A 115,343-nucleotide genomic window follows, 5' to 3' on the forward strand; every position below is an offset into this window, starting at 1 on the left:
ACTCCCCAATTTTGCTCTTGCATGTTTCTTCCTCCTTTTTCGTGTGTACTACACAAAAGGACAGGATAAGGATCAGCATAATAAAAGCCGGGCCCTATAAAGGGACCCGGCTCGTTATACATGAGAGATCTAGCAAGGCACAACACAAACGAATGCCTTGTAGCTACAGATAACTCATACGAACTACTTTCCTACGCTGGTATGATCCAGATCAGGTCCCGAGGGTTTAGAAACGTAGATGCGTTTCAATCTCAGCCCGAACTCTCGGACACCCCTAGTAGTAAACATGTTATGTTTTTATTGTATTCGTGATTACATAGAAACATTAACACTTTCTATTTTAAAAATCAATATGTCGGTATTGCTACTTTTTCGTAACCAATTCAAGCTTAACCGGGATACTCGCTGGAACTTTCTCCCCTTTTACTACTTTTTTCGCAGCTTCTACCGCTTGTTTTCCAATCAGCTCTGGTTTCTGAGCAATGGTAGCGCTCATCCGACCGTCTTGTACAGCTTTTACCGCATCAGCTGTAGCATCAAACCCGACAACGACCACATCTTTTAAGCCCGCTGCCTGAATCGCTTGAATAGCTCCGAGTGCCATTTCATCGTTATGGGCAAATACAGCTTTGACATCTTTATTAGCCTGAAGAATGTTCTCCATTACGCTCAATCCTTTGGCGCGGTCAAAATCAGCTGGCTGCTTCGCGACAACTTTTACGCCTGGTTCTTTATCGACGATTTCATGGAATCCTTGGCCACGCTCACGAGCTGCTGAAGAACCTGGAATGCCTTCAAGTTCAACGATATTACCCTTCTTGCCGATTTTATCGAGTAAATATTTAGCTGCCATACGGCCACCCTCTACGTTATCAGACGCTACATGAGAGACAACCTTGCCCCCTTCTGCACTACGGTCAACTGTAATAACCGGGATATTAGCATTATTAGCAGACTTAATCGCAGACGCAATCGCGGCAGAGTCTGTAGGATTTACCAGAATCACATCGACCTTACGCTGAATCAAATCCTCAATGCCGGAGATTTGCTTCGCCGGGTCATCCTGTGCATCTACTGTTACCAGTTTCATCCCGTTCGCGGTCGCTGCTTTCTCTGCCCCCTGTTTTAAGCTGACGAAAAATGGATTGTTTTGCGTAGAGACAGCTAGACCAACTGTTGCTTGTCCTGTCTTGCCACCTTGCGCACCCTTATTATCGCTTGTACCTGGTGCCTGTGTCGTACAGCCTGCTAACAAAGAGATGCCAAGCAAGCCGGCTACCATTCCTTTAATAAGTCGTTTCATGTGTGATGCCCCCTTAAGTAGATAAATAAACTATGCTGCTTTTTTGCGGTCAAGAAGCACCGCCAGCAAAATGACAGCCCCTTTGACTACCTGCTGGTAGAAAGAGGAGACTTCCAGTAAGTTCAGGCCGTTGTTCAGTACCCCGATAATCATGGCACCAATCAGCGTACCAAAAATCCAACCGCGTCCACCTGACAGGCTTGTCCCGCCAAGCACAACCGCGGCGATTGCATCCAGCTCATAGCCCGCTCCGGCATTCGGCTGTGCTGAGTTTAGGCGCGAAGTGAGAATAATCCCCGCGAAGGCTGACAGAAAACCTGTTAGCGCATAAATGTATAGTTTGACACGGCCTACCTTAATGCCAGATAGAATAGAGGCTTCCTCATTCCCCCCAATGGCATACACGCGGCGGCCAAATGCGGTTCTACGAAGAACGAAATACAGAATGATAAATAAGATCAACATCCAGATAACCGGAACAGGAATATACGAAAAATACCCTGCACCTAGCATCGTAAACAGGTCGCTATTAAATCCAGTAATTGGACTCCCGTCCGTATAGACGAGTGCCAGTCCACGGAAAATCGTCATCGTAGCCAGCGTAGCAATGAATGGTGCTACTTTTCCTTTTGTAATCAACAAACCGTTGATTGCTCCCATTACCGTACCTGCCGCAAGACCACACAAGATTGCAAGCACAGCGCTCATACCATTCGTCATCATACTAGCCGTAACGGCACCGGAAAGTGCGAGAACCGCACCGACAGATAGGTCAATGCCACCTGTCAGAATGACGAACGTCATCCCGAATGCAATCAGTGCGTTAACAGACACCTGGCGCATGACATTTAGAATATTATTTTCAGTCAAAAAATCCGGGCTCATAATCGACAAAATCACAATAATGACAAGAAGCCCGATCAGCGAACCAAGTCGCTGTATACTCGTAGAAAATTTTTTAGTCGTTCCCATTGTTACTTCCCTCCGGTCGCTGCGTGCATAATCGCTTCCTGTGTCGCATCGCAGGCATCCATCACAGCAGTCAGCTTTCCTTCATGCATAACCAAAATTCGATCACTCATCCCGAGAATCTCCGGTAGCTCGGATGAAATCATGATGATGGTGACACCTTCTGCTGTCAGTTCGTTCATAATGTGATAAATTTCTTTCTTAGCACCAATATCAACACCACGTGTCGGCTCGTCTAAAATGAGAACTTTCGGCTGGATACCGAGCCATTTGCCAATGACGACTTTTTGCTGATTGCCGCCTGACAGTGATTTGACGTGCTGTTCAGCATCTCTTGTTTTAATGTTTAGACGCGTAATCATATCGCGTACGAGATGCTTTTCTTTCCCGACCGCCATCAAGCCGTTGCGAGATAAAACGGACAGGTTCGGCAAGGCAATGTTCTCACGTACCGATAGTTCAAGCACGAGCCCCTCAGCTTTGCGATCTTCCGTAACGAACGCAATCCCTTGGCGAATTGCATCTTCCGGTTTGCGAATGGTAACTTCTTGTCCGTCAAGTACAACCCGACCGCTTTTCTTTGGAACCACACCGAATAAGGTGCGCATAATTTCTGTCCGACCTGCTCCCATAAGCCCTGCGACACCTAGAATTTCGCCCTGGCGTGCGGTAAAGCTAATATCCTGCAAGATACCACCGTCACTTAAATTCTCAACACGAAGCCGTTCTTCTCCCGGCTTGGCGGATCGTTCCGGGAAGCGTTCTCCCAGCTCACGACCAACCATCATCTGTACGATGCGGTCAAGCGTTGTCTCTTTAATGATCTCCGTTCCGACAAACGTACCGTCACGCAACACTGAGATGCGATCGCAAAGCGCAAAAATTTCTTCCATTCGGTGCGAGATGTATACGATCCCGACACCTTGCTTGCGCAGGTCACGAATCACGCTGAACAGTGCCTCAATTTCCCGCTCTGTCAAAGCAGCGGTCGGTTCATCCATAATTAATACTTCTGCATTCAACGATAACGCACGTGCAATCTCGATCATCTGCTGCTGCCCAATCGAAAGCGTTCCCGCCTCTGTATCTGGATCAATCTGAACCCCGAGCCGACCTAAATACTCTTTTGTTCTGGCCTTCATTTCTTTTGTGCGCAGAACGCCAAAAGCCCCGGTCAAATCCCGCCCGAGAAACATATTCTCCATTACGGTCAGCTGCGGAATAATGTTGAGTTCCTGGTGAATGACCGCGATTCCCTTTTCCTCCGCGTCCTTCGGTCCACTGAACTCTACTTCCTCTCCGCGCACCCGGATTACTCCTGTGTCTTTTGGATAAATGCCGGTTAAAATTTTCATTAACGTTGATTTTCCGGCCCCATTCTCACCCATTAACGCATGAATTTCACCTTTGTCGAGCGAGAAGGAAACATTTTTGAGTACATGCACCGCACCGAACGACTTGCTGATGTCCGTCATTTCAATTACTTGATTCATGCCTATCCTTCCCTCGCTTTAAAAAATAACGCCCGCCTGCAAAATAATATTCGCATACGGTGTCGCCTCTCCCGTACGAATGATAGCCTTTGCCTGTTGGGTAAGCGCCTTGAACTGCTCATGCGCAACATACGTAACTGTTGTTTCATTCAGAAGCGAAAGTGTTTGTTCTTTTACTACAGGATTGTGTACGGTAATCTCAGAAGCAAGCACCGCGCTTTCGACTTGCATATCTGCAAGTACAACTTCGAGCGTCTCCAGAAATGACGGCATCCCCTGTTTCAATGCGAGATCAATCCGTTTCACACCATCCGGGATCGGCAATCCGCAATCTGCAATGACAATCGTGTCTGTATGACCAAGACGGGCGAGCACAGCGGTAATCTCGCTGTTTAGTGTGCCATGTTTTTTCATGCTGCTACTCCTTTATCTGCCCTAAAAATTGCTCCACTTCCTGCTCTGTTGGCATGCCTCCCTGCGCACCAAACTTGGTAACGGACAGGGCACTCGCTGCAACCGCATATCGGACCGCTGCAGCCATGTCAGCCCCACGACCAATCATGACAGCAAGCGCTGCGTTGCATGTATCTCCGGCACCTGTTGTATCGACCACATTCACCTGAAAACCTGGTTGGTGGACGACGCTACCATCTTGTTGCTTGTAGTATGCACCATCTCCGCCTTTTGTCATCATGATAACGCCTGAATACATCTGCAACAGCTCATGGAAATCTTCTGTTTGCTCCGGGTTACGATTGAGCATAATCGCTAGTTCATATTCATTAGGGGTTACCACCGCTACCCCGGCTAATAGTTCAGCGGGAAGCGCGATCGCTGGAGCCGGATTCAACACAACAGGCACACCATATTTGCCGGCAATCCGAACGGCTTCCGCTACCGCAGGCAGCGGAATTTCAAGCTGAAGCAGCACGACATCTGCCTGCTTAATCGCCTCTTCTGCCTGCTGGACTTTTTCAGGTGTCACGGCGTGGTTCGCTCCCGGCACGACAATAATCGAGTTGTCCCCGTTCTCTACCACGATGGATGCGATTCCTGTTGATGCATGTGTAATCGGTTCCACATAGTCGACATTTACGTTTTCTTCTTGCAAACGTTGAACAAGTTCCGCCCCGAATCCATCATCTCCCACACAGCCAACCATCGTAACCTGCGCACCAAGCCTAGCACATGCTACCGCCTGATTGGCTCCCTTGCCGCCAGGAAGTGTGGAGAAGCCTGTGCCAAGCACGGTTTCTCCAATCGTCGGAACACGCGGCGTTTCCGTCACCAGATCCATGTTGATGCTTCCAATGACTGTAATACGTGGTTGTTTCACAAAACTACCCCTTCCCTGTTGTGCCTCGTTCCACCATCTGAACATCGAGGCAGTAATGAAGTGAATCAAGCGGCTGTTTTTCAATCTGCTTAATCAGCATACGCGCCGCCAATGCCCCCATATCATAGATCGGCTGGGCAATTGTTGTTAGTTCCGGGAACACAATCTCACCAAGCGCAATTCCGTCATATCCGACAATCTCGATCTCATACGGAATCGTCCGTCCCAGTACCTGCACGGCTCGCATCGCACCAATCGCCATCATGTCATTACCAGCAAATATTCCATCCACATCTGGATGTGCTCGAAGCAGTTCAAGTGTCGCTTCCATCGCCTGCTTCATTTCATACTTACCTGAAACAATCAGACTTCTGTCAAACCAGTCTATATCCTGTACAACATCAAGATATCCCTGACAGCGTTCTTCTGCGTTCAGGAGATGCTCCGGTCCCCGGATATGAGCAATTTTTCGACAGCCTTGGCCGAGTAAAAACTCGGTCGCCATCTGCGCTCCTTTTCGATTATCTGACATGACAGTCGGGATCGTATCCCCCTCAATCAATCGGTCTACCACGACAACCGGCATGTCAAATTCCCGAACGTCTTCTACAGACAAGGCATTCGAAGCTACAATCATTCCATCGATATATTTTTGCTTTAAAACTTCAATATAGTGTTTCTCTTTCGCAGCACTTTCATCCGAATTACACAAAATGACAGTATAGCCATACAATTGCATGACATCTTCCACCGCCCGTGCAAGTTCAGGAAAGAATGGGTTCGTAATATCAGGCACCAGCAGGCCGATCGTGCTCGTCTTTTTGTTGGACAGACTGCGCGCTACGAAATTCGGTGTATAATTCAGCGCCTTGATTGCGTGCAGCACCTTTTGTTCCGTATCTGTATGTACATATCCACTTCGGTTTAATACACGAGAGACTGTCGCTACCGATACACCTGCGAGCTTCGATACGTCCTTAATCGTCGCCATTATTTCTCCCTCCTCATGAGAAATCGGTTACACATGACATACATAAAACCTTATACAATAAGGTTTCTCTCATGCGTAACCGATTACACATAATATAAAACGAAAGCAGACAATCTGTCAATCTCCAAAGTCGTTCTTTCGTTCGATATGAGGTTCTCCATACCAGGCTTGAACAAACCCAGCTTCGGATGTAAATGCATCCGCCTCATACTGCTGGATGCTCTGAATAATACGGTGAGCTTCTCCCATCAATGTACGGATACCTCGTAACAGTGTTCGGCTTTGACGGCGCCGCACTTCGTCTGGAAGTGCTACATACGGTGCAAACAAGCGCGGGATGTCTTCTCCTACTATATGAATAATACGCGTACAAAGCGGCTGTGGTATAACGAGCACATACGGAACAAGCAGTTCAGCATACCACAACAAGTGTCGACATGCATCTGCCACATCATGATCGATTTCACTCCTGTCCCGCATCACACTAACTACCCGCTGCCATTTTTTTATGGTGCAAGACAGCTCATATGTGTGATCAGGTGCGTGAAACTCGGATGCATATGGTGCAATATTTGCACTATAATACCTGCGACGCTTCCAGAACTGCCACCACTTTTTCATCCATATCCTCCTTTTTTCGGCCTTTTTCTTCCTATTACAGTATTTCCTGTTTGTCCTATCATCTTACCTATTTGTAACAAATTGTCGAACGATTACACTTGTCAAATCCCATAAAATTACCAATAATAATGTAGTGTTTGTTAACCGTGAACAATGCAAAACCACGATAAAGGCGGTCTAAACAAAATGGAAACTGAACACAACCTGCCGGATAAAATCGACGAACTGAAACAAGTTCTTGTTTTAACAGCAACCCAATATAATTTTGATTTTCAAAATCCACGTGTACTCCATCTAAGTCAAAAACTTGATACACTTATCCTGAAGTCGATGAGAAAAACGTATTCGTCATAAGCAAATATCCGGCACATAACGAAAAAGAACCTCCATAATGGCAGGTTCTTTTTCGTTTCCATATTATGACTCACCATCACTAAGCTTCATATCGCCCATATTTTCCATTGTGGACGCATTCATCGCTTCACCACTCGGAGATGGCTTTGCTGGTTTGTCCGCATTGCCCAGATACGGTGTGTCCTCGACATGACGATGATACGACGGATTTTGATGAGGGTAATTGCGCACGGTTCGTTCTCCCATATGAATATCCTCCTCGTATAAGAATGAAGTAAGCGCTTCTAGTTTTCACCGCATCTTCCACTGTTATTCTTTGTATTATTTTACCTTATCAATTTCGTAGAAACTTTGTTACAAAAATAGAACCATTTCATTTTGCCCAGAAAAAAGAAGGTTTTTATGTTATAAAGAGAGAAATAGTCTATATTACATAAAACACAGGGGGATTATGTCATGAAACCACGAATCAACTCACTTCTTATCGCTGTTTGTCTCAGTTTCGGGTTCCAATCTATCCTGCATACCCCTGTAGAAGCTGCTAAAAGTACTAAGACATTAGTCCAAAAAAAAGCGGTGCCTACCGTTACCATTACTGGTGATAAGACATTTACAGCGCGTACTCAGGCTGCACTTGCCTTGTTAAAAGAAAAGTCACCGGATGACTACGCTTTAGTCGTTCAATATATCGGCCTGATTAAGCAGGATGCTTTCAGTGGCATGGCTGCCTACGAAAAAATTCCAACATATAAAGTCGGTGCTGCTACCTCTTCTTCGTCAACAACATGGTATGCTAGCACCATTGTGCATGATGCGTATCATTCCAAGCTGTACAATGACTATGCTCGAACAAAAAAAACAGCGGTACCCGATGACGTATGGACCGGCATGAAAGCGGAGATGCAATGCCTTGCACGCCAGACCAATACATTAAAAAAAATAAACGCCCCGTTATCCGAACAAAAATACGCTCAATCTTTGCAAAACCAAAACTGGTGGGATAACAATAAAGACGGTCTTTATACAGAAGAAGATGAACGTATGAGAAGCTGGTAATATGTGATAAAATAGAATAATATGCATTGATTCTGTACATATGAAAGGGTCGTATAAAAACGTGATAGATTCACTAGCTAAACATATTATGACTGCACTGCCGCAAAACGTCATCTCCCGTGCGGTTGGCAGCCTTGGGCGTTCATCACTCAGCCGACATATGATAAAGCCTTACATTTCTTTTTTTCATGTTAATGTTGACGAGGTTGAAAAACCATTATCTGATTATCCAAATCTGACTGCATTTTTCACCCGTCAACTGAAATCCGGAGCTCGTCCAGTCTGTCCGGATGTTAACACACTGGCCAGCCCGGTTGACGGTCGTGTTGCTCAATTCGGAACGATTACAGACGGTACGCTCATTCAGGCAAAGGGCATCAACTATACAGTCGAACAACTGCTCGGCTGTACGCCAGAGCAAGCTGAACGCTATGAAGGCGGGGTATTTCTTACGATTTATCTCAGCCCGCGTGATTATCACCGGATTCATATGCCACTTGCAGGCAAATTAACACGTGCCACATATTTGCCCGGTCGCCTGTTTCCTGTTAATCGGATCGGTGTCCATCATGTACCAGGTTTGTTCACGAAAAATGAGCGGCTTATTACGTATGCACATACACCAGCTGGTGAGATGGCACTCGTGAAAGTCGGAGCATTTATCGTAGGAAGTGTTCGAGTACCGTATGGCGAACATACAACGAATGTCCGAAACGGGCGTGCCTATTCGATGGATTTACCAGAACTCCCTTATGAAAAAGGACAGGAAGTCGGACTTTTTGAGTTCGGGTCCACCGTTGTCCTGCTTTTTGAAAAAGATCGGATCACATTTAGTGAACGCATTCAGCCTGACGCTTATTTGCAATATGGCGAATGCATCGGAACGTTCCGCTAATTTCTCTTATAAGCGAAAAAACCTGGACTTAGTCATCCAGGTTTTTTTTATTCGATATATGCCCGTGAAGATAGCGACCAAATCGATCCATTACCCACAAATGAATGCGTGCTTGTGTCAATCGATACAGTAGCCATGGGAGGCGGGGTACAAAATTATGAAGCGCAGTTATAACTTCTCCCCTCCCTGCTATCTCTCGAAATTCAAGTCGTCCCCTATGTGCATTTGTTTCCTTTTGATTTACTAGCAAACCGCCCGTAATGCGGTACACCTGACAGCCTGGCCTGCTTTCTTCTGCATCATGCTGCAAAATCAGCAGTGGAAGAGGAATTTTCATTGCCTTAAAATGAAAAACATCTGTTTCTTTTCGTTGTACCTGCACAAACGGAAATAACAGTTGCGGAAGCCATGCCAGATAAGTATCTCCTACCCATGCCGCATCCCACTCTGCTGGAAGACAAAAGCGCTGAACAGACGATACAGTATTGCCCCCTTGCCACTGGCTCACCGCAAGCGCTACCTCTCCCCCTTCTTCTCCTTCTCGTACCGAAACACCATATGCCCCCAGAATGTGCGAAAGTTCTGGATGGTCTGATGGATGCATAATACAGGATACCCCTGCAAGCGCCGCCGCCCGCCCGACTGTATCAGCATACAGAATAGCCAGATCTTCTTCGCTTCCTTGTACAAGCCGAGCAGAACGGGACAATGCATCTCCACTATAATAAATGAGTGATTTTCCTTGAATTTCTTCTTTTGTTTTTATAATGGAAAACAAATCAATATATCTTTGGCAATTCATGACCTTTTTCCTCAACAAACTTCTTAAAATTTGTCTAAAATGACCTTCAAAAAGGATAAACAATATGCGAATATTATATAAAGAAAACTGTTCGAATGAAAGGAATCTTACCATGAAAAAATGGATGCAATCTCCGATGCGTATTAAACGTATGTATTTGCTTATTGCAACAGGCATCGTTGTAATTCTGGTCGGCATTGCCGCCACCCTATTGTCTAAATCGAGCACCCCACCAGCATCTCCACAGGCTGCACAGCCGGCAGCTTCTGGTACCGCTCAACAACAGGTTGCTTCTTCTACTGACGTAACCGATTCAGCAGTAACACAGGTACCGCTTAATAAAACACGAGATGAAGCCGAAGCGGAAGGGTTGCTAGATGATCAAGGATCAGTTTCGAAACCTTCCAAACACAATCGAAATTCTACCGCTTCAGAGTCTGATAGCAAACAAACAGTCGATAAAACAAGTGATACCCAAAATGCTTCATCCATCACTCCCCCGGCAGCTACAGCTAGCAGCACTCCCCCTTCTGCACAGGCAGGAGCTGGACTCGATGCTGCTACTGTCAATCAGCTTCGCAGCTATGGCATTCGGGAAGGCGATTTATCTAAAATCAACAAAATGGTTGCCGATGGCTTCGATCCAAAAGAAATCGCACAATCACTGCGCAAGAACGGCAACCATAATCTTGCCTCTGTAATTGATCAGGTTCCACGGCGCCCGAAAGCAGAACCAGCACCGCAGGACAAGAAAAAAGATGAAAAAGTAGAAAAACAGCCAAAAAAAGACGAGCAAAAGCAAGATCAGCAAGACGACAAAAACAACTAAAAAGAAGCTATCCCCATAGCCATCAAGTTAAGGTTCAAAAGTTTTTAGCTTTTGAACCTTTTCTCCATTTTTATATCTGATCTTAGTGTATGTATTGTTTTGCCCCTACTAACGCAATAGGTAGTAGAATGGTTACGGTAGTCCCTTTGTTGAGCTCACTATGAATAGAAATACTTCCTTCGTGCCTTTCAATAATTTTATAGCTCACCGCAAGACCCAGCCCCGTTCCTTTTTCTTTTGTGCTATAGAAGGGTTCGCCCAGTCTCGGAATTCGTTCTTGAGGAATACCTCCCCCTTCATCTATGATGCGGATGGAAACCTGTTCATGATCATATTTGTCAACAGAAACAAAAATGTTTCCTCCATGAGGCATCGCTTCAATGGCATTTTGTAAAATATTAATAAAAACCTGTTTTAATTGATTTTCATCACATGTGATTTGGGGAAGCCCCGGATCAATCTTCAGTGTGATCTGAATACTGTTCAAGATTGCTTTCGTATTCATCAGATCAACAACTTGCTGCAAGAACGCTCCAAGATTCTTCTTTTGGATATTCATCACCTCAGGTTTGGCGAGCGTCAAAAATTCGCTGATAATCAATTCGATTCGCTCCACCTCAGATTCCATCAGTGTTAAATAATTTTCATGCTCGGTAAATCTATTTTTCAATAACTGGGTAAATCCTTTTAATACAGTCAACGGATTACGCACCTCATGCGCGACTCCGGCAGCCAATTGTCCTACAGCAGCAAGCCTATCTGATTTCCGCAGCAGTTCCTCAGTCCTTCGGCGGTCCGTACTATCAATTCCCGTCCCGATAACATACTTGATCTGCCCCTCGCTATCTAAGAGGATGGAGTTTGACCAACTGACCAGGCGCTGACTTCCATCTTTTGTTCTCCACATATTTTCTCTGTATAGTTCTACTTTCTCAATACTAAGATCTTGAAAAAGCTCCCACACTATCTGCGCATCTTCCGGGAGCATCAGCTGTTCCCACACAAAGTTCCCCTGCACCTCATGAAATGAATAACCCGACACTTTCTCGCAGGCACGGTTAAAGTGAACAATCCTTCCGTGGCGATCCATCACGAGTACCAGAGCATCAACCGTATCAAGAATCATATTAATAAAATTGCGCTCCTCTAACAATGCTTGTTCTGCTTGCTTGCGGTCCGTAATCGCACGGACGATCACCATGATCTTACTTTCGAGAAGCGGCAAAAACCTGGCTTCAAAGTACTGCATCTCCTTCTTTACAGACAGTGAATATTCAACATAAGCGAGTGAATTCGTCTTACTTGCATGATCAATTGCTTGTTTAAATTGGAAACTTATCTCGGACGGCAGTACATCTGGAAATTTCTTCCCTAGAAATTCTTCCGGAGCTATATAAAAGTCATTAGGGTCTCTAGCCTGCGAATTCATAATCGTTCCATCTTGATCAAGCCAGAAGTACAGGTCGGGCAGCGCGTGAAAAATAGCTTTCAAATCTTGTAGTACCACGCGCAGTCGCTCTTCACTTTCCCGCAACTTTTTTTCCGTCTGTTTCCGCTTCTGAATATCCTTTTGAAGTTCTTGGTTCGCTTCCGCCAGCTGCTTCGTTCGCTGCTTGACCAATGTGTCCAGATGCTGGTTCGTCTTTCGTAATGATTCTTCTGCTTGCCGCTGTTTCAAATGCGTAAGGCCCATGTCGGCAAACATCTCTGCCAACTGGACAAAATATTTCATACAAGCATCGACTTCTTCCGGCGAAATGATCGGAACTTTCGAAAGTGCCTTCAAATAGTTTTCTTCATTAAATCCGAATTCCCGCGCTTGTCTACGAAAATAATTAATATCCGGTTCTTCATAGAAAAACTGGCCGAGTATTAGCGTTGCCAGATGTTCCCCCTCAATTATGATCGGTACGAAAGATTCAATTAATCCGTTCTGGCATACATAAGAATCATATTCCTGACTTAGATGAAGACGGGTTTGGATCGATCGATCACTATCCTTACATCTCTGTCCAGCATGAGGATGAGCTCGGTGAAACTTGAAACAAATATCCTGCCATCCGATCGCAGACAAAATGTTTCCTTCCGGGTCAAGCAGACCATACGGAATATTAGTTAGATGATAAAAATGTTCCATAAGTTTTTGTAGCTTTGTAATATCGACAAGTTCTGAAAATCTGTATTTCACCTCTTCTCCCTCCTGCAACGTTAGTTTACGAATACATATCGTTCCTTCACGTAATACTCATCTATTATTTCCGCAGGCACGATGCTTCTTCCTGTAGCCTAGACAATTTTTTGCAAGAAACTGCGCACATGCATAACAAAAAAGCCACCCTTCTAAAAAAGGTGGCTTTTTTGTTAGTGTGTTATTTACGGCGTACAAGCAAAGCATGATCAACTTTAATACATTGATCCATAATAATCATAATGCCAGCTTCCTGCGCTTTATGAGCTGCTTCTTCATTGTAGATCCCCTGCTGCAGCCAGATAGCCTTTGGCTTCAATTGGATTGCCTCTTCCACAACAGGACCTACTTCTTCACTGCGACGGAATACATTTACGATATCTACTGGCTCAGTAATTTCAGTAAGTGATGCAGCTGCCTTCTCGCCAAGTGCTTCTTCAATCGTTGGATTCACCGGAGTAATTTTATACCCATTGCTCTGCATAGCAGCCGAAACCATATAACTTGTCCGATCTGGTTTATTAGATAGTCCCACTACAGCGATCGTCTTCGCATTCTCAAGCAGTTCCCGGCGTTCATCCGCGGATGGATTTGTAAATGTCATAACAATCTCCTCCTTCTTGTATGTACCTCTTTATTTTCTTCGCGATGAAAGTAAATAATCCCTTTTTCTTTATTACTTTTTGACATATCGATGTATTTGGTGTATCTTTCGCTTATTGCTATAGATAAAAAGCATTTACAAAAGGAGAAAACCATGGAGAAATTACTTTTCCTGTACAAGTTTTTGCGTTCACCCAAAAGCATAGGAAGCATCACCCCAAGTTCTCGTTTTCTCACCCGCGCTATGATGCAAACGATTGATTGGTCCCATGTTCACACAATTGCGGAACTCGGCCCTGGAACAGGAGTATTTACCCAGTATATCGCTGATCATAAGCAACCTGACTGTCAGGTATATGTATTTGAAAAAGACGATAGCATGCGTAAGCGGCTTGAACATCTCTATCCATCGTTCAACTTCTATGAAAGCGCGTCGAACATCAATGAAATTCAGGATATTAAGAATCGAGGAGGTCTTGACTGTATTATCTCAGGCCTGCCATTTATGAATTTCCCGCAAGATTTGCGTGATCATATTATGCAGGGGGTAGAAGAAGTTCTTGCACCGGGGGGGCTTTTTATCGCCTTTCAATATTCCACCCAGATGCGCCGCCAGCTCGATGAGCGGCTAGAAAGAAGATCGATCCGTTTTGTACCATTGAACCTTCCACCTGCTTTCGTATACTGCTACCGCAAACCACTCTCCTCTTCGCAGCATCAGATACAGCAGAAGCTGTCAGGTTTATAAAAACCCTATAGATAAAAAGATGTTAAATTATTTTACTATGAAAAAACGGCTGACATGTTGATGTCAGCCGTTTTTTATCGGAAAGCGTGAAATTACGCGTTCAGTTTTTCTTTTGCAGTAGTAGCAAGTGCTGCGAAAGCTGCTTTATCGTTTACAGCCATGTCAGCAAGCATTTTGCGGTTTACTTCAATACCAGCTTCTTTCAGACCGAACATGAAACGGCTGTAAGAAAGGCCATTGATACGAGCTGCTGCGTTAATACGAGTGATCCACAGTTTGCGGAAATCACGTTTTACCTGACGACGGTCACGGTATGCGTACAGCAGGGATTTCATAACTTGTGCGTTAGCAGATTTAAACAGACGGTGTTTAGAACCGAAATAACCTTTAGCAAGCTTTAATACTTTTTTGCGACGATTACGCGCAACATTTCCACCTTTAACTCTTGGCATTGATGTTCTCCTCCTAAATCAATTCGATCAACTTATCCGAAAAAATTATTACAAATACGTCAGCATAGATGCAATGCGTTTTTGGTCGCCGCTAGAAACAACTGCGCCTTTACGCAGGTTACGTTTGCGCTTCGGAGATTTTTTCTCCAAGATATGGCTTGTGTAAGCATGGGAGCGCTTCAGTTTGCCGCTTCCAGTTTTTTTGAAACGCTTTGCAGCGCCACGGTGAGTTTTCATTTTAGGCATCGTACAAATCCTCCAATCAGAAATTACTTGTCTGTTTTCGGGGCGAGAATCATAATCATGCTACGCCCTTCAATTTTCGGCTTACGTTCGACCGTACACAGATGCTCCACTTCTTTAGCGAGCTTCTCCATTACCTGCTGACCAATCTCAGCGTGTGTAATAGCACGTCCACGGAAACGAATCGTCAGCTTCACTTTATTTCCATTTTCAAGAAACTTCACAGCATTGCGCAGCTTCGTTTGGAAATCATGTTCTTCAATGGTTGGAGAAAGACGTACTTCTTTAATCTCCACCACTTTCTGGTTTTTACGAGCTTCTTTTTCCTTCTTCTGCTGTTCATACCGGAACTTACCGTAATCCATGATCCGGCATACTGGCGGCTTTGCGGTAGGCGCTATGTTCACCAGATCGAGTTCTTTTTCTTGCGCCAAGCGAAGCGCTTCACGTAACGGTACAATCCCTGCCTGCTGGCCTTCCGAATCAATCAAACGAACCTCACGAGCACGGATTTCCTCGTTGACTAAATGCTCCTTGCTAATAACCTGCCACCTCCAAAGGAATTTGGACCAAAGCAAAAAATGCGGACGCACTGCGCCCGCATGTATCAGTTATCCCATAATTATCAAACGATTATGGAAGTATCAGATACCTGCTGACAGCTCATCATGCGTCACGCAGGTGAGAAGCGGGTGCTCCTGCTTTGGATTCCGTTATTCATTACACTTTTCACAGTATAGCGTATGAAATATGCTACGTCAAGATTTGCCTCAAAAATATTTTAGTGTGGTATAGACTGTGTCAACTCACAGTCTTCCACAAAAGAAGTCCCTGGAATTTGTTTGGCTGCTTTTTTAACTTTGGCGGCCATCTCCGCCACTTGATTCGGCGTACAATACGCTCCTGGCTCACAGCGAACAGCCGCAAGTGAGATCGATAGCGCGGGCTTCTCTCCCTCCCCACGCTGTTCAAACTCTACAAAATATGAATCGAAGTACTCTAAAACATATGCGACGATTCCTTCTATCTCAGAACACGGACCTACTAGAATGAAATCATCCCCGCCAATATGACCGAGAAAGCTTCCCTTGCTCCCCGTCACCCGGATCGCAGTCGCCATCATTTGTGCAGTGCGACGAATAATCTCATCCCCTGTCTCAAAACCGTACTGGTCATTAAACCACTTGAATTTATCCAGGTCACAGTACAGCACCATAAATGGCTGCTCCTGGCTAAGTCGGGATGATATTTCTCTTTCAATCCGAAGATTACCAGGAAGACCCGTTAGCGGATTGGACACCGCCGCAATCTCTAACCGAGCTTTAGCTAGTCTATCCAGCAGACTTTGGACCGATACGACTCCAATATAATTCTCCTTCTCGGTTACAATGATGACGTCATATAGGTGGAACGACTCCCGTTCCATCGACAGCTTGGCTACCTTCTCAATATTTTTCCGGCTATCTACGATCAGCGGGCTGTTGTTCATAATTTGCGCAACCGATTTCTCATAGTACAGTGACACAGCATATTGGCCCCCTAGAATTCTGTACAACTGAAAACGCATAATCAATCCTTTTGGCTTCTGACCATCTAACACGACAATGCTGTCGATCCTCGTATTCCGCTCTAAAATATGATGCACATCTCGCACGAGGGTCTCCTGGCTCACACAAATCGTATTCATCACAATATCCCCGACCCGATTCGTTGATTCCTCCAGTACAATCGGTTGACGCTCCTGTTCAAGCTCCCGAATCTTATTAATGGCTTCATCTGTAGTCGGAGCAAATTCTCGTCTCGGACGTCCCAGCCAGTATCCCTGTCCATAGTCAACACCGAGCGTAATAAGTGTCTCCAACTCTTTTTCCGTCTCGATTCCTTCGCCAATAATCCGGCATTTAACTTTATTAGCAAACTGGACAAACGTCTCAACAAGCGCCTGTTTAACCGGGTCACTGTCAATATTGCGAATAAGCGCCATATCAAGCTTAATATAATCCGGATAAATCTCCGCAATCGCTTCGAGACTCGAATACCCTGCCCCTGCATCATCTACCGCAATCAAGTACCCCTTCTTGCGGTATTCCTGAATTACTGTACGAAATGCTTCGAAATTCTTGATTGCATGCCGTTCCGTAATTTCAAATACGATATTATGTGGATTCATCTGATATTCTTCCATCAGCTTGAATACATGACCTCGTAGCAAAAATGGATCATCTATGCTTCTCGCATCAAGGTTAATAAACAACTTGGCAGATGGATGCATCTCCTGCAGCCGCTCAATCGCTTTGCGTCGACACATCGATTCCAATTGAAAACTGCGTCCTGTCTGTTCCGCAAACGAAAACAACGGCTCTGGTGAATAAAAAGGCGAGCCTTCTGGACCACGCACAAGTGATTCCCACCCAAGCGGCACCCCTGTTTTTAGTGACACAATCGGCTGTAGTACCGTATGAATGTCTTCCTTCTCCATGATTGTGCGAAACTGCTGCATATGTTTAAACTCATTAGACATCAATTCATACTTTGCCATCTGGCTAGCAAATTTGACAGAGGAATACATTTCCTTGGACAGTTCAGCTCCAGAGACATTTGCATATCCGATATGTACAGAAACTTCACTCATGTGTGAATAAGTAAGTTGACGATTCAGTTCGCTTTCTACTTCCTGCTTTAAATCTACACACAGACCGTGTAAAAATATATCACTCACTTCGTTTTTAGCGGAGATGTAAACAGCATAGTCGTCTCCCCATAGCTTTTGAACGGCAATCAGCCGCACAGGCGGTTCCATAACCTGGCGGCAAGCTTCGAGCAGCGCATGGTCCATCTGCTGTAGAACCCGACTCGTAACCAGCTGACCAAATTTGGCTTCAATCTCCGATAATTTAATGATATCGAGATACAAAAGCACAACATGGCGTGACTGTGCCAGTTCGGCTTCCAATAATTTTTTGACCTGCATCCGCTGGTCTGTATAAACAAATGGATTTGCTTTTTTACGCAATCGCTTTAAAAAAGACAACACCGCTCTCCCCCCTTTTCCCCTCCATTATGCCAACGAATTTTTAAGACCGTGTAAATCCTACGTAAATAATATGAAAATATACCTACTACATTTCGATTATTTTCCCTCTTAATCAAAGTCACCTCAACCAATGCAAAAAAGCATCCTTAATGCAATATTACATTTTATGTTGTAGTTCATTTTTTACTATCTTTATGTTGTTTTTTCCACATTAATACAATGCAAAACAGCATTATAAATCTCGAAATTCCTTCCTCTATCATTTGGCACACCATTTGCTTACAATAATAAACTTATATGCCTGAAAAGAAAGGAGTACATTATGAAAAAATGGCTGCAATTATCCGTAAAAAAGAGACTGAACATTTCGTTTTTACTCTTGCTTCTCATTCCCAGCCTGGCCATCGGCTTTCTTTCATATCAAACTGCCCGACAGAAGGTACAGGATCAAGTGCTCGATCAAGCAAAAGGAAATACCTATCTTTTAGACCAGCTCATCACACGACTAATTGAACCCGAGTTACAAAATGTCTCCCTGCTGGCCGAAAATGTAAACGCTACTATGTATGCAGGACGACAAAGTCCACAGGTTATGGAACGGATTCATCAATTCCAACGTCTCCATCCTGAAATTGCCTCGGCATATGTCGGCACAGAAGCAGGGTTTCTTATTATGGACGGTTCTGAAAAGCTGGAAGCGAATTATGATGTACGCACACGCCCCTGGTACCAGCAAGGGCGCCAGAGTGACACGAAACCAATCATTACCGATCCATATGTCGATAAAGTAACCGGCCAAACCGTTGTGAGCCTGCTTAAGAAAACGAAAGACGGTTCCGGTGTCGTAGGAATTGACTTTAACCTCTCCAAGCTTGCCGAAATGACGAGTTCCATTAAAATTGGCAAACAAGGGTACGTTTTTATCGTAGATCAACAGAAAAAAATTCTCGTTCACCCATCCATCAAGAACGGGGTGGATGCACCAAAAGAAATCGTAGCACAGCTGTTCAGTAAATCCTCTGGCAGTTATGAAACAAAAAACGACACCGAAACAACCCGAACATTTTTCGTTACAAATGAGTTAACTGGCTGGAAGTTGGGCGGCACAATTAATATGGCAGAAGTACAAGCAGAAGCGAATCCAATTTTTACAACGACTGTAGTGGTCATTACCGCAGCACTTCTACTCGGTGGATTGCTTGTATACGTCGTAATCTCTTCAATTACCCGTCCACTGCGTCTACTCGACCATGCTTCAGAGGCGATTAGCACTGGGGATTTAACAGAGCGAATTCCGATTACATCCAATGATGAACTGGGGCAGCTAGGCCGCCGCTTTAACCAGATGGGAGAATCATTGCAGCATGTGCTGCATGACGTAAGAGAAAAAGCCGAGCATCTTGCGGCAGCTTCTGAAGAGTTGATGCAAGGCGCAAAAGAAACAAGTCATGCGGTTGAGCATGTCTCGACTACAATTCAAGAAATTGCCGTCGGCTCCGAACAGCAGGTGCAAAGCGTAGAAGATACATCAAACACCATCATTCGTATGTCAGGATCGATGCAGCAAATCGCTGAACATGCACAGCAAACTTCTGCTTCTGTTGCCGAAACATCCGATGTTGCAGCAAATGGCACCGAAGCGATTCAACTAGCGATTCGACAGATGGACTTGATTCATACCAAAATAACACGTCTTTCTGATACAATTAGCAGCCTGGAAGAACGCTCGCAAGAGATTGAGAACTTCGTCGAGATCATTACCGGAATTGCAGCACAGACGAATCTTCTGTCTTTGAATGCTGCCATCGAAGCAGCACGTGCAGGTGAACAAGGACGCGGCTTCGCCGTTGTGGCTGATGAAGTCCGCCAGTTAGCTGAGCAATCTTCACAGTCAGCAAGCCGCATTACGTCGCTAATTCAGACGATTCAGAATGAGACAAAAGCGGCTGTTGATTTTATGGAAGATGGAGTTCAGGAAGTGAAGAAAGGAATTGATGCGGTGTATGTCGCCGGACAGTCATTCCAGTCCATCCGGGAATCGATTGAACATGCAGCTGAACAAGTGTATGAAGTTTCTTCTTCTGCTCAGGAGATGTCGGCTGGAGCCGAAACAGTAGCCCGATCGATTCAGGTTATCTCTGAAATTGCAGAGCGTTCGGCTTCAGGTATGGAGACGGCTTCTGCAAGCACAGAAGAACAGCTCGCTTCGATGGAGGAGATATCCGCTTCTGCTGATGCCCTTGCTCATATGGCAGAAGATCTGGAAGAAGTGATTCGCCGTTTTAAGGTGTAACCTCTTTATTTCTTGATGGAGGTTTTCTCCGAAGTGTGGTGGAGGAGCCGGGATCGGGCGGGGCCTCGTCACTTCGGTACGCTTACGAAGAAGTTAAGACTGTCCGCTTCAGGTGCCAGACGAACTCGCCCACAAAAGAGATCCACGATGGATTTGCGGCGAAGCATTGTGGGCAAAGGCACGTTCGCCTGGCCCCTTCCGCTGGGAGGTCGCGTACAGGCGTTCCGTTGCCCCGCCCGATCCCGCTCCTAGCACGCTTTGGATGAAAATCATCAAGCAATATCAAGAAGCTGAGTTTTTGCTATGCAGGTAAACAATAAGGAAGGTCTTACGAAAAGCCAGTAGCTACCCGAGCAAATCCATTCTGACGGCGAGAATTTTTTGTAAATCGAAACGTTGTCGATACTACAAAAAGCTATCCTTTCGCCATGTTCTGAAGTTTAAGGAAGCCTCTACCTTGTATCTAATCCCCTAACACGATCTTCTCTAGTTGTTCCCTGTTATAAATCATGATTTTCTTTTTTTCAATATGAATAAGCTTCCCGTTTTGCAGCTCCAGCAAAATTTTTGTAACCGTTTCTCGCACCGTTCCGGTCATATCAGCTATTTGCTGGTGCGTTAATTTGAGATTGATTAAAACCCCACCTTTGTGCTGAATGCCATGCTGATCGGCTAAGCGCAGGATCATTCTGATCACTCTTGTACGGGCATCAAGTATCGTTAAGCTTGTGATCAACTCATTCGCTTTACGCAATCGATCAAGCGTCGTTTTTAACATCTTCATGGAAATATTCGGATTTCGATTTAGCAGTGACATAAGGTCCTGTCGCTTAAGGGCGTACAAAATCGACTTCTCCATCGTTTTTGCACTGGCAGACCGAACTTGTTCGTTTTCTAATACCGCCATCTCCCCAAAAAAATCACCATCCCCAAAAATCGCCAGGATAATCTCTCTTGCTTCATCGATGCGATAAATGTTGATCACGCCTGATTTAATAATATAAAGCTCGTCGCCTCCTTCCCCTTCTAAAAATACATTTCTTCCTTTTTCATACGTGCGGGTTATAAACATGGAAGAAATCTCACGTAAGTCCGCTTCCTCTAAGTCCTCAAAAAAAGGAAAATGACGAAGAAAATTCCAATCTATCACAATGAACATCCCCCATTTGTTCATGCTTTTCCGTTAATAGAAAACACACAAGATCATAATAAAAAATACCCCTTACTACATACAGTGACTTACTCCAATTAAGGACCATTGTATGTGTTAAAGGGTATAAAAGCTAGCACTTACGTACAATATACTTGTTTTGTAGTACAAGTACGTATGTACACGATCACTTCTATCAGTTTTCTTTTTTACTCATATCAAGATTATATTTTTTTGCCATACCCTGCAGTTCAGAGTTAGCCTGTTTGTTTAATTCTTGTGCTTCTTTAAGTAAGTCATCCGCAGCAACTACTTTTGCCATGTCCTCTGCCTCTAAAGCAGTAATGATATCAGTAACACCTGCCACGTTCTTATCAGCCATCTTCATTCTTATTTCATGTACTGCGCTTAGTTCCTTGTCAGGTGTGATCGCTTTGAGCTTTTCTTGTAATTCTTTAGCTTTCGGTAAAAGTTCCGTCTTTATTTTTTCGGCCTTCTGTGCATCTGTTAGCTTCTCATATGCAGGGTCGTTAAGAGCGTGGATCTGTTTTATAAACTCCGCATTTGCTTCCTGAGCAGGCTGCATCGCTTCAAGATACTTAACTAACGCCTCTTTTCCTGCATCCTCTTTTGGTTGGGCTGCTTGTTGTTGCGTATTTGTTTGTGGTGCGGTTGCATTTGCTGGTGTTTCACTCTTGCTTCCGCATCCATATAAAGAAATCGACAACACTGCTAACCCTGCAAGCAATACTTCTTTCTTCATAATAAACTCCCCTTCTCTTTTTGGATATATGAAGTAAATTACTCCTATATCGTACTTGTTCAGCTTATGGATGAAATGGATAAGTCATGAACATCGTATATTTATGAGAAGATATAAGGACTTATGAATGTTTTTGTTCCTGCTGGTTACTAGTTACTAAATCAAGGTTGACCCACAACTTGTTCCAATTTCCCCTCATTCCGTTCGCCTTCTGCGTTTTGCTCAGGCACGATGAGAAATCGCTCTCCTTTTTCGTTCTCTTCTATTTTAAGGTTGAGACCTTGTGATAAGTTCAGCTCTGCCAACTCCTTAACGACTTCGTTCAAATTTGTCAGAGACAATGTTCGAAACTGTGTGATCGTTGGATTCATTCCGGATATTCCTCCCTTCACAGCCAGTATACATCGCTTCTGTTTGGAGGAATTGTGATTGAAATTACATTTCTGAACATTTCTCTTTTCTGTGAAGATCTAGATAAAAGCATTTAGAAAAGCAGCAATGAAATAGACATAAGAAAGATCAGTGAAAAAAGAAAAGGTGATTGTCCTTTCCCACCCCTCAATCATTTTTTCTTTGACTATATAAATTATTATATTCATTATAAAGAGAGAGGTTTTATGTTCTTTAAGTAACCTCAAGAGGATTTAAACTTGGACGCACATTTAGGGATTATAGGTAAGTAATCTTGTGCAATTTGAAATCCTTAGTTGAGACTAATCGGTTGTCGCCAGTAAAATGGAAACACAGGTGTGCGTAAATGCCTAAATGCAATTACACCAATAATAGGGAAATAATTAGAGATAAAAGAAAAACTATGCGGTTTCTCTTCATGATCAAATTCATGAAGAATCTGCACTTTGTACTCTTCAAAGCTTTTTGGAAGCTGAATCGATGTAAGCATTGAACCTGATACGTACAATGCATTTTTCAAATATAAATATTCCTCAGTTACATCGTCTGGGAACCATATCTGTAGGTCAACTTCGCCAAAAAACTCGAGAATTTCTTCTCTGGCCCACTCGTAAAGTCCCCGTGAATCAAGCACAACAGACCACTCTAATAACATAGGAAGTAACGTAGACGTCTCTAATTTAATCTCTTCATTCTTCAATTCCATATCAATAAGATCATCATAGGAATCACTTAAAAGCGGAAACCTATTTCGTAGTCGATATCCCCGAACAATGTAGAGAAGTAATTTATCTATCCATTTCAACATCACATTATGCTTTCTTGTTCTATAAAGTAATAATAATGCTATGGTGATATCATTAATATGCGAGTCAAATACAGGAACATTGCTTGATTTATTATTCGTAATGAGGCCTTCTAGAGCGTTAGCTGCAATACAGGCTTCTTTAATCAGATGAAGGTTTTCCTTTTCTAAATCTATACTGTCATTAGCAAATACATAATCCAAACCAATACTAGCAATGATACCTATTTGTTCAAATGTACGAAGCGGATACTCAATCTCTTCTGAAGCATACCCAGACAGTCCATCTCGAACCATACAATGCGACATAATTTTCTGTAGATACTTTTTATTTATTTTCATTCGGGTTGCGTTGATTTTGTAAAACTCAGTAAAGATATTTCCATCATCAAAATGCTCTTTCTGCTTTATCCAATCCCATAGTCGAAGAATTAACCTCTCACCAGCATGAAATGCATGTTTTAAGTTGTTACACTCATTTGTCCAATGAAAAATAAGATTTAAGCAAAGGTGCAGGCAACGAAGTGCTTTAATTTTCTTTTTTTCATTTTTTAAAGCGTCATCAAATAACACTTCATCAATAAGTTCGTAAAAATGTGACAAATCATACTCTACAAGGTCAAGAAAAGCAAGTGTCTTGCGCATATGCTTCTGAACTGAAGAAGGGAATAAGAACTCGTCTAGAAGATACTTTTGAACCAAAGAAGATAAATTATCCCCACCCCAAAAATCAAGCTCTATCTGACCAAGCACACTTTTTTCATTAATATAATTTGTCCAATTTACCAATACATCTTGCTTCATATCTCCGTTTGTACAAAGAATGATTTTTTTTGGTAAGGAACATTGAGTCTTATCTAACATAATACGTAGGTATACATCAAAGATTTCATTAAGTGTTTGACGAACAGACTGTGGACCAGAATCCCAAGAATTACGGTCAATGTCCTTCTGCTTGATTACAAAAAGGAACAACTTCTCTATACTGTCATCAGGATCTATTCCAATAGCGGCTAAATCAACACCATACTGACGAACTCCTCGTTGAGGCTTACTAGTTGGTTGAATATCCATGGATAGGAGGAGATCAGGTATTAAAGCATCTAGCTCCTCTGATTCCCTTAACATAGATAAATACTCACGAATAATCAACCGCATTTTATACATCCTCCCGTTTGTAAATACGCCATGCAAACCGATTCATGGCATGTCCTGTAGGATCTAAAAATTCGCCCCTTGGAAACTCCATACTAACTGAATGGGTCGCAAGAAGTGATTTGTCTGTATATTTGCCATCATATTTAGAAAATGAAGCTTTTCCGCCCTTAAGTACTACCCTACGGAAAAGCTGTGACAAAAGTGACTTCTGGCTAGCATTTTCATGAATTTGTCTTCCCATTTGTTTCATCTTCATTTTTTCAAACTTATCAGCACGCGTTTCTGGAGGCATAAATTCCTTGAGTTGCTGTAAGTTTGTAAGAGCTTTGTGATATGAATCTAAGTCCTTAAGTATTTCCATTGCCACCTTTTGCTCATTACTAGTTCCATTGCACATTTTTTCAGTTAGAAGTTTTCGTGAAGCCCCTGGATAGTTATATGCAATATATTCTGTAAATGCACTATGAACTAAGTTATTTACTTTTTCGTCCTCAGGAGTTCTTTGCAGAATCGAGAAAGTCATATGGCATAAATTCTGATTATCAAATACAAATCCAAGAATTTTCATTAATACATATTTTATATCTTTGATCGACAACTGATCGAGCACTCCTTTGTTTAGAGTGAATATAATTTGATGAACAGAAAATTTATTAACTAATTCCTGTATTTGAAAATGGAAATTAGGGGTGTTTGAGTTAAGCCAAGTGGTCAGATAAAACTCTAGCATTCCTTTCTGTCCATTCAGTATTTGATGGAACAAGGAATCAAAAATTTCTGCAACTGATTGTTTCTTTTTGGGTGGAAGATGTTGCTCAATCCATGCCTCTAAAAATTGAAATACCTTGTCTGGACTGGTTTTAACCAAATCACATAAAATAAAATCAAGAGAATCTATAATTGCTTTATATTCGTAATTAACAGAAGCTAGATCCATTAGTACATCAAAGTACCAATTGTCCCTTAACGAAGGATCATTATTAAATTGCAGGATGCGAGCGACCTCATATTGAATTTCGGGCACAAGTCGCTTCGATAGCTTAATAATAGTCTCTTTTACAGAGTGATGTTTTTCAAAAAGATTACCATATGCTCTAGTTAGAGTTGAGAGAATATCTATCCGCTCTTCCTTTTCTAAAAAATCCTTGTATTGTTCCAATACCTTTTCTAACAAATCATAAGTCTTATCGTCATAGTCTAAACGACTACAAGAAATTATACCCATATTTACCAATTGATAATGTTCCTTTTTCATTAGTTCATAGGCTTCCTCATAGATTTCTCGAATACCAGTTTTCTTTGCGATCCCACCTATCACAGGCTGTATAAAAAAAACTGCTTCAGAATCTGGGTTATCACTTAGCCTTTCAAACAATTGTTTACCAACAATTACTTGTTCATTAGAGAGTCTTTCGACTGCATTAAAAATAGTTCCTGCTGCCAAGTCTCCCTTAATATATTCTGAGGTTTTTTCCAAGAAAGGTATAAAAGTACTCATGCTAATATGAAAATAGGGCAACGCACCTTCAATAATATGAAGCGTTCCCCATAAGTTCTTCCCTGTCCCTAAATCTAGCAGCTTGCTAAATTGTTCACAAATACTTTTATTAAAATCATTATTTAATACTATTAATAACATAGAAGCTTGATATTTTAAGAAACTGAAGTGAATATATTCGCTATGTAACTCCTCAGCTTCTTCCCAAAACTGCTCCGCATCATCCCATAATGGTAGAAAGATTTTTTCTGCTAATGACCGAGTAAGAAAGTATAAAAATGAAACAAAATCAGTAAATGAAATTTCTTCAGAATATATAGTAAGGATTTTCATATCAACTAAGACGGTAAGGTCATCAAAGTTGGTCCCTTGGGGTAATGGAACCTTATCTGTCTTCCCCTCTCTCATAGCCTGTGCAATTGAATAAAGATGAGATACGCAGTCTGGATACTCCATAATGATACGTTTCCATAAAGATTGCTTCTCTTGATAATCAAATTCTAGCACTTTTTATTCTCCACTTCCTTCCTCCTACTTTTTATTCTGGAATAAACTGAATAAAGTTTCATTCAGTCAACTTTAATTGAACTTATACCCAGAATATTATTAATACGAAATTTGAAAGTCAAGTATTGTGAAAGCACCCAATCATATTCTGAAATATATCGAAGGAACCTTTTGTGGACAAGTTCACATGGCACCTAGAGCGGACAGATACACTTCTCTAAATAGCATAATCAAGTAACAAAGCGCCTCCTTCTCCGCTCCTCCACCTTAGTTTGAATGGCAGCATCCTACAAGCAAAGGAAAAGGCTGCTCCACTCGCCATAACATGACGTGTGGGACAGCCTCTCTTCATTATTATATTAGAATTTTTTTGTCGCAATCTCATCCAGAATAGCGTTAATTACATCATCCACTTTTTGCGAACCAAGATCCCCCTGGCCGTGGCGGCGGACAGCTAATTCGCCATTTTCCATTTCCTTGTCACCGATAACAAGCATGAATGGAATTTTGCGCAGCTGTGCTTCGCGGATCTTGTAGCCGATCTTCTCATTGCGCGTATCAAGCTCCACACGAATGCCCATTTTCGCCATTTTTTCTTTCACTTCTTCCGCATACTTCACATGCGGCTCAGCGATTGTCATGATGCGAGCTTGCACCGGAGCAATCCATGTTGGGAACGCCCCTGCGAAATGCTCAGTCAAAATGCCGATGAAGCGGTCAATCGAGCCATAGATGGCACGGTGGATAACAACCGGACGGTGCTTCTGATTGTCTTCGCCCACATACGTAAGGTCGAATTTCTCTGGCATCTGGAAATCAAGCTGGATCGTCGCGCACTGGTGGCTGCGCTTGATCGCATCTTTAATATGGAAGTCAATTTTTGGACCGTAGAAAGCGCCGTCGCCTTCATTGATAGTGTACGGCACGCCAAGTCCGTCTAGTACGTTCTGAAGGGAACGTTCCGCTGATTCCCACAGCTCGTCGCTTCCCATCGAATCTTCCGGACGAGTAGACAGCTCAATGCTGTATTGGAAGCCGAATACGCCATACATTTTGTCGATCAGCTCGATTACATTTTTGATCTCGGATTCAATCTGATCTGGGCGAACGAACAGGTGCGCATCATCCTGTGTAAACGTACGTACGCGGATCATGCCGTTCAATGCGCCAGAGAATTCGTGACGGTGTACTTGGCCGAATTCAGACATACGGATCGGCAGGTCACGATATGATTTGATCTGACCTTTGTAGATGAGCATATGGCCCGGGCAGTTCATCGGTTTCAAAGCGAACTTAGTGTTATCTACTTCTGTGAAGTACATATTCTCATGGTAGTGATCCCAGTGGCCGGATTGCTCCCACAGACGCTGATTCATCATGAGTGGTGTGCGAACTTCTTCGTAGTCACGCTCTTGATGCAAGCCGCGCTCATACGCTTCAAGCTCATTACGGATAACCATACCATTCGGCAGATAGAACGGCATACCTGGTGCTTCTTCGGAGAACATGAATAGGTCAAGCTCTTTACCAAGTTTGCGGTGATCGCGCTTGCGTGCTTCTTCCAGGAAGTGCAGGTACTCATCGAGGTCTGCTTTCTTCGCCCAGCAAGTACCATAAATACGCTGGAGCATCTGACGATCGGAATCTCCGCGCCAGTACGCACCTGCTACACTCATCAGCTTGAACGCTTTGATTTTTCCAGTAGATGGAACGTGCGGTCCACGACACAGGTCGAAAAAGTCGCCCTGATGATACATCGAAATCTCTTCGCCTTCTGGCAGTTCCGAGATAATTTCTGTTTTTAAATGGTCATTTAACTTTTCATAGATCGCAAGCGCTTCTTCGCGTGTGACAACCTTGCGCTCGATGGAGAGGTTTTCCTTCACGATCTTGTTCATTTCTTTTTCAATATCAGCAAGCATTTCCGGTGTGATCGTTACAGCTGTATCGATATCGTAGTAGAAACCATCTTGAATAACTGGACCAATCCCCAGACGAACATTCTCATCACCAATGATGCGCTTAATCGCCTGTGCCATTAAGTGCGCACAGCTATGGCGCAGTACTTCGAGTGCATCTTCGCTGTCTTCTGTGATGATTTCCACAGCTGCATCATGTGGAATCACTGCTTTTAAATCAACCGTCTTGCCATCTATTTTACCGGCAATTGATTTTTTGCGCAGGCTTGGGCTGATCGAAGCCGCGACATCTTCAATAGTTGCACCGGCTTCGTACTCGCGCTTCGAGCCATCCGGCAGTGTAATTGTTAGAACTGACATGTTGTTTTCCCTCCAAATCATTCCAATAAAATAAAAAAACGCGCATCATCCCAATAGGGACGAGCGCGTTGTTCTCGTGGTACCACCCTGGTTCAGCACAGTCTGTTCCGCTTATACAAGCAGGTTGCACAGGCTATGCCCTCCATGAACAATAACGGATGTCTTCCGGTCGTTCTTACTAGCGACAGCGTTCCGAACGACAGCTAAAGGGGGTAATGCAAGTCTCGTGCTGGAAAGCTTGCAGCCGATGGCCTTCCTCTCTGAGAACCGGTTGACTTGAATCATGTCCTTTTCATTGCTTTTGCATATGAAGCTATTTTGATTATAGTAGTGCGGCTCCGGTAAGTCAAGTGTCCTCTACCATCGAAACGAGTGGATATTCACCTGATACGATTATCCTGCCTGCAAATAAGCGAGTTAACATCATAATGATCGGTGCTCGTGGTTGTTCGGTGTACACGAACAATGTCCCCGGCGCAAAAGCAGCTAGCGTACGTACAATGTCCGCTTCTTCCGATACGTATGGCAATTCTGTTTCTGCCGGAAAAGCCAACTTCAACGAAGGATCAAGTCGTTCCCACTCTTCATTGTAATACCTAAACGATGTCCCCCCTTCATGCACAACGCGAAGTAGCTCCGTACGAACTGTCTGACTGGCTAGAAATGCCCGTAGTCGCCTGACAACCATTTCATATTCTTCTTCCGCAAAATATTCTTCAATATACATATCAACCATCAAGCGAAGTTGACACAACTTCGCTTTCATCCGAAAGCGAAAAAAACCATCCAGATGGAGGTCTTGTTCCTGTTGAAAATAATCAAATACCATGCGCTCTACATCGGATGTTAATTCACTTGCTCGAGACGCAATCTGTCCCACTTCTCTTCCTGCTAGATGATACAGCACATACCCAAGCAGCCCGCCTTTTTCCTGCACACGTTCATAAGCAGGATGGCTGCATACAAGCCGCCCGATATATCGTTCTTCTTTCCATGCCAGATACGCTCCTACCGCGCGAGCAATCGCACACGGTAATCCCTCATATACCTGGACTGTACACGCCTCCATCTTGCTCTCAATCATAAAGCAACAAGCATGCGATTGTTCTTGTTCATACAGCCGAATCTGAAGCAGGGGACGAATTCTATTTAGTTCATCACGTAATACTTCGCGAAATGAATCCAGCAAGTCCCGATCTCGAAGCGGTACATATAATTTCATCACACGCACGATTTCACCTTCCTCCGGCCTTTTCTTTCATGTATATGAAAAAAAGCGTAAAATCTGATAAAATATTTCGAAAATAACTATTGATAACGCTTTCATAATCCCTTATAATAACAGTAACCCCCTTAAAACGGGTTGACACCTCCTGGAATTGAATTAATCTCTCCACTCCTACCTTTGGCTCGCTGCGTTGCAGCGGGCTACTTTTTTGTCTTTTTTACATTCGTTCTCAAAAAAACAAGCCGTCCCGTTCGCCATGTTCTGGCTTCTAAGACAGCCTGTTCTCGGTTACTACCTATGCATATGCCGAAGTCGGTTGTGCTTCCGACTGTTCCTCACCAAATACTTTTGCCTTTTGCATATCGAGCCAGACAACTTTGCCCGGTACAAGCTCATGGGTTAGCCGCGAATCTGCGGCAATATGCACCTCAAGCGGGACTTCTTTTTTCGTAACGACTTCTATCGTAATGAATGGTCCTGTTGTTTGTACTTTTTGGATAACCGCTGCTTCAGAAGCTGTTCCAGACGGACGAAGCTGAACATCAACTTCATGCGGCCGAATAAATCTTATCTGTGCAGCATGCTCATGCAAGTCTAAGCGATTCGTTTTGCCAATAAACTCACATACAAATGGCGTGGCCGGTTCATGATAAACCTCTGTCGGACTTCCAATCTGCTCGATTTGTCCCTTGTTCATGACTACCACACGATCCGCGATTTCCAGCGCTTCTTCCTGATCATGCGTCACAAATACTGTGGTAATTTTCAGTTCGTCATGCACCCGACGCACCCAGCGGCGAAGCTCATGGCGCACTTTAGCATCGAGTGCACCAAATGGTTCATCAAGCAGCAACAGATTTGGCTCAATGGCGAGTGCCCGTGCCAGTGCGACCCGTTGACGCTGACCACCTGACAGTTGGGATGGATAACGATCCCCTAGTCCTTCTAGTTGGATAAAATGCAGCAAATTCGCCACCCGTTCTTTAATCTCAGCGCGAGAGGGACGCTTGCGGCGCGGTTGTACGCTCAATCCGAACGCAATATTATCTGCAACCGTCATATGACGAAATAATGCGTAATTCTGAAACACAAACCCGATACGAAGTGCTTCCTTCCGCTCATGCTCTGCTAGATCGGCCTGAATGTGCCCGACATCTGCTGCCTCCAATCCACCAAGAATCCGCAGCAGTGTTGTTTTACCTGATCCGGAAGGTCCGAGCAGAGCAAGCATCTCTCCACTTTTAATCTCCAGTGTCACATCGCGCAATGCGGCAAATTTTCCATACATTTTATGAACATGTTCGATTTGAATCGTCATTTAGCTGTCCTCCATTCCACCAGACTTTTGACTGCTAGCGTAATAAGTGCTAGAAGTGTGAGCAAAGATGCAGCGGCAAATGCCGCCTGAAACGCGTATTCGTTATACAAAATTTCAACATGGAGCGGCAGTGTATTTGTCATGCCCCGAATATGACCTGACACGACCGATACCGCTCCAAACTCCCCCATCGCACGTGCCGTACATAAAATAATCCCGTATACAAGCCCCCACTTACTATTCGGCAGCGTTACTCGCCAAAAGATTTTCCAGCCACTCGCTCCGAGAGAGGCCGCCGCTTCTTCTTCCTCTGTCCCCTGTGCCTGCAAAAGCGGAATCAACTCTCGTGCGACGAATGGAAATGTAACAAAAATAGTCGCCAGTACAATCCCCGGTGCCGCGAATACAATCTGGATATCATGCGCCGCGAAAAACGACCCCCATAATCCATCTGATCCAAATAGCAGAACAAACAGCAGACCCGAGATAACAGGCGAGACTGCAAACGGAATATCAATGAGCGTAATCAAAATGCTTTTGCCTGGAAACGTAAATTTCGCAATCGCCCAGGAAGCAATCAGCCCGAATATAACATTAAGCGGTACGGCAATCCCGGCTGTGATAAGCGTCAGCTTAATCGCGGCCAGCGCATCAGTCTCAGTTAATGCTGCTGCGTACAAAGCCCATCCTTCCGAAAGTGCTTCCGTAAATACAACGAGCAGCGGCAGAACAAGAAACAGCGCCACAAACAAAAGTGCGGCGGCAATAAGGCCCCACTGAATGAGCGTAGAAGTACTTCGCTTTTGTTCAGGCTCAATGCGTACCCAGGCAGAAGCTACCGCTGTATGATTCGATTCCATAATTCTCACCTCTACCGCGCCATCCGATATCGGGATAGGCGCCATTGAATGACATTAACGGCTAGCAGAATACAAAAGGACGCCACCAGAAGTACCGCCGCCAGTGCTGTTGCGCCTGCATAATCAAATTGTTCCAGTTTGCTCATAATGAGCAGCGGCGTAATCTCCGTCTTCATCGGCATATTGCCAGAGATGAACACGACTGAACCGTACTCCCCAAGTGCCCGGGCAAATGCAAGTGCAACCCCTGTCAAAAGCGCCGGTACAATCTGCGGTGCAATCACCCGATGAAAAATCTGCCAGCTGGTCGCACCAAGTGAAGCGGCGGCTTCTTCTACATGAATCTCCACCTCTTCTAAAACAGGCTGAACCGTCCGCACAACAAACGGCAGACCAATAAACGTAAGGGCTACAATAATACCAAGCGGTGTAAATGCAACTTTTATTCCGAGCTTCTCCAACCCGTGCCCAATCCAGCCGTTTCCTGCATACAGCGTCGTCAAAGCAATCCCGGCTACTGCGGTCGGCAATGCAAAAGGCAAATCAACAAGCGCATCAATCAGCTTGCGGCCGGGAAAACGGTAGCGCACTAGCACCCAGGCTAGCAGCAGACCAAACCCGGCGTTCAGACACGCCGCGATCAGCGACGTGCCAAAACTAACCCGATACGAAGCCAGTACACGCTCATCGGTTATGATCTTCCAGAAGTCAGACCATTTCAACGAAGCGGCTTTGTAAAACAACAGGGAAAGCGGCAAGACAACAATGAGACTTACATACAACAGCGTGCATCCAAGTGTCAGAGAGAAGCCGGGAATCACGCTATACTTTTTCATCCTTTCTCCTCCTGACTAGTGCGGTTTATAGATCTGATCAAATAAGGCTCCATCGCTAAAATGTTTCGCCTGTGCTTTCTTCCACCCACCAGCAATCTCATCAATCGTAAACATCTTAATAGCCGGGAACTGCTGACGATATTTCTCAGCTACTGTTTTATCCTGCGGACGGTAGTAGTTTCGTGCTTCGATTTCCTGACCTTTTGGTGAATACAAATATTCCAAATATGCTTTTGAAATTTCCTGTGTGCCATGCTTATCAGCTACTTTGTCTACAATCGCTACTGGTGGCTCTGCGAGAATACTAACGGACGGATATACAATCTCAAAGTTTCCTTTGCCGAGTTTGTTAACAGCAAGCAGAGCATCATTCTCCCATGTAAGCAGTACATCCCCGATTCCCCGCTCGACAAACGTTGTCGTCGCACCACGTGCACCGGAATCAAGCACCGGAACGTTCTTGAATAATTGCGCCAAAAATTCTTTCGCTTTTGCCTCATCGTTATTATTTTTCTTGAGCGCATAGCCCCAGGCCGCCAGGTAGTTCCAGCGTGCACCCCCTGATGTTTTTGGGTTTGGTGTAATAACGCTAATGCCCGGTTTCACCACATCGTTCCAGTCCTTAATCTGCTTCGGATTTCCTTTGCGGACGAGAAAGACGATCGTCGATGTACTTGGTGCACTGTTATGGGCGAATTCTTTCTGCCAGCCCGGCTTGATCAGTCCTTTTGCCTCCAGCGCATCAATATCATAGCCAAGCGCAAGTGTCACAACATCAGCTTCCAGCCCGTCTATTACGGAACGTGCCTGTTTACCTGAGCCACCGTGTGATTGTTTAATGGTCACATCCTGCCCCGTTTTCTGCTTCCAGTAAGCTGCAAATTCTTTGTTATAATCCTGATACAGCTCACGTGTCGGATCATATGAAACATTCAGCAACTGTACCGCCTTTGGCTGAACCGTCTTCGTTTGCGCCGTTTCTTTTGATTCACCGGCTGACGAGCATCCTGCCACGCCTAATGCGAGACTGCTCGCCAGTAGAACATGTACCCATTTGTGTGATTTTTTCATTGTGTTATCCCCCTTGTATTTTTCTAAAAAAAGAGGCCCCTAAAAAACCGACAGTTCATAACAAACTGCGGAATTTTAAGGGCCTCCGGTGATCCGGTCAGCACCTGACACGTTATCGAGCTTTCTTTTCTGTCGCAAATCTTTTTTTCTCTGTGCGGTCAATCTGTACAACCTGGCCATCGTGAACGATAATCTCCAGCGAACCGTATTCCAGATCTTTCAACGCATCCAGAATTTTTTCCACCTTGCAGGCAGGCTTCTGCCGCTCCTTCTCTCCCACTCTTCCTTCCCCCTTTTTTCGAATTTCCAAGTTATGAATGCTTCTGGTGTACACATCCGCCTGCTGCAAATACTTCATAAGCACACCCCCTGATAAGATAAAAAGCGACCCCTTATCGAAATAAGAGGTCGCCCGCAATAAACAAATATCGGTTCTCCCTCTTATCTATCGGATTGTGCATCCGCTGGAATTAGCACCTTTTGAATCATCAATGGTTGCCGAGGCTTCATCGGGCCAGTCCCTCCGCCTCTCTGGATAAGAGTCTTACTAGATATACAATTTTTTATTAGTCTTATCATAATACCTATTAATCAAAGTAGTCAACTGTGTTTTCTGAATTTTTTCTACATGGTCGATCGTTTACGGTTTTCTAGCTGTTTAGCAAAACAGAATCGCACAATTTTATCTCTATGTCCTTCAGCAATTTGTGTGAAGCGCAGCGGGACTTTCAGTAGACCGTTATCTTGCGGTATCGGTTGGCGTACAAGTTCGACTTTAGCTGCAATATCTTGATCCGGGAGATGAATAGTAACCGAAAATGCCTCTTCTGGAAATGTAATCTCAGGCTTGCATAACAGCAAAAGTCCACCTCCACTAATGTCAACCGACCTAGCAGAGTGCTTCGTATTTTCAATCATAAAATCTACGTTTAGCATGACAGGTACACGCAAATAGTTTCGACGTTGGATTTTACGAATATCTTTCAATTCAGGCTTTCGAAGCAATAGTAGTGGAATGTTATCTTTTGTACGGCGTACAACTTCAGACGAAAACTCATACTGATTCCCATCCTGATTCATGTAGCTTACGTACACAGCCTGCCTGTCTAACAGTATAGCCGTGCGTCCGGTCTGCTCATCAATCGGATACGTAATCATAATCATGTCATTCGACAAATCTGCTACCGTTGTTTTGTACTGTTTGGCTTCTTCCTTCTCCTCAAAAGAAGTCAGCCGTATGTGCTGGTTGACTGATGGAAACACGATTCTCGCCCCTCTTTCTACCCTATTTTCCCTTTATTACGTCTTAAAATAATATGTAAAGATAATGAAAAAGTAATACCATTACCCATTATAAACCAAATAGACTGTAGAAAAAATAATTATAAAATAAAAAATAGTTACTTTCACACTGTTTTTATATGAAATTTGAAATAGTAAATTTTAGAAAAAAGATAAAAAGACCTATAAATTACCTATAACACCATAAGCAAAAACGCCTATTTATAACATTCACATCCAAAGTGAAGTATAAATAAGCGCAGCATAACTACACGCAAAATACAGAGTGAATACATGATTTTGTGTAGTGTATATCTAATCCCCAATTAATTCTGCATCACAAAGTCAGCTTCCATGCTCTCGCCTTCTTTGAAGACACGCAACGTCTTATAATGCGTATTGCGCTGCGCTGGAATTTTACCTGCTTCACGGATCAGTTCGAGAATATGATTCGTGTTGACTTTATAAGTGCATGCCGCTGCCGATACAACGTTCTCCTCCATCATCGTCGAACCGAAGTCATTACAGCCGTATGACAGTGATTTCTTGCCGATTTCTGGTCCCATGGTTACCCAGGATGATTGGAAATTTGGGATATTATCGATCATTAGGCGAGAGATCGCCACATTCTTCAAGTACTGCTCCGGCGTCTGCTTCTCTGCCTTCATGTTCGTATTATCCGGCTGGAATGTCCAGGAGATAAACGCCAGGAAGCCAGGACCTACCTCTTTCATCTCATCCTGCGCTTCGCGAATGCGCATCAGATGCAGCACCCGCTCTTCCATCGATTCACCGAATCCAATCACCATTGTTGCAGTTGTAGACATCCCAACGCGGTTAGCGATCTTCATCGTATCAATCCACTGCTGCCACGGGCCTTTCAAGCGGCTGATTTTTTGGCGTGTACGGTCATCAAGAATTTCCGCACCGGCACCTGGCAAAGAGTCCAGTCCCGCCGCATGCAATTCACGCAGCACTTGCTCTACCGGAAGCTTGGACACTTCCGCAATTTTGAGCACTTCTGCTACTGACAGCGAATGCATATGAATCGTCGAAAATCGCTTCTTAATGCCGCGCAGTAGATCGGTATAATACTCAAGCGGCAGATCCGGATTTGTACCACCCTGCATCAAAATTTCTGTTCCCTGCACATCGAGTGTTTCCTGGATTTTCTGGAACACGTCCTCATCTGGTAACACATACGCCTCTTTTGAACCCGGTGCACGGTAAAAGGCACAGAATCGGCAGTACGTATCACAAACGTTTGTATAGTTAATATTCCGGCCAATCACAAATGTCGTAATCGGTTCCGGATGCCATTTCAGCATGATTTGGTTAGCATAATGCCCCATTTTTTCGATTTCATCGCTTTCATACAGACGAAGTCCGTCTTCTAAGCCAAGACGCTCACCTGCAAGCGCACGTTCTAGTATGCGGTCAATTGACACACTGCATCCCTCCAAGCACGGTGTAAACACTTCTTTCATGGTAACATAAAGCCCCCTGCTTGCCTATACATACACGCAGGGGGCCTTTGCTTATCTATTCAGCGAATCCAATTTCTTCATACACTTCCGGCTGCCAGTGAATGACACAGCGTTCTAACGGAAGATTGATTTCTCGCATCCCATTCGGACGTCCGTTAAAATAAATAATCTCGGATAGCACGACCCGGCTGTCCTTAATCTGTACTTCCCCTTTTAACTGTTGCATCTTGCCATCCATCCCGTAAAAATGAACTTCTCCCGTTCCCAGTGTCTTCATTCGTTCCTCCCCTGCCGTTTGTGCGGACTTATGAATCTAAGACTTATCAACCATACTATAATGACTATTATACCAGATAAAATGGGAGTTTTTTCAATACTATTTTTTATCAATTTTTCTTTTCGATTCTACTTAGGCGGCGATTTCGTCCATCCACCCGGTATGCATCTGTATAATATCGAATACGTTCCATGATTCGCATCGCTTTTAGCTGCTCGACCCCCGCTTTCTGGGAGTAGGCTAGATGTTCTTCCAGCTGATCGAGCGTATAGTTCGAGGTATACAACACCGGGAGATTCTCACTCACTCGATACTGGAGAATCGCACCAAGTATTTCATCACGTGCCCATGGCGAAAGCGTTTCGGCCCCGATGTCATCAAGAATGAGCACCGGTACCTCCTTAAGCACCTGGATTTTTTCTGCGACAGTATTATCCTGAAGAGCATCTTTGATCTCTCGGAAAAAATCTGGCGTATATACCATTAACGATGCCAGTCCGCGCTCCGCTAGCTTTCGAGCCGCTGCGGCCATCATGTAGCTTTTACCCACGCCGAATGGACCGTAAAAATAGAGTCCCTTCGTTCCTTCTTTACCCGGTTGCACGCTCATACAGAAGGAAACGATCGCTTCAATGGCATCAACCCGCTGTAAGTCCCCCTCCAAATCGGCAAAAGATGCACCAAGTATTTCCCGTGGAATATGATGGGTGCGGATTAGCCGGGACCTCTCCTGCTGTTCCTGCTCGACGGTATACAGTTTGCACGGTGTATGACGCACTTCAAGGGAACGACCTGTCCAGTCAAGCATCGCTTGGTGTCCACGCAGCAAATTTGGACAGGCTGCAAATCCCGGACAACGCTGGCAAGAAGCCGCTTCTTCCACTGCCTGGCGTACCCGACTTAGTGAGCGAACGATGTGAACCGTCTCGATTTCTGGATGTTGCTTACGAATCGCCTGCACTTCTTCCGTCTCCATCGCCTCCTGCACCATGTCGTCAAATGATTGTCCACCCGATGTAGGAAAAGCGGATAACAATTTGTGCAACTCCCGCATCTACTTCTCCTCCTTCCCTTGATCTTTTGCTTGTTCCATTGCCTTTAACATCTCTGCAATCCGCTGTTTTTTGCGCTCATACTCAACCGGGTCATCGGCTGTTTCACTCCCAACAGGCGTACTCACTTCCTGCTTCTGACGCTCCAACTGTTCGCGAATATGTTCTGGCACATTATCCTTACGCACTTGATTGCGTTTCGTTGCGGCTTTCTCTCCCGCTGATTTTCGCGTACTGCGCCCATTCGATGCTTGCTTGCGTTCAAGGTGCATCTGACGTGCCTGCTGCTGTGCTTCCTGCACAGTCGTAATGTTGCTTCGCTTCCAATGCCCCGCAATCTTGTAAATTAACTCTTTCGGCAACTGACCATTATGCGTGATCATCACATACTCCAGCAACACATTCACCACACCTGGCGGTAGCTGGTAATTTGCAAGTAGTTCTTCGACAATTTTCTGATCGGCTGGGGCAATTTTTCCACCCTTCTGATACTGCTCCATCAGTTGAAACGGCGAAAGCGAGGATAGCCTCAACGCATGGCTCTCCCGTTCGGAAAGCTCCACCTGTGCCGTTTCCTGTGCCACTTTCTCTGCCGGACGCAACGATTCTTCATCACGCGATAAAATCTGAGGCGCACGCCCTTGTTCGCGGCGATACCAGTCTTTTATAAGCCGACGCAGCGCATCAATATTAATCTCATCGTATTCAATGACCGCAGGCTCTAGCAAGAAGCGTCCCATGATTTCACTGTCTATGTTATAAAGAAACGCAAGACTCGCTAGCTCAGTTCGCACAGCCGAAGTAAATAAGTTTTCTTTCTTCACCATTTTCGGTAGGACCGCCGCCAGAAACTCATAATCAAGCTCTGTCTTCTGATATTTGCGACCAGCAGGCTCCTGTTCTACAAATGTATCAAGCGGACTCTCTTTCTCAGTCTGATGCAGGAACTCAGCTGTTTCTGTACCGACACCTACGATCAACTCACTCGGTGATACGTGTTGAAACACTTCATCGAATGCTTTCGTAACACGCAGACGAGCACGGTCGGCCGGAATACGATGTTCATCAGACGGTGAAAAGTGACGTCGTAGCTTACGGTAGTATTCCTTCCCGACACGGTTTAACAGCATAATGCCCAGCGTATCATCCTGAAAAAAAGCATGCGGTGCATACGGTGGCTGTAGTTCATATTCAAGCAAGCGCTCTTCCTCATTCGCAGACTTGTACACTTCCAGAAGCCCGATTGCTTCAAGCTGGTGCCGCGCCTTTATAATCGTAGGAAGCGGCATCCCCATCGTGACCATCAAACCGTAATGGCTGCTCTGTACCGACATAAAATTAGCCGGGGTGCTCTGATGATACAATGTCTGATACAGCGCAACCGGAAGCGCCCTGAGCAATGGCTGATACAAATGAACAATATACCCAATCTCAGCTGCACTAATCGGGCGCTTCACCCGTACAACATAGGGATCTGCCGGGACCGTTTCTTTCCACTTCACTGCGCATCCCTCCCTACAAACATTCTTTTATGACATAACCAGTTCAATAGTATCAAATCGCTCTGGAATCACGGTGTCAAGATCAAGTTCTTCCTGGATCGTCTGGGCAAATTTCTTACGCACATCTGGCTCCCCATGAACAACAATGACTTTTTTCGGTTTTTTTGTAAACCCGCTAAGCCAGCTAAGCAATCCATCCCGATCGGCGTGCGCAGAAAATCCTTCAATCATGTGAACATGCGCAGCCACCTTATAATCCCGACCAAAAATCCGCACATGCCGCGCCCCATCTACAATACGCCGTCCGAGTGTCCCTGGCGCTTGATAACCAACAAACACAACATGCGACTTCGGACGCCAAATATGGTGACGCAAATGGTGCTTAATGCGACCTGCTTCACACATGCCACTCGATGAGATAATCATCGCGCCGCTCGTTACCCGGTTTAGACGCTGCGACTCTTCTCTAGTCTCAACAAATACAAGCCCCGGAAGTGCAAGTGGGTCCATCCCCCGCCGAATGTATTCCTGACTTTCTTCATCAAATACATCCTCATGATGGCGGAATACACGCGTCGCTTCGATCGCAAGCGGACTGTCGATAAACACAGGCATTGGTTTAATTGTACCATGCTCCAATAACTCCGTAAGTTCGTAAATAATCTCCTGCGTCCGTCCTACAGAGAAGGAAGGAATAATGATGGTCCCCCCTTCCTCCTGAACACGCTGTACAATGCTGCCAAGCTTTTGTCTACGATCCGTAGTGTGATCATGCAAACGATCTCCATACGTAGATTCAATAAACACATAATCCGCTTCTGCAATCCACGCTGGATCTTTCACAATCGCCTGGCCTCGACTGCCGAGATCACCGGAAAACACAACCTTACACGTTTTCCCCTCTTCTATCTCAACCCACAGCTCAATGATAGCCGAACCAAGAACATGCCCGGCATCTTGCAGGCGCACCTGCACGCCTGGCACAACCTCATACATTTCATCATAACCAATCCCCAAAAAGCGCGACAGAGCGCGTCGTCCATCTTCTTCTGTATAAAGCGGCCCAATACGACGTGCAGTCTTTGCCCCTTTCTTCTTACGGTTACGTCGCTCTGCTTCCACCTCCTGAATGTGACCGCTATCAGGTAACAAAATGGAGCACAGCTCAGCCGTAGAGTGCGTACAAATTACCTGCCCGCGAAACCCATCCCGGCACAGCTTCGGAATTAACCCGCTATGGTCGATATGTGCATGCGTCAGCACGACAGCATCGATCTCATCTATGGCAAACGCAAATGGCTCTCGATTTCGTTCCTCAATCTCTCCACTTCCCTGAAACATCCCGCAGTCAATTAAGATACGAGATTCACCTGCTGTAAGCAAGTAACATGAACCGGTTACGGTACCGGCTCCCCCTAAACACTGTATGTTCATCCTCATCCCTGTCCTGTTCTAAAGAATGACCCTGCACGCGGCAGGGTCATTCTTTCTTTTTGTTATGTTTAAGCAAGTCTTCTAATTCCTTCACAAAAACATTAATATCTTTGAACTGCCGATATACAGATGCAAAGCGGACATATGCCACCTCATCGACTTCATACAGCGCACTCATGACCAGCTCGCCTACATCCTTACTGTGGACTTCCGCCTGGCCGCAGTTGCGCAATTCCCGCTCGATTCGATCGACAATTCCTTCAAGCGTCTCAAGCGGAACCGGGCGCTTCTCGCAAGCGCGAATCATCCCACGCAAAATTTTATCCCGGCTAAATTCTTCCCGCACCCCGTCCTTTTTGATGACAAGAAGCGGTGTTTCTTCAACGACTTCAAACGTCGTAAAACGGCGCTGACACTCTTCGCACTCCCGGCGCCTGCGAATCGATTTGTTATCATTTACAGGACGTGAGTCGAGTACCCGCGTTCCGTTATGCATACAGTACGGACATCGCATGTCATCAACCCCAATATCATGGTACTTTCCCATTAGTTTGTCCTAGAAATTTGCTTACGTCAAGTGTGTACCAAAAGAAAAGGGAGCCAGATTGGCTCCCTTTGTTACAACTATATGCTTACACAGTCACTTCTTCTTTTTTTTTCGCATTTGCAGCAGCTGATACGTGCTTAGCAAGGTCGAGAACACGGCAAGAATAGCCCCACTCGTTGTCATACCATGCCAGAACTTTTACCTGGCGAGTTCCCATTACCATCGTAGACAGACCATCTACAATCGAAGAGTTCTCATTTCCGTTGAAATCAGCCGATACGAGCGGCTCATCTGTGTAGCCAAGAATGCCTGTCATGCTGCCTTCGCTTGCTTCACGAAGCACACGATTTACCTCTTCTACCGTTACGTCTTTCTTCACGTTCACTACAAGATCGACAACGGATACGTTCGGCGTTGGCACGCGGAGCGAGAAGCCATTCAGCTTGCCTTGCAGTTGCGGAAGTACGAGACCAACCGCACGTGCTGCCCCTGTAGAAGTCGGGATGATTGCCTGTCCGCACGCACGAGCACGACGCAGGTCTTTATGTGGATTATCAAGGTTTTTCTGATCGTTTGTGTAAGAGTGAATCGTTGTCATCATACCAGATTCAATGCCAAACGCTTGATCAAGAACTTTAGCTACTGGAGCCAGGCAGTTCGTTGTGCACGATGCATTGGATACAATTGTGTGCTTCTCATAGTCATACACATCTTGGTTTACACCCATTACGATTGTCGCTTCGACTTCTTTACCTGGAGCTGTAATAACAACTTTTTTCGCACCAGCTTGAATATGTTTGCCTGCGCCTTCCATATCCTTGAACTTACCTGTCGCTTCGATTACGATTTCAACATCAAGCTCTTTCCAAGGAAGATTCGCTGGATCACGGTCTGATACAACCTTTGTTACTTTTCCGTTTACGATGATTGTGTCATCTTTTGTTTCAATTTTATCAGCAATGTTGCCGTGAATTGTGTCATACTTAATCAGGTGAGCAAGCGTTTCAACAGGATAGCTTGCATTGATCGCTACTACTTCAATCTCCGGATCCTGGATGGCTTTGCGAAATACCATCCGTCCAATACGTCCAAATCCATTAATGGCAATACGTGTCGTCATTAATTATGTTCCCCTTCCGGATATGTTCCACACTATTTACATGTCTTTATTATAATAAGTATGTCACTATTTGCAATACGTCCGCACAAATTCTTTAATTTAATAATTTTCTGAAAATAAAAGGGCCTTTCACATAGTAGTGAAAGGTTCAAAATTCTCCATCATAAATCTTAGCGTATCGCTGTTTGTAGTATATCGCACGCTGTACGTAATGTCTCGTCTCCCCGAACGGAATATTACTCACCGTTTCAAGGCGACCGTCCCATTTCCCTTGTTCTAGCCAGCGCTTTACATTCCCCGGCCCGGCGTTGTACGCTGCAAGCACTGCATATGGATTACGCTCAAACATCTCATACAAAAACGAAATATACCATGTCCCAAGCATGATATTTACTTCTGGCTCGTCCAAATACTCAGATGCCATAGGAGAAAGCTTAGCCTGCTTGATCGCCCAGTCTGCTGTAGATGGCATGACCTGCATAAGTCCGACTGCACCTTTTTTAGAAATGCGCTTTTTGTCAAACTTCGATTCAATCTGAATCACCGCCATAATCAAATAGGGATCCACATTATACTGGCTAGCTGACTTCCGAATTTCTTCTTTATAATACACCGGGTACATCAACTTCCATGTCCACGGCATATCAAGCAGAATAAAAATCACAAGTAACGTGGCAAATAACGCCCATTTTTTGCGTGTCATCCATTTCATCTGCGCTGCTCGTCCTCTATACGCAGCCGCTTCACCAGTTCATCCACTTGTCGCTCTGTCTCGATCAGCGTACCGCTGTTGTCAATCACATTATGTGCGCGTGCTACCTTTTCTGCTATTGGCATCTGCGAGGCAATTCGTCTGCATGCCTCTTCATCCGAAAACCCGTTACGTGCCATTAAGCGCGCAAGCTGCTGTTCTTCTGTACACGAGACAACAACAATCCGCTCGACCATATGCTCAAGCTTTGATTCATACAGCAGAGGAATATCAAGCACAATCAAGCGAATACCTTCCTGCTCCGCTTCATCGGCCAGCTCCCGCATCCGACTTCGTACAGCCGGATGGACAATTCCATTCAATACACGCCGCGCTTCTTCATCGGTAAAGACGATCTGTCCAAGCTTGGTACGATCAATCTGCCGATCCGACAGCAAAATATCTTGTCCAAAATAATCGACAATAAGAGACCAAGCAGCTTCGCCTGGTCGAACAACTTCGCGTGCAATTACGTCTGCATCAATAATACGAGCCCCGCGCTCTGCTAACATGCGAGACACCGTACTTTTGCCGCAGGCGATGCTCCCGGTCAATCCAATCCTCATCGTTCTCCTCTCTCTCTTACAACAATTTAAAAAGTCCGCACAGAATAAGCAGAATGCCAGGCATATACGTCATTCGCTTCATCCACCTGGCATTCGCATAAACAAATCCGAGTTTAAGACCCGATAAAATAAACACACAGCTCGCCACACCGATCAGTAACGCTGTCAGCCATGGTGTATACCCCATCAGTGCAGCTCCAATTCCGGCCCCAAATGCATCGAGTGACAACGCTAATCCAAGAAACATTGCTTCTACCCCAGAAATCGTCCCGGAGTGATCAAGGTCAGCTTTTGTAGGCCGTTTCAAAATTTGAATCACAAGCCCGAGGGATTTAATCTCGATCGCCAGTACAGACTGCGGATTCGCTCCATCTGCAACAGGGGTCGGCTCTTCCTCCGCTTCTGCACTGCTATTTTGCTGCCTGCGGATGTTATACATCGCCCACAGCCCAATTCCAATTAGAATCGTCCCTCCGATGTAATGCGTAACTGACGGTGCCAAAAAATACGCCAACCAGCCCCCAATATACATCGCAACTAAAATAACAAAAGCTGAGCATGCCGTAATAATCACAACGGAATGCACCGGAATTTTAATCCGCCGCATTCCATATGTGATACCAACACCGAATCCGTCAATGCTGACGGCGATCGCAAGCATCAGTAGCGAAAAAATGTGAAGCACCCGTTGTTCCCCCTTCCCCAAATCAGCCTGGTCATATATAGGCGCTTCCTACACTATATGAAAGGGGTATGCAGAGGTGCTTATGAGTTTCGTGACTGGCAATTCGGACAAGTGTGCGTCCCGCGTCCGCCGACTACTGATTTTTCAATCGGCGCACCACAAATGATGCACGGCTCACCGGTACGGCCATATGCTTTAAGTATATGCTGAAAATTCCCCGATTCCCCCTGTCCGTTCACATAGGACTTAATGGAAGAACCACCTAATTCAATCGACTGCTCAAGAATGATAATAATGTGCTGGTGCAGAAGCTTCCACTGCTCATCGGTCAACTCAGCTGGAAGTTTTTCTGGATGTACGCCTGCTGCGAATAACACCTCATCAACATATATATTCCCAAGCCCGACTACAATTTCCTGATTTAGCAGAAGGGGCTTAATTTTTGTCCGGCGGTGGGCCATGCGCTGCTTTAGTTCATCCGGTGTAAAAGCCGGATCAAACGGCTCAAGCCCAAGCTTATGAAGCGGCGGTCCCGCTTCCTCTAAGCCAAGTGGGAACAAATGCATCGTACCAAACGTGCGCACATCCCGATAACGCAATTCCGTCCCATCTGTAAAGTGAAAAATAACATGTGTATGTTTCTCTACTTCTTCGTCTGCCCGATACAGTCCATAGCGACCTTCCATACGCAAATGAGATACGAGCACGACATTATCCATATAAAACAACAGAAACTTTCCACGGCGGCCCATACGATGGATCCTCTGTCCTCTAAGTTCCTCTACAAACTGTCTCACATCATCCGGTGCTTTAATCATACGTGGAAGTCCGACTGTCACATCTGCAATCTGCTTACCCACCACAAGGCGGGCAAGCGTACGCCGAACCGTTTCTACTTCTGGTAATTCCGGCATGTGTATCCTTCTTTCCTGTTATTTCGCTTCATACCAGCTTGGTCCATCGTTTACATCGACTTTAAGTGGAACGTCAAGTTCAAGCGCACTCTCCATCACTTCAGGAACAAGGCGGCGCATCACGTCAAGTTCGTGTTCCGGCACTTCAAAAATGAGCTCATCGTGTACCTGAAGAAGCATCCGGCTTGCAAGCTTCGCTTCGTCCATTCGCTTCGCCATATTCACCATCGCTAATTTAATAATATCAGCCGCGGTTCCTTGAATCGGTGTATTCATTGCTGTTCGTTCAGCAAAGCTGCGCAAATTGAAGTTACGACTGTTAATATCAGGTAAATAACGACGACGTGAAAGTAGTGTCGTCACATAGCCCGCTTTTTTCGCATCCTGCACACTTGTTTCCATATATCGTTTTACACCCTGGAATACCGCAAAATAGCGTTCAATGAACTCAGCGGCCTGCTTACGGGTAATATTTAAATTCTGTGACAATCCATAGTCACTAATGCCGTAGACAATTCCGAAATTCACAGCCTTTGCCTGACGCCGCATCAACGATGTCACATCTTCTTGTGATACACCGAATACATCAGCCGCTGTTCGGGTATGAATGTCGGCTCCTTCCCGGAACGCCTCAATCAAATTCTCATCCTTGGCAATGTGGGCGAGAATACGCAGTTCAATCTGCGAATAATCGGCAGAAAGAATATACCAACCTGGCTCTGACGGCACGAATGCCTGCCGAATACGGCGACCTTCTTCGAGTCGAATTGGGATGTTTTGTAGGTTTGGCTCAGTACTACTCAGACGCCCCGTTGCCGTTACAGCTTGGTTAAATGACGTATGGATTTTGCCTGTATCTTCGCGGATTTCTTTTTTCAACCCTTCAATATACGTAGACTGCAATTTACCCAGCTGACGGAATTCAAGAATGAGCGGAATAATTTCATGTGTATGCTCCAGCTTTTCCAGTACGTCCGCACTTGTCGAGTAACCAGTCTTTGTTTTTTTATAGACGGGAAGTTGTAATTTATCAAATAAAATTTCGCCCAGCTGTTTTGGAGAATTAATATTAAACTCCACGCCTGCTAGCTCATAAATGCGGGCTGTTAGTGAAGACAGCTTCTCAAGAAGTGCCTCTCCCATCTCATCCAAACGTGCGCGATCTACCCGTACACCGCGCCGCTCCATATCACCCAGCACGGTCGCAAGCGGCAGTTCGAGATCATAGAACAGCTCACACACATTCTCTTCTTTCATCTCCTGCTCCATCCGATCATGCAAACGGTAGATCGCATCCGCTTTGCGCACGATATGCAAACCAAGTGTATCTTCTTCCGGAATCCGGCGTTTTGCTCCCTTGCCGTATACTGCCTCATCAGACGGAAGCCCCATCTGATAGCGAGCTGCGATATCGCTTAGTTGATGGTTCGTTTCAGACGGATTGCTCACATATGAAGCAAGCATCGCATCAAAACAAATTCCTTCCAGCTTGATGTTTTGCCATGCTAATGCTACCTGACTACGCTTGGCGTCATACACCCACTTCTTCTGAGTAGGATCTGCTAACCAGTCCATAAGCGCGGACCAGTTCATCTCTGCAAACGGTACATACAGACGAACATCTTCTCCAGCAATTCCGAGACCGAGCACAGGGGCACCATGATAATTGTCTCCATCCACTTCGACACTTACCACCATCGGAGAACTAAGCTTTGCTCCCCACTCATCCCGATTCGCTTCCGTAATCGTTACATATGTGATTTCCTCACCGTCTGCTGTCCCGCTCTCATTCGCTTCCATTTCATTCATGCCCAGCCGCTCAAGCAAGGATTTAAAAGCAAAGCGCTCGAATATAGGCGCAACCCGCTCCGCTTCATACGCTGCATATGCTGTATTTTCTAGCGTAATCGCAAGCGGTGCCTCACGAAGAATCGTGGCTAGCTGTTTGCTCATACGTGCATCCTCTGCATGTGCTGCGATTTTTTCCTGTAGTTTCTTTCCTTTCACTTCCGATGCATGAGCAAGCACCTCTTCCACTGTGCCGAATTCATGCAACAGCTTGAGAGCTGTCTTCTCTCCTACCCCTGGAATACCCGGGATATTGTCAGATGTATCCCCCATTAATCCTTTCAAATCAATAATCTGCACTGGCGTAAGCTGGTACTTGTCCATAATTTCCTGTGGTGAATACAGCTCAGTTTCACTAATCCCTTTGCGTGTCAAGGCGACTTTGGTCCGATCAGATACAAGCTGTAACATGTCTTTGTCACCTGATACAATGAGCGTACCATATCCGTTTGCTTCTGCCTGTGCAGACAGGGTGCCGATAATATCATCTGCCTCGTAGCCGGACAGCTCATAATGGGCAATGCCGAACGCATCGAGCAGTTCTTTCATAAGCGGAAACTGTCCAGATAGCTCACCCGGTGTTTTCTGACGTGTTCCTTTATACTCTTTATACTCTTCTGTACGAAATGTGACTTTGCCGGCATCAAAAGCGACCAGTACATGGGTAGGCTTTTCTTCTTCTAGTACACGCATGAGCATCATCGTAAATCCATATACTGCATTCGTATATAGTCCTTCGCTGTTCGTTAGCAATGGAAGGGCATAAAACGCACGATTGGCAATGCTGTTCCCGTCAATAATGATTAATTTTTTTTCCATTCAACCACGTCCCATCTCTTTCCCATTCGAAAGTATGTATGGTGTTATCATACCATACACTTTTTGTTGAATCGACAACGTGTGGTGGTGAGGGAGTGGGAGAAGGGAGGAGCCGTTCGTTTCGGTACGCTTTCAGAGGAGTGGGGACTGTCCGCTCCAGGAGCCCGGCGAACTGGCCCACAAAGAAAAGCCTATGATGTTAATTCATTGAAGGGTTGCGGGCAAAGGCTCGTTCGCCGTTCTCCCTCCGCTGAGTAGGCGCGTACAGGCACTCTCTTGCTCCTCCCTCCTCCCTTCTCCCACTCCCCGCACAACGTCTCGATTTACAAAAAAACGTGATGCCAGAACTAATTCTCTCGAGCCGCAACTGACTTCTTGAAAGCCTGCTTTCTCTATTTTTTACCTACATAGCAAAGCTTAGCCTCTTGATATACTTGATGGTATTTAACCAGAGTGTGCAAGGAGCGGGATCGGGCGGGGCAGCGGAATGCCTGTGCGCGATCTCTCAGCAGAAGGGGCTAGGCGAACGGGCCTTTGCCCATAATACTTCGATGCGAATACATCGCGGGCATCTTTTATGGGCGAGTTCGGCTGGCCCCTGGAGCGGTCAGTCTTAACTTCTTTGTAAGCGTACCTAAATGACGAGGTCCCGTCCGATTCCGCTCCTCCACCACACTTTGGAGAAAACCAATCTCAAGAAAAGAAAGAGGCTATCTCATTCGCCATGTTACAGCGTTTGAGATAGCCTCTTCGAAATCGCTCTTTCTCGTGTTTTCCTATTTCGTTACATTCACAAACGGTACCGCACCACCTGTTGTGCTTGGCAGCTTGCCGTCCCATTTCTCAATAGCTTTTAATTGTGCTTCGATCTCACGCAGCTTTACAAGCTCTGGCGTCACTTCCTGCTTCTGCAAACGCAGAGCAGCAGCCGCTGCTTCGGCCTGTGTAATCGTCTGCTCTTTCTCAATCTTAATGCGGTTAAGATCAAGATTTGATTTCAGTGCCTGTTGTTCCGCAATTTGCTTCTGTTCGATCGCTTTATTGAATTCATCACTGAACTTAAATTCAGTAATATTAATTTCATCGAGTACCATATGATACGTAGCCAATTTCTTGGCGAGAAGTTCTTTTACCTGCTGGCTTACCTCGGAACGCTTGGAAATGAGCTGTTCAGCCGTGTAACGAGCGGTAACTGCCTTTAATGCTTCTCCAATGGCCGGGTCAACGATCCGACTTTTGAAATCAAGCCCTACATTTTGATATAGCTTGTTGGCATGACTCGGGTCAATATGGAAGTTAACAGCCATAGTTGTTGTCACAATCTGCAAGTCTTTCGAAGCAGCAGATGCCTGGCTCTCGGCTTTCTGCACCCGTACCTCCATCGGAACAACCGTCTGGATAAACGGAATCTTAAAATGCAATCCTTCTTCAAACAGTCGATCCTGTACCGCTCCAAGCTGAACGATGATTCCTCTTGTGCCCGGCTGCACGACTGTAAACGCCTGCGAAAGCAATCCAAGTATAAGAACGGTAGGAATTCCCCACTTTATTGCCTTGTTGACACCAGGTGGTCTCTCCTCCATATTCACAACATTACTGCTCATTCTGTCTCCCCCTCTATGTTATATTTTACCGTTACATACGCAGGGATCACACAAAGGTTTCAAGAATGTTCAGTCTGATGCTTAGGAAGCCGCACCGTGAATACCGAGCCTTCCTCTTCACGACTTTCTACCGTAATCGTACCATGATGAGACTCAACGAGATGCTTAACAATGGCAAGACCGAGCCCCGTTCCACCAGACTCCCGGGAACGCGCCTTATCAACACGATAGAACCGCTCAAAAATGCGCGCCAAATGCTCAGCGGGAATCCCAATTCCTGTATCACTCACTTTGAGTTCGACCTGGTTCACTCCGTCATCTTCTACTGTAATCGTTACCTCTCCACCTTCTGGCGTATACAGAATAGCATTGCTGACGAGATTCAGTACGACCTGCTGTAGACGATCTCGATCTCCATCAAGTACACATGTAGTGGAAGGTGGGAGATAAATCGTAATATCGCGAGAACGCGCCTCTTCCCGTACAAGGCGCACTGTCTCATGCGCTAGCTGCACAAGGTCAACCTTTTCAAATTTGAGCGGCATTTTTTTCTGCTCGATTTTGGATAGGTCAAGAATGTCCGTAACAAGACGGTTCAAGCGATCGCTTTCCTCATTAATAATGGTCAAGAACGTCCGACTAATCTCTGGGTCCTCTAACGCTCCATCAAGAAGCGTCTCCGAAAACCCTTTAATGGACGTAATCGGCGTACGCAGTTCATGTGATACATTCGCGACAAACTCGCTGCGCATTTTTTCCAGACGGCGAATGGATGTAATATCATGAAGAAGTACAATGACGCCTTTCACATGTCCGTCTTCACTGGCATATGCCCCGAGGTGAACATCCAAAATACGTTCTTCCGGATAATACAAATGAACTTCTTCTCGCATTTTCCCCCCGGTTTCAAAGCAGCGGTCAATAAACATACTAAGTCCGGAATTTTTACCTACCTCTTGATGCAGATGTCCAATATACTTTCGAACATCGTGGCCCAGAATTTCCTCGACTGCGACATTCATCATCACAATCCGGCGCGTTTCACTAATGAGCATCACACCACTGACCATGTTGTTCAAAATGCCTTCCAGCCGCTTCTCATTTTCCTGAATCGCTGACATCTGCTGTTCGAGACTGAGCGCCATCGAATTGATTGCCTGCGCAAGCTGCCCGATCTCTCCCTTCGCACGGGTTGCAATTCGGCTTCGGAATTGCTTGCGCGTAATATCACGGGCTACACGGGTAATCTCTTCGATTGGCTGTGTAATACTTTTCGTAATACGCGTACTTATAAAACTGTACAGCAGAAGTACAAGTACGAGCACCCCTGTAAGACTTAACCACAGATTGCGTACCGTTCCCTGCACTTTCGTAATTTTAATGGCAATGCGAACAAGCCCTTCAAGCTTCCCATCCTGCTTTAACGGAACTGCTACGTACATCATGTCGTAATTCATCGTTGCACTATAACGGATCGCATGTCCGGTTCCCGTTCGAAGCGCTTCCCGAATCTCTGGTCGGTTCAGGTGATTCGGCAGCGTAGCAGGCGAATGATCGGAATCAGAAAGTACTTTTCCGTTCTGTGCTAGCACCGTAATACGCGCTCCGAGCTGATCCGCAAACTGCTTCATTCTGATGCCCAGCACATCTGGTTTCTTGTACAGTTGACCATATACAATATCGTCTGCAATTAAGTGAACTTCTGTTGTGAGGTGCTTCTCCAATACATCAATATAAATAGACTGCACCAACTTCGCTGTATAAATGCCCAGCGTTAATAAAAGCGATACAATAATTAATAAAAAAACAATGTTCAAACGAATGCGGAAGCTTTGCATGTTAGCCCTCTAACTTATAGCCCAATCCGCGCACGGTTTTTATATATTTAGGCTGCTTGGTATCTTCCTCAATTTTTTCCCGAAGATGGCTAATATGCACATCTACAATGCGAGAGTCTCCGACAAAATCATAATTCCAGACAGCATTCAACAGCTGATCGCGCGTCATGACTCGCCCTGGGTGAGCCGCCATATATTGCAAAAGCTCAAATTCTTTCGGTGTCAATTCAAGACGCCGGTCCCCAAAAAACACTTCGTATTTCTCTGGATAAATTCGAAGCTGGCCGAGTACAATTCCGTCTTCGGTCTCTGCTTCCTGCACATCTTTTTCTTGCGGCTGGCTGCGACGCAAAATAGCCTTAATGCGCGCAACAACTTCACGCGGGCTAAATGGCTTCGTCATATAATCGTCTGCACCAAGCTCAAGCCCAAGAATTTTATCAAATTCTTCATCTTTAGCAGTCAGCATTAAGACCGGTGTGTTGATTTTTTCCATGCGTAACGTTTTGCATACTTCCATGCCATCCATTCCTGGCAGCATAACATCCAATACAATAAGATCAAAGCTTTCTACTTTCGCCATTTTAATCGCCGTCAAGCCATCCATTGCCTTACTGACCTCGAATCCGGCTTTTTGCAAGTTAAATTCCAGCAGTGTCAAAATCGACTGCTCATCGTCTACAATTAATAATTTTCTCACACTCGACACCCTTAGTTTTCAAATTTCTCAAGCTCTTCTTTATGCTCATCATACCAATATTTTGGACAAGAAAAAAGAGTCCGGGTTCAATACCTGGACTCTTTACCTAATAAAACTTACGCGAGTACCGCCATTACATTGCGAACTGCATCAGCAGATTTATCGAGTGCTGCTTTTTCGTCAGCAGTAAGGTCAAGTTCATATACTTTTTCAATACCATCTTTACCAAGCAGTGTCGGTACACCGAGGTACAGATCTTTGTAACCATATTCGCCTTCAAGGTATGCAATTGTTGGCAGGATACGTTTTTGGTCTTTAATGATTGCTTCAGCCATTTCCACAAGGGAAGCAGCTGGAGCATAGTATGCAGAACCGTTACCAAGCAGGTTAACGATCTCAGCACCACCAGTACGTGCACGATCAACGATCTCATCAAGACGATCTTTCGGAATCAGTGTTTCGAGCGGGATACCGCCAGCATAAGAGTAACGTACAAGCGGAACCATTGTGTCGCCGTGACCACCAAGTACGAAAGCTGTTACGTCTTTCACAGAAATGTTCAATTCCATCGCAACGAATGTGCGGAAACGTCCTGTGTCAAGCACACCGGATTGACCGATTACGCGGTTTTTCGGGAAGCCTGTTGTTTTGAACAGTGTGTATGTCATCGCATCTACCGGGTTGGAGAGTACGAGGATAGTCGAATTCGGAGCGTATTTTTTGATTTGCTCACCAACAGCTTTCATGATGCCAGCATTTGTGTTCACAAGGTCATCACGGCTCATGCCTGGTTTACGAGCAATACCTGCTGTTACGATTACCATATCAGCATCTTTGATGTCTTCATAGCTTGATGTACCAATTACATGAGAATCAAATCCTTGAACAGGACCTGCTTCTGCCATATCAAGTGCTTTACCTTTTGTTGGGTTTTCCATTTGTGGGATGTCAACAAGAATAACATCACCCAGTTCTTTTTGTGCAAGAAGGAATGCAGTAGTAGCACCTGTGAAACCTGAACCAATAACAGCGATTTTTTTACGTGTGAAAGACATATTTTTTCGCCTCCTGGTTAAATGGTATATATGGAAAAAAGTAAAACACATACAAGGAAGGGGAAACGTATGCCTGAGTGGCATGCGTTGCCCCATTTAGAAAGTAAAGATATATTACATGTTTTTGATCAATGCATCGCCGAACTCAGAGCATTTCAGTTCAGTAGCACCATCCATCAGACGAGCGAAGTCATATGTAACTTCTTTCGAAGAAATAGTTTTCTCGATGGAATTAATGATCAAATCAGCCGCTTCTGTCCAGCCCATGTGACGAAGCATCATTTCACCGGAAAGAATAACGGAAGATGGATTTACTTTATCCAAACCTGCATACTTCGGAGCTGTACCATGTGTTGCTTCGAAGATTGCACGGCCTGTTACATAGTTAATGTTAGCGCCTGGTGCGATACCGATACCACCAACCTGTGCAGCGAGTGCATCAGATACATAGTCGCCGTTCAGGTTCAGTGTAGCTACTACATCATACTCAGCTGGACGAGTTAGAATTTGTTGCAGGAATGCATCTGCAATCACATCTTTTACGATGATTTTGCCAGCTTCTTCTGCTTCTGCCTGCGCTTTGTTCGCAGCATCTTTACCTTGCTCGTCAGCAATACGATCATATTGTGCCCATGTAAATACTTTGTCAGCAAATTCTTTTTCTGCCAACTCGTAGCCCCATGTTTTGAAAGCACCTTCTGTGAACTTCATGATATTTCCTTTATGAACAAGTGTTACACTCTTACGTTTGTTCGCAATTGCATACTCGATGGCTGCACGAACAAGACGGCTTGTTCCTTCTTTAGAAACAGGCTTGATACCGATACCAGATGTTTCTGGGAAGCGGATTTTCTTAACGCCCATTTCGTTTTGCAGGAAGTTGATCACTTTTTTCACTTCTTCACTGCCTTCATTCCATTCAATACCTGCATAAATATCTTCTGTATTTTCACGGAAAATAACCATGTCAGTTTGCTCTGGGTGTTTTACAGGAGAAGGCACGCCATCGAAATATTGAACCGGACGTACACATGCATACAGGTCAAGCTCTTGACGAAGCGCTACGTTAATAGAGCGAATACCGCCGCCAACCGGAGTTGTTAACGGTCCTTTGATCGCTACCAGGTATTCATTGATTGCAGTCAGTGTATCTTTCGGCAGCCATTCACCATACGTATTGAACGCTTTTTCCCCTGCAAATACTTCGTACCAAGCGATTTTTTTCTCGCCATTATACGCTTTCTCTACAGCAGCATCAAGAACGCGAACAGATGCATTCCAGATATCTGGGCCTGTACCGTCACCTTCAATGAATGGAACGATTGGATTGTTTGGAACGTTCAGCTTACCTGTGCTGTCAACTGCGATTTTCTCACCATGCGTCGGCATTTCGTACTTTTCAAAAATGGACACCTTTACCCCTCCCAAAGTATGTACTTATCACCAAATGGAAAATTCTTTTTTCCACTCGATGAATATGAAATGAAACAGGGGGAGGAAAAATACCCCCACCTGTTTACAAACGATCAAACTAGCGCTCGCTCACCGGTACATATTTCGCATTAACCGGACCTACGTATTCCGCACGCGGACGGATTAGACGGTTGTTTTCGTACTGTTCAAGGATGTGTGCAGTCCAGCCAGACATGCGGCTGATCGCAAAAATCGGTGTGAACAGGTCACGTGGGATGTTAAGGCTGTGATATACGGACGCAGAATAGAAGTCTACGTTCGGTTTCAGACCTTTTTCACCTGATACCATCTCATCGATTTTTACAGACATTTCATACCATTGCGGCTGTCCTGTAAGCTTAGTAAGCTTCTCGGACATTTTGCACAGGTGTTTCGCACGCGGGTCGCCATCCTTGTATACACGGTGACCAAAGCCCATAATTTTTACTTTTTGATCCAGCTTTTCGCGGATATAGCTTTCCACGTTTGCTGGGTCCTTGATTTCTTCAAGCATCGCCATAACCGCTTCGTTCGCACCACCGTGGAGTGGTCCTTTGAGTGCGCCGATTGCAGATGTGATACCAGAATAAATATCAGACAGCGTTGCTACTGTAACACGTGCCGCGAATGTAGAAGCGTTCAACTCGTGGTCAGCATGCAGAACAAGCGCTGTATCAAGTGCTTCAATTGCAATTTGATCCGGTTCTTCGCCGTTAAGCATATATAAGAAATTTTGCGCCAGGCCGAAATCTTTGCGCGGAGCTACTGGCTCCTTACCCTGACGGATGCGGCTGAATGCAGCGATTACTGTGCCGACTTTCGCCTGAAGACGGATTGCCTTGCGAAGGTTTGCTTCGCGGGACATATCTTGTGCTTCTGTGTCGTGCAGAGCAAGCGCAGAGATTGCTGTGCGCAATACTGCCATCGGGTGGTTACCCGCTGGAGCAGCTTTTAGAATGTCGATAACATTTTGCGGGATTTCCGCGTTTTCTGCAAATTCTCTCTTTAGTTTGTCCAATTCATCTGCTTTTGGCAGACGTGTGTGCCAGAGCAAATAAACAACTTCCTCAAACGAAGCATTCTCTGCAAGTTCATCAATGTTGATGCCTGCATACGTCAACACGCCGTCAATAATGGAGCTGATGGAAGATTGTGCTGCTACAATGCCTTCTAAACCTTTAGTTGCTGACATAGTATATCTCTCCTTTATCCCAAAATATGTCTGTTGGACGCTTCTGAAGATATCCTCCGTCTTTTTTCAGAGCTCCCGATTGGGTATAAAGAAAGAGGATACTTCTTAAGTCAGAATAATTATAGAATACTTCGCTGTATTTGTGAATGTTTTATTAACAAACTGTGAAAGATTACGTAACAATGGTGAAAGCTTGCTTTTTTCTCCATAGTTATCATAACCTAAAAAAGAAAATTAAGAAAGTATAAATCAATCCAAATAATGGAGGAGGATGCATGAACACCACAATTTTATACCACAGAATATTCCAGGTGCTCCGATTCATTCTTGTACTTGTCGGTCTGTATGTGATTTACAAAGCCCTTGTACTTACTACACCCTTACTGTACCCCTTTTTAATCGGGTTTATTATCGCCTATATGATTAATCGCCCGGTAAACGCACTGGAAGAACGGTTCCATTGGCCGCGCTGGCTGGCAATTTCCGCCCTGCTTGTTGTGGTCATAATCATTATTCTCGGTATTGCTACCCTACTGGTTACACAAGTAGTAATCGAGATTGGCAAACTAACGGAAATGCTGCCCATCTATATTGACCAGCTTTCCAACTATGCAAAAAACTTCTTCACCCAAAGTATTCAATCCAGCTTGTATGAGCGGTTTGTTAGTCTATACAGCAGTCTCGATGCAAGCTATCAGCAAAAAATTCATGAAACAATTGGACGTACCATGTCAGGACTTGCAGCAGCCGGAACGAACTTGACCAAAATCATATTGGCCGGTATTCAGGGAATTCTTTCTTCTCTGCCAAACGCCGCTACGGTTATGGTAATCTCGATTATGTCATCGTTTTTCATCAGCAAAGATTATGACAAAATCACCGGTAAATTCCGCTCTCTTCTTCCTGATGAATATTCGCTTAAAGGACGCCGTATCGCTGATGACCTACGTAAAGCTCTGTTCGGTTTTGTCAAAGCACAGTTTACATTGATCTCGATTACGGCTGTAATCGTCATTATTGGACTGCTCGTCCTGCAGGTTCGCTACGCCGTATCCATTGGTCTGCTGGCTGGATTAGTCGATTTAATGCCGTATCTTGGAACGGGTACTGTATTTGTGCCATGGATTGTATATTCCGTATTTGATCACGATTATAAATTAGTGATTGGGCTTTCTGTTTTATACGCCATCGTCATTATTCAACGCCAGATTATGGAGCCGAAAATTGTCGCCACTAATGTTGGACTCGACCCGCTTCTTACACTAATTGCCCTGTTTGTTGGTCTTAAGTTGTTCGGATTTATTGGCTTGATTGCGGGTCCTGTTTTGCTTGTTGTCATCAATGCACTGCAAAACGCAGGGGTGTTCCGCGATACGTGGGAGTTTATTAAGGGACAACCACCGTCTACTCCATCATAAATATCTACATTAATACGGTAAAAAAGAAAAAAAGCAGATAAGCGACAGCTTTCTGCTTTTTTCTTTATATTTATCAAAAACGATTGAAATTAAAAATCTTAAACTGCCCTGTCTGTATTTTTCTAAATAACCAAATTTTAAGGAGCTGTCGCGCGATGATACGCGTGCCAGGAAAGAGCAGAAAGAATCCCAAAATATCCGTAAAAAATCCAGGGGTTAGCAGTAAAAGCCCTCCGGCAAAAATACAGATTCCATCAAGAATCGCATCCCCCGGAAGTTGTCCCTGACTCATCTGCATTTGCGCCATCCGAAATACTCGCAATCCCTGCTGACGCGCAAGCCATGCCCCGCCAACTCCAGTTAAAATACAGAAAAGAATCGTCGGAATCCAGCCAATTCCTTGTCCGACTTTAATAAACAGCCAGATCTCAAGCGTCGGAATAACGAGCAGCAGTACAAGCAAAATACGCAGCATACGTTTTCCTCCTCATTTTTATACCCGTTCATACCGTTTCATGATCTCATATAGCTCAGGCATTTTCTTTTCAATTCGAACCGGCTTAAGTTCAGTCGTCGTCCAAATATGGTGCGTTTCACCTGTTACGAGCAGTTCGTGATCAGACAAGCGGCGAATCTCATAACCAAAAACAAGCCGTACCCTTTCACATTTGACAACCTGTGTCCGTATTAGCAGCTCTTCATCATAGCGAGCTGCTTTTTTGTATTTCAAGTTCGTCTCAGACAGCGGAAGCATGAAGCCAAGATCTTCGAAGCGGCGATACGCGTATCCGATATCTCGAATCAGCTCGGTACGTCCAACTTCGAACCAGATCAAATAATTGGAATGATACACGACCTGCATCTGGTCTGTGTCCGCATATCGCACACGGACCGTTGTTTCAAACCATTTTCCATTCTCTTCTGTCATGCTTCCTCCACGTCCTTTTTATAAAATACGGGCGAAGCCGGAATAAATATGGCCCGTCATCGCATCCACCGTTACTTCATCCCCGTCTGCAAACAATTCGGCCGCATTATGTACACCAACAACGACCGGAATGCCAACACTCAGACCAACAACTGCCGCATGTGACGTTAACCCGCCTTCTTCTACAATCAGCGCACTTGCTTTTTCAATCAATGGCATCATCTCACGGTCTGTGCTAGTGGCAACAAGTACGAATGGTCCTTCTGGAAGTAGTGGAAGTTCAGCATTTGCTTTCACATTCAATACATGTCCCGTTGCCGCTTTCCGGCCAATGCCCTGTCCGCGTGCGGTTACATCACCAACAACGTGAACTTTAAGCAAGTTCGTCGTACCTGGCTCCCGTACCGGAACACCGGCTGTAATAATAACAAGGTCGCCGCTCTTTACGAGACCAGCTTGCATCGCCGTTTTCACCGATGTATCCAGCATTTCATCTGTTGTGCCAGATGCTTGTGACTGTACCGGAATGACGCCCCAGACAAGCGCTAGCTTACGGCATATATGAGCATGTGGTGTAACAGCAACGATCGGAGCTTTCGGACGGAACTTGGATACCATACGTGCGGTATGTCCACTCTCTGTTGCCGTAATAATCGCCTGTGCATCCAGGTCAAATGCGACATTCGCAACGGCCTGACTAAGCGCATCTGGGATGAGCATCTGCTTGCGGCTTGACTGTGTATGAAGAATTTCATGATACGCAAGCGCCGCTTCGGTCCGTTCGGCAATCCGGTTCATCGTCTGAACGGCTTCTACTGGATATTTACCAGCCGCTGTCTCACCTGACAACATAATCGCGTCCGTTCCATCAAAAATGGCATTCGCTACATCGCTTGCTTCCGCCCGTGTCGGACGTGGATTGCGCTGCATCGAATCAAGCATTTGTGTCGCTGTAATCACCGGCTTGCCGACCTGATTGCATGTATAGATTAGCTCTTTCTGCACAAGCGGCACTTCTTCTGCCGGAATCTCAACGCCAAGATCGCCACGCGCTACCATGAGACCGTTCGATACAGCAAGAATGTCTGCCGCATTTTTAACCCCTTCATGGTTTTCGATTTTGGAGATAATTTGAATCGAAGCGCCGTGACGTTCTAAAATTTTACGGATTTCCAGCACATCTTCCGGCTTGCGCACGAATGATGCTGCAATGATATCGATGTTTTGTTTAATCCCGAACTCGATATCTTGTGCATCTTTTTCCGTAATACCTGGCAGACCAATCTGAACGCCTGGCACGTTGACACCTTTGCGATCTTTCAGCGTACCGCCATTAAGAATGCGACAGTGAATGTCCGGTCCTTCTACTTTTTCAACTGTTAGTCCGATAAGACCGTCATCAATAAGAATCGTAGACCCTGGATGCACATCATTTGGCAGTCCTTCATACGTAATGGAAACACGCTTCTCATTGCCGCGAATCTCTTCAGCTGTAAGGACGATCATTTCCCCTTCTTTCAGTTCCACCGATGGCTGATCCAGAAGGCCAGTACGAATTTCCGGACCTTTTGTATCAAGTAGAATGGCAATGTTTTTGCCGAGTTCGGATGCTGCCTGACGAATCGCTGTAATACGCGCCGCATGTTCTTCATGTGTGCCATGGGAGAAATTCAGACGGGCAACGTTCATTCCGGCCTTCATCAATTCTTTCAGGGTGTCAATCGATTCACTTGCTGGACCAATGGTGCAGACGATCTTCGTTTTTCGCATTGTTTGTTTCGGACCTCCCTAGATAGATTGTGTTACAGCATATTGTCCTATCGCTTTATATTTGTTGTAGCGGTCCGCTACTCGTTCCTCACGATTCATTATATCAAGTTCTGCGAGATGACGGGTGATCACTTCACGTAAAGCTGATGCAGTCTGTTCCAAATTACGGTGTGCTCCACCGAGCGGTTCTGGTACAATCTCATCTACAACTCCTAGTTCACGCAAATCACGGGCCGTAATTTTCATCGTCTCCGCTGCACGCTGTGCCTGGGATGCATCCTTCCAGAGCAGGGCTGCCGCACCTTCTGGGGAGATTACGGAGTAAAAGGAGTTCTCTAGCATTAACAAACGATTGCCAACGCCAAGCGCCAATGCGCCACCGCTTCCTCCCTCCCCGGTTACGATGCAGATGATTGGAACACCGAACGACGCCATCTCACGCAAGTTACGCGCGATTGCTTCACTCTGTCCGCGCTCTTCTGCTGCCATCCCCGGATATGCACCTGTTGTGTTAATAAAACAGATGATCGGGCGGTCGAATTTATCCGCCTGCTGCATAAGGCGAAGCGCCTTGCGATACCCTTCAGGATGCGGCATTCCGAAGTTACGCGCGATATTATCCTTCGTATCTTTCCCTTTCTGATGCCCCATCACGGTAACCGGACGACCGTTAAACTTGGCAATGCCTGCAACAATGGCCGCATCATCCCCATACAGTCGGTCTCCATGCAGCTCGATAAAGTCCGTACATAATGCGTTAATAAAATCCAACGTGGTTGGACGTTCCGGGTGGCGTGCCACCTGTACCCGCTGCCACGGTGTAAGTCCTTCGTATATATCCTGCGCCAATGTCTTTGCCCGCGCTTCAAGTTTCGTAATCTCGTCGCTTAAATCAATGTCTTTCTCACTGGTAAAGCGGCGCAGCTCTTCAATTTTGGCATTCAGCTCGAGGAGCGGTTTTTCAAAAGGAAGTTCTCCAGCCATTAGTTTGTCCCCCTTACCGTATGCATATCGAGAATTTTACCAAGTGTATCGCGCATCTCTTTACGCGGAAGAATCCGATCAAGCTGCCCCTTCTTCAATAGGAACTCTGCAGTCTGAAAATCTGGTGGCAGCTCCTGTCGAATCGTCTGCTCAATAATGCGACGTCCTGCAAATCCGATCAATGCCCCTGGCTCTGCGAAGTTGTAGTCGCCAAGCGATGCAAAACTTGCTGATACACCACCGGTTGTTGGATTAGTCATAATCGAAATGTACAGTCCACCTGCCGCACTCAACTTAGCAAGTGCTGCACTCGTTTTTGCCATCTGCATCAAGCTTAAAACACCTTCCTGCATACGAGCGCCGCCTGATGCGGAGAACAGAAGGAACGGATATTTTTTCTCAATCGCCTGCTCGATGGCACGGGCTATTTTCTCTCCCACGACAGAACCCATGCTTCCCATTCGAAAACGAGAATCCATCACAGCAATGACAACCGGATATCCCTTAATTGTCCCTTCCCCCGTCAGAATGGCTTCAGATAAGCCGGACTTCTCTCGGTCCTGATTTAGTTTATCCACATAACCTGGGAATCCAAGTGGGTCCGCTGACAGAAGATCGGCATCATACTCAAAGAAATGACCCTCATCCAGCGTGGTCGCAATTCTTTCAAATGCATTCATTGGAAAGTGATGGGCACAAGCCTGGCATACTTTCAGATTTTTTTCGAGTTCGCGTGTATACGTAATCGCGCCGCATTTTGGACATTTTACCATCAGCCCTTCCGGCACTTCTTTCGGCTCGACTTTATCCGTCTCACCCGTTACTTGCCCACTCTGCACCGTGGCATAGCGTCTTTTTTTATAAAAAATATCTTTCAACATTACTTAACACCTCTCTTGTGGCATTCCTGAAGAATAAAGACCGATCGAGCCCGTCATTCTTCTTACCCAAATATGTATCGCCTCGTCTATAAAATACTGTTTTCCAGATGAAGCGCCATCCGCATAACCGCTAGATTCTCATCCCCTGCTCGAATCGCCTCAAGAATTGCTCGATGTTCCTCAAGCGCTTCCTCGGCACGACCTTCACGCGCAAGCGAGGTTTCCCGCACAGTCTTACTGTATTCGATAAGCGGCACCCAGATTCGATGCAAAACGGAGTTGCGACTGGAGCGGCAGATCGTACGGTGGAATAAATAATCTTCCTCTGTCGGAATCCGCCCAGCCTCAATCGCCTGCTCAGCAGACTGGATGATTCGATCCATCTCTCGGAAGTGACGCTCACTTCCCCGCCTGCAAGCCAACCGCACCGCATCAAGCTCCAGAATTGTACGCATCTCTACTACATCATTTCTTGTCTTAAAGTCCTTTAATACATACACACCAATTAGATCAATCAGTTTATTATGACGATAATGCTGCAGAAATGTACCTTCGCCTCTGCGCGTTGTAATCAATCCGAGCAGTTCAAGTGCCCGAAGTGCTTCGCGCACAGAAGAGCGACCAACAGCAAGTCGATCAGACAATTCTCGCTCTGATGGAAGCTTATCCCCCGGCTTAAGGCCGTCCTCTTTAATAATACGGTTAATCTCAAGCAAAATCTCCTGATAGACTTTTCGTTTTTCCGGAAGCAGCGGCATCCGTCTCCCCCTCCTCTTCCGTATCACCCTATTTCAGAAACGGCAAAAAGGAGGATGAATCCCCCTTCTGCTCGCTTGCTTATCGCGTGCTTTCAGCCTGCATTTTTTGTTGTAGCTGCTTCGGATCAATCTCCTGTCGTGCTACCTCCGTTTCAATCGCTGCCTGAGCGACGGCCGCCGCTACATGAGGAGCGACCCGTGTATCAAATGGCGATGGAATGATATAGTCCGCTGACAGTTCCTCTTCGCTGATGAGCTCAGCAATCGCACGGACTGCAGCAAGCTTCATCGCTTCGTTAATGTCTGTTGCCATCACTTCAAGTGCACCACGGAAGATACCTGGAAATGCGAGTACGTTGTTCACCTGATTTGGGAAATCAGAACGTCCGGTTCCCACAACGGCTGCACCCATTTCTCGTGCTAACTCAGGCATAATTTCTGGTACCGGATTTGCCATTGCAAAAATGATTGGGTTCTCATTCATACTCTTCACCATTTCCGGTGTAACTGAGCCCGCTACTGATACGCCAATGAATACGTCCGCACCTTTCATCACGTCTTCTAGCGTGCCCTCTGCTCGCTTATGATTTGTAATGCGAGCGATGCTATCTTTAACCGGGTTCATACCGAACGGACGCCCTTCATAAATCGCACCCTTAGAGTCACACATGATCACGTCTTTTACACCCATCGACAGCAGAAGCTTAATAATAGCAATTCCCGCCGCACCTGCGCCGTTTGCTACTACCAGGATGTCCTCCATTTTCTTGCCAGTAAGCTTGAGTGCATTAAGTAGACCGGCTGCCGTTACAATCGCTGTTCCATGCTGATCATCATGGAATACTGGAATATTTAGCTCTTCTTTCAGGCGTTCTTCAATCTCGAAGCAGTTCGGAGCTGCAATATCTTCGAGATTAATGCCGCCAAATGTCGGTTCAAGATATTTCACAGTCCGAATGATTTCTTCCGGGTCCTGCGTATTTAAGCAGATCGGGAACGCGTCCACGCCTGCGAATGATTTAAACAGTACCGCCTTGCCCTCCATTACTGGCAACGCGCCTTCCGGTCCAATATTGCCAAGACCGAGCACCGCTGATCCGTCTGACACGACTGCTACCATGTTACCTTTAGACGTATAATCATATACTTTTTTCGTATTATCAAAAATATCTTTACAAGGCTCTGCAACGCCCGGTGAGTATGCAAGGCTCAGATCATATGCGCTCTCAAGTGGCACTTTGGATTCGACACGGATTTTCCCGCGATTTTCTGTATGCAACTGTAATGCTTTTTCTCTCATGTTTGGCACCTTCTGAACACTCCTTCATCACACAATCCTGGTTATCAGTGGTCTGACCACTTGTTTGGATATGTTTTCATTATACCAGAAGGTTGCCGTGTGTAAACAGGAGGAAAAGAAGCCCCGCAAGCTTCTCGGGGCAAATTTACCTAGTTTTTACAACCACCAAGCCTTTTCCTACAATTTTCTCAATATTCCTAATAATTTCACTCGTTACGGATATTTTATACGCATCAGCAAGGCGCACCGTACGTTTGGAAGCGGCATAATACAACAATACACAGGAATCGCCTGGATGCTCGCGGAGTTGATCACGAAGCTCAAGCATACGAGCTGGTTCAGCTTCCATTTCAGGAGTAATCTTGATAAAGATTGTTTGTTGCTCGGGGCTATTCGCAGGCATTTGTGCCGCCACATCCGACAGTTTTGCGATATGATCGGCAATACATTTTGTTTCATTGCCTTGATGCTCGATTTTCCCTTCAACAAGTAAAACTTCTCCTCGTTCTAAGACCGATATCGCCTGATCATACACACCTGGGAATACCACAATTTCTGTCCGAGAACGCCAATCTTCTAACTGGACAAACGCCATTGGCCGCCCTTTTTTGGTTGTAATGCGCCGAACCGATGCTACGATACCGGCAAGCCGAATGGACTTTTTATTCGGGATGTCCATCAACTGATGCAACGGTGTAATGCTCGGATGCAAACACAACTCCCTGTACTCATCAAGCGGATGACCGGATAAGTGTAAGCCAAGCAATTCTTTCTCCTGCTCAAGCAGCTCCTGACGTGTCCATGGCAGCACATCTGGTAGATCAGGTGGCAGATCAGCATCCTGTTCGTCGTCGGTGCCAAGCAAGTTCATCTGCTCGCCCGTCTCTACCAGTCTCCGCCTGCGTCCACTCCATTCGAGTGCCGTCTCCAATCCCGCTGCTAAAGAAGCACGATGACCCGGCAAACAATCGAATGCTCCCGAACGAATGAGTGCTTCCAGCACACGGCGATTGCACACCCGAACATCCAGCCGGGAACATACATCTACCAGACTAATAAATTCTCCATTCTCGCGCTCCGCTAGAATATGCCGAATCGCCTGTACACCGACATTTTTAATTGCCGTAAGTCCGAAACGAATTCCCCCATTTTCTACCCGAAAGCCGCTTCCGCTCCGATTCACATCCGGAGGTAGTACAGAAATTGAATGACGTCTGCACTCCTCAATATATTCAGCCACTTTGTCCATATTCCCCTGCGCGATGGTGAGCAAGGCTGCGAGAAATACAACCGGGTAATTCGCCTTCACATACGCCATCCGATAAGAAATCAGCGCATACGCTGCGCTATGACTCCGGTTAAAACCATAATCCGCAAAGCGGACAATCAAATCGTACAGTTCGTTCGCCAACTTTTCCTCATAGCCATTCCTAACTGCACCTACTACGAATGCGGTACGCTGTTCCGCCAGCAGCTCCCGCTTCTTTTTACTCACGGCCCGCCGTAAAAGGTCCGCTTCTCCGAGCGTAAAGCCCGCGACCGCCGATGCGATTTGCATGATTTGTTCCTGATACAAAATATACCCATACGTATGCTGTAAAATCGGTTTAAGCACTGGGTGCAAATAAACGACTGCCCGCTCCCCGTGCTTCGCTGCTGCAAAATCCGGGATAAATTCCATCGGACCCGGACGGAACAATGCCAGTACTGCGACAATATCTTCAAATTCAGATGGCTTCACAATACGCAGTGCATGGCGCATACCGGATGATTCAAGCTGAAAGACCCCAGCCGTATCCGCCGTCGCAAGCATCTCGTATGTACGCGCATCATCAAGCGGAATCGCTGTGAGATCAAGGGCTACGCCTTCCTGCTCTTCAATCATCTGCGCCACCTGTTCGAGGAGCGTTAAGTTACGCAGACCGAGAAAGTCCATTTTAAGCAGCCCAACAGCTTCTAGCGACTCCATCGCATACTGCGTTAGGGCGATCCCGCCATTCCCTTCTTGAAGCGGCACATATTGCGTCAGAGGTTCACGTGAGATGACAACACCGGCCGCATGTGTAGAAGCGTGGCGCGGCAGCCCCTCAAGCGCTTGCGCCCAGCTAAGCAGCTTGGCTACCTGCGGGTGCTCATCCATCATATTGCGAAGTGCGTTTGTTTTCTCGATAGCGCCACGAAGTGTAATCCCAAGCTCATTTGGGATGAGCTTGGCTACTTTGTCTACCATTGCATTCGGAAGCCCAAGTGCTCGTCCAACGTCCCGCACCGCCGCCCGTGCGGCCAGTGTACCAAATGTAACAATTTGAGCAACCCGATCCGTCCCGTATTTCTCCGCCACATATGCGATAACTTCATCACGCCGATCATAACTAAAATCAACATCAATATCGGGCATGCTGATGCGTTCTGGATTCAAAAACCGCTCGAATAGCAGGTGGTAGTGTACCGGGTCAATATCGGTAATCCGCAGGACATAAGCAACCAGACTGCCTGCTGCTGATCCCCGCCCCGGTCCAACCGCAATCCCTTGCTCTCTAGCAAAGCGAATAAAATCCCAGACAATGAGAAAATAGTCTGCAAAGCCCATCCGATTGATGACATCAAGCTCATACGTAAGCCGCTCCTGCACCTGTCCGCTTGGCTGCATGCCGTATCGCTCCCGCACTCCCTCTTCACACCGCTCGCGCAAGTACTCGACTGCCGACATCCCTGCTGGCGTCTGAAACTTCGGAAGTATGGTCTCACCAAGCGGAATCTCAACCTGACAACGCTTCGCAATGCGTACCGTATTCTCAAGCGCCTCGGTTAAAAACACAAACAGCTCACTCATCTCCGCTGGGCTTTTCAAATAATACTCTCGTGTCAGATAACGTTCTCGACTATCATCCGTCACCGTCTTGCCTTGTCCAATACACAGCAATACATCAAATGCTGCTGCGTCTTCCGTATTCACATACCGTACGTCATTCGTTGCCACAAGCGGGATTTTCGTCAAACGGCTTAACTCGGTTAGACGATAGTTCACTATTTTTTGCTCTTCCAAAAGATGATCCTGAATCTCCAAATAGAAGTTACCTGCTCCAAACCACGCCTCGTATCGCTGTGCCACCGCAGTCGCTCCTGCTGTGTCACCTGCTGCGAGCAATTTGCTAATCAGCCCCCTACTGCCGCCACTTAGCACAATGATTCCACCTGCAAATTCTACAAGCCGTGACTCCGGAATCGCTGGACTGCGATAGCCGGCTATATGGGCGATTGATAGCAGGCGCATAATGGAGCGGTAGCCCTCCAGTGTTTCAGCCAAAAGAATTAGTTCATGTCCGTCTATAGGCTTCCACTCCTCACCAGGCAGCACCGTAATCTGTACTCCAATAATCGGCTGAATACCCGCTTTGCGGCACGCTTTGTAAAATGGAATGACCCCGTACATGACAGATGTATCCGTAATCGCAAGCGCCGACATCCCTAGCTCCTGCGCCCTGCTCACCAGACTTTCTACACGGGCCGTACTTTCAAGCAAGCTGTACTCACTATGTACATGCAAGTGGACAAATGTTTCGGTCTGCATCGTATCTCCTCCCCGCCTATTATTCTGCTTTCTATTATACGCTACACAAAGCACAGAGACAGGCATTCATATTTGTCCTACCTCTCCCATACATATAGCAAGAAGAGGAGGGGAACGGATGAATCAAGAAATAATTGCCCGGCTAATCTCTGGTATGGTTATGCATTTTTTTGTGGCATATGGCATCGTACTTGGCGGCTCGATCATGGCAGGAATCGCAGCAGTACTCACCAGACAGCCTCCATTTCAGGAAATGGCCGACTATGCCCTCAAACTCAAAATCTGGGGGCTTGTCGGAGCACTTGACGGCACGTTTGATTCGTTCTTGCAAATTGAAAAAGTATTTGCCGCCGGAAGTATGTCACCCATTATTCGGCAAATTATTTTTATTCTGAGCGCATTTATGGGAGCGGACACATGCACCCGTATGGTTCGGTGGCTTGTGCACGGCGATGTATTGTGAGAGTTCCATCAGCTCGTTTGTTTAGCCGCTATATTCAATTTATTATCCTATTTCTATTTGGCGTTCTAATAGGGATGAGCACATTTCTTCTGCTGCTTGGCAATGAACTAGATGCCCTGCATCTTAAAACACGCAAGTTAGAAAATCAAAATGTCTTGTATGCAGAACGCATTACCGAACTAGAAGAAGCCGAGCGAAATATGATTCAAAAACAAAAAAATGTCGTAAAAGACATCATTATTCACCTGTCAGCACCCAATGAATTCATCAAAGCAGATCTTGAAAAACGGCTTATGACTGATTTATTTTTTCTTAAAGGAAAACCATTAGACTATGTTACCGGGTTTCATGAAGGCATTATTCGCATGATTGCCGAGCGAACGTATACAATCGAAACCAAAATGTATAAAATTCAACTCACCACACTTGTCATCACCCCTACTGCTCACCTCTATTTAACTGCTCGTGAAGTCAAAGGATAGCACTCGCAAATGGATGAAATCTTTTGTAAAATGATAAATATCGTGTTCTATGCTATCAAACATGTGCAGGAGGGGTTTCATATGGTTATTAGTCCTAGGGAAATGGCTCGCACTAAAGTTGAGCAATTAAAAAATGGTCTTTCTGCTTTCTCAGAAACACAGGAAGTAACGGAGCTGATCGAACGGTACATCAAAGAGGAACAACTCAATGTGCTCATCGATCGGACCTCACTTGGCTGCTGGTTTATTCCAGCCACAAAAGCAAATGAACCGGCCTCACAATAAACGATAAGCCGATGCTTTTCTCAACGAACGTCGAGAGAGCATCGGCTTTCTTATTTCCCACTTTTATACGTAACAATACTCTGCCCGCAGTGCCAGTTCAATCATGACGGGTTGTCACACTCTCCCTCTTCGCCCCGTACCATTTGAACGCCAAGCCCCGGTACATCCGGCAGCGTCATCTGACTTCCTGCATATACTACACCACCTACAATGCAGTCATGACGCAGCATAAGCGGAGCGTCAAAATCAAAACGTGTAATGTTTCGTTTCGCCCCGGCGAAATGTGCGGCGGCAGTTACCGCCAGGCGTGATTCAATCATGCTGCCCATCATACATTCCATGCCGCTTTCTTCCGCCATCGCATTGATGATCTGCGCCTTATAGATGCCTCCCGTTTTCATCAACTTCACGTTCAGCATGTCTGCTGCACGCATCTGAATAATTGCCAATGCCTGCTGCGGTGTAAAAATACTCTCATCCGCCATCACGGGCGTATCCACCGCATCCGTGACGGTTTTCATCCCAACTAGGTCATGCGCCTTTACGGGCTGCTCCACAATTTCAATATCTAGCCCCATGTCTTCCATTTTCCGAATCGAACGGATGGCCTTTTTCACTTCCCAGCCTTGATTAGCATCCAAACGAATTTTGATATGCGTACCAATTCGACGGCGAATTTCCTTAATCCGCTCCACATCACGTTCAATCTCATCTTTGCCTACTTTAATTTTGAGCGTCGTAAATCCCTGACGTACATACGCTTCTGCATCGTCTCCCATTTCATCTGGTGCATTCACACTTACCGTATAATCTGTCTCGATCTGTTTTTTGTGCCCGCCGAGAAATTGGTACAGCGGGAGATTGCACCGCTGGGCGATCAAATCATACAATGCCATATCCACCGCTGCTTTTGCACTGCTGTTCCCCACCATAGCCTGATGCAGCAAATGAAATACCTGCTCATACGTAAGCAAGTTTTGCCCGATGAGCTGCGGGCGAATCGTATGCATAATGGCAGATTCAATACTTGCGAGGCTATCACCCGTAATCACGACCGTCGCCGGTGCTTCGCCAAATCCTGTACGTCCGCAGTCGGTCCTTACTTGCACAATGATTGATTCCGCATGAGTGACGGTACGAAGTGCTGTTTTGAATGGTTTCTTCAGGGGAACGGACTGGCGCCGTACCTGAATATCTGTCAGTATCATTACGCATCCCCCCTACTGCAGAATATATATGCCTTGTGGTCGGAAGATACATCTTATTCTTCTATAATCATCCGCTAAACTCTGTGGTATTGTTATGAAAAAGCACCTTTTTTGGGAAATCACATGATTGGAGGGGATTTTCTATATGGAAGCAACTGCAACTTCACAAAACGAACGGCTGGTTTCGCTTGATAGTATCCGTGGATTTGCTCTACTCGGCATTTTTCTTGTGAACATGCCCGCTTTTCATTCCCCTGATTTTATTCGACAGCTCTATACACTACCAGAACATCTTTCCCCGCTTGATCAGCGAATCCGGTTATTCTTTGACCTTTTTATCCAAACGAAATTTTATACGATCTTCTCGTTTTTATTCGGTCTTGGTTTCTATATTTTTATGCATCGCGCCGAAAAGCGCGGCCACAATATATACAAACTATTTTCCCGTCGTCTATGTATTCTGTTTGTTATTGGCCTGATTCATCTTGTTTTTCTTTGGTTTGGGGACATTCTGCATCTGTATGCACTGACTGGATTTTTACTACTGCTGTTTTACAAGCGAAGTAATGCCGTCATTCTTGGATGGGCATTCGGCCTATTAATTTTGTATTATGGACTACTTTCACTTCAGCTACTTATTGATCCAGCTTCTCTTCTCGCATCACAGACAATCGGTGCCGAAAAGCTGGCAGAAGCTGTACGGATATATCAGGATGCCTCCTATACGGAGTGGTTAGCTTATCGGATAAACACAGAAATCCCTTATATTTTGGATAGCATTCTACTACAAATTCCAGCGATTCTTCCGTTATTTTTATTTGGTCTGTATGCCGGACAGTGTGGAATCTTTCAGGATCTGGCCCGTAATCGAATCGTTGTGAAACGCGTCTGGATGGTAAGTTTTCTACTTAGCATACCGCTTACAATCTGGGCCGCGCTTGTTCATACAGGTTCCTTCAGCGGCACAACACAGCCCTTCCTACAAGATGTAGTCATTGGTCTAAATGGTTTACCACTTTGCTTTTTTTATATGTCATCACTTGTTCTACTACTAGACAAAAAGCATTGGCAGAAGTGGCTTCGTCTGCTTAGCTTCACCGGACAGATGGCGCTGACGAACTATTTACTACAAACTATTCTGTCTTTAAGTATCATATTCGGCTTTGGCCTGTTTAACCGGATGAGCTTAGCAACCAGTCTTTTACTTTGTCTTGTCTTATATGTAGGCCAAGCCTATTTCAGTTCGTTTTGGCTCAAGCGATATTATTTCGGCCCGGCTGAATGGCTCTGGCGCACACTGACATACGGGCGCATGCAATCGTTCAGGCGCCTGTATGTACTAGGAGAAGAAAAGACGGAGCAGGAGCAACGACTGAACTAAGGGTGGCTATACTGTATATCCTTTTTTCGAATCTACCATAATCGTTAACACGTTTTTCGTTTGATCAAATGCAATCGCAGGTTCACCACTGTCGTAATACCACCACTTTTGTACGATGCCGTCCAGATCATTTTCTATAACAAAAAGATTAAGTTCTGCTTTTAAGTCCATAATCTCTTCAACTAGATCTGGGCGATTAACTTCAATGGTGAACTTCCACTTATCCGAATGCGGCTCCAATGCATACCCAAATTGATGCTGAATCGAATCCAATAGCAATCGGCTTCCAATAGCATGTCTGATGTAAAAATGAGGTTGTTTCGTCATCATTAACTCCTTTTCTCCTTATGCAGTGTAATGTAAAAAAAGACCATCTTCACAGCGATGGTCTTTCTTATGGCTTGCTACCAATACGATACGACGTGTCCGTATTCTTATGGCAAATCAATCAGCATGAAGTGTGCATCTGCCTTCGCTTCGATTTTCAGGTCTGATACTCCAGTAATTCTCGCTGAGTCTCGTCTTGTTAATCTGGTTTGCCCATTTAACATCAGCTCTCCTTCTATCACAAACAAAAAGATTTTACGGTTTGCTGCTTGTTGAAAGGATACGGTTTGCTTAGCTTCCACTTCGGACAAATAAAGTGTCAGGTCCTGATGAATAAAAGCGATATCGTCTGACTTAATACGATTCGAAACAACAGGCAGCAATTTATTTTTCATCGCCGCTTGATCGTATGCCTTTTGCTCATACGAAGGCGCAAGCCCTTTGGCTTCCGGCATAAACCAGAGCTGCAGGAAATTCACTTCCTCTGTGTCAGACGGATTAAATTCCGAGTGAACAACTCCGGTTCCAGCGGTCATCCGTTGAATCTCACCCGGACGAAGCACTTCAGCACCGCCCGTACTATCCTGATGCTTTAGCTGACCTTTTAGAACAATGCTAACAATCTCCATATCGCGGTGCGGATGGGCTCCGAATCCATTGTCTGGTGCCACAAAGTCATCGTTTAATACGCGAAGCGGTCCAAATTGCAAATTGTTCGGATCATAGTAATCAGCAAATGAAAAACTATGCGATGTTTTTAACCATCCGTGATTCGCTGTAAAACGGGATTCTGCGGGATAAACTTGTATCATAATATAATCCTCCTTATATACATATACAATTTAATTATTATCATTTAATAATTCTTGAATTCGAGATAATTACACAAAAAAATTTATGTTACATCTTTAGCATAATAACCAAGCTTCTTCAAAAGCGGAATGATTGTTTCTTTCTCCTTAGAATCCAATCCACCAAGTATCTCTTGAATGGCTTTGCGGTGTGTTGGAAAAATAGTCTGCATCAATTCCCTACCTGCTTCTGTAATGACCGCATACGTAACTCGTCTGTCTTCTGGACATGGCTTTCGTTCCAAAAGTTTTTTATCCTCTAGTTTGTCAACGACATACGTAATACTCCCGCTTGCTAGCAGCACTTTTTTGCCGATATGCTGAATTGGCTGGTCCCCTTTATGATACAGCAATTCAAGCACGGCAAATTCAGTCGGATTTAAGCCATATCCTCTCATGTCTTCCGTTACATGATCCATAATCACCCTGTATGCTCGTGACAGCACAATAAGCAGCTTCAAAGATAGATCTGTTTCATTTACTCCGTTTTCGGTACACATATTCATTCCAACCCTTTAATCTATTTATCTTGAATTCGAGATAATTGTAAATAAAAAAAGACATACTGTCAATAGAGTTGATCCATTGGTATACCCCAGTATTTTAGGTATCGATCTGTTATGTTTTTCTTATAAGGATAGAGAGTGACATTTGTTGATTTCTTCGATCTCTTCTAGCAAATAAGGCTAGTATCCGGTACAGACTCTTCCATAATTACATAGATATACAAGTATACTATCACTCCACATATGGAAGGGGACATATACGATGGAAAAAGAAACAGCTCCATCTTATCTTCACTCGTTAGCCGGAAGAGTTGTACGCGTTTATAAAGGTGGGCCGGAATCTCGGATGGGCTATATAGTAGAGGTAAAACCAGAACATCTGGTTTTATTTAATGATGAAGATGGATTCCTATACTACAACACTAACCACATCAAAAGCGTATGCGATAGCTCACAAGATGATCTCAAAGACAAATTACTGCAAAAGTCTACCACAAACGAAAAAGACACTTCAGAACACCTCCCTCACATTCAAGCGGAAAGCTTTTGGGATGTTCTAAAAACGATGGAAGGGCATACGGTTCGGATTAATAGAGGTGGACACCACTCTAAAGTAGGACGCCTAGTATCTGTGAAAGATGATTATTTAGTTTTAGAAACGGAAAAAGATGGCCTACTGTATTACTATATTCATCATATTAAAAGCGTAAGTGGGTCCAAAAAGCAGGAAAAACTAACGCTTAAAATGATGCTTGAGGGCAATCTAGCCCAAGCGGATGCTTCTGAAACAATGCCCCACGCTAAAGCAGAGAACATGGAAAGTCTCTTACAAGAATTACAATATCGCTGGGTACGCATCAATGGTGAAGGACCAGAAAGTATCGAAGGTGTACTGTCTGACAACTCAGCATCCAGCTTAACAATCGTCGCAAATCAGCACGTGTACCAAGTTCCACTGTTTCACATTCGTACAATCAGCCAGACAATTGCTCAAGTGAGCAGCGATGACAAAGCAAATAAAAATGAAGCAAACTCTGCTGCTAAAACTTCTTCTACTAACAATGAAAAGGGAGATTCCACGAATAAGCAAACTGCTAACACCAAACAAAATAATAAACAAGACGATAGCAAGAAACAGGAAAATGGCAAAAAGAAAGAGGAAGCGAACAAGGCAGAAAAGGTAGAGGAGAAAAAACACGACGATAATACACAAAAAAATGATAGAAAAAAGCCGGAAAACGAAACAGCGGAAAAACAGGGCGATAGCCAAAAGAAGTCTGCCGAAAAGAAGGTAAAAATGAAAAAAGCAGAAAAGGAAGAGCTTACACCAGCTGTATTTCCCGCAAATTCGATGCTCCAACAAACTGTGGAATTTATAAGCAAGACATTAAATATTGCCCTCAATAATTTTACTGGATTAGACCGTTAACACATCAAGATTTGCACATTGATAAACAGACAGAATGTTATGGGCGCCTTGATTGCTACTGCACCAAGCGCCCCCATTAGAATACGTATAAGTCCGTCATGCTTATACGTATAGATCGAATGGTTATTTTGAGGAAAGGAATATTTCTATGAACAGTCTGTCTACCCTGCTTGGAAAACCAATCACCGTGGAATTATCAGGAAAAATAATTCATACAGGGATTTTAAACGATTATGGTAGAGATATTATTATTCTGTATAATGGTCAACAATTTCTTTATATTCCGATGGTACATGTTCAATCGTTTCAACTAAGTCAAAGAAATGACATACAAACTGTAGGCTCAGATGAAAAAACTCTTGAACAGACCAATTCTCAAATCTCATACCGCAGTATTTTAAATAATGCACGAGAAGTATTTGTCGAGGTTTACGTTACAGGTACCCAATCGATCCACGGATATATTAAAAACGTTCTCTCTGATTATATCGTTTTTTACTCCCCGATTTATAAAACAATGTACATTTCGCTGCAACACTTAAAATGGCTAATTCCATATCCTACCGATAAAATTCCATATTCACTTGATCAAGGCTTTTTTACTAATAAGCAATCAGATCTTACACTCTCGCGAACATTAAAGGAGCAATTAAAAAAGCTAGAAGGGAAAATGATCGTGCTTGATATGGGAAAAGAAGAGAACAAAGTAGGACTTCTCAATAAACTAGGCGATCATACGCTTGAATTAATAATCCCGTATGAAAAGAAACTGTACTGGAATCTTCAGCATCTCAAAATTATTTCTCTCTCTTAAATCTAGCGAATGAGCCCAATGTTTTCATGGGCTTTTTTCTTTTAACAACACTTATGAATACAATACACAAATTTACTTTTATGTATGATATTCATTAAACATTAAAAACTTTACTCCGATAATCAATATGATGGGAACATTCGTTACTTTATTTTTGAAAGAGGAGTTGAAGGAATGCGAGCTTTTAGAGCCGTACAGATGATTGTATTGTCCCTCATTGTAATTCTGGGATCTACTAGTTTTGGAGGCGTAACCGCCTTCGCCCAGGATGAAATATCACGTCTCGTTCTTAATAAGAACGACCTGAAAATGGATGTTGACAGTACACAGTCATTAACCGCAACCGCTATTTATTTAAGTGGAAAAACAGAAGATGTAACTGTGAAAACCGACTGGACTTCGAATACACCTGCTGTCGCAGATGTATATGCAGGTGTCGTTTCAGCCAAGTCAGAAGGTACTGCTGTACTTACTGCTACCTATATGGGGAAAACCGTTGTCGTCAATGTAAAAGTAAACAAAAAAGTAAAAGCACTCACCAGCACAAAGCAATCGCTTGATTTGCGTGCCGGAAGCTCCACGCAGGTTGAATTAACAGCAATCTATCAAGATGGAACAAGCGAAGACGTTACCAAAAAAGCTGATTGGGAAAGCGATACTAACTCTGTAATGGTAGTAAACGGATTGATCACAGGAGTTTCTGCCGGAACTGCTACCATCACAGCAAGTTATGGAAGTAAAACCGTTTTCATTCCGGTTAGCGTAGACGTTGCCAAGCGCATTGATGTAAACACAACTCAGGTCTCCCTGCTAGTAAAGGGAACCAAGAAAGTAACACTTACTGCTACCTATCCTGACGGAAAAGAGGAAGATGTTACTGAAAAAGCTGAATGGTCTACCGACAAAGCAAACGTAGCCGATGCATTAAAAGGAACAATTACGGGCTATGGCGTAGGAAAGGCAACCATCACCGCCAAATACGGCACAAAAACAGTAACCATTCAAGTTGATGTTGATCGCACTCTTAAACTCGATCTAAGTGAGCAGAATATCTTTATGAAAAGAAATGACACAAAAGAATTAAAGCTAACAGCAACATATCCCGATGGAACAACGAACGACATTACAGATCGGGCCACATGGTCTTCCAATAATGACAACATCGTAAGTGTATACAAAGGAAAAATTATTGCTACTTCTACAGGAGAAGCGATTATTACCGCTACCTATGGAGAAAAAACTGTATCGGCTACGATTAATGTCGAAACTCCTAGGAAATTAGAAGCAGACAAAGAGCTTCTTTCTTTAAAAAGTGGACAAACAGCGAAGATAAACCTTAGTTCCATCTATACGAACAACACACAAGAGACTGTTACGGATCAGGCAGAGTGGTCCATTGATAACGAAACCATAGCAGATGTCACAAAAGGGAATGTAACTGCTAAAAAGGCAGGACAAGCGACTATTACTGCCAAATACGGTGGGAAAAGCATTACCGTGAAAGTAGAAGTCGACATTCCGAATGTCATCACGCCTGATAAAAAGACCGTGAGTCTACCAATCGGTGGTGTTCAGTCAATCACGCTTACGTCCAGCTATCCTGATGGACATGCAGAAGATATTACGAGTAAAGCTGAGTGGAGCACCGCTTCCTCCGCCATCGCTGAAGTTCGGAATGGTGTCATTACAGGGGTTAGTACCGGTGCTACTACCATTACCGCTAAGTATGGTACACGAACTGCCACGATTCAAGTATCCGTAGGAGTGATGGATGGCTTAACAGCTTCTAAAACGCAACTACTCATGAAGCAGGGCAGCTCCGAGAACGTTATCGTAACGGCTAAATATGCTGACGGAAGCACAAAAGATGTTACAAAGGAAGCAACTTGGACAAGTTCCAATCCTAAAGTAGCAACAGTCGATGCTGGAAGCATCACCGCAGTTGCTTCCGGTGAAACTACAATTACTGCATCCCTTAACAGCAAAACCGTTAAAATTACGGTGCAAGTTGATCTCGCTAGTTCCCTTACTACGAACGTGCCTTTTGTCATTCTAAGCCTGGGAGAAACAAAACAAATCACGCTAACAGCCACTGATTCTCTGGGTACCAAAAAGGATGTAACCAAAGAAGCTGAGTGGTCAGTAAGTAATGTACGCAACGCTCAAGTGGTAGACGGACTTGTAACAGCCATCGGTAATGGAAGTATTAAAGTTACAGCTAAATACGGTGGTAAAACAATCTCCATCCCGGTTGAAATTAATGTCATCAGTAAACTAGAAGCGGATACACGATCAATCTCAACAAAAACAGGGAAAACTATTCAAATCAAACTTACAGCTACGCTTTCTGATGGCAGTACGCGTGACGTAACAACCAGTGCAGATTGGGCATCGGGCTCATATAATGTTGCGGATGTAACAAATGGTTTAGTATCAGCAACAGGATCCGGAAAAACGTCGATAGTCGCTAAGCTTAATGGAAGATCAATTTCCATTCCAATGGATGTCGACACGCTTAAATATTTAAAAACAGATGTAGTAAAAGTTACTTTAAAAACAGGGGCAACAAAGAACGTGAAAGCCATCGCTACCTATTACAGTGATGGGTTAGACGCTAATGTAACAAAGCCAGCTTTATGGACTAGCTCTAACATCATGATTGCCGATGTAAAAGATGGCGTTATTAAAGCAATAGGAAAAGGAACAGCTACAATTACTGTTTCGTATGCAGGAAAAACAACTAGAGTTTCTGTTACAGTTGAAGAATAAGTAAGGGGCTCCTCCTGTAGTTATCATGCTAAAAAGATGAAATATAAGGCAAAGACCATGCTTATTTAGTGTAATGCTGAATTTGAAGGCATGGTCTTTGTTTCTTATTCACATACCCTTCACCATAAAATAACAAATTCGACCTCCTCTTAATTTCATAAAAATAAGCCCAATCTTTTTATGGGCTTTTTCTCATTCTATTCATTTTTTCCGTAAATGATTAAGATACAATGAAATATCATCGACAATGATTTCCTCTGATTCGACTTCCTCAGTATATCTTAAAAAAAACAATTTTCATTCCCCATTCCCTCTCACTAATGCAGTAATCTTAAATATGTAATTCTTTTTTTAATCCCTCATTCGTTAGTACTTTTGACACCATAAGATTTAAATTACTAGCCAATGAAATCTCTTGGTTGCTAGAGGTGATTCGCACTACTGGTCGCTGTATGTGAGATTCGATACGCGTAACGATTGCGATCATATTATTATTCAAGGCGACCTTCATGCCAGGTGTATATGGAGGAACACTTCTAACAAACGCTTCAATAACAGAAGGTAGATATCCAACACCATTTTGCGTCATAATCATTTCAATCGCTTCATGCGGGGGCATGTTCTCTACAGACATAAGGTTTTCAAATAAGTTAGCTACAGCACAAACCTGGGCGATCTCCAAAAACTCACTTCCCTTAATGCCACGCGGATAACCAGTTCCATCCATCCGTTCATGATGCTGATAAGCAATATGAGCAGAAAGAAAACTAATCTCACGAACTTTCCTCAAAATTGAAAAACCTATTTCTGTATGCTCAATTTCTTTTGAATGGAGCTTTCCGATATCATGGAGCAAACATCCGATGGCTAAATCGTGCAATTGTAAATCATTATAGGACAATTTTTTAGATATCAATAAAGAAATCAGGGTAACATTTACAGCATGAGCATACGGGGATAATTCCGCAGGTAAGCTAGTGGAAGGGGTTAACATAATAGCACGCCGCTGCTTTACTTCCGCAACAAGCTTACGGGCAATAGACTGAAGGACACTGATTGGAAATAGTTGATTTGATGCTACTTTATCAAATATTTGTTTCAATCCCTGAATCATTTCGATCCACGTACGCATATCCAGCATTTCCTCAAGCGTAATGCCTTTTGATTCTTCATCTTCAATAATTAATGTCGTAATTCCCATATGCCGTAGTCTCTCTAGATATACAGGATGAACCCGATTTTCTGCCGCTAACAGAACCCTGCCTTTAGCATCATAAATCGGCTTTGCTAGTTTCATCTTGCTTTCTTGATACTGGGATATATGGATCATCCTCATTTTTTTACCTCCCTAAATATAAGCCCATAAATTTATAACATTCTTTTTAACAACGCAAAGAGCCTATGATTGGAATCATAGGCTCGTATAAGGAAAATAAACATCCTTAATTCACAGCTTATTTTCTAATCATTCGATAACTGGCTGGCATAATCGTACAGCATACAATCGTAGCCCCTATAGCTTTGCGTCACTAGGTTTCCCTAGTTTTGCCATTGTCGTGATTTTAACAATTACTGATTACATACAAATTTCATAAGTAAATAATACTACATAACTATTAATTTTCAATTATTATTTTTTTAATTTTAGGTAATAAAACACAAAATAATAGGTATTAGATAACAAATAATCACAACTACCCTATCGTTCAATTACCTGTGCTGTCATCATCGCCTTGCTTACCATCGTTCCCTGATTATACACTTCCACTTCCACTTTTCCGAACTTCCGACTCATCTCCAGCACACGCGGACGAATCTCTAGTACACTTTCAATTTGTACCGGCTTCAAGAAATAAACCGTAATGTTCTCCGGTACCATATCTCCTTTTTTAAATTGACGCAATGCATGGCTTCCGCACTCTGATACAAGCGTAGTTAATACCCCGCTCGAAATATTACCAAGATGGTTTGTCATCTGCGGCGTAACCTCACCCCTGAAATAAACGCCATTCTCACCTTTCTCTTCCTGGAAACGATTCATAATCAAGTCTGCGAACGTCTCACCCATCTGTGGTTGCTTCTGAATATATTGCAGCGCCTTTAGTACATCCTGACGCGTGATAACACCGAGCATTTTACGATGGTTATCCACAACCGGCAGCATCTCGATTCCTTCCCATACCATCGTATGAGCGGCCGATGCAACCGAGACACGCGAGACAACCGTAATCGGGTTTTTCGACATCACTTTCTCGATCGTCGTCAAATATTCATGACCCATTACGTCTTTCGTCGTCACAACGCCCTGTACTTTCATATTCTCGTCTACAACCGGGAAGCGACCGTGATCGACGGAAGCAGCCAGCCTGTGCCAGTCTGCGACTGTGCTTTTCGTCGTTAAGTAGTAGGACCCTTCTAATGGAATCAGAATGTCTTCCACCAGCATAATTTCTTTTTTGATCAGGCGGTCATAAATCGCCCGGTTAATCAGCGTCGCTACCGTAAACGTGTCGTAGCTGCTCGATATAATCGGAAGCTGCAGCTCATCGGCCAGTTTTTTCACTTCATCACTCGTATCAAATCCACCTGTAATCAGTACTGCTGCACCGTGCTGAAGCGACAGCTTATGTGCCTGATAGCGATTCCCGACAATCAGCAAGCTTCCGGCATCCACATACCGCATCATCGCTTCCAGCTTCATCGCACCGATGACAAATTTATAGAGCGTTTTATGTAGACCTTCCCGTCCACCAAGCACATGTCCGTCTATAATATTGACAACTTCAGCGAATGTCAGCTTTTCAATATTCTGCTTTTTCTTCTTCTCAATTCGTACCGTACCTACCCGTTCAATCGTACTAACAAGTCCTTGATTTTCTGCCTCTTTAATCGCCCGATAGGCAGTGCCTTCGCTGACCTCGAGGTCTTTTGCGACCTGTCGGACAGAAATTTTACTGCCAACCTCGAGATCTTCGATGTGCTGGAGGATTTGTTCATGTTTGGTTGCCATGTAATCACCTTTTCCTGTATCAATCTGTATTACTATTATTATACTGTTTCAATATAACAATAACAAACACAAAATAAGCCACTCCTTATCGGAATGGCTTACTCTGTTATGGTCATTATGCTTCTTGTGTTCTGCCTCGTTCACGATGCTGCTCCTCCGATACAACTACAGGTGGAGTCCCGATATCACGCCGCTCACGCAGGTGAATGATCTGATACAGATGTGCCCCAATAATCAGAAGTGCGAATCCGAGCCAGATTATACTAAATGTAAAAGCAGTTGAATGTACGTTCAGAAGCGGTAAACGCGGCAACCCGTACAGCACAATAAAAAACGCGATAATCAAATAACTAATACTGCGAATCAGCTGTCCCATCATGCTCACCTCATAAGCAGTATATGCATGGGGTATGCCTGTCAGTACAACTTGTCCGCCCTATTTTTTACCGTGTGCCAGTGCCATTAACTGAATCGGATGAGCGGCAAGACAGCGATAGATGCGCATGCCTCGCTCCACAAACTTTGCTTCATACTCTGTCATCACATTGCCTTCTGCATACTCACTTTTGTGCAGATCAAGCGTGATACCGGAGAGTAGGAACATCTCATGCGCAAACTCATTTAGGCTATATTCAAACAATGTTTCATTATCTGTTTTAAGCTGAATGTATCCGTCCGGATTTAACACGTTCTTGTACTTAGAAAGAAAAGAACGATCTGTCAGACGACGCTTCGCATGACGCTTTTTCGGCCATGGATCGCTAAAATTTAAATAGATACGGTTCACTTCACCTGGCGCGAAGTAGTCTTCAAGGTCATTTACATTGATCCAGAGAAAGGAAATGTTCGTAAGTCCTTTTGCTTCTGCTTTTTTCACTGCTTGAATTAGAACTTCTTCATGCAGTTCTACCCCGAAGAAATTAATGTCTGGATTTTGTTCGGCAAGCGTAGTAATGAAGTTACCTTTGCCAGTTCCAAGCTCGATATGGATCGGATTATCATTACCAAAAAACGCACGCCAATTTCCTTTATGGTCCTGGCCATTCATCGGTACGAGTTTCGGGTAAGTCGCCATTTCTTCGCGCACACCCGGTCTTTTACGTAAACGCATAGTCTAGATCACCTATTCATACGGATTTTTTCACTGTTTTCTATATTACGGGAAGTACAGGGTAGAAGCAAGATAAGCCTAATCTTTTCTGTCCAAAAAAAAGGACGCCCAACTATCGGACGTCAGAGGTAAGAGGTATATTAAAAGGGGGTTTTTCATCACACTTATAAGATACCGTATAAATATTACATCTGTATTACAAAACCGTTACCAAACTATTATATTTCAAAAGTCTCCCCAGGTTTCACAACACGACCACGCATCTGCTTCTCTTCTAGCCGATTCACGAACGTCTCAACATCCTGTTTGATGACCGGGAAAGTGTCATAGTGAACCGGAATGGTAAGTCCAGCCCCAATCCATTCGGATGCCTGAAGGGCATCTTCTGGCCCCATCGTATAGTTATCTCCCATCGGAACAAAGGCCACATCGATCTTGTTGCGTTCCCCAATCATTTTCAGGTCGCTAAATAGACCCGTATCTCCAACATGATACATCGTTTTGTCTCCAACTGTAACGAGGAATCCGGCTGGCATACCTGCATACACGATGCGCTGCTCTTCATCAAGCACCAAACCCGAACTGTGGAATGCCTGTGTCATTTTCGCAGTAAACCAACCGAATGAGAAGGATCCGCCTATATTCATCCCATGTGTGTTCAAGCCCTGCCAGCTAAGATATGTCGCCAGCTCATGAATGGCGATCACAGTAGCCCCACACTGTTTCGCAATCGCGATTGCGTCGCCAATATGATCACTATGTGCATGCGTCAGCAAAATGTACTGCACATCAATCTCCTCAGGCTTTACAGCAGCAAGAGAATTTCCTGTTAAGAACGGATCAATAATTAACGACTGCCCTTCATGTGTAATCTGCACACAAGAATGTCCATGATACGTAATTTTCATATTCATTCCCCCATTCTCATTATTTTCCTATCCCATTATTGTAACAGGCTCTTCCACTACAAACAAATAGAAAGAGCCAATACACCCTCATTCCCCACCGTTCATAGGATAAAGAGATGATACATGCACATCCGCATGTGCATAGAAAAGAAAGGGTGAGCGGGTCATGTCGCAACTACTGACGCGTGTACAGCGCGTTTCTGACCAGCAACTTCCCCAAAAGATTGATGGTCTGTTCCCGGAATCCATTGCTCGCCAATATGGACTTCGCGGTTCCCAGACATATGAAGTCGTCTATGGGCTTGCACGAACTCGGATGACACTGGCTCCCGGTACTACATCCTTAACCTTTAAAGAGTCAGCCGCCCATCCCCTACATCTTTCATTCGGAACTGCGAAGCTTGGTCTGCGGTTTGAACCGGATGAAAAGCGTTTCGTCATTGGACCGCTTGTTGGTGTGCTCATCGCCGGGATGTCCCCAGGCCCTGAAGGTCCGTTCGGCAATATTACTGATTTTTGCCGCGAAGTCAGTCAAACGTGTCGAGCGCGGGGGGGCATTGGCTTTGTATATACACTCAGTCAAGTGTCCGCCGAAACGAATAAACTTGAAGGCTGGATGTACCGGGATGGCCGCTGGGTAAAACAAGTATTCCCGCTCCCGTACTGCTCTTATAACCGCATCGGCTCACGGCGGGTCGAGCGCAAAGAAGAAACCCAAACACGCCTCCATCTTCTCAAACAAAAAGGTGGGCTCTTCTTTAATGAACAATTCCTTGATAAATGGATGATTCACCAGAAACTCGCTGAAAATCCTGATGCTTCCCGTCTGCTCCCTCATACAACAATCTACAACGGCGCTTCTTCCTTGCAAGCCATGCTTACACGACATTCTTATGTATATATGAAGCCATCAAGCGGGAGTCTTGGACGCGGAATTATTCGAATCACACAGCAAAATGGGGAATATATCTGCCAGTATGAAACAATAAACGGAGCAGCCACCCGTCGCTTCCGCACATTCGCTGCGCTGCACCAAATGCTCAAACCACGTCTCACCGGGCGTCTCTATCTGGTTCAACAAGGACTGCACCTGATTCGCTCCCACGGCGGCCTAGTAGACTTCCGCGCTCTGGTGCAGAAAGACCGTACAGGAAAATGGGCCATCACGTCCATTGTAGGTCGTACTGGGACACGGCAAAGCATTGTGTCTAATGTCGCACGCGGCGGCACCATGCTTCCACTCACCCGGGCTCTTGTCGCCTCTACGCTACCGACATCCATGCAAGTAGCTGTAGCAGGTACCATTCGCCGCCAGGCACTGGCAGTAGCCCGCTTGTTCGAACAAAGTATAGGGGGACACTACGCCGAACTCGGCATTGATATCGCTGTCGAACGCACAGGCCGTGTCTGGCTTCTTGAAGTAAACTCAAAGCCATCTAAAACAAATGATGCGGTCGCCAGCCCAACCCGCAGCCCACGGCCATCGGTGACCCGAATTGTCGACTACTGCTTTTACCGGAACGGATTTGCGGTACAGGCACGAAAAAAAAAGAGGAGGTCTACACAATGACAACTAAGAATGCCACCCCTTATCTTGGGATTCTGGCTACTCCAACTACACGCACACCACCTTTTCCTGAACGATCTTACTATGCCTATCTCGCACAGGCAGGCCGTAAAATTGGATTGCCTGTCTATGTGGTACTACCAAACAAGATCGATTTTCAGACCAAAACCGTAATTGGCTACCACTACACAAATAAAAAATGGGAGCTAAAACGGCTTCCACTTCCCTCTCTTGTGTATGATCGAGTATCCAACCGTAAAAAATACTTGTCTGCGATCCGCACACTTAAATCAATCCCATCCATTACGTTTCTTGGCCATGTACTCGGTGACAAACTCCGCAATCATAACCATCTAATCCAGCATTCCGGCATCGCTGCCTTTATGCCACCAACCGAACTGATTACATCCATCCAGGTTGTCAAACAGATGCTTGCCTCCTATGATGCGATCGTCATCAAACCCATGCAAAATTCACTGGGCATTGGTGTAATGAAACTCACATCCAAAAAAGACACACATCGAGTAGAAGGTCGGGACTTCCGAAACAAAATTTTTCGTCGTACGTTTCCCAACCGGGCCGCCCTTCTCATGTGGGTACGCAGTCAACTAAAAGTAAAAATGATTGTCCAGCCATATTTAACTCTCTCCTCACCAGAAGGCGTGCCATTCGACATTCGCGTACTCGTCCAGAAAAACGAAAGCGGCCAGTGGAGCGAAACCGGGCGAGCCGCACGTGCAGGCGTACCGAACGGGCTGACATCGAATTTGTGCGGCGGTGGACGCGCACATTCCGTCCCGGAATTCCTCGGTAAACATTACAGCAACGAACAACTCGCTCAAATCGAACGAGACATCAGCTATATCGCTCGAGAACTGCCACCCTTTCTTGAGAGCCGTCACGGCCGCTTAGTCGAACTTGGCATTGATGTCGGTGTTGATCGCGATGGAAAAGTGTGGTTGATCGAGGTAAACTCCAAACCAGGGCGGGCATCATTCCGCCGCATCGAAAACGGTGCCTATTATCGCTCCGTTCGCCTTAATCCGTTAAAGTATGCCTATTACCTTAAGTCGCGCAAAGGTGCCGGATCATGATGGGGGCGCTTACGACCGCCCGAGTATCGATTGACCCGCTACAGCGAACGTGGTATCTGCACCTTCCGTCAGGTCACGTACCGCATGCACTGGCAGCAAACAAAAAACTGACGATTCGGTTAGGCAGCTGGAAAAAAACGCTCACCATTACGCAAAAACGGCCAGACGCATCCGTCATTCAAAGCCGGATTCGCATTCGACAACAGCCAGATATGACACCATCAATTGGTCCCTTTGTTGGAATTCTTACTGTAGCAGGAAAAGGATTATTCCGGGGGGTTCAAAGCAACTTTATCGATATTATCGAAGCCGGTCGAAAGTTCGGGGCACTCATCTATGTCATTCCCGTTGAAAACATCGACTGGAAAACACTCACGGTCCGCGGCTATTTGTATCATAAACAGAACAATAAATGGGTAAAAGAAACCCTGCCGCTGCCGCATGTTATCTATAACCGAATTCCAAATCGGGCCTATGAAGAAAAAGAACATGTAAAGACAGCACTAGACCGCCTGACCGCTCTCCCGCAAGTTACCCTATACAATCCACACTTTTTTAACAAACGACGGCTATTTACTATCCTACAGCGCGACCTAGATGTATCTGGCTATTTGCCACAGACCGTCCCGCTTGCTTCTAAAGAATCACTGTTTCATATGCTTGACTTGCATCCATTCGTCTATGTCAAACCAGTTAACGGCATGGCTGGCAAAGGAATTTATCGTCTGCAAAAAAATACGCGAACTTCGTTTATGCTACAGTACCAGCTCAAGAAATCAACGGTAAAGCAGATATTTACGAGTCGAGATATGCTATGGAACTTTCTGTCCCCGCGCCTTGACGGTCCCTACTTGATCCAACAGGGAATTCATCTCGCCACGTTTCATGACAAACTATTCGATATGCGTCTACTTGCTCAAAAAAACGGATATGGCGAATGGCGCGTAACCGGCATCGGCATTCGGCTGGCGGGCAGCGGCCGCATTACAACCCATGTACCGCAAGGCGGCTCGATTCAGTCACCATACGCTATTTTACCAGCCGCCTTCCCACGCTCCTCCCCAGCTGACCTGTTGAAATCGATTCGACGCGTTGCTCTAATGATTGCACGCTCTCTCGAAAAAGAGTGGCCAACATTAGGCGAAGTATCCATGGACATTGGAATGGATAAGCAGGAGCGCATCTGGTTTATCGAAGCCAATTCAAAACCAGGAAAATTCGATGAACCTCATATTCGCAAGCTGTCTCTGCGCCGCACAATCGAATATGCCCAATATCAGTCTCGTTTTATCCGCTCGAAAGGAGGCGTACACCATGTCCACACGAAAGCTTGATGCAGACTCATTCGCTCGCAATCGCCATCGGCTGATCAACTTCATCCGTAAAAACGGGGATAAACGCATCACCAGTCAAGCGATTCACTGGCTTTCTTCTCTTACACCGGAATCACTCAGCCAGGACGGAGCGATCATTCTTGTCCATATCAAAAACAAAAAAATGCTCGGCATACTTGCCACAGCCGATTATGGGCGCAAGGAATCATTTCTCGTGGTACGCACCGATGTGCGGGAAAGAGGTCTGGGCAAACATCTAACCGAAACGGCCATTACTCAGCTCGGGAAGCTATACGCAAGAGTGGCATTCGATAACACAGCTAGTCTGAAAACGTGCCTATCTGTCGGTATGGTCGGATTCTCCTGTATTACCGGGGTGACAGGCAAACCTACCCTCTGGCTTGGAGCAGGTGACTGGAGGAGGGGGGATATTGAATCCGTATGACTTCAGCGATCTGTCCTCTTATTGGCGTTCTGACATACCGGCATGGTTCATTTCTGGCAGGTAGTTCGTACTGCGCACAGCTTACAGAAGTAGCCGATCGTCACAAATGTGTACTTATCGTATACAGCCCAACTGATATCGACGAAGCACACGGGACTGTTCAAGGCTTTCGTTACAACACACATACAAAAAAATGGGCCCGCGTACAGACGCGCACACCAGATATTGTTTATGACCGCTTTAGTTACATGAGGCGAGATGCCCTACGTATATACAGTGCATACCGCAGCAAAAGTCGGATGCGATACGTTAATAACCGGTTCGCTCACAAATGGAACGCGCACCGTCATTTTAGCCATCATCCGGAACTTTCTCGTCATCTGCCTGTGACAGTCTCACTCACGTCCGGAGCACTTGGGAAGCTGACTAGACGCTTCCCTCTTTTATATGCCAAGCCAGTCAATGGCTCCGGCGGCAAGGGGATTCTACGTATCCGGCGGCACCAGCAACGATTTGAAATGGTAGGACGCAGCGGCAAAGAAGGCGTGATTCGCCACACTGCTCATTCGCTCGAAGCGGCCGAACGATATGTACTGACATGGGCACAGCAGCAAAAGCAAACCTTCGTCCTCCAACAAGGATTGTCTCTTTCTCTCATACCCGGCATGATCTGTGATAGCCGGGTCCTTGTCCAGAAGGACGTATGCGGACAGTGGTGCATAACAGGTATGGTCGGCAAACAATCCCCTGACCGCCTTGTGACCTCCAACCTGCGAAGCGGAGGGAAAGCGACATCTATGTTAACATTACTTACTCGACGGTTCTCAGCGGAAAAAGCAGAATCCATCATGCAAAGTATGCAGCACATTAGCCTACTACTCGCCTCTCATATCGAATCCCGGTTTGGTAATTTTCTGGAATTCGGCATCGATCTTGGAATTGATACAAACGGCTACGTCTGGATTATTGAAGTGAATCCAAAACCAAACCGAGAACTCTTTCGCCTCGCCGGACAGCATGACACATACAAATGTGCCATCGAAGCTCCCATTTTATACGCACTATCTGTATTAAAGATGGAAAAAACCTGAATAAAAACCGTCTGTTTTTTCATAAACAGGCGGTTTTTTCTTATTACTCAGGCTAAATGAGGATCGCTGTCCATTCCATTGGAAATACCGCCATTGGTTAACTAATGTTCTCTTTCTTTCTTTACGTTAAGGTATAAAAAGTAACAAAGAACATGCCAAATCCAAACACACCATTGTTTGGAACGGGGGAACCTTTATTGTTTTGGGGTTAAATCACACGATGTGATCGGGCGCCTTTCGACCGAACCCGTCAGCTAACCTCGTCGGCATAATAGGAAAGGGAGAAAATAGCTTGAATACATCGATGAAAAAACTCGCAACAGGAATTCTAGCAGGCGTAACGCTTGCTAGCGGTCTTCTGCTTCCGGGGCAAGCAGAAGCGGCTTCTATTTCCGCAAAATTCGGACAAACTGTGAATGTATCCAACGAAAATGCCAAAATTGATAGCATCATTCGTACTGGTAAAAGCCTCATGAATCACAAGGCACAGTACAGCCACAACTACCGTCCACCAAAATATATGGATTGTTCCCAGTTCATCTATTATATCTTTGGCAAGAACGGCATCAATATGCAGACACGTGATGATGATCGCCAGGTACGCCTTGGTGAATACGTGCCAAAGAACAAACTTCGCAAAGGCGATCTCGTTTTCTATAACTCTAATCAAGGCAAGCGTGATGTGACACACGTAGGTCTTTATATTGGAAACGGTCAAGTGCTGCATATGTCCAACCCGCAAGATGATGTCAAAATCAGCAGCCTAAACAGCAGCTGGCACAAAAAATACTACCTGACTGCCCGCCGTGTTATTAACTAGAGTGCTATATCTATGTGTAAAACATACGAAAAGGCAGACTCGCTTCATTATCGATGCGAGTCTGCCTTCTTCACTTGTGCTAATTCCGTAAAATACGAAACGATTAACTCCACATGATCTAACAAAGTCCAGCCCCTTTTCTCCAATTCCGCCTGTTCACGACGATGAAACGGCTCGCCCTCCTCACGAATGATACGCTGCCAGTCTGCTAGCTGCTTGCGTTCGGACATAGATAGCTGATCCTCAATCGATGTACAAATAAAAGAACGACAAATGCCGGTCTTAAACCGTGGATCGAGACCGCATCCCCGTCCATCTTCAAAGAATTGACAAACTGCATAAGCCAGCCTTTCATCCGTCGCCTGATAGATGGTGCGCGGTGACTGCAGCAAGCGATGATAGCGTTCAACCGGCGCCTCATCCTCCCCTGCCTGCTTTTCATAAAAAAGTGCATCAATGCGTGCCCCAGTAATAATTTCATATTCGCATACCGTATTGTCTGGATGACTGTACACTTGATTAAGAAAAAAGTCGGTCTGGCCGGATTCGATCATCCGATAGATCTCAAACAACGTAAAAACTGGCTCGTAGGCGCAGCATCCGATATGCGAGAGACTAGAAGAACGACGCTGAAAGTGCGGCTCAGGGCAATTCCGACAGACTACCGATAACAGCTGCTTGGCTTCTTCATCCCATTTAAGAAACCCAGATGATTGACTCATGAAGATCCTCTCTTTCTGTCCATTAGCCGAACACTTTGTATCGGTAGCCATCATATCATCCGTCAATGATTACTGACAAGAGCATGCTCCATTCCCTATCACACTAAAGACTGGGATTGCTGACCACGCAGCCACTTCTCGAACTCCTCCATAGCAAGCGGGCGGGCAATCAGATAACCTTGAATGACATCACAGTCCATCGCTTTAAGAATATCACTCTGTTCTTCTGTCTCTACCCCTTCTGCAATAACAGTTAACCCAAGCCCATGTGCCATTGTAATAACAGCCGATACAATAGCCCAATCTGCCTCCTGTCCTTCCTCATTCGTCCGCATAAATGATTTATCAATTTTGATCGAATGAATGGGGAGTGACTTCAAATAGCTAAGCGATGAATATCCGGTTCCAAAGTCATCAATCGAAATATGTATCCCTGCTTTTTTCAATGCTTCTAATGTACAGGCAACGTCGTGTAGATGATGAATCGCCATCCCTTCTGTAATCTCCAGATCGAGAAACTCCGGTTCAAGCTCACTTCGCTTTAGTATGCCGAGCACAGTATCTATCAATCGCTGATCCCGGAACTGACGGGCAGACAAGTTAACCGAGATCCGAAACGAGCTGTACCCTTCCTTTTGCCAGTGGCGAGCAGCCATACAGGCTTCTTCAAGTACCCAGGCCCCAAGTGAGACGATCATCCCTGTCTCTTCCGCAATCGGAATAAATTCAGATGGAAATACCCAGCCAAGATGTGGGTGCTGCCAGCGCAGTAATGCCTCGGCACCTATTAATTTTCCGGTACGCAAACAGATTTGAGGCTGATAATACAGCACAAGTTCCTTATTCTCCATCGCTCGCCGCAGATGGTTCTCAAGCAGCATCGTCCGCGCGCTCGTCTCCTTCATGTCGCCCGTATAAAAACAGTATGTATTTCTTCCCTGTTCTTTGGCCCGGTACATCGCTGTATCCGCATTCTTAATCAGCGTGTCCACTGTATACCCATCGTCTGGATACAGACTAATCCCTACACTCGGAGTTACAATTAATTCGTGCCCTTCCAACATGAATGGCTTACTGACCGCTTGAAGTAAACAATTCGCCATGTCTTCAATTTCGGTACAGGCCACATTTTCAAGCAACATCATAAATTCATCGCCACCCTGCCGTGCAACAATCTGATTTGTTCCCATACACTCTCTTAGTCGACCTGCAATTTCCCGTATTAATTCATCACCGAACCTATGCCCAAGCGAATCATTAATAAATTTGAATCGGTCAATATCAAGCAGAAGAACAGCTGTTTTTCGCCCAGAAGATGCGGAACGTGCCAGTGATTCTTTTAGAAAAATACGATATTTTCGACTATTAGGAAGACCTGTCAGTGCATCATGAAGCGCCATATGTTCCATTTTCCGCTCGGCTGATTTTTGCAGTCGATTCAGCAACTTCTCCATCTGCGACTTTGCTTCGATCGCTTCCTGACGATTATGTTCCGCTGTCTCACAAAGTTGCTCACTTACCCGGCTGTTAACCACAAGAAAAATTGTCAAACATATGCTCAATAGACCAAAAGGGATCACATCATATAAAATCATTTGCCCGGAAGTCAGATCAGCCTGGTACAAAAAGAATACACATGTCGCCCCGAACGTCAGTGTACCTGCATATACAATCGGCCAGACCTGCATATAAAGGGAACTCATCACAAGAACAAGCCAGAAAAAAATAAACATCGATAGAGATGGATGAAAAGCCGTGACAGCCGTACAGAGGCTAAACAGGAGGGTGATGGTGACATACATCGTCAGCACGGCGTATTGGGGACGATGACTTAATAAGAACGGGATAAGCCCACATACAAGTCCACCAGGGAGCAGAATCCCTACTGTAGCAGCATCTGCACCAAATGCTACAATACTAAACAGCAGCCAGAATCCCCAAATAATTTTGGTTATAAGTAAATTGCGCTGGTGGATGCGCACAGCATAATCTTTATCCATTATCCCCCTCCTCTTCCTTTTTCATCATACTATATTTAACAGCCATTCGGGACAAATCCTGACAAAAAAAGTCTGCGTGCTTATCACGCAGACTTTCTCTACTCATTATCTCTGACTCCGCAGTTCGTTCACGAATGCTTCTAGGCGATTCAGCCCCTCTTCCAGCACATCAAGAGCATACGCATACGAAATTCGAATGTATCCTTCTCCATATGAGGAGAACGCATCACCTGGTACCGCCGCTACCCGTTTTTCTTCAAGCAAACGCGATGCAAATTCAAACGATGGCAGCCCAAACTCCCGGATCGATGGAAACACATAGAAAGCACCAGTCGGTACAACCGGGACCAATCCCATTTTGGTAAGCCGCTCACATACATAACGGCGACGTTTATCATATTCCTCTTTCATGATATCTGCATCATTTCGTCCCTCAGTCAGTGCGTCCAGTGCAGCATACTGACTGATCGAACTAGCACATGTGGCATTATACTGATGCACCTTCAACATCTGCTCGCTAATATACGCCGGAGCAAACGTAAATCCGATCCGCCAGCCCGTCATCGAATGCGATTTTGACAACCCATTGATGACAATTGTTTTCTCACGCAATGCCGGATACGAAGCAAGTGAACGATGTGTACCTTCATAAATCAACTCACTATAGATCTCATCCGACAACACGAACACATCACGATCTGCCAAAAGCTTTGCAATCTCCGTTAGTGCCTGCTCGTCGAGTGTACAACCAGTCGGATTAGACGGATACGGTAAGATGACACAGCGAGTGTTCACCGTCAGCTTCTGTGCGATTTTATCCGCCGTCATTTTAAAATCTGAATCTGTTGTATCGACATAAACCGGAGTCGCTCCGCACAGGCGAATAATCGGCTCATAGCCCGGATATACAGGAGCCGGTAGAATAACCTCGCATCCTTCGGTCAGAATGGTACGCAGCGCGATGTCAATCGCTTCACTGGCGCCATTTGTCGTAATGACTTCTGTCGCTGGATCATATGTAAGACCGTATTTTTCCTTCACAAAGGCACTAGCTGCCTCGCGCAGTGCCAATAAGCCCGCATTCGGTGTATACGTAGTTCGGTTCTCATCAATCGCCCGTTTTCCTGCTTCTTTAATATGATCTGGTGTCGCAAAATCCGGCTGTCCAATGGTCAGGGATACCGCATCAGGATACTGCGCGACCCGGTTAAAAAATGTACGAATGCCCGAAATTTGAATATCACGCACTCGTGGATTCAGCAAATGCTTCATCTCTTGCTTCCTTCCTTTCCAGTCAAGCTTTTTGTGAAAAGTATAGCACGATTGTGACAATTTAGCAGACAAAACAGCGGTACATACTAAAATTGTCCTGCTAACACAACTGATTTTCCTGTTTTAATTGCTGGAGAACAAGCTTATCGGTCGGGAACGCAAGCTCTGGAAGCTCGTCATATCCGAAGAAGCCGACCGCATCCAGATCATCTCCTGCTATCAGTTCTCCATCCGCTTCGTCTGCCATAAACCAGATGCCAACGGTATGCTGACTCGGATTATGAAAGTTTGAATGGACCGTATATACGCCACGAATCGTAATGACAAGCCCGGTCTCCTCCGCAAATTCGCGGCGGGCTGCCTCATATACATCCTCATCCCATTCTACATAGCCGCATGGAATGCACCATTTGCCCTCGTACACACCACCGATACGACGGCCCAAAAGAATTTTTTTATCCCGCATGATAATCGCGGCCACTCCGACTGCTGGATTCTGATAAAAAACAAACCCGCAAGCTGTACAGTACGGTTTTGTCTCATCTTTGGCTTCGTTTAGCTCCAGATGCCCACCACATTTTGGACAGAAAGAATACCTCATCTCCACCGCTCCTTTCTTGTCTTTCTCTACAAAAAAAAGTATGGTAAAAACAGCATACCATACGAAAGGAGAATTATTCTGTGAAGATAATCAGCGCTTGCTTACTCGGATGTGAATGTCGGTATGACGGCGGACATAATCGCGTAGAGAAAATAGAAGAATGGCTTCGCAAAGGTGAAGCCATTCCTGTCTGCCCAGAACAACTGGGCGGTCTGTCTACCCCACGCCTTCCGGCAGAAATCATCGGTGGCGATGGATTTGACGTACTTGATGGTCATGCGTGTGTAATTGATCGTGAAGGCAATGATGTAACCAAAGAATTTATCCATGGTGCCGAGCAGACGCTTCGCATAGCACAAACAGCTAAAGCGAGCGCCGCTATTCTAAAAGAACGAAGCCCTTCGTGCGGCAGCACGACGATTTATAATGGGACATTCTCCAAAGAAAAGCGCCCAGGTCTAGGCGTTACCGCTGCACTTCTTACGCGCCATGGCATTTCCGTATCCTCTGAAGAGACACCCTAGCGGAAAGCAAGCAGCACAAGACCTACAAACAAAAGTAAATTCGCCGTTTCTGTCAATCCGACTGTTTTAATTGACAGTTCTCTGCCAGGCATCACCAATGCACGCACAAGGCTGGGGACGTAGGCGATAGCAAGGAATACGAATCCGGCTGTCGCCAGCGTCAATGGTACAGTAATATGATACACCCATGACAATAAGCGAAATACTCGATTGTCTCGCTTCCGAATCATCGTTTTCACAAAAAAGATACTACCTAGAAAAAAGAGAACAAATATAAACCACAACATGAAAGCACGCTGATCATACGATCCACCGGTTCCGATGACATACGCAGTTGGTCCACCCAGACATAACGCTGCAACCGCCGCACTATCATTGCCGAAAGCTCGCTCATCATTGCGACGTGCATACCACATATTTACTGCAAACAACGGTAGCATCACCACTCCACATAAAAAAAGCTGCGGTCTCACCGCAAGCGGGACTGCTAACAAGGCTATAGCTCCTACCGCATATCCTCCTGCCCACCTGAGATACATATGACGGCGCCGCTTTGTCTTGAGTGCAAGAAGAAGCGGATAAATAGCCAGATACAACAGTAACCAGCCGGCCAGCGCTGGTAGGTGCCAGATTTGCCAGCCACCAAGGCTAGCGCCTGCTACAAAAGGAACGAACAGCATCCCCCAGGCACCATGTTGTTTAGGAATCATCCATTTCACGTACTTCACCCCATTTCCATACAAGCTATATCGGTTTTATTATACAGAGTGGTGGCATCAGTGCCTGTGACATCGATCATACATCCTTTCTATTTCCACACAAAAAACCAGCGCACATAGCGCTGGCTTCTTATCAAAAAATTATCGACTTTTCACAAGCAATTCAACTGCTTCTTTAATTACATGATCAGGATCGTTCCCCTTCTCAATCTCCATACGAATACATGATTCCATATTCGTCGCAACAACTAATCCGACAGCACGATCCACAGCAGAACGAATGGCAGTCAATTGAGTGACAACATCGCGGCAGTCTTTCTGCTGCTCCATCATGCTCAACACCCCACGGATCTGCCCTTCAATACGACGAAGACGGTTTCTGACAGCATCATTATATTCCATCTGTTATCACCTCAACGTAAAATAGGGTATATTTATCGTACCCCGTTAGGTATGAAATGTAAACAAGAAATAAAACAATGGATGAATACTCCAATTACCGTACACACTACGAAAAACAAATGGAAGTGACGCTTCTGCTTACTTGAAAGAAAAAAGCAGCCAGTTGGCTGCTTTTTTACGATCATTATTGTATTTCGCGTGCCGCTGATGTAAGTGCACTTCGAGTAACCGCTCGATTCGTTCCCGGTTTCTCACGCGAAAGCACGAGCGGAACACGCAGATGCTGATTAAACATCCGTAGTTCCTCATCAATGGCCTTTATCGTTCGTGGTACATCTACCTGCACGTCTTTTCGAGCGGCTACGTCAACTGTGCCTCTCTCCGTCGTTCGTTTCGAATCCTGTTGTCCGACATTTCGGCTAATCTCAGCGAGGATCGCTTCTAACGCTTTCTCATCGTACGTCACGTAAAACGAAATACTTAGCGGAGGTGCATCTCCCTGCCATTTCTGCCATAGTCCTGCCATTGTCCGTTCACGTGAGACATCCTGCGCCTTCTTCATCGTCGCATCCATGTCGTACGAAAGTTTGATGGCTTTTTTATCGATCAGAAATACGCGATCTCCAATCGTTACTTGCAGCGGAATGTGGTCAATTGTATAAACAACATCTTCCAGCCGCCGCTGTGCCTCTACATGCGTCAATCCCCCGATTGTAATACCAGCGACTTTCATTTCATCCGGAAATCGCTGCTCTTTCCACTCTTCTGCCAGAAAAAGCGAGAGGATACTGAATACAATTGTCTGCAAAAAAAGCAAGGCGAGAACGACCGAAAACTGCCGCATATACTGTCCAATCTTCATCTTGCCTCACCATTACCTTTAATTTTTCGGTCCTAAATGATCGATTAAGAAAGCTTTAGCGTTAACTCTACTACTTTGCTTCGACCAATCTGCCGGGCCCGTTCGGCAAGCGATTCTGTTACCGTCTCTCCTTGAGCTCCCAACAAGTTGCCTTCTTCATCATACAAATCTTCTGCAAGTGTACGACCAATCAAAGGTGCCGTATCTACTTCTTCTTCCATCTCTTCTACTACTACTTCTTCTGCTTCCGGAAGCTGAACAAACTCATCGAGAGACATCATCTGTTTGACACCATCTTCGATCACAACCATAATATCGCGGCCAAATGTCACCACGAATTCCTGCGGCATGACCTTCGCTTCTCCCGTTGGATCTTCAACCACACAACCGATAATTTTGCCGGTCTCTTCCTCAATGTAGTACTCGGTGACCTGCCCAAGGAAACGACCTTTCTTTGTAATAATGCGAGTGCCTCGAATCTGAATGTTCTTAGATAAAAGATCATTGGCAATCGGAATTTCTGCTAAATCAATGACAGCTGAATCATTTTCAACTGTGACGGCATAATCGCCAATCCCTTCTACACGACGATACGGAATCGCTTTAATCCCGAACTCCCAATGATCATTCTGTACGATGAGGAATTCTACACCAGCCCGTTCTGGGTTAATGACGATATTTTTTACACTGCCGATCTCTTGTCCGTCCATGATGCTAAAAATCGGCATTCCAAGAATCTCCTGACTTTGCTTCATACGCTGTACGCCCTTTCCATCTATTTCTCGCTTATCGCTTTATCTACTTCGCTGCGTACGGCGGTCGGCACGAGAGACCATGGAAGACTCGGCTTTCCGTAGCGCCTAAGCGCCGCGTCAAGCTCCTCCAGATAATGAACTCGTCTGATTATATCAGCTTCGTACTTCTCCCGAATCTGTCCTGTCATACATCCCGTATCCAGTTGCCTGAGCAGCTCATTCCACTCTGCTCTAATTTTGCCGTAAAGACCAAAATGTTTCAATGCTTTCTCATAATCTACTGTAATCATATAACGTGCTTCAAATAGAAGCGGATAGGAAAGTGCCTCGCGAAAATACCCCACTGCGGAAGCATAGTCTTCCTTTGCTGCTGCTTCTACCGCTTTCAGGTAGTAACTATTGACCTGACGCCGCTCTTCTTCTGTCAGCTGGATCTGCGGCACTACCTCTTCTGCTTTACTCTCTTCTGACTTTTCTTCAATTTCTTCCTCAGTCACTACTTCCGCGTCTGCGAATGATGCTTCTTCCGAACTCTCATCGTCGACGACTACAAACGGCTCTGGCTCTGGCTGCGGCTCGTGCTCGTACTCCTGTAGTTCTTCAACCTCTTCTTCACAAGCCTCTGCCTTTGGCTCATCAGCGACACTTTCTGCCACTGATTCCTCCACTTGCGTCGGATCTTCGTGTTCCACTGCTTCAGGTTCCACTACTTCAGGTTCTATCTCGATTGGATGATCCACTTCCGCAGGTTCATGGTCAGGAGAAAGATCACGCAGTCGCTGAGCCTGGTCCGCCTGCTTATGCTCGTCCGCAGCCGCGATCTCCACGACTGACTCTGTCTTTCCAGCACTATCTTCTTTCACCACTTCCTCCTGTACAAGAGATGGCGATGTCAAACTCAGCGAAGCCAGCACGGGACTTGTGTCTTCTATGGCCGCCCCAGAATGCCTGTTTATCTGTCGCACCATAAATAGGACCGCTAGCACGACTATGCCTGCTCCCAGCACTATTAACGTAGGAATCCCTCCCATAATCAGCATGAAAAACGGAGCGATCGCACCAAGTATGATTGATCTAAAGAAAAGACTTGCCAGTTGCCTGTTTGAATATAATTTTTGACGAAGAAAAAGAAAGAATAGTACAGTAAGAAAAAAGTATAGCTGAAAATATTCACTGATTTCGGACATACCCATCGAATCATCCTTCCCCTCTGTTCCTACCTTCATAAGGCTTATGAAACCGAGTATGTGCACTTACAAATTTTCTGACTTATGTAGCACTAACGTGTAATAATTCGACAGTTTATATGACTATCCTTTTCTATTATATAGTAAAAAAGTTATGAATTTCAGTAGTTATCCAAGACTATTTTTATCTACCATTACGAATAACATACCCTGTTCCGCGCATCGTGTAAATGAATTTCTTATTTTCCTCTTACCTATTTTTAAATTTTTCCGTATATACTGAATAGATTAAACATTAGAGAGCGAGGAGATTATTTGAGAAAAACTTATCAAAATCGACTTTTATTCCTGCTACTCTGCTTCATGCTCTTATGCCTTTCTGCCTTTTACATAAGAAAAACTACTTCCTCTTTAGAAACTGTTCAACTTCGAAAGTTCCCTTATCCATACCGGGCTATGCTTTCTTTTACATCAGATATTGATGGCACAACGCCCGAAGAATTCGTACAGTATCACCGCTTTCTCAATACCCGAGAGCAAACTCCAATGGGGGTTGGGCTTGGACTTGATGTTGGCGACAGCTTCTGGATGTATACGGCCACCAATACAGCTTCCTACGTAGATAATAGGAAGCGCCAGTCTGACGCAGTCATGACGTATTTCCACGGTATCGATCCAACCCGACCCAAAGATGCGAAGTGTATCAAATATTACTGGCAGGCCGGCTGGATTGACTCTATACATAGCTATGGAGATTTCTCCCGTCAGAATGAGCAGGAAGGGCTATGCACCCGCAATCTGGCCCGTACAGCCTGGCAGGAGATGAAGCAAGCTGGTATTCAGCCCGAAATCTGGATTAATCATGGCAATCAGGCCAATAAACAAAACTTTGGCTCTTATCGTCGCTTTGGATTTACTTCTTATCAAGCTGGGGATAATCCACACTCCCCGTTCTATCATACTGATATCGCTGCGCAGAACGGTGTACGTTTTGTCTGGAATTCATACAGCGACTATTCCTTTGGAACGAATAATGCAATCTTTCCTCTTTATCTGCGGGATGGAAGTCGCATCTGGGGATTCCACCGCTATGGATATAACCGGACTGCTAAAGGTACACAATGGACCTGGGGGCCGGGCGCCCTTTATCTACAGCTTACTCCCAAACATTTAAATGAAATTATAAAGCGCGGGCAGTACTCCGTCGTAGCACAACACTTCGGAGGTGGTGTGGGGGATGTACCTTTTTCTGAACCAAACCGCCAAGCGCTGCGACTGCTTGCAACCTATTACCACAATGGCGATATTCTTGTTGCACGTACCAGCAGGCTGCTTCGTTACAATCTCGTCCAGCAGTATATTCGCTATACAACCATCTATAAAGAAGAGCGAACACAGATTCAGATCAAAGCGCTTGCCGATCCGCTTTTTGGTTATCGCCGTGTACGTCTTGATGAAATTCGCGGGCTGACCTTTTATGTAAAAAATCCCTCTCAGACGGATATCTTCCTCGGGAAATACAAGCTCACTTCTTCGGATATTCAGATCAATCCCCCTGACCAGACAGGACGCGCAAGCATTAGCGTCAAGTGGTTTGCACCTGACGTATTCGATTATTCTGTAAATGCACCGCACTAATGAAAGCGCTCTGGAAACACTTCCAGGGCTTTTTTCTTTACAAATTTTTCTTCATGTATTATTATCAAAAATGATAATAATACATGAAATGATACCTAAGATTTTCTCTACTTTCCAAAGGAGATACCGTGATGAATACGCTTGATCTACTTCTGCACCCTGTTCGGATGCGAATTTTACAAACGTTAATGCCAGATCGCGAGCTTACCGTACAAGAAATAAGCGAACACCTCTCTGATATTCCGCCTGCCACCTTGTATCGCCACGTCAAAAAGCTGAAGGAAGGCGGTGTAATTGAACCGCGCTCCCACCAGCAAATACGCGGAACCGTAGAAAGTCGCTACGGAATTACAAGTTCGGCTTTTCAAGGTGATAACGCTGCATTCAATCAATTACCAGCTGAAGAACATCTCCGCTATTTCTCGATCTTTCTTTCCTTTCTACAAGCAGAATTCGGGCGCTATCTGACGCAACCAGAACGTGATTTTGAAAAAGACGGGATCGGCTACCGCTACACCTCTGTGTATTTATCGGAAGACGAATTCAACGACTGGCTGGAAGAGTACCGGGCGCTTATGCGCCGAGCCATGGCCTTCCCACCTGCATCGCATCGTATGAAACGCACCCTTGCCCACATTTTTCTTTCGGAAAAGGAGTAATGCATGTATGTCTAGTAAAGAACTTGAAGTGACCATTCCATCCGCTTACCCACTTGCCGGTACACTAACACTACCAGAAAACTCCGATGATCAGGTTCCCGTTATCATCATGCTGCACGGCAGCGGAGATATGGATCGAGATGAAAATGCGAAACAACTGCGAATTAATGCGTTTAAGGAATTGAGTGACGAAGCCGTTCGGCAAGGATATGCCACACTGCGCTACGACAAACGCGGCGTCGGACAAAGCGGCGGCAGCTTCTATGAAACCGGACTCTTTGACCTGATTGATGACGCAGTTGCTGTCGTTGAGTTCAGCAAACAGCAGCCGCAACTTGACCCGGAGCGCATCATTCTACTTGGCCATAGTGAAGGTGGACTACTTGCCCCCGCTGTTCATGCACGCACACCCGTACACGGCATGATTCTGCTCGCTTCATCTGCTGAACCACTTGCGGATACAGCCGCCTGGCAGCGGGAACAGATGAAAGACGATATGCGCAGCCAGAAAGGATTTAGCGGCTGGCTCCTTCGCGTATTGAACGTGCCTGGCAAACTCGATAAAATGAATGATGACCTGCTTACACGCATTAACAACACAACCGATGCCACCATCCGGTATAAAGGCAAGAAAATAAACGCCAAGTGGAACCGGGAACATGGACAATACGATGTACGTCCCTATCTTGCGGAAGTCAACTGCCCAGTGCTGGCAATTACCGGAACAAAAGATGTGCAGGTGCATCCAGAACATGTACATGAGATCTGCCGCTTAATGCCGGGTACATGTGAAGCCCATCTCATTCCAGATATGACTCACATTCTTCGCCGAACGAAAGCTGGACCCGGTATTGGGGAAATTTTAAAAGATTACAAGAAACAGATCGTACACCCTATCGATGCTGATGTGCAGCAATTAATCGCTAACTGGCTGCACCGTATGTTTCCGCTTACCTAAATAATATTTCCCTGATCGGGAGCCTATCGATATGACAGGCTCCATTTTTTATATAAAAAAAGAGAATCGCAAAGGACTCCCTCGTAATCTTCTCAATAAAATTGTTATAAACTGTAACTTGATATATAAATCGCTAGCGCCAATAAGATTAGATGAAAGATTTGATCGGCTATAATACCAAGCCACCCCGCTGCTGGCCCCTCTGTCATCTGCACACGCCGAACCCAGAACGCAACAAACGTTCTCCGATCTAGAAAGAGATGCCCGATATAAATCAAGGCGAGCCCCCAAATCGAAAGCCCACCTGATAGCCATCCGAACAAAGCAATAATCGATGTATACACCGTAACATGTGTTACGAGTGGCAGCCATTTCTTTGCCTTATTGTCTGCCATCCAGCTTGTCTGAAACAAAAAATCTGCAATGAGATGTCCGAGTAAAAGCATATCAAATTGGCTCATATTCGCTCTCCCTTCATTGTATAGGCGGACAGGCCCCTATTTCTATCTGTCCGCCTCCTGTGATGTAGCCTCTATTTTCGCAAAATCACAACCTCGTTTTTCTCATCCCATTGCACAGATACCCCGTTTAGGTCTGCTATGTAGCGTACCGGGACAAAAACACGCCCCTGATGAAGAAAAGCTGCGGTATCCATCGTCTGTACAACCGTATTTCCCTCATATATATTACGGTCCTGCACATTAAGATAAAACGTATGCGGCTTATCTGGCTGATCATCATTCGGGATATGAATGGTGACACGCTGCGTGCGAGCATCCCATTCAATCGTACGACCTAACGCATCCCCAATTGCACGAACCGGAACGAATAACCGGTTATCTTTGCGGAGCGGAGCTGTGGGAAACGTAATTTCATTATCGTTCAAGTACAATTGAACGTATGACTTTTTGGAATGGGTTGCTGGTAGCTCAGGGGTAATTTTCCGGATCATATGATTCCGGTTGTCTGCTACAAGAAGTGTACCTCCTGCCCCTGCCCATACATCAGCAGGACCGTCAAAACGGGCGTTCTGTTCGATTCCATTCCAGATGCCGTACTCTTCTGCCCCCGCAATTGTGCGTACTTGGTGCGTATCGAGCGCTAGCGCACGAATTCGCTGATTGTTCGTATCGGCAATATACAACGTCTTTCCATCTGGGCTGATCGATAAGCCTGTTGGAGAAGCAAAGCGAGCTTCCTCGCCGCTTCCATCTGCAAAATCTCCCTCAAATACAGTCGAACCTTCCGTCTTTTCATTGCCGCCACCTGCGAGCGTCTGAACGATCCCATCGGGTGTAATCTGGCGAATACGCTGATTTCCGGTATCGGCCACGTATACCATTCCTTTGTTATCCACAGCGATCCCGTCTGGTTCATTAAATAATGCTTCTTCTCCCCGACCATCACGGAATGCACCATCCGTTTGTCCACCTGCAAGTGTGCGAACTGTGCCATCCGGTGCGATCTTGCGAATTCTGTGATTCAATGTATCGGCGACATATACCACTCCATCGGGTCCAACTGCCACATCGCCCGGTTCGTTAAACTGTGCGGCTTTTCCGACTCCATCCTGATACCCGCTCTTTCCAGAGCCAGCCAGTGTAGATACCTTACCATCGGGTGTAATTTTGCGAATCGCATGATTCATCCGATCGGCCACATACAGATTTCCCACTGCATCCAGTGCGATGCCCTGCGGAAGATTAAAGCGGGCACTCGTACCAATTCCGTCCTTAAAATCTCCTGGATACGAGCAGCTTTTTTCCTTCTCGCCCATTCCACCTGCCAGCGTCTGAACCGTTCCGTCTGCTGTAATTTTACGAATCTGGTGATTTTCACTATCGGCGACAAAAATTTCTCCTGCCGCATTTTGTACCACGCTATACGGGAAACGGAACTGTGCCTGAGCTGCTGGACCGTTTTTTTGACCAAGTTGCTTAATGCCAGCTACTGTCGTAATACGGGATAGAGGAAGATCAGACGCTGCTGCCTGAGCGGAAAAGCAAGTACTTCCTACCAATCCTACTACGAGTAGAGCACTGCTTATTTTTTTATACCATGTTCGAGATTTCATTCTATCGTTCCCTCCTTACTGAATCGGCAATGTTACGGTAGTTTGTGCTGGGAGTTGTACTGGAATTGTATTTCCGTTGTTGTCATACAACGCAAGAGCGAGAATTTCTACAGTTGTTGACCTCGTAATCGGGAATGACAATTCTGCTAAAGACTGAGTTTCGTTTATTTGAGTAACAGCTGCATCCGGAAGAAGCTGCGCAAATATAAGCTCACTTTTTCCACCGGCAACCGGATAAATCTGTTGGCTTTTCAATAGTGAAGTAGCGCCTCCCCACGTTCCTGGCACACCTGTTGGCGGACTCGACACGTCACCTGATGCGTACAGGGCATGCAGCTCGATTCCCGCGACATTTGCCGCATTCACTCCCCCAAGAATGATTTTAGCTGTATGGTTGGATGTTGTGGCAGGTACTACTTGTACTTTGACGATTGGAATAGCAGGAAGCTGGGTGCCGCCATCTGAACTACCCGAACCACCACCTGTACTTCCTGTTGAAGGAACACCTTTTTTCAAAGTATCGGCCAGTTGCTGCATTTCAGTAATTAGCTTGGACTTCCTCTCATCCATATCCTGCACCATCTGATCAATGATTTCGGGCGAAGCTTTCGAAATGATGCTTCCCGGATCAATGGGACTTTGTTTATCTGCTGGATTTTGGTACTGGGATGTAATCGTTACTTGCTGCCCTGACCGAACAAGGATTGTTTGCTGGCCTGTTTGCTGACCCTTCTGCTGTGTAGAACGAGTAGTCACCGCTACGACTCCGTCCTCAACCGTCATATATGTTTCACCTGTACAAGGCTCGACTGTAACAAGAAACAACGTTCCGCGCACCCCCATTATGGCTGTTGGGGTTTCAATATCAAATCGATCATTCGCATTCGCTAAACTCTCGACCTTGTTCCACACTTGACCGGACCAGACCTTTCCCTTTGTTTTTCCTCCTGCCATCTGGGCAATCATAAAGCGTGTTCCGCTTCCTAGTGTCGATTGTGTTCCCGCACTGTATACCACTTTGGCAGACGAGTTCTTGCCGGTAATAACGGTATCTCCCTGTGATAGGGACATGCTGTTAAATGCTGTTACGACTTTTTTACTGCCGCTTTTCTGTACCTTTACATCCCCTTTAACCGATGCAAGCTTTGCGGTACGTGCCGCTGCCATGACGGTTGTATCTGCTATACCGATGCTGCTTACTACAAATAGGACCAGTATAAGCAGCATGCCTGTTTTTCGTAGTACGGACATGACTACGCCTCCTTTTGCTTATCTTCCTGCTTCTCCCCGATTACTTCATACACCATAACCGGATGCTCTTTTCCTTTTACTTTGATTTCACCAATTTCCTCAATGACAAAATACGGCTCTACACGCGCTCTCGTATTTTCACTAATCAGAATCTTGCCTGGCTTCGCGTTCGATTCAAGGCGTGCAGCCAGGTTCACCGTGTCGCCAATCGCTGTATAGTCAAGTCGACTTTTGGAGCCGATGTTTCCGATAACGGCGTCACCTGAGTTGATCCCAATCCCGAACTGTACCGTATGTCCGATCTGCTGCCGCAATCGTTCAGTCAGCTCGGCTGATCCTTTACGCATTTCAAGAGCCGCACGTATCGCAAGCTCCGCATGATTGTCCGTCTGGATCGGTGCGCCGAAGATGCCCATCACGCCGTCCCCGATAAATTTATCAAGCGTGCCATTGTATTGAAAAATCGACCGTGTACATAAATCCAGATATTCATTAAGCACTTCAACGACTTGCTCTGGCTCAAGCTTCTCCGACAGCGGAGTAAATCCGCGAATATCGACAAAAATCAATGTAACATCGCGGCGTACACCGCCGAGCTGCACTTCTTCCTTTTTGCTAAGAATATCATCAACAATCGACTTAGATACGTAGCGAACGAATAACGATGTTATACGGTTGCGCTGCTGACGCTCCATCAGATAATGATCGATGACGGAATATATATAAACTGCAATGATCGCAAGCAAAACGTATACATACGGAAGTAGAATTCCGTAGTTAAAACTGATAATAAGCGCTAGTGTATACAAAACCAACAGACCGATGAACAAAAACAGACCACGAATCCCCTTGAAACGATTCGTCAGTGCATACGTACCAAATGCCATACAAGCAATCAAGATCCATCCAGCTGTTTTCGACAGCGGGCTGTACAACTTGTTATCCAGCAGACTTTGAATGAAATTCGCGTGAATCTCAACCCCATACATCGATAGACTTTTACTCATAGGTGTAAAATATTGATCCTGCAAGCCAGTCGCATATGGGCCAATTAACACAACTGCATTTTTAAATGTTTCAGGCGGCACGGTTCCATTTATCACATCTTCATACGAAAGCACATCAAAACCAGTCTCTGAACCTGGCCGCTGTGCAAACGAAAAATATACTTCCTGGCGATCGTTCACCGAAATCTTCTTACTTCCTCGATACCAGGTTCCATCTTTCTCTTGTTTGATTTTCTCTTTCTCTGGAAGAAGATAATTGACCAGACGAACCCCAACAGATGGAACCATACCCAGTTCTTTATGAGGCAAGCCAAGAATTCCGGTCCTTATCTTATTGTCTCGGTCGGGAAGTACATTAATATGGGCAAGCTGTTCGGGTCGCACCGGAAAGAATGGCATATTCACCCGGTCATATTCCAACTTTCCCTTCCCGGACTGGACACGTGGAAACTCGTAATTTGTTGAGAACACCACATTTGGATACTTGGCCGCCACTTCAGCAATTGCTGCATTATCATCTTGATCATGGCTCGGCTCTGATAGAATGGCATCCAGCCAGACCGCCTTCGCTCCACCTTCCGCTACCTTACGCATAATCTCGGCATGATACGCACGCGGCCACGGCCATTTTCCGAGCGCAGCCAAACTTTTTTCATCGATTCCAATGATCATAATCCGATTGTCAACCTCACGCTCACTTTGTACGACTCGATCTGTAAAATTATTCTCTAGAACGTACAAAGTTGACAGCTGGTACATATAACCTACCAGAAGAGTGATCACACTGCCGATGAGAAACAATTTCACCCAGAAGTATGAGAATAAGCGCTTTATTGATTCCATAGCTCCCCCTTTTCCCTTATTTTTTTATAAGCTTGGACGCATCCATATAGATGGAGTGACCTTCAAACCTAATAATTCCCCTTCGATGCAAGTGTGTAAGGACACCATTTACAACCTGTTGTGAAATGCCGACTAGTTTACCAATTTCATGGAGTCCGATTTTTATGTCAATTCTGACAAGATTATTCTCGCGAGTTCCATGTTTTATAGCAAGATCAGCCAGCACTTTAAGTACACGTGTTTCTACATCGAGGAATACCATATCTGTAATTTCTTTGTTTGCCTTGCGGATTCGTGAGGAAAGCTGTTTAAGAATTTGTCGGGTAAATGAAAAGTTGCCTTCGAGGAAGCGGAAGAAATCGTTGTGAGAGATGGAGAGCAGTACAGAGGGTTCGAGGATTTGTACGGAAGCGGAGCGATTCTCCCCGTCAAGCAGGGCCAGCTCTCCGAAGCTATCGCCTGCTCTAAAAATCGTAATGATTTTTTCTTTCCCATCTTTTTCGGTGTAAATCTTAGCTGAACCTGCTGCGATAATGTAGAACGTGCTGCCGTTATCGCCTTCGCGGAACAAGATAAATCCCGGCTGGAGTTTTTGTGAAACGACGATTTTTTCTAGTTCTTGCAGCTGTTCATCTGTTAAATGTTCAAACAGTGGGACGGATCTCAACCTCCCAAATATATTCATCATTTTCCTCCTTTACTACAATTTTGATTCCATTAAACTACAGAAATTCTACCAAGAGACAAAACGTTTTACAAGAAACAAAAACCAGTAGGCAATGTCTAACTGACATAAATTAGTTCTTTATTCCTACTAAACAGTTTATTTTTATCTGGAATCATGTTCTCCGTTTACATTATCTAGCTTCTCCTGTACTATGAAAGCTAGAAGCCGTTGATTACGGCATAATTTTTCTTCTATATTGACATATCATAAAAATAGTCTATTTCCGCTCTTTCTTCCCCTCCATCTTCTGTGTTGCCTAAATTTTGAATAGTAGCAGGAATCTCGATGGATCGTGGAGAAAGTAATTTTGTACGTTGAACCACTCTCCTAGCCATCCGTCCCTGCCCCTGCTGTACCAAAAGTTCCATCAAAAAAATATTCAGATTTGCGCATCAATAAGACATCTTTCGCCTCTTTGTACAATCCAGTCTGAATCGCATAATCTACTATCCGTAGGAGATCACCCTGCCTTTTACTTTCTCTCCCTAAAAAACAAGTATGCATTACCGATTAATTATAATATTAAAACAATTATAGTACTATACGACGCAGAAAAAGAAGCTACGTTTGCATCAGCCCTTTTCTGATTCGTACTCTATTATAGAAAGGACTAGTAAGAATGAAAAATCAAAAAAAGAAGGCGACTGCCCGAGCAATGGCGGCTATGGCTCTGCTGACTTCACTCTTCACCGTTACACCTATAGGAACACACCCGGCACAGGCACAGGCCGCTGCAGATACCACTCCTCCCCTCATTCAAAGTGCACTGTCAAGTGGTGATACGCTCGTATTAACGTATGATGAAGTAATACAACCACCGGATTCCTCACCGGATTTGCCACCGGATTCCCCATCAACTCTCCCTGATTACATCATCCATAATCGTACCTCTAATACTGATGTTACAGTAGACGACATTACATTTGAAGGAAATACAGTCACCCTTACACTTAGAAGCTCCATCGACAATGCAGACGCTACTATTCAATATAGTAATGACCCAGATAGACATGTGTACGATCTAGCCGGTAATAAAGATATTTCCTTAAATGATCCGTACCCTATCACCGATAATTCTTCCGATACAACACCTCCAGAGCGTATTCGCTCCATTATAAGTACAGATGATATTAAACTGTTCTATAACGAAACTTTGAATCCTAATGAAATTGATTCAGATGATTACAAAGTAACAGTAAACGGAAAACCACAAACCGTAAGTTACGCTAGGATTCGTGGCGGTATGGTTAGACTGATGCTAGATAGAGGAGCTATAGTGTTTGGAGACAAAGTAGATTTGACGTACAAAGCAGCAGTGGATCACCCTTTGCAGGATAATAGCGGGAATAAGGCAGGGAATATTTCTCTTCTTGCACAGGAGGTCGTTGATCTGACCCCTCCTGAAGTGATGATGGAAGGGATCCTCGTGTCGGAAAATGAAGTGACAATTAGGATGTCAGAGCCTATTAAGCTCAATTCCTCAGGTGATTCTCTCGCCGGAGCCTTTATCCTCCATACAACAGGCTCACCCCCACGTAATATCGGAGTTATAGGCTGCCGTATTTCAAATTATGACCGTGATAACCCTAATAACCCTAATGACCATAATAACTATAATAAACTTATTCTCGTGCTGGATGATTATATAGACTACGAGGAACGGGGGAGGCTTTACCTGGATTACATTGACGAAAATAGAATTGTAGACCTTGCCGGAAATCCTCTGCTTCTGTTTTCAGGGGAACTTGCATATAACCAGACTCTCGACCCTCAATCTATTCAATCTATTGAAATAATGAATTCTCCTGTGACTCTTCCGGTCGGGGTGAAATATCATTTAAGTGTACGGACGACCTACGATCAATACCCACCAAAGACCAACATTGCGCCAGTTGCCTCCTATGAATCGACAAATTCGAATTGTGCCACCGCAGATAAAGGCGTTATTACTGCCATCACGGAAGGACAGACCACCATTAAGGTATCTTACCGGGGAAAAACAGCATCCATTGATGTTAAAGTCATATCCGAAGCCGACTATAAGGAGGGCCTCCGAAACCGGCTGGACCCTACTCATACCGGGATTACGCTCGGTACTATCATCAAATTCCTGCGAACGAATCCCGCAGAAGACTTCAACATGGATGGCGTAATCAATAATGACGACGTTGTATATCTCATGCAATTCATCTCCCCGAAAAAGCCAACCTAATCGTAAAATACAAAAAAGGAAGCTGATTCATACCAGCTTCCTTTTTCTATTTCTATCGAATCAACCCAATCCACTGCCAGAACGGAATCGACACGACCACCGCCAGCACTGCAAACAAAGCATAGCATATCGCCACCTTTTGCCCCTGCCTATGGCTAAACGCCCGCTCCTCCGTACTATAATACGCAAGCAAATAGGAAGGTGACTGATACGTAAAAAAGAACGGATCAGACGTCAACAAAATAACAAACAAAAGCAGCCACGGATGAATTCCTACTTGCTCACACAACGGAGCAAGCGAGATCACAAGCAAAATCACGGCTGGATCGTCCCGAACGATAAACGTCACAAGAAACACCGTCACCGCAACCGCCGGAATAAACAAATACGGCGAACCAGTAAATGGTTCCAAGAAATGCGCAAACAAGCCAGTAAGCCACTTCACCACTCCAAGCTTGAAAGCCACAGTCGCAAACGCAAGTGCTACCCCATTAAACAGCATGAACGGCCAATCAATTCCACTTTTCAACGTACGGCTGTCCAGCACTCCCGTTATCACAAGAACAGAAAAACCAGTGAGCATAATCCAGACGCTTTCGATGTGATGCAACGATTCGAGCATCAGCATTCCAATCGTTCCCGTCATCGTCCAAAGTGTAATTTTCTCTTCCTTCGTCAAACTGCCAAGAATGGTAAGCTGCTCATCTAGCATCGCTGCCGACATCGCTTTCTCTTCCGATCCTGGTCGGAACAAAAAAAGATTCGCCATAAACATCCCAACCGTAAACACAAGAAACGCCGGAAGCGCATACCAGAACCACTGTCCCCATGATACCGATAGATGCGGAATCAGCCCCATCGCCAGTACATTCAAACTTGATGCCGTAAGGAAAAAGGGAGATAAATAGCCATACGACACCATGGCCGTCAACCCAAGTCCCGCCGAACCCTTCGAGCGATTAGCAAACCCCATCGCTTCACTAATGCTTAGGGCAATCGGACTTGCGAGCACAACTTTCGCAGAAGACGACGGGAGCAGTGGATTAAATACAATCCCGCTTACCATCAAGCCAACCATCTGCCCTCGGTAGCTTTTCGGAAATAACTTCAGCATATGTAAAGATAGACGGTAAAGAAGGCCTGAATGCGAAATCGCCGCACCAAGTGCTAAAATGCCCATCATATATAACCAGACAGGGTTACTGAAGCCGGACAATACCGTATCCATCTCTACCAGCCCGGTAAGCGACCATGACATGGCTAAAAGGAGCGCTACAATATAATCAGGAATCACATTCACAATCCAGAACGCCATCGCAGTCAAAGACAAACCAACGAACAACATCCCTTTATGCGATAGCCCCGGAAACGGCTCTGCCTGACTGAAATACCCGAGGCATAAACAGCTGAACAAGATGGTAAAAAGAATACTCAAACCATTTTTATTAAACAGCTGTCCCGCTTTTTCCGCTCGTGCAAGACGCCACATATTCTCAAAATTAAGCTTGGATAATGCATATTCCCGATCTTGTCCTTCCCCTTGATTTGTCTTCTGTCGACGCGAAGAAGACTCGGTCAATTCGGAAGCAAAGCTGTATGCCATGTTGAGATATTCCAGCGCTTTTTGCTGGTAGCCAAGCTTTTTGCTAAATGCTGCCGCATATTCATACAACCGGGTCGCCTGCTGATCAGAAAAGTACAGGTGAATATTTTCCAGTGCGTCTTCTACGAGTGAAAAACCAGCAGCCGGATTACTCCGAGTCTGTGCTTCGAGCAGGAGAAAAAGAACCGTTTCATGACAGAACAGTACATCTTTTGGGCAGGTGGCAAACAACAATCCACTCGCCTCTTTTTCCTCCACACTAAGAGTATCCCAATCAACCTCTCCCTCAACAACAGCGCACGCCTTCTCCCATTCTTCATTCTGGATGTACGTCTGCACTGCATACCGAAACTGCTTCTGGGCAAGAAAATACGCAGCGGCTGCATCTAGCACGCCTTCCTTCTGGCTACTTCCAAATCGGGAAGCGTACATATCCCTAAGGACCAATCGAGCAGCAGGATCGACATAAAACCATTCGACTCCCGCTTCGTATTCATGAACGAGTAACTCTTTATAGATGGATTTATATTGATAGATTTGCTGAATGGCTGCATCTTGCTTGAAGTAATCGGTAAGAAATGAAGGGGAAACTCCTGGCAACAAGGAGAGCATAAGAATGGTATTCTGCAGAAGTTCGGGTAGCGTAGATAGTTCTTCAAGAACCTGTTTCACCTGCGAGTCTTTGGAGCGCTGCAGACTGCTGTTCGTCTGCGCCAGCCGCTGACATAACAGTCTGGAGAGGTAGGTGGAAATCGTATTGTTTTCGAGAATTAACTGACTGAATGTGTCCGTGCCCATTTTGAAGAGATCAACCGTACTTGCAGCAATCGCCGATGCAGAACGAGGATTCCCCGTTAACAGCGCCATCTCACCAAATACTTCTCCTTCTTTCAAAATCGTAAGCAGATGCCGCTCGCCTTCTTCGGTACTGGCAAATAACTCTACTTCACCACGATTAATAATATACATCGCATCTCCGGCATCCCCAATGTTGAAAATAACCGTACCTGCTTCTACTGTTATTTTTTCCATACTTCCGAACAGACGAGCCTGTTCGACAGTAGAAAGCCCTTCAAACATCGCTACATTTTGTAATAACATCGCTCTTTATCTCTCACCTCGCACTTTTTTCTATGATAGCTGTACTATATCATGAATCAGATTACTAGAATATGGAGTAAGGAGATCAAACTTTCATGGAATGGAGAGAAGTGAAATGCTGAAAAAAGTAGGAGGAGTTCTCATTCTTTTTCTTGTGCTGTTTTCGAGCTCGCTATCAGCTGCTCCAGCCAAAGAAACGAAGCAGGCTGCCTTTATTAAAAAAGTATACACTAAACAGGGGAAAACATATATAACCGTCGATTACGTTGATTTTCTGCGCGGAGAAGCAGCAGCACGTGCGATGCGAGAAGCCGGGGAATGCAATGATATGGATGAAGAATGCTATCCAGTAGATGATTATTACATCCGTAATGTAAACCCGCAGCTGCGAACATTCCAACTCAGCAAAAATGTTCCGATTTATGTACAAAAACTGCATTTTACATACGACTCCCCTGTAGATATGTATAACAAATACACACCAGCTTCTTTTAAAGCATTATCTACCTCCTCAAAGAGCTATATTGTTACAGACGTGCCTTATTGGCTTACATTACAAGGAAATACCATTACAAAAATCCAAGAACAATTTATCCCCTAAAATAAAAATAGATTGCTGGCTATATGCGGCCAGCAATCTATTTTTGTATAAGCCTACTGCATCATCGTCGGCAGCCACAGTGAAATTTGTGGTACCAGCACAAGGAAAGCAAGCACGAGAATAAACAGAACGATAAACGGAGCAACTCCACGCACCACTACTTCGAGCTTCTCTTTAGCAATTCCACCCACTACGAACAAGTTCAGGCCCACAGGTGGTGTAATCATCGCCAACTCCATATTTACCGTCATGACAATCGCGAAGTGGATCAGGTCAATGTTCAGATGCTTCAGGATCGGCAGTAAGATCGGCAGCGTAATTAGAATGATGGATACAGCTTCCAGGAACGTTCCCATAATAAAGAACAAGACATTTACGATAATAAAGAATACCCACTTATTCATATTACTTTCCGCAATCCACGCACCTACCCCCTGCGGCACCTGTTCATTTGTCAAATACAAGCCAAACAAACTCGCTGCAGCCATGATCAAAAAGATCATGGACGTAATGCTTATCGTCTCAACTAAGATCGGACGCACATCTTTAAGTCCCATCTCTCGGTAGATGACAACCGAAACAATCAAACCATATACAACCGCGATAACAGCTGATTCCGTTGGTGTAGCGATCCCGGTATAAATACTCCCAAGAATAAGAATAGGCAAGAATCCACCCCAAAGCGCTTTAATGGTAGATTTCATCCGAACTTCCATAGATGCTTTCTCATCTTTACCATATCCATACTTGCGGGCATAATAAATCGCTGAAACAATGAGTACACCACCAAGCAATAAACCAGGAATAACACCGGCCATAAACAGCTTACCAATCGATTCCTCCGCTGTAATCCCGTATATAATAAGTGGAATGCTTGGCGGAATAAGAATGCCGAGTGTACCGGACGCTGCCACGAGACCCATCGCATACTTTTTATCGTATCCTGCACTCACCATTGCCGGGATCATGATCGAGCCAATTGCTGCTGCCGTGGCTGGGCTCGAACCAGAGATCGCCGCAAATATCATGCAAGCAAGAACCGTTACCACAGATAGGCCACCCGGCAGATGACCAACCCATGTGCGGAGCGATTCAATCAAATACTTGGAAATCCCACCACGAGCCAGAATCACACCAGCTAGTACGAATCCTGGGATGGCCATAAGCGGGAACGAGTCGAGCGCGGAGAACATCCGCTGCGGCACCATATTCATATTGAAATTTGACTGCAGTAGCACAAAAATCGTAGAAAGCGAGAGACTGATGGCAATCGGTACACGCAAAATCATCAGCACGATGAAAATACTAAACAAAGTGAGTGTCATTCTGCTCCTCCTTTCCACTGACCACATCCGAATTTCTCATCAGAGACTGTACAAGCCGCTCAATAAAGCGCAGCAAAAACATAACGCCGCTAATCGGCAGAATTAAATAGACAAGCCACATGGGAATCCCTACATCCATCGATACCATGCCAGATGTATACCGCTTGGCTACAAGTAAATACCCGTAGTATGTAAAAAAAATACAAAATAGCACACCCATTGCGCTTGAGAAAATATCCAGAAGACGTTTGCCAGCTGGCGGAAGTTTATCATACAGCATATCTACCTGAATGTGATGGTTGCCGCGCAGCGCGATCGGCACACCGAGAAGTGCACCCCAGACGATTGTATAGTTCACCACTTCTTCGACCCATGCTTTAGGTTCATTGAACACATAGCGCATAATAACTCCATAAAAGATAAGGGCAATTCCGACAGACAAAAAGGAGCCCGCCAAAATATCTTCAAGCAGATCCCAGGCTTTTTTCAATCCTTTCACATTTGTTCCCCCTTTCTAAAAAAAGGGCACTACTTGAGTAGTGCCCTCCGCTGCATTACTTCATATTTTTGATGCCGT

At 45.2% G+C, this 115,343-nt stretch carries 108 protein-coding genes, 4 riboswitches and 1 other annotated feature (2 of these 113 cut by a window edge); of the genes, 26 read left to right on the plus strand and 82 right to left on the minus strand.

The annotated features are described in order from the left end of the window. The 8 genes from thiC to PO771_RS15295 form a co-directional block, all read right to left on the minus strand. Positions 1 to 23: the beginning of a phosphomethylpyrimidine synthase ThiC gene (thiC, locus tag PO771_RS15260; protein ID WP_272560534.1), read on the minus strand. The gene continues 1,741 nt to the left of window position 1, outside the view; only the first 23 of its 1,764 coding nucleotides appear in the window; its start codon is at positions 21 to 23; its stop codon lies off the left edge, out of view. Positions 24 to 171: 148 nt separating this feature from the next. After that, positions 172 to 286, minus strand: a riboswitch (TPP riboswitch). Positions 287 to 364: 78 nt separating this feature from the next. Next, positions 365 to 1,303 (minus strand): ribose ABC transporter substrate-binding protein RbsB, encoded by a 939-nt coding sequence (gene rbsB, locus PO771_RS15265; protein ID WP_272560535.1) that lies wholly within the window; start codon positions 1,301 to 1,303, stop codon positions 365 to 367. 30 nt (positions 1,304 to 1,333) lie between these two features. Then, positions 1,334 to 2,275, minus strand: coding sequence for a ribose ABC transporter permease (gene rbsC, locus PO771_RS15270; RefSeq protein WP_272560536.1), 942 nt, complete (start codon positions 2,273 to 2,275; stop codon positions 1,334 to 1,336). Between the two features lie 2 nt (positions 2,276 to 2,277). Next, complete coding sequence (locus PO771_RS15275) at positions 2,278 to 3,765, minus strand: sugar ABC transporter ATP-binding protein (protein WP_272560537.1); 1,488 nt, start codon at positions 3,763 to 3,765, stop codon at positions 2,278 to 2,280. Between the two features lie 18 nt (positions 3,766 to 3,783). Then, positions 3,784 to 4,179 (minus strand): D-ribose pyranase, encoded by a 396-nt coding sequence (gene rbsD, locus PO771_RS15280; RefSeq protein WP_272560538.1) that lies wholly within the window; start codon positions 4,177 to 4,179, stop codon positions 3,784 to 3,786. Positions 4,180 to 4,183: 4 nt separating this feature from the next. After that, complete coding sequence (rbsK, locus tag PO771_RS15285) at positions 4,184 to 5,101, minus strand: ribokinase (protein WP_272560539.1); 918 nt, start codon at positions 5,099 to 5,101, stop codon at positions 4,184 to 4,186. Positions 5,102 to 5,105: 4 nt separating this feature from the next. Beyond that, positions 5,106 to 6,092 (minus strand): LacI family DNA-binding transcriptional regulator, encoded by a 987-nt coding sequence (locus tag PO771_RS15290; RefSeq protein WP_272560540.1) that lies wholly within the window; start codon positions 6,090 to 6,092, stop codon positions 5,106 to 5,108. A gap of 117 nt (positions 6,093 to 6,209) precedes the next feature. Further along, positions 6,210 to 6,713: a hypothetical protein gene (locus tag PO771_RS15295; protein ID WP_272560541.1), complete on the minus strand. Its 504-nt coding sequence runs from the start codon at positions 6,711 to 6,713 to the stop codon at positions 6,210 to 6,212. Positions 6,714 to 6,899: 186 nt separating this feature from the next. Between PO771_RS15295 and PO771_RS15300 the strand changes: the two genes are divergently transcribed. Next, positions 6,900 to 7,067 (plus strand): aspartyl-phosphate phosphatase Spo0E family protein, encoded by a 168-nt coding sequence (locus tag PO771_RS15300; protein ID WP_272560542.1) that lies wholly within the window; start codon positions 6,900 to 6,902, stop codon positions 7,065 to 7,067. 63 nt (positions 7,068 to 7,130) lie between these two features. Here PO771_RS15300 and PO771_RS15305 read toward each other — a convergent pair whose 3' ends face one another. Then, positions 7,131 to 7,313: a hypothetical protein gene (locus PO771_RS15305; RefSeq protein WP_272560543.1), complete on the minus strand. Its 183-nt coding sequence runs from the start codon at positions 7,311 to 7,313 to the stop codon at positions 7,131 to 7,133. A gap of 210 nt (positions 7,314 to 7,523) precedes the next feature. On the opposite strand from PO771_RS15305, the gene PO771_RS15310 reads away from it, so the two are divergent. Together PO771_RS15310 and asd are read left to right on the plus strand one after the other, a co-directional pair. Then, entirely contained in the window at positions 7,524 to 8,123 is a 600-nt protein-coding gene (locus PO771_RS15310; RefSeq protein ID WP_272560544.1) for a hypothetical protein, read from the plus strand. Between the two features lie 61 nt (positions 8,124 to 8,184). Next, positions 8,185 to 9,018, plus strand: coding sequence for an archaetidylserine decarboxylase (gene asd / locus PO771_RS15315; protein WP_272560545.1), 834 nt, complete (start codon positions 8,185 to 8,187; stop codon positions 9,016 to 9,018). Positions 9,019 to 9,046: 28 nt separating this feature from the next. Here asd and PO771_RS15320 read toward each other — a convergent pair whose 3' ends face one another. Next, positions 9,047 to 9,820 carry a hypothetical protein gene (locus tag PO771_RS15320; RefSeq protein ID WP_272560546.1) on the minus strand — a complete coding sequence of 258 codons (774 nt, stop codon included), beginning with the start codon at positions 9,818 to 9,820 and terminating at the stop codon, positions 9,047 to 9,049. 112 nt (positions 9,821 to 9,932) lie between these two features. Here PO771_RS15320 and PO771_RS15325 point away from each other — a divergent pair, with 112 nt between their 5' ends. Next, entirely contained in the window at positions 9,933 to 10,649 is a 717-nt protein-coding gene (locus tag PO771_RS15325; RefSeq protein ID WP_272560547.1) for a hypothetical protein, read from the plus strand. 82 nt (positions 10,650 to 10,731) lie between these two features. Here the strand turns inward: PO771_RS15325 and PO771_RS15330 are convergent, their stop codons facing one another. Beyond that, complete coding sequence (locus tag PO771_RS15330; RefSeq protein WP_272560548.1) at positions 10,732 to 12,837, minus strand: PocR ligand-binding domain-containing protein; 2,106 nt, start codon at positions 12,835 to 12,837, stop codon at positions 10,732 to 10,734. Between the two features lie 181 nt (positions 12,838 to 13,018). Continuing rightward, complete coding sequence (locus PO771_RS15335; protein WP_272560549.1) at positions 13,019 to 13,441, minus strand: CoA-binding protein; 423 nt, start codon at positions 13,439 to 13,441, stop codon at positions 13,019 to 13,021. Positions 13,442 to 13,594: 153 nt separating this feature from the next. Between PO771_RS15335 and PO771_RS15340 the strand changes: the two genes are divergently transcribed. Beyond that, entirely contained in the window at positions 13,595 to 14,188 is a 594-nt protein-coding gene (locus PO771_RS15340; RefSeq protein WP_272560550.1) for a class I SAM-dependent methyltransferase, read from the plus strand. 92 nt (positions 14,189 to 14,280) lie between these two features. Here PO771_RS15340 and rplT read toward each other — a convergent pair whose 3' ends face one another. The 4 genes from rplT to PO771_RS15360 all read right to left on the minus strand — a co-directional run bounded on the left by rplT (position 14,281) and on the right by PO771_RS15360 (position 17,917). Continuing rightward, positions 14,281 to 14,640: a 50S ribosomal protein L20 gene (gene rplT, locus PO771_RS15345; protein ID WP_272560551.1), complete on the minus strand. Its 360-nt coding sequence runs from the start codon at positions 14,638 to 14,640 to the stop codon at positions 14,281 to 14,283. Positions 14,641 to 14,688: 48 nt separating this feature from the next. Continuing rightward, positions 14,689 to 14,886, minus strand: a complete 198-nt coding sequence (rpmI, locus tag PO771_RS15350) for a 50S ribosomal protein L35 (RefSeq protein ID WP_096467162.1) — start codon at positions 14,884 to 14,886, stop codon at positions 14,689 to 14,691. A gap of 23 nt (positions 14,887 to 14,909) precedes the next feature. Further along, positions 14,910 to 15,461 carry a translation initiation factor IF-3 gene (gene infC, locus PO771_RS15355; protein ID WP_272563187.1) on the minus strand — a complete coding sequence of 184 codons (552 nt, stop codon included), beginning with the start codon at positions 15,459 to 15,461 and terminating at the stop codon, positions 14,910 to 14,912. After that, positions 15,453 to 15,593, minus strand: a sequence feature (ribosomal protein L20 leader region). Its footprint overlaps the gene before it by 9 nt. A 71-nt stretch (positions 15,594 to 15,664) precedes the next feature. After that, complete coding sequence (locus PO771_RS15360) at positions 15,665 to 17,917, minus strand: bifunctional diguanylate cyclase/phosphodiesterase (protein ID WP_272560552.1); 2,253 nt, start codon at positions 17,915 to 17,917, stop codon at positions 15,665 to 15,667. Positions 17,918 to 18,239: 322 nt separating this feature from the next. Here PO771_RS15360 and PO771_RS15365 point away from each other — a divergent pair, with 322 nt between their 5' ends. Further along, the gene (locus tag PO771_RS15365) at positions 18,240 to 20,210 is read left to right on the plus strand and encodes a methyl-accepting chemotaxis protein (RefSeq protein ID WP_272560553.1); all 1,971 of its coding nucleotides are present in this window, start codon (positions 18,240 to 18,242) and stop codon (positions 20,208 to 20,210) included. A 463-nt stretch (positions 20,211 to 20,673) separates the two neighbouring features. Here the strand turns inward: PO771_RS15365 and PO771_RS15370 are convergent, their stop codons facing one another. The 31 genes from PO771_RS15370 to citZ all read right to left on the minus strand — a co-directional run bounded on the left by PO771_RS15370 (position 20,674) and on the right by citZ (position 56,218). After that, on the minus strand, positions 20,674 to 21,360 hold the full coding sequence (locus tag PO771_RS15370) for a Crp/Fnr family transcriptional regulator (RefSeq protein WP_272560554.1): 687 nt from the start codon (positions 21,358 to 21,360) through the stop codon (positions 20,674 to 20,676). 196 nt (positions 21,361 to 21,556) lie between these two features. Then, positions 21,557 to 22,123 carry a hypothetical protein gene (locus PO771_RS15375; protein ID WP_272560555.1) on the minus strand — a complete coding sequence of 189 codons (567 nt, stop codon included), beginning with the start codon at positions 22,121 to 22,123 and terminating at the stop codon, positions 21,557 to 21,559. 161 nt (positions 22,124 to 22,284) lie between these two features. Next, positions 22,285 to 22,494, minus strand: coding sequence for a hypothetical protein (locus PO771_RS15380; RefSeq protein ID WP_272560556.1), 210 nt, complete (start codon positions 22,492 to 22,494; stop codon positions 22,285 to 22,287). A 332-nt stretch (positions 22,495 to 22,826) separates the two neighbouring features. Further along, the gene (locus PO771_RS15385; protein ID WP_272560557.1) at positions 22,827 to 24,497 is read right to left on the minus strand and encodes a hypothetical protein; all 1,671 of its coding nucleotides are present in this window, start codon (positions 24,495 to 24,497) and stop codon (positions 22,827 to 22,829) included. A 1-nt stretch (position 24,498) separates the two neighbouring features. After that, the gene (locus PO771_RS15390) at positions 24,499 to 26,502 is read right to left on the minus strand and encodes a hypothetical protein (RefSeq protein ID WP_272560558.1); all 2,004 of its coding nucleotides are present in this window, start codon (positions 26,500 to 26,502) and stop codon (positions 24,499 to 24,501) included. A 359-nt stretch (positions 26,503 to 26,861) separates the two neighbouring features. Continuing rightward, positions 26,862 to 28,781, minus strand: coding sequence for a threonine--tRNA ligase (gene thrS, locus PO771_RS15395; RefSeq protein WP_272560559.1), 1,920 nt, complete (start codon positions 28,779 to 28,781; stop codon positions 26,862 to 26,864). 346 nt (positions 28,782 to 29,127) lie between these two features. Beyond that, positions 29,128 to 30,003, minus strand: coding sequence for a sporulation protein YtxC (gene ytxC, locus PO771_RS15400; RefSeq protein ID WP_272563188.1), 876 nt, complete (start codon positions 30,001 to 30,003; stop codon positions 29,128 to 29,130). A gap of 301 nt (positions 30,004 to 30,304) precedes the next feature. Next, positions 30,305 to 31,327: a sulfate/molybdate ABC transporter ATP-binding protein gene (locus PO771_RS15405; RefSeq protein WP_272560560.1), complete on the minus strand. Its 1,023-nt coding sequence runs from the start codon at positions 31,325 to 31,327 to the stop codon at positions 30,305 to 30,307. Further along, positions 31,324 to 32,187, minus strand: coding sequence for a sulfate ABC transporter permease subunit CysW (gene cysW, locus PO771_RS15410; RefSeq protein WP_272560561.1), 864 nt, complete (start codon positions 32,185 to 32,187; stop codon positions 31,324 to 31,326). Before cysW ends, PO771_RS15405 begins: the two co-directional genes overlap by 4 nt. 11 nt (positions 32,188 to 32,198) lie before the next feature. Then, the gene (gene cysT, locus PO771_RS15415) at positions 32,199 to 33,023 is read right to left on the minus strand and encodes a sulfate ABC transporter permease subunit CysT (protein WP_272560562.1); all 825 of its coding nucleotides are present in this window, start codon (positions 33,021 to 33,023) and stop codon (positions 32,199 to 32,201) included. 15 nt (positions 33,024 to 33,038) lie between these two features. Then, a complete protein-coding gene (locus PO771_RS15420; RefSeq protein ID WP_272560563.1) occupies positions 33,039 to 34,094 on the minus strand; it encodes a sulfate ABC transporter substrate-binding protein in 1,056 nt (351 codons plus the stop codon). Between the two features lie 112 nt (positions 34,095 to 34,206). Beyond that, a complete protein-coding gene (locus tag PO771_RS15425) occupies positions 34,207 to 34,452 on the minus strand; it encodes a YezD family protein (protein ID WP_272560564.1) in 246 nt (81 codons plus the stop codon). 80 nt (positions 34,453 to 34,532) lie between these two features. Further along, positions 34,533 to 34,636, minus strand: a riboswitch (SAM riboswitch). An 82-nt stretch (positions 34,637 to 34,718) separates the two neighbouring features. Further along, complete coding sequence (locus tag PO771_RS15430; protein WP_272560565.1) at positions 34,719 to 35,357, minus strand: flagellar brake protein; 639 nt, start codon at positions 35,355 to 35,357, stop codon at positions 34,719 to 34,721. A gap of 344 nt (positions 35,358 to 35,701) precedes the next feature. Next, on the minus strand, positions 35,702 to 36,862 hold the full coding sequence (mqnC, locus tag PO771_RS15435; protein WP_272560566.1) for a cyclic dehypoxanthinyl futalosine synthase: 1,161 nt from the start codon (positions 36,860 to 36,862) through the stop codon (positions 35,702 to 35,704). A gap of 55 nt (positions 36,863 to 36,917) precedes the next feature. Next, complete coding sequence (locus tag PO771_RS15440) at positions 36,918 to 37,139, minus strand: hypothetical protein (protein ID WP_272560567.1); 222 nt, start codon at positions 37,137 to 37,139, stop codon at positions 36,918 to 36,920. A gap of 109 nt (positions 37,140 to 37,248) precedes the next feature. Next, the gene (gene dnaI, locus PO771_RS15445) at positions 37,249 to 38,193 is read right to left on the minus strand and encodes a primosomal protein DnaI (RefSeq protein ID WP_272560568.1); all 945 of its coding nucleotides are present in this window, start codon (positions 38,191 to 38,193) and stop codon (positions 37,249 to 37,251) included. After that, positions 38,194 to 39,693: a replication initiation and membrane attachment family protein gene (locus PO771_RS15450; protein WP_272560569.1), complete on the minus strand. Its 1,500-nt coding sequence runs from the start codon at positions 39,691 to 39,693 to the stop codon at positions 38,194 to 38,196. 27 nt (positions 39,694 to 39,720) lie between these two features. Beyond that, positions 39,721 to 41,127, minus strand: a complete 1,407-nt coding sequence (locus PO771_RS15455; protein WP_272560570.1) for an MBL fold metallo-hydrolase RNA specificity domain-containing protein — start codon at positions 41,125 to 41,127, stop codon at positions 39,721 to 39,723. 46 nt (positions 41,128 to 41,173) lie between these two features. After that, positions 41,174 to 41,641, minus strand: coding sequence for a transcriptional regulator NrdR (gene nrdR, locus PO771_RS15460; RefSeq protein ID WP_272563189.1), 468 nt, complete (start codon positions 41,639 to 41,641; stop codon positions 41,174 to 41,176). A 118-nt stretch (positions 41,642 to 41,759) separates the two neighbouring features. After that, complete coding sequence (locus tag PO771_RS15465) at positions 41,760 to 42,794, minus strand: glyceraldehyde-3-phosphate dehydrogenase (RefSeq protein ID WP_272560571.1); 1,035 nt, start codon at positions 42,792 to 42,794, stop codon at positions 41,760 to 41,762. Positions 42,795 to 42,942: 148 nt separating this feature from the next. Beyond that, a complete protein-coding gene (locus PO771_RS15470) occupies positions 42,943 to 43,506 on the minus strand; it encodes a lytic transglycosylase domain-containing protein (protein WP_272560572.1) in 564 nt (187 codons plus the stop codon). Beyond that, positions 43,503 to 44,111: a dephospho-CoA kinase gene (coaE, locus tag PO771_RS15475; RefSeq protein WP_272560573.1), complete on the minus strand. Its 609-nt coding sequence runs from the start codon at positions 44,109 to 44,111 to the stop codon at positions 43,503 to 43,505. The genes PO771_RS15470 and coaE overlap by 4 nt, the downstream gene beginning before the upstream one ends. A 16-nt stretch (positions 44,112 to 44,127) precedes the next feature. Continuing rightward, positions 44,128 to 44,796 (minus strand): sporulation membrane protein YtaF, encoded by a 669-nt coding sequence (ytaF, locus tag PO771_RS15480; protein ID WP_272560574.1) that lies wholly within the window; start codon positions 44,794 to 44,796, stop codon positions 44,128 to 44,130. Between the two features lie 80 nt (positions 44,797 to 44,876). Then, positions 44,877 to 45,710 carry a DNA-formamidopyrimidine glycosylase gene (gene mutM / locus PO771_RS15485; protein ID WP_272560575.1) on the minus strand — a complete coding sequence of 278 codons (834 nt, stop codon included), beginning with the start codon at positions 45,708 to 45,710 and terminating at the stop codon, positions 44,877 to 44,879. A gap of 18 nt (positions 45,711 to 45,728) precedes the next feature. After that, positions 45,729 to 48,377: a DNA polymerase I gene (gene polA, locus PO771_RS15490; RefSeq protein WP_272560576.1), complete on the minus strand. Its 2,649-nt coding sequence runs from the start codon at positions 48,375 to 48,377 to the stop codon at positions 45,729 to 45,731. Between the two features lie 776 nt (positions 48,378 to 49,153). Further along, positions 49,154 to 49,981, minus strand: a complete 828-nt coding sequence (locus tag PO771_RS15495) for a prohibitin family protein (protein WP_422664957.1) — start codon at positions 49,979 to 49,981, stop codon at positions 49,154 to 49,156. Between the two features lie 59 nt (positions 49,982 to 50,040). Then, complete coding sequence (gene pnpS / locus PO771_RS15500; RefSeq protein ID WP_272560577.1) at positions 50,041 to 51,819, minus strand: two-component system histidine kinase PnpS; 1,779 nt, start codon at positions 51,817 to 51,819, stop codon at positions 50,041 to 50,043. A gap of 1 nt (position 51,820) precedes the next feature. After that, positions 51,821 to 52,519 carry a response regulator transcription factor gene (locus PO771_RS15505; protein WP_272560578.1) on the minus strand — a complete coding sequence of 233 codons (699 nt, stop codon included), beginning with the start codon at positions 52,517 to 52,519 and terminating at the stop codon, positions 51,821 to 51,823. 116 nt (positions 52,520 to 52,635) lie between these two features. Further along, positions 52,636 to 53,574, minus strand: a complete 939-nt coding sequence (mdh, locus tag PO771_RS15510) for a malate dehydrogenase (RefSeq protein WP_272560579.1) — start codon at positions 53,572 to 53,574, stop codon at positions 52,636 to 52,638. A 114-nt stretch (positions 53,575 to 53,688) separates the two neighbouring features. After that, positions 53,689 to 54,963: an NADP-dependent isocitrate dehydrogenase gene (icd, locus tag PO771_RS15515; RefSeq protein ID WP_272563191.1), complete on the minus strand. Its 1,275-nt coding sequence runs from the start codon at positions 54,961 to 54,963 to the stop codon at positions 53,689 to 53,691. Between the two features lie 142 nt (positions 54,964 to 55,105). Next, positions 55,106 to 56,218: a citrate synthase gene (gene citZ, locus PO771_RS15520; RefSeq protein WP_272560580.1), complete on the minus strand. Its 1,113-nt coding sequence runs from the start codon at positions 56,216 to 56,218 to the stop codon at positions 55,106 to 55,108. A 275-nt stretch (positions 56,219 to 56,493) separates the two neighbouring features. On the opposite strand from citZ, the gene ytvI reads away from it, so the two are divergent. Beyond that, on the plus strand, positions 56,494 to 57,636 hold the full coding sequence (ytvI, locus tag PO771_RS15525; RefSeq protein ID WP_272560581.1) for a sporulation integral membrane protein YtvI: 1,143 nt from the start codon (positions 56,494 to 56,496) through the stop codon (positions 57,634 to 57,636). 73 nt (positions 57,637 to 57,709) lie between these two features. On the opposite strand, the gene PO771_RS15530 is transcribed toward ytvI, so the two are convergent. The 8 genes from PO771_RS15530 to PO771_RS15565 form a co-directional block, all read right to left on the minus strand. Then, the gene (locus tag PO771_RS15530) at positions 57,710 to 58,111 is read right to left on the minus strand and encodes an FxsA family protein (RefSeq protein ID WP_272560582.1); all 402 of its coding nucleotides are present in this window, start codon (positions 58,109 to 58,111) and stop codon (positions 57,710 to 57,712) included. Positions 58,112 to 58,129: 18 nt separating this feature from the next. Next, positions 58,130 to 58,564, minus strand: a complete 435-nt coding sequence (locus PO771_RS15535; RefSeq protein WP_272560583.1) for an acyl-CoA thioesterase — start codon at positions 58,562 to 58,564, stop codon at positions 58,130 to 58,132. Between the two features lie 18 nt (positions 58,565 to 58,582). Continuing rightward, complete coding sequence (gene pyk, locus PO771_RS15540) at positions 58,583 to 60,334, minus strand: pyruvate kinase (protein ID WP_272560584.1); 1,752 nt, start codon at positions 60,332 to 60,334, stop codon at positions 58,583 to 58,585. An 18-nt stretch (positions 60,335 to 60,352) separates the two neighbouring features. After that, positions 60,353 to 61,318 (minus strand): acetyl-CoA carboxylase carboxyl transferase subunit alpha, encoded by a 966-nt coding sequence (gene accA / locus PO771_RS15545; protein WP_272560585.1) that lies wholly within the window; start codon positions 61,316 to 61,318, stop codon positions 60,353 to 60,355. Further along, entirely contained in the window at positions 61,318 to 62,199 is an 882-nt protein-coding gene (accD, locus tag PO771_RS15550; protein ID WP_272560586.1) for an acetyl-CoA carboxylase, carboxyltransferase subunit beta, read from the minus strand. Before accD ends, accA begins: the two co-directional genes overlap by 1 nt. 86 nt (positions 62,200 to 62,285) lie before the next feature. Further along, complete coding sequence (locus PO771_RS15555) at positions 62,286 to 62,957, minus strand: FadR/GntR family transcriptional regulator (RefSeq protein WP_272560587.1); 672 nt, start codon at positions 62,955 to 62,957, stop codon at positions 62,286 to 62,288. Positions 62,958 to 63,036: 79 nt separating this feature from the next. Beyond that, on the minus strand, positions 63,037 to 64,257 hold the full coding sequence (ystJ, locus tag PO771_RS15560; RefSeq protein WP_422664958.1) for an NADP-dependent malic enzyme: 1,221 nt from the start codon (positions 64,255 to 64,257) through the stop codon (positions 63,037 to 63,039). Between the two features lie 145 nt (positions 64,258 to 64,402). Continuing rightward, positions 64,403 to 67,828, minus strand: a complete 3,426-nt coding sequence (locus PO771_RS15565; RefSeq protein ID WP_272560589.1) for a DNA polymerase III subunit alpha — start codon at positions 67,826 to 67,828, stop codon at positions 64,403 to 64,405. A 118-nt stretch (positions 67,829 to 67,946) separates the two neighbouring features. On the opposite strand from PO771_RS15565, the gene PO771_RS15570 reads away from it, so the two are divergent. The 3 genes from PO771_RS15570 to PO771_RS15580 all read left to right on the plus strand — a co-directional run bounded on the left by PO771_RS15570 (position 67,947) and on the right by PO771_RS15580 (position 69,058). Beyond that, positions 67,947 to 68,291, plus strand: coding sequence for a YtrH family sporulation protein (locus PO771_RS15570; RefSeq protein WP_272560590.1), 345 nt, complete (start codon positions 67,947 to 67,949; stop codon positions 68,289 to 68,291). Beyond that, positions 68,288 to 68,773 carry a sporulation membrane protein YtrI gene (locus PO771_RS15575; RefSeq protein ID WP_272560591.1) on the plus strand — a complete coding sequence of 162 codons (486 nt, stop codon included), beginning with the start codon at positions 68,288 to 68,290 and terminating at the stop codon, positions 68,771 to 68,773. Before PO771_RS15570 ends, PO771_RS15575 begins: the two co-directional genes overlap by 4 nt. Positions 68,774 to 68,854: 81 nt before the next feature. Next, the gene (locus tag PO771_RS15580; protein WP_272560592.1) at positions 68,855 to 69,058 is read left to right on the plus strand and encodes a YtzJ family protein; all 204 of its coding nucleotides are present in this window, start codon (positions 68,855 to 68,857) and stop codon (positions 69,056 to 69,058) included. A 101-nt stretch (positions 69,059 to 69,159) separates the two neighbouring features. Here the strand turns inward: PO771_RS15580 and PO771_RS15585 are convergent, their stop codons facing one another. Further along, on the minus strand, positions 69,160 to 70,266 hold the full coding sequence (locus tag PO771_RS15585; protein WP_272560593.1) for a dipeptide epimerase: 1,107 nt from the start codon (positions 70,264 to 70,266) through the stop codon (positions 69,160 to 69,162). A gap of 145 nt (positions 70,267 to 70,411) precedes the next feature. Here PO771_RS15585 and PO771_RS15590 point away from each other — a divergent pair, with 145 nt between their 5' ends. Continuing rightward, entirely contained in the window at positions 70,412 to 71,647 is a 1,236-nt protein-coding gene (locus tag PO771_RS15590; protein ID WP_272560594.1) for a DUF418 domain-containing protein, read from the plus strand. 6 nt (positions 71,648 to 71,653) lie between these two features. Here PO771_RS15590 and PO771_RS15595 read toward each other — a convergent pair whose 3' ends face one another. The 3 genes from PO771_RS15595 to PO771_RS15605 form a co-directional block, all read right to left on the minus strand. Then, positions 71,654 to 71,977: a hypothetical protein gene (locus PO771_RS15595; RefSeq protein ID WP_272560595.1), complete on the minus strand. Its 324-nt coding sequence runs from the start codon at positions 71,975 to 71,977 to the stop codon at positions 71,654 to 71,656. Between the two features lie 104 nt (positions 71,978 to 72,081). Further along, positions 72,082 to 72,786: a pirin family protein gene (locus tag PO771_RS15600; protein WP_272560596.1), complete on the minus strand. Its 705-nt coding sequence runs from the start codon at positions 72,784 to 72,786 to the stop codon at positions 72,082 to 72,084. Positions 72,787 to 72,869: 83 nt separating this feature from the next. Next, positions 72,870 to 73,325 carry a MarR family winged helix-turn-helix transcriptional regulator gene (locus tag PO771_RS15605; RefSeq protein ID WP_272560597.1) on the minus strand — a complete coding sequence of 152 codons (456 nt, stop codon included), beginning with the start codon at positions 73,323 to 73,325 and terminating at the stop codon, positions 72,870 to 72,872. A gap of 268 nt (positions 73,326 to 73,593) precedes the next feature. Between PO771_RS15605 and PO771_RS15610 the strand changes: the two genes are divergently transcribed. From PO771_RS15610 to PO771_RS15620, 3 genes are all read left to right on the plus strand, one after another. Next, positions 73,594 to 74,760, plus strand: a complete 1,167-nt coding sequence (locus PO771_RS15610; protein ID WP_272560598.1) for a hypothetical protein — start codon at positions 73,594 to 73,596, stop codon at positions 74,758 to 74,760. A gap of 148 nt (positions 74,761 to 74,908) precedes the next feature. Beyond that, positions 74,909 to 75,574: a DUF2642 domain-containing protein gene (locus tag PO771_RS15615; protein ID WP_272560599.1), complete on the plus strand. Its 666-nt coding sequence runs from the start codon at positions 74,909 to 74,911 to the stop codon at positions 75,572 to 75,574. A 174-nt stretch (positions 75,575 to 75,748) separates the two neighbouring features. Then, complete coding sequence (locus PO771_RS15620) at positions 75,749 to 78,343, plus strand: Ig-like domain-containing protein (RefSeq protein ID WP_272560600.1); 2,595 nt, start codon at positions 75,749 to 75,751, stop codon at positions 78,341 to 78,343. Positions 78,344 to 78,674: 331 nt separating this feature from the next. Here PO771_RS15620 and PO771_RS15625 read toward each other — a convergent pair whose 3' ends face one another. From PO771_RS15625 to PO771_RS15645, 5 genes are all read right to left on the minus strand, one after another. After that, positions 78,675 to 79,679 carry an HD-GYP domain-containing protein gene (locus PO771_RS15625; RefSeq protein ID WP_272560601.1) on the minus strand — a complete coding sequence of 335 codons (1,005 nt, stop codon included), beginning with the start codon at positions 79,677 to 79,679 and terminating at the stop codon, positions 78,675 to 78,677. 132 nt (positions 79,680 to 79,811) lie between these two features. Continuing rightward, positions 79,812 to 79,903, minus strand: a riboswitch (cyclic di-GMP riboswitch). Between the two features lie 139 nt (positions 79,904 to 80,042). Continuing rightward, the gene (locus PO771_RS15630) at positions 80,043 to 81,353 is read right to left on the minus strand and encodes a CBS domain-containing protein (protein WP_272560602.1); all 1,311 of its coding nucleotides are present in this window, start codon (positions 81,351 to 81,353) and stop codon (positions 80,043 to 80,045) included. A gap of 115 nt (positions 81,354 to 81,468) precedes the next feature. After that, complete coding sequence (locus PO771_RS15635) at positions 81,469 to 81,732, minus strand: hypothetical protein (protein ID WP_272560603.1); 264 nt, start codon at positions 81,730 to 81,732, stop codon at positions 81,469 to 81,471. Positions 81,733 to 81,789: 57 nt separating this feature from the next. After that, positions 81,790 to 82,464, minus strand: coding sequence for a tRNA (guanosine(46)-N7)-methyltransferase TrmB (trmB, locus tag PO771_RS15640; RefSeq protein WP_272560604.1), 675 nt, complete (start codon positions 82,462 to 82,464; stop codon positions 81,790 to 81,792). 218 nt (positions 82,465 to 82,682) lie between these two features. After that, complete coding sequence (locus PO771_RS15645; protein WP_272560605.1) at positions 82,683 to 83,372, minus strand: metal-dependent hydrolase; 690 nt, start codon at positions 83,370 to 83,372, stop codon at positions 82,683 to 82,685. A 166-nt stretch (positions 83,373 to 83,538) separates the two neighbouring features. Here PO771_RS15645 and PO771_RS15650 point away from each other — a divergent pair, with 166 nt between their 5' ends. From PO771_RS15650 to PO771_RS15675, 6 genes are all read left to right on the plus strand, one after another. Continuing rightward, positions 83,539 to 84,942: a YheC/YheD family endospore coat-associated protein gene (locus tag PO771_RS15650; protein WP_272560606.1), complete on the plus strand. Its 1,404-nt coding sequence runs from the start codon at positions 83,539 to 83,541 to the stop codon at positions 84,940 to 84,942. After that, a complete protein-coding gene (locus PO771_RS15655; RefSeq protein ID WP_272560607.1) occupies positions 84,939 to 86,033 on the plus strand; it encodes a YheC/YheD family endospore coat-associated protein in 1,095 nt (364 codons plus the stop codon). Before PO771_RS15650 ends, PO771_RS15655 begins: the two co-directional genes overlap by 4 nt. Next, the gene (locus tag PO771_RS15660) at positions 86,030 to 87,367 is read left to right on the plus strand and encodes a YheC/YheD family endospore coat-associated protein (protein WP_272560608.1); all 1,338 of its coding nucleotides are present in this window, start codon (positions 86,030 to 86,032) and stop codon (positions 87,365 to 87,367) included. Before PO771_RS15655 ends, PO771_RS15660 begins: the two co-directional genes overlap by 4 nt. Further along, the gene (locus PO771_RS15665) at positions 87,348 to 87,812 is read left to right on the plus strand and encodes an N-acetyltransferase (RefSeq protein WP_272560609.1); all 465 of its coding nucleotides are present in this window, start codon (positions 87,348 to 87,350) and stop codon (positions 87,810 to 87,812) included. Before PO771_RS15660 ends, PO771_RS15665 begins: the two co-directional genes overlap by 20 nt. Further along, a complete protein-coding gene (locus tag PO771_RS15670; RefSeq protein WP_272560610.1) occupies positions 87,809 to 88,903 on the plus strand; it encodes a YheC/YheD family endospore coat-associated protein in 1,095 nt (364 codons plus the stop codon). The genes PO771_RS15665 and PO771_RS15670 overlap by 4 nt, the downstream gene beginning before the upstream one ends. A gap of 143 nt (positions 88,904 to 89,046) precedes the next feature. After that, positions 89,047 to 89,187, plus strand: a riboswitch (cyclic di-AMP (ydaO/yuaA leader). A gap of 8 nt (positions 89,188 to 89,195) precedes the next feature. Beyond that, on the plus strand, positions 89,196 to 89,723 hold the full coding sequence (locus tag PO771_RS15675) for a C40 family peptidase (protein ID WP_272560611.1): 528 nt from the start codon (positions 89,196 to 89,198) through the stop codon (positions 89,721 to 89,723). Between the two features lie 47 nt (positions 89,724 to 89,770). Here PO771_RS15675 and PO771_RS15680 read toward each other — a convergent pair whose 3' ends face one another. The 4 genes from PO771_RS15680 to PO771_RS15695 all read right to left on the minus strand — a co-directional run bounded on the left by PO771_RS15680 (position 89,771) and on the right by PO771_RS15695 (position 94,318). Next, positions 89,771 to 90,445 (minus strand): hypothetical protein, encoded by a 675-nt coding sequence (locus PO771_RS15680; RefSeq protein WP_272560612.1) that lies wholly within the window; start codon positions 90,443 to 90,445, stop codon positions 89,771 to 89,773. 98 nt (positions 90,446 to 90,543) lie between these two features. After that, positions 90,544 to 92,445 (minus strand): putative bifunctional diguanylate cyclase/phosphodiesterase, encoded by a 1,902-nt coding sequence (locus PO771_RS15685; protein WP_272560613.1) that lies wholly within the window; start codon positions 92,443 to 92,445, stop codon positions 90,544 to 90,546. 105 nt (positions 92,446 to 92,550) lie between these two features. Beyond that, positions 92,551 to 93,717 carry an aminotransferase A gene (locus tag PO771_RS15690; RefSeq protein ID WP_272560614.1) on the minus strand — a complete coding sequence of 389 codons (1,167 nt, stop codon included), beginning with the start codon at positions 93,715 to 93,717 and terminating at the stop codon, positions 92,551 to 92,553. A 100-nt stretch (positions 93,718 to 93,817) separates the two neighbouring features. Beyond that, the gene (locus tag PO771_RS15695) at positions 93,818 to 94,318 is read right to left on the minus strand and encodes an NUDIX hydrolase (protein WP_272560615.1); all 501 of its coding nucleotides are present in this window, start codon (positions 94,316 to 94,318) and stop codon (positions 93,818 to 93,820) included. Positions 94,319 to 94,398: 80 nt separating this feature from the next. On the opposite strand from PO771_RS15695, the gene PO771_RS15700 reads away from it, so the two are divergent. Next, a complete protein-coding gene (locus tag PO771_RS15700) occupies positions 94,399 to 94,842 on the plus strand; it encodes a 2-thiouracil desulfurase family protein (RefSeq protein WP_272560616.1) in 444 nt (147 codons plus the stop codon). Here the strand turns inward: PO771_RS15700 and PO771_RS15705 are convergent. The 5 genes from PO771_RS15705 to PO771_RS15725 all read right to left on the minus strand — a co-directional run bounded on the left by PO771_RS15705 (position 94,839) and on the right by PO771_RS15725 (position 98,773). Beyond that, positions 94,839 to 95,552, minus strand: a complete 714-nt coding sequence (locus tag PO771_RS15705; protein WP_272563192.1) for a YwiC-like family protein — start codon at positions 95,550 to 95,552, stop codon at positions 94,839 to 94,841. The two genes, PO771_RS15700 and PO771_RS15705, sit on opposite strands and share 4 nt — an antisense overlap. Before the next feature lie 150 nt (positions 95,553 to 95,702). Continuing rightward, positions 95,703 to 95,963 carry a metal-sensitive transcriptional regulator gene (locus PO771_RS15710; protein WP_096467222.1) on the minus strand — a complete coding sequence of 87 codons (261 nt, stop codon included), beginning with the start codon at positions 95,961 to 95,963 and terminating at the stop codon, positions 95,703 to 95,705. A 184-nt stretch (positions 95,964 to 96,147) separates the two neighbouring features. Then, complete coding sequence (locus PO771_RS15715; protein WP_272560617.1) at positions 96,148 to 96,825, minus strand: peptidoglycan binding domain-containing protein; 678 nt, start codon at positions 96,823 to 96,825, stop codon at positions 96,148 to 96,150. Positions 96,826 to 96,869: 44 nt separating this feature from the next. After that, complete coding sequence (locus tag PO771_RS15720) at positions 96,870 to 97,580, minus strand: PRC-barrel domain-containing protein (protein WP_272560618.1); 711 nt, start codon at positions 97,578 to 97,580, stop codon at positions 96,870 to 96,872. A 20-nt stretch (positions 97,581 to 97,600) separates the two neighbouring features. Then, positions 97,601 to 98,773, minus strand: coding sequence for a hypothetical protein (locus PO771_RS15725; RefSeq protein WP_272560619.1), 1,173 nt, complete (start codon positions 98,771 to 98,773; stop codon positions 97,601 to 97,603). A 309-nt stretch (positions 98,774 to 99,082) separates the two neighbouring features. On the opposite strand from PO771_RS15725, the gene PO771_RS15730 reads away from it, so the two are divergent. The 3 genes from PO771_RS15730 to PO771_RS15740 all read left to right on the plus strand — a co-directional run bounded on the left by PO771_RS15730 (position 99,083) and on the right by PO771_RS15740 (position 102,022). Further along, entirely contained in the window at positions 99,083 to 100,405 is a 1,323-nt protein-coding gene (locus PO771_RS15730; protein WP_272560620.1) for a hypothetical protein, read from the plus strand. Positions 100,406 to 100,536: 131 nt separating this feature from the next. Beyond that, a complete protein-coding gene (locus tag PO771_RS15735; RefSeq protein ID WP_272560621.1) occupies positions 100,537 to 101,064 on the plus strand; it encodes a helix-turn-helix domain-containing protein in 528 nt (175 codons plus the stop codon). 7 nt (positions 101,065 to 101,071) lie between these two features. Further along, positions 101,072 to 102,022 (plus strand): alpha/beta hydrolase family protein, encoded by a 951-nt coding sequence (locus PO771_RS15740; RefSeq protein ID WP_272560622.1) that lies wholly within the window; start codon positions 101,072 to 101,074, stop codon positions 102,020 to 102,022. A gap of 104 nt (positions 102,023 to 102,126) precedes the next feature. Here PO771_RS15740 and PO771_RS15745 read toward each other — a convergent pair whose 3' ends face one another. From PO771_RS15745 to PO771_RS15765, 5 genes are all read right to left on the minus strand, one after another. After that, the gene (locus PO771_RS15745) at positions 102,127 to 102,483 is read right to left on the minus strand and encodes a DUF3307 domain-containing protein (RefSeq protein WP_272560623.1); all 357 of its coding nucleotides are present in this window, start codon (positions 102,481 to 102,483) and stop codon (positions 102,127 to 102,129) included. Positions 102,484 to 102,554: 71 nt separating this feature from the next. Continuing rightward, entirely contained in the window at positions 102,555 to 104,096 is a 1,542-nt protein-coding gene (locus PO771_RS15750; RefSeq protein WP_272560624.1) for an NHL domain-containing protein, read from the minus strand. Positions 104,097 to 104,111: 15 nt separating this feature from the next. Further along, positions 104,112 to 105,347, minus strand: coding sequence for a FecR family protein (locus tag PO771_RS15755; RefSeq protein WP_272560625.1), 1,236 nt, complete (start codon positions 105,345 to 105,347; stop codon positions 104,112 to 104,114). A 2-nt stretch (positions 105,348 to 105,349) separates the two neighbouring features. Next, on the minus strand, positions 105,350 to 107,197 hold the full coding sequence (locus PO771_RS15760; protein ID WP_272560626.1) for a CHASE2 domain-containing protein: 1,848 nt from the start codon (positions 107,195 to 107,197) through the stop codon (positions 105,350 to 105,352). Between the two features lie 16 nt (positions 107,198 to 107,213). Continuing rightward, the gene (locus PO771_RS15765) at positions 107,214 to 107,882 is read right to left on the minus strand and encodes a Crp/Fnr family transcriptional regulator (RefSeq protein ID WP_272560627.1); all 669 of its coding nucleotides are present in this window, start codon (positions 107,880 to 107,882) and stop codon (positions 107,214 to 107,216) included. Between the two features lie 661 nt (positions 107,883 to 108,543). On the opposite strand from PO771_RS15765, the gene PO771_RS15770 reads away from it, so the two are divergent. Next, complete coding sequence (locus PO771_RS15770) at positions 108,544 to 110,136, plus strand: SwmB domain-containing protein (protein ID WP_272560628.1); 1,593 nt, start codon at positions 108,544 to 108,546, stop codon at positions 110,134 to 110,136. A 52-nt stretch (positions 110,137 to 110,188) separates the two neighbouring features. On the opposite strand, the gene PO771_RS15775 is transcribed toward PO771_RS15770, so the two are convergent. Continuing rightward, on the minus strand, positions 110,189 to 112,840 hold the full coding sequence (locus tag PO771_RS15775; RefSeq protein ID WP_272560629.1) for an SLC13 family permease: 2,652 nt from the start codon (positions 112,838 to 112,840) through the stop codon (positions 110,189 to 110,191). Between the two features lie 115 nt (positions 112,841 to 112,955). Here PO771_RS15775 and PO771_RS15780 point away from each other — a divergent pair, with 115 nt between their 5' ends. Then, positions 112,956 to 113,441, plus strand: a complete 486-nt coding sequence (locus tag PO771_RS15780) for a hypothetical protein (RefSeq protein ID WP_272560630.1) — start codon at positions 112,956 to 112,958, stop codon at positions 113,439 to 113,441. A gap of 53 nt (positions 113,442 to 113,494) precedes the next feature. Here PO771_RS15780 and PO771_RS15785 read toward each other — a convergent pair whose 3' ends face one another. The 3 genes in view from PO771_RS15785 to PO771_RS15795 are tightly spaced (at most 55 nt apart) and all read right to left on the minus strand, a layout consistent with a single transcriptional unit that may run on beyond the window. Beyond that, positions 113,495 to 114,766 (minus strand): TRAP transporter large permease, encoded by a 1,272-nt coding sequence (locus PO771_RS15785; protein WP_272560631.1) that lies wholly within the window; start codon positions 114,764 to 114,766, stop codon positions 113,495 to 113,497. Next, the gene (locus tag PO771_RS15790; protein WP_272560632.1) at positions 114,747 to 115,265 is read right to left on the minus strand and encodes a TRAP transporter small permease; all 519 of its coding nucleotides are present in this window, start codon (positions 115,263 to 115,265) and stop codon (positions 114,747 to 114,749) included. The genes PO771_RS15785 and PO771_RS15790 overlap by 20 nt, the downstream gene beginning before the upstream one ends. 55 nt (positions 115,266 to 115,320) lie before the next feature. Continuing rightward, a protein-coding gene (locus tag PO771_RS15795; protein ID WP_272560633.1) for a DctP family TRAP transporter solute-binding subunit crosses the window boundary here: on the minus strand, positions 115,321 to 115,343 show its end. It continues 1,024 nt past the right edge of the window; the window shows 23 of its 1,047 coding nt (coding positions 1,025-1,047); the start codon falls outside the window, past its right edge — the gene reads right to left on this strand; the stop codon is at positions 115,321 to 115,323.

The sequence above is a fragment of the Aneurinibacillus uraniidurans genome (assembly GCF_028471905.1).
Classification (GTDB): domain Bacteria; phylum Bacillota; class Bacilli; order Aneurinibacillales; family Aneurinibacillaceae; genus Aneurinibacillus; species Aneurinibacillus uraniidurans.

Bases quoted from the DNA above. Each gene is read 5' to 3' on its own strand.
- rbsB (WP_272560535.1), bottom strand. From the start codon at position 1,303: ATGAAACGACTTATTAAAGGAATGGTAGCCGGCTTGCTTGGCATCTCT.
- rbsC (WP_272560536.1), bottom strand. From the start codon at position 2,275: ATGGGAACGACTAAAAAATTTTCTACGAGTATACAGCGACTTGGTTCG.
- PO771_RS15275 (WP_272560537.1), bottom strand. From the start codon at position 3,765: ATGAATCAAGTAATTGAAATGACGGACATCAGCAAGTCGTTCGGTGCG.
- rbsD (WP_272560538.1), bottom strand. From the start codon at position 4,179: ATGAAAAAACATGGCACACTAAACAGCGAGATTACCGCTGTGCTCGCC.
- PO771_RS15290 (WP_272560540.1), bottom strand. From the start codon at position 6,092: ATGGCGACGATTAAGGACGTATCGAAGCTCGCAGGTGTATCGGTAGCG.
- PO771_RS15295 (WP_272560541.1), bottom strand. From the start codon at position 6,713: ATGAAAAAGTGGTGGCAGTTCTGGAAGCGTCGCAGGTATTATAGTGCA.
- PO771_RS15300 (WP_272560542.1), top strand. From the start codon at position 6,900: ATGGAAACTGAACACAACCTGCCGGATAAAATCGACGAACTGAAACAA.
- PO771_RS15305 (WP_272560543.1), bottom strand. From the start codon at position 7,313: ATGGGAGAACGAACCGTGCGCAATTACCCTCATCAAAATCCGTCGTAT.
- PO771_RS15310 (WP_272560544.1), top strand. From the start codon at position 7,524: ATGAAACCACGAATCAACTCACTTCTTATCGCTGTTTGTCTCAGTTTC.
- PO771_RS15320 (WP_272560546.1), bottom strand. From the start codon at position 9,820: ATGAATTGCCAAAGATATATTGATTTGTTTTCCATTATAAAAACAAAA.
- PO771_RS15325 (WP_272560547.1), top strand. From the start codon at position 9,933: ATGAAAAAATGGATGCAATCTCCGATGCGTATTAAACGTATGTATTTG.
- PO771_RS15335 (WP_272560549.1), bottom strand. From the start codon at position 13,441: ATGACATTTACAAATCCATCCGCGGATGAACGCCGGGAACTGCTTGAG.
- PO771_RS15340 (WP_272560550.1), top strand. From the start codon at position 13,595: ATGGAGAAATTACTTTTCCTGTACAAGTTTTTGCGTTCACCCAAAAGC.
- rplT (WP_272560551.1), bottom strand. From the start codon at position 14,640: ATGCCAAGAGTTAAAGGTGGAAATGTTGCGCGTAATCGTCGCAAAAAA.
- rpmI (WP_096467162.1), bottom strand. From the start codon at position 14,886: ATGCCTAAAATGAAAACTCACCGTGGCGCTGCAAAGCGTTTCAAAAAA.
- PO771_RS15365 (WP_272560553.1), top strand. From the start codon at position 18,240: ATGAAAAAATGGCTGCAATTATCCGTAAAAAAGAGACTGAACATTTCG.
- PO771_RS15375 (WP_272560555.1), bottom strand. From the start codon at position 22,123: ATGAAGAAAGAAGTATTGCTTGCAGGGTTAGCAGTGTTGTCGATTTCT.
- PO771_RS15380 (WP_272560556.1), bottom strand. From the start codon at position 22,494: ATGAATCCAACGATCACACAGTTTCGAACATTGTCTCTGACAAATTTG.
- PO771_RS15385 (WP_272560557.1), bottom strand. From the start codon at position 24,497: ATGCGGTTGATTATTCGTGAGTATTTATCTATGTTAAGGGAATCAGAG.
- thrS (WP_272560559.1), bottom strand. From the start codon at position 28,781: ATGTCAGTTCTAACAATTACACTGCCGGATGGCTCGAAGCGCGAGTAC.
- ytxC (WP_272563188.1), bottom strand. From the start codon at position 30,003: ATGAAATTATATGTACCGCTTCGAGATCGGGACTTGCTGGATTCATTT.
- PO771_RS15405 (WP_272560560.1), bottom strand. From the start codon at position 31,327: ATGACGATTCAAATCGAACATGTTCATAAAATGTATGGAAAATTTGCC.
- cysW (WP_272560561.1), bottom strand. From the start codon at position 32,187: ATGGAATCGAATCATACAGCGGTAGCTTCTGCCTGGGTACGCATTGAG.
- cysT (WP_272560562.1), bottom strand. From the start codon at position 33,023: ATGAAAAAGTATAGCGTGATTCCCGGCTTCTCTCTGACACTTGGATGC.
- PO771_RS15420 (WP_272560563.1), bottom strand. From the start codon at position 34,094: ATGAAAAAATCACACAAATGGGTACATGTTCTACTGGCGAGCAGTCTC.
- PO771_RS15425 (WP_272560564.1), bottom strand. From the start codon at position 34,452: ATGAAGTATTTGCAGCAGGCGGATGTGTACACCAGAAGCATTCATAAC.
- mqnC (WP_272560566.1), bottom strand. From the start codon at position 36,862: ATGAAAGAAGTGTTTACACCGTGCTTGGAGGGATGCAGTGTGTCAATT.
- PO771_RS15440 (WP_272560567.1), bottom strand. From the start codon at position 37,139: ATGAAGACACTGGGAACGGGAGAAGTTCATTTTTACGGGATGGATGGC.
- dnaI (WP_272560568.1), bottom strand. From the start codon at position 38,193: ATGCGGGAGTTGCACAAATTGTTATCCGCTTTTCCTACATCGGGTGGA.
- PO771_RS15455 (WP_272560570.1), bottom strand. From the start codon at position 41,127: ATGAACATACAGTGTTTAGGGGGAGCCGGTACCGTAACCGGTTCATGT.
- nrdR (WP_272563189.1), bottom strand. From the start codon at position 41,641: ATGCGATGTCCGTACTGTATGCATAACGGAACGCGGGTACTCGACTCA.
- PO771_RS15465 (WP_272560571.1), bottom strand. From the start codon at position 42,794: ATGACGACACGTATTGCCATTAATGGATTTGGACGTATTGGACGGATG.
- PO771_RS15470 (WP_272560572.1), bottom strand. From the start codon at position 43,506: ATGAAATGGATGACACGCAAAAAATGGGCGTTATTTGCCACGTTACTT.
- coaE (WP_272560573.1), bottom strand. From the start codon at position 44,111: ATGAGGATTGGATTGACCGGGAGCATCGCCTGCGGCAAAAGTACGGTG.
- mutM (WP_272560575.1), bottom strand. From the start codon at position 45,710: ATGCCGGAATTACCAGAAGTAGAAACGGTTCGGCGTACGCTTGCCCGC.
- polA (WP_272560576.1), bottom strand. From the start codon at position 48,377: ATGGAAAAAAAATTAATCATTATTGACGGGAACAGCATTGCCAATCGT.
- PO771_RS15495 (WP_422664957.1), bottom strand. From the start codon at position 49,981: ATGAGCAGTAATGTTGTGAATATGGAGGAGAGACCACCTGGTGTCAAC.
- pnpS (WP_272560577.1), bottom strand. From the start codon at position 51,819: ATGCAAAGCTTCCGCATTCGTTTGAACATTGTTTTTTTATTAATTATT.
- mdh (WP_272560579.1), bottom strand. From the start codon at position 53,574: ATGTCTTTCACACGTAAAAAAATCGCTGTTATTGGTTCAGGTTTCACA.
- icd (WP_272563191.1), bottom strand. From the start codon at position 54,963: ATGCCGACGCATGGTGAGAAAATCGCAGTTGACAGCACAGGTAAGCTG.
- citZ (WP_272560580.1), bottom strand. From the start codon at position 56,218: ATGTCAGCAACTAAAGGTTTAGAAGGCATTGTAGCAGCACAATCTTCC.
- ytvI (WP_272560581.1), top strand. From the start codon at position 56,494: ATGAACACCACAATTTTATACCACAGAATATTCCAGGTGCTCCGATTC.
- PO771_RS15530 (WP_272560582.1), bottom strand. From the start codon at position 58,111: ATGCTGCGTATTTTGCTTGTACTGCTGCTCGTTATTCCGACGCTTGAG.
- PO771_RS15535 (WP_272560583.1), bottom strand. From the start codon at position 58,564: ATGACAGAAGAGAATGGAAAATGGTTTGAAACAACGGTCCGTGTGCGA.
- pyk (WP_272560584.1), bottom strand. From the start codon at position 60,334: ATGCGAAAAACGAAGATCGTCTGCACCATTGGTCCAGCAAGTGAATCG.
- accA (WP_272560585.1), bottom strand. From the start codon at position 61,318: ATGGCTGGAGAACTTCCTTTTGAAAAACCGCTCCTCGAGCTGAATGCC.
- accD (WP_272560586.1), bottom strand. From the start codon at position 62,199: ATGTTGAAAGATATTTTTTATAAAAAAAGACGCTATGCCACGGTGCAG.
- PO771_RS15555 (WP_272560587.1), bottom strand. From the start codon at position 62,957: ATGCCGCTGCTTCCGGAAAAACGAAAAGTCTATCAGGAGATTTTGCTT.
- ystJ (WP_422664958.1), bottom strand. From the start codon at position 64,257: ATGAGAGAAAAAGCATTACAGTTGCATACAGAAAATCGCGGGAAAATC.
- PO771_RS15565 (WP_272560589.1), bottom strand. From the start codon at position 67,828: ATGCAGACCGAAACATTTGTCCACTTGCATGTACATAGTGAGTACAGC.
- PO771_RS15570 (WP_272560590.1), top strand. From the start codon at position 67,947: ATGAATCAAGAAATAATTGCCCGGCTAATCTCTGGTATGGTTATGCAT.
- PO771_RS15580 (WP_272560592.1), top strand. From the start codon at position 68,855: ATGGTTATTAGTCCTAGGGAAATGGCTCGCACTAAAGTTGAGCAATTA.
- PO771_RS15585 (WP_272560593.1), bottom strand. From the start codon at position 70,266: ATGATACTGACAGATATTCAGGTACGGCGCCAGTCCGTTCCCCTGAAG.
- PO771_RS15590 (WP_272560594.1), top strand. From the start codon at position 70,412: ATGGAAGCAACTGCAACTTCACAAAACGAACGGCTGGTTTCGCTTGAT.
- PO771_RS15595 (WP_272560595.1), bottom strand. From the start codon at position 71,977: ATGATGACGAAACAACCTCATTTTTACATCAGACATGCTATTGGAAGC.
- PO771_RS15600 (WP_272560596.1), bottom strand. From the start codon at position 72,786: ATGATACAAGTTTATCCCGCAGAATCCCGTTTTACAGCGAATCACGGA.
- PO771_RS15605 (WP_272560597.1), bottom strand. From the start codon at position 73,325: ATGTGTACCGAAAACGGAGTAAATGAAACAGATCTATCTTTGAAGCTG.
- PO771_RS15610 (WP_272560598.1), top strand. From the start codon at position 73,594: ATGGAAAAAGAAACAGCTCCATCTTATCTTCACTCGTTAGCCGGAAGA.
- PO771_RS15615 (WP_272560599.1), top strand. From the start codon at position 74,909: ATGAACAGTCTGTCTACCCTGCTTGGAAAACCAATCACCGTGGAATTA.
- PO771_RS15620 (WP_272560600.1), top strand. From the start codon at position 75,749: ATGCGAGCTTTTAGAGCCGTACAGATGATTGTATTGTCCCTCATTGTA.
- PO771_RS15625 (WP_272560601.1), bottom strand. From the start codon at position 79,679: ATGAGGATGATCCATATATCCCAGTATCAAGAAAGCAAGATGAAACTA.
- PO771_RS15630 (WP_272560602.1), bottom strand. From the start codon at position 81,353: ATGGCAACCAAACATGAACAAATCCTCCAGCACATCGAAGATCTCGAG.
- PO771_RS15635 (WP_272560603.1), bottom strand. From the start codon at position 81,732: ATGATGGGACAGCTGATTCGCAGTATTAGTTATTTGATTATCGCGTTT.
- trmB (WP_272560604.1), bottom strand. From the start codon at position 82,464: ATGCGTTTACGTAAAAGACCGGGTGTGCGCGAAGAAATGGCGACTTAC.
- PO771_RS15645 (WP_272560605.1), bottom strand. From the start codon at position 83,372: ATGAAAATTACGTATCATGGACATTCTTGTGTGCAGATTACACATGAA.
- PO771_RS15650 (WP_272560606.1), top strand. From the start codon at position 83,539: ATGTCGCAACTACTGACGCGTGTACAGCGCGTTTCTGACCAGCAACTT.
- PO771_RS15655 (WP_272560607.1), top strand. From the start codon at position 84,939: ATGACAACTAAGAATGCCACCCCTTATCTTGGGATTCTGGCTACTCCA.
- PO771_RS15660 (WP_272560608.1), top strand. From the start codon at position 86,030: ATGATGGGGGCGCTTACGACCGCCCGAGTATCGATTGACCCGCTACAG.
- PO771_RS15665 (WP_272560609.1), top strand. From the start codon at position 87,348: ATGTCCACACGAAAGCTTGATGCAGACTCATTCGCTCGCAATCGCCAT.
- PO771_RS15670 (WP_272560610.1), top strand. From the start codon at position 87,809: ATGACTTCAGCGATCTGTCCTCTTATTGGCGTTCTGACATACCGGCAT.
- PO771_RS15680 (WP_272560612.1), bottom strand. From the start codon at position 90,445: ATGAGTCAATCATCTGGGTTTCTTAAATGGGATGAAGAAGCCAAGCAG.
- PO771_RS15685 (WP_272560613.1), bottom strand. From the start codon at position 92,445: ATGGATAAAGATTATGCTGTGCGCATCCACCAGCGCAATTTACTTATA.
- PO771_RS15690 (WP_272560614.1), bottom strand. From the start codon at position 93,717: ATGAAGCATTTGCTGAATCCACGAGTGCGTGATATTCAAATTTCGGGC.
- PO771_RS15695 (WP_272560615.1), bottom strand. From the start codon at position 94,318: ATGAGGTATTCTTTCTGTCCAAAATGTGGTGGGCATCTGGAGCTAAAC.
- PO771_RS15705 (WP_272563192.1), bottom strand. From the start codon at position 95,552: ATGATTCCTAAACAACATGGTGCCTGGGGGATGCTGTTCGTTCCTTTT.
- PO771_RS15710 (WP_096467222.1), bottom strand. From the start codon at position 95,963: ATGGAATATAATGATGCTGTCAGAAACCGTCTTCGTCGTATTGAAGGG.
- PO771_RS15715 (WP_272560617.1), bottom strand. From the start codon at position 96,825: ATGAAGATTGGACAGTATATGCGGCAGTTTTCGGTCGTTCTCGCCTTG.
- PO771_RS15720 (WP_272560618.1), bottom strand. From the start codon at position 97,580: ATGAAGCAAAGTCAGGAGATTCTTGGAATGCCGATTTTTAGCATCATG.
- PO771_RS15725 (WP_272560619.1), bottom strand. From the start codon at position 98,773: ATGGGTATGTCCGAAATCAGTGAATATTTTCAGCTATACTTTTTTCTT.
- PO771_RS15735 (WP_272560621.1), top strand. From the start codon at position 100,537: ATGAATACGCTTGATCTACTTCTGCACCCTGTTCGGATGCGAATTTTA.
- PO771_RS15740 (WP_272560622.1), top strand. From the start codon at position 101,072: ATGTCTAGTAAAGAACTTGAAGTGACCATTCCATCCGCTTACCCACTT.
- PO771_RS15745 (WP_272560623.1), bottom strand. From the start codon at position 102,483: ATGAGCCAATTTGATATGCTTTTACTCGGACATCTCATTGCAGATTTT.
- PO771_RS15750 (WP_272560624.1), bottom strand. From the start codon at position 104,096: ATGAAATCTCGAACATGGTATAAAAAAATAAGCAGTGCTCTACTCGTA.
- PO771_RS15755 (WP_272560625.1), bottom strand. From the start codon at position 105,347: ATGTCCGTACTACGAAAAACAGGCATGCTGCTTATACTGGTCCTATTT.
- PO771_RS15760 (WP_272560626.1), bottom strand. From the start codon at position 107,197: ATGGAATCAATAAAGCGCTTATTCTCATACTTCTGGGTGAAATTGTTT.
- PO771_RS15765 (WP_272560627.1), bottom strand. From the start codon at position 107,882: ATGAATATATTTGGGAGGTTGAGATCCGTCCCACTGTTTGAACATTTA.
- PO771_RS15770 (WP_272560628.1), top strand. From the start codon at position 108,544: ATGAAAAATCAAAAAAAGAAGGCGACTGCCCGAGCAATGGCGGCTATG.
- PO771_RS15775 (WP_272560629.1), bottom strand. From the start codon at position 112,840: ATGTTATTACAAAATGTAGCGATGTTTGAAGGGCTTTCTACTGTCGAA.
- PO771_RS15780 (WP_272560630.1), top strand. From the start codon at position 112,956: ATGCTGAAAAAAGTAGGAGGAGTTCTCATTCTTTTTCTTGTGCTGTTT.
- PO771_RS15785 (WP_272560631.1), bottom strand. From the start codon at position 114,766: ATGACACTCACTTTGTTTAGTATTTTCATCGTGCTGATGATTTTGCGT.